Below are 93,896 nucleotides of genomic sequence, written 5' to 3'. Positions count from 1 at the left end.
ACTTCTCTCTCAAACCCCAATTGCGAATTGCGCGCAGTATAGCGGTAGTTGAAATCCCGCCGCAAAACCCCAGATACTGCTCCTCACACAAAACAGCAGTCAACGGTGGCGGACTCAGCATGGATCAACAGCAGTGGCAGGAATTTCTCAGTGGCCAGGGCGCCCAGTGGCACGATGGCGCTGCCGAATTCAGTAACGGCACAACCGCCTCCAGCGAACTGCAATTGATCGATCTCAGTCCAATGGGGGCGGTTTCGGTCGTCGGCCCCGATAGCCAGAAGTTCCTGCAAGGACAACTGAGCTGCGATCTCGTCAAGCTCCCAGACGCCCACTGGACTCCCGGCAGCCACTGCAACCCCAAGGGGCGCATGATCAGCGCTTTTCACACCCTGAAAATAGACCAGGGCGAATTCGTGCTGTTTATGCCCCGCGACCTTGTCGCGATGGCACTCGCGGCGCTGAAAAAATACGCGGTTTTTTTCAAGACTGAACTGACCGATATAAGTGACAGTCACCATTGGTTCAGCCTCAGTGGCCGCGATGCCCACAGCGCCGCGAGCCAGCTATTGTCGCTATCCCACAGTCGCGATACCGATCTGACACCGGGGCAATTGCGCGACTTTGATCACAACGGACAGCGGGCGCTGGCCGCGTGCCTGGGAGAACGCAATGTCATTATCCAAGTGCCACTGGAGCAGGCCGCGGACTTGTGGCAAAAGCTTTGTGGCACGCCACTCTCAAAGGGTAGCTACAGTCACTGGCAACACCAGCTGATTGCCGTAGGCCTCCCCCAGCTGCACGCTGCCACCAGCGAAATGTTTATTCCACAGATGACAAACCTGCACTTACTGAACGGAGTGAGCTTCAAGAAAGGTTGTTATACCGGGCAGGAGGTAGTGGCGCGGATGCAGTATCTGGGAGCAGCAAAGCGACGTATGTACCGCGCGCGTATCGACGGCGGCGACCTACCCCAGCCCGGCGATGAAATATTCACCCCGGATGGCGGCTCCAGTATCGGCAATATCGTACAGGCGGGAGTTGCGGGCGATGAGATCGAATTACTGGCGGTACTGACCAAAAGCAAGGTCGCCGATGGCGAGAGCCTGCAACTACAGGACGGCCGTGTGTTGGAATTGCTCGAGCTACCCTACGACGCGGATGCCGATCCGCTGGCCTGATTTGCACTGGGTGCTCTCGTAGGAGCCTGCCTTCAGGCTCCTGCAAAGCCGTCAGATTTCTACGGCTACACGACGCAACGTATCCGCGGAAGGAAGAGCCCAATCAATCGGTTTCTCGCCGCGCTGCTGAAGATAGGTATTCGCCTGCGAAAATGGTCGTGTGCCGAAAAAACCCCGGTGCGCCGACAGCGGTGACGGGTGCGGCCCGCGGAGCACCAGGTGCTTGCGGCGATCGATAAAACTTCCCTTCTTCTGCGCATAACTGCCCCACAGCACAAACACCAGCCCCTCGCGCTGCTCTGCCAGTGCGTGTACCGCCGCATCAGTGAACTGCTCCCAACCGCGCCCCTGATGCGCACCAGCCTTACTCTCTTCCACCGTAAGTGTCGCGTTCAGCAGCAAGACGCCCTGCTCCGCCCAGGGTTGCAGGCAACCGTGGTTGGGCGGCGCAATACCAAGGTCGGAGTGCAGCTCCTTGTAAATATTCTGTAGCGACGGCGGAATCCGCACGCCGGGCATAACAGAAAAGCACAAGCCATGGGCCTGGCCCGCACCGTGATAGGGATCCTGCCCGAGAATCACCACTTTTACCTGGTCGAAGGGCGTGGAATTGAAGGCATTGAAGATCTGACCGCCCGGTGGAAAGATTGTCTTACCCGCCTGCTTTTCCTGCTGCAGAAACTGCCGCAATTCAGCCATGTAGTGTTTATTGAATTCCGGCTCCAGCACCGAAAGCCAGCTGGGGTGGATTTTTACTTTATCGGAAGGCTGCATCGTCTTTTGTATGGGATCTATAAAATTTTACGCACCTGCTCCCTGAGTGCAGGGACCACCGCGTGCTCAAACCAGGGGCGCTGCTTCAGCCAAAGGGTATTTCTGGGGCTGGGGTGCGGTAGCGGAAACAGGTTGTGTGTCAGTGCATCGGCGTAGTGACGCACGTTTTCCGTAATGCTGCCATACCAGTGGGGCAGATAATAGCGCTGGGCGTACTGGCCAACCAGCAGAGTGAGCTGAATGTTGGGCAGTTCCGCCAGCAGACGCCCATGCCAGGTGGCCGCGCATTCCGGACGCGGTGGCAAGTCCCCCCCCTGGCCTCGCCCGGGATAACAGAACCCCATGGGTACGATGGCAATACGGGACTCATCGTAGAAGGCTTCCCGATCCATCTGCAGCCACTCCCGCAGACGGTCACCGGAAGGATCATTCCAGGGTATACCGGTTTCGTGCACCCGCGTACCGGGTGCCTGTCCCACGATCAATAACTTTGCTGTGCGTGCCGCACTCAGTACCGGGCGCGGCCCCAACGGCAAGTGGGGCTCACACAAGCGGCAGGCCCGCACATCGGTGAGCAGAATATCAAGTTTTGTTTTTGCCAAATACAATACCTGCCCGCTATCGGTTTTCGCTGCCGATTTCGGGAAATGCCAGATGCATTAAGAGGCCCCTGGCATCACCAGGGGCCGCGAGCCGGTCCACACCATTATTGTCCAGCACCACGTAGATACCCGACGCATCGACAGCCAGCCCTTCTCCCTTGCCGTATATGGTTTCACGATAAATGTTTTCAGCGGCCTCTTCGATGTGCCGGTAATCGATACACCACTGCGCCACCAGAGTCTCAATGGAGCGGCGACATACCGCAAATGCATTGCGCTCAAGAGTAAACAGAGCCCCGTCGTAATAGGCCAGCCCGGTAAGGTCTTCAGAGCGACCGTGAAAATCGAGCCCTGTCACTGGTGGCAACTGGAAAAACTCCCGGCCCTCTTCATCTTCCGGCTTGAGCTTTAGCAGCCCACGAGGATTTCGCTCCAATGCCACCCAGAAATCCGCACCGGCCTTGACCAGTCCTTCACTTTCCCCATTGAAGAATTGCAGGTAACCGTGCGCGCGCGCGGATTCTGACCAGCGCTGGGGCGACCAGCGGCCGGCACCACTCTCGATTTGCACTATGCGGTTATGTCGCTCACTGAGCAGATACACCCCACCCGCATCGCAGGTAATTCCCTCGAAATCCATACTGAGTGGAGTGCTGGCTATATGCAGCGCCCTGGCCTTGACACTGACTGGCTGATCATCCGGAAGTGAAGGCCGGGTGAAACTCCCTTTCACCTCAAGTTGCACCGACCCGGTGCCCGCTATTGGCGAAAATGCATAAAATTGCTCTGAAGACTTGTCGGCAACCGCAACTAAAACACCATCACAGAAACTCAACCCGGAAATATCCAGGTTTTCACTGCCATCGATCCACCACTGATCAACCAGTGTCGCCGCAACGATAGGAACGCCTTCCTCTTTGCCAATTCCATTTTCTGCCCCAACACTACTGGCACTACTGCACAGCACCACCGTAGTGAAGATAAAACGCCGCAATAACTTATCCAAAGAGTCCCTCCGTTGGCGTAAACAGCCTCAATCGCGAAAGTTGTTGAACTGCAAGGGCTGTTCCAATTCCTTCCCGCGTAACATAGCAATAACCTGTTGCAGATCGTCACGCTTCTTGCCGGTAACCCGAACCGCATCACCCTGTATCGCCGCCTGCACCTTCAGTTTTTCATCCTTGATGATCTTAACAATCTTTCGTGACAGGTCTTTGTCGAGTCCATTTTTCAGATTTACCGCGACCTTTACCTGCTTGCCGGACTGTTCCTGTTCTCCCACGTCCATTGCAAGCGGGTCGATACTGCACTTGATCAGCGCTGCACGCAGCATGTCCACCATCTGGTCCACCTGCATATCGGAGTCGGCACGCAGGGTGAGGGTAAACTCCGAGCGTTCCACCTCTGCGTCAACGCCCTTAAAATCATAACGGGTGGTAATTGTCCTGTTTACCTGGTCGACGGCATTCGTCAGTTGGTGTTTATCCACTTCAGATACGATATCGAAAGACGGCATGGTTCTGCTCCGTTGTTGTAGCAATCGTGTTGTATCAAATGTTGCATCAATTGTTGTATCAGCGCGCGAGCGCCCGCCGATAAAGATTATTTCCAGCGCTCGGGCACCATTTCCACAGTCTGTTGCGGGCCGGCAATCCAGAGATGACCATCCTGAATGGTGACACTGAAGTCCATATTGCGCTCGGCCATGGAGGCCAGCTCTGCGCAGCGCTCGGACGGCAGAAAGTACACCTGGAGATTCTCGTAACGGCTACTTGCCGGCTGTAGCTTCTGCCACCACACCGGAGCCGTACGCTGACCATAGGCATAGACGATTACCTGTTGCGAGCGACCGCAGGCCTTGCGAACCCGGTCCTCCGCGGGAACCCCCACCTCAATCCAGGTCTCCACCTCGCCGCTCAGACTGTGCTGCCACAGATCCGCCTCATCATCACTGGACAGCCCCCGGGTAAACTCCATCTGTTCACTGGCGTTGTGGGCGAAGGCCAGCAGGCGAATCATCATCCGCTCATCGGTTTCCGACGGATGCCGGGCCAGCGTCAGCAGATGCTCGCCATAGTAATTGCGGTCCATATCGGCAATTTGCAGCCGGGCTTTGAAAATTGTCGCTTTTAACGCCATTCGTACTCTCTGGAACGTGTCCCCGGGGAAACTTGCGCGAAACCACGGGATTGAAGACTATTATTGTCTGGTTCGTAACCCACATGGATGAAAGGAATGAACGCAGCACTCACAGGCAAAAAGAATTTCACTCACCGCCGTTTCTGGCAGACTCTGCTGCTCGCGCTGATGGTTTTCGGTCTGAGCGGATGCGGCATCAACAACATCCCCACCTACGACGAAAACGTCAAGGCCACCTGGGCCCAGGTACAGAACCAGTACCAGCGCCGTGCCGACCTGATTCCCAACCTGGTCAAAACCGTAAAGGCCTATGCGGCCCACGAACAGGAAACCCTGGAAGCGGTCACCGAAGCCCGCGCCAAGGTAAATTCCATGCAGGTCGACCCGAATATCATTAACGACCCCGCCAAATTGCAGCAATTCGAAGCCGCGCAGGCGCAACTCAGCAGCGCCCTCTCGCGCCTGATGGTGGTGGTGGAACGCTATCCGGATCTCAAGGCCAACCAGAACTTCCTCGCCCTGCAATCGCAACTGGAGGGTACCGAGAATCGCATCAGTGTGGCCCGGCGGGATTATATCGCCGCGGTTGAGCGCTACAACCGCGAGATTCGCACCTTTCCCGGGCGCATCTGGCACAACATCCTGTACAGCGACATGCCCATCCGCGATACCTTTGAGGCCACCTCGGAAGGCGCTGAAAAGGCCCCGGAAGTCGATTTCCAGTAATTCGGGCCGCGGGGAACTTCCATGACGATCCGCCGGATCGCCTTTTTTCTTCTTCTCCTGCCCATTTTGCTGTGGGCGGAGCCCCCTCTGGCGGATATCCAGTTCCCGGCTCTCAGTGGGCGCGTTGTGGACAATGCCGGCCTGCTCAGCCAGAGCACGCGCTACCGTCTTACAGAAATGCTGCAACAACATGAAAAAGAATCCAGCAACCAGATCGTCGTGGTAACCCTCCCCGACTTGCAAGGGCTCACCATCGAAGAATACGGCTACCAGCTTGGGCGTCACTGGAAGATCGGCCAGAAAGGCAAAGACAACGGTATCCTGCTGATCATCGCGCCCAACGAGCGCCAGGTGCGTATCGAAGTGGGATACGGCCTGGAAGGCGCCATGACCGATGCCCTGTCCGCCAACATCATCCACACCAAGATTCTGCCGTATTTCAGAAGTGGCGACTTTGACGGGGGCGTGATCTCTGGAGTCGAATCCATCATCGCGGTCATCAAGAATGAATACGTGCCTGAACCCACCGAAAGTAATGAGAACCGCCAGCTCGCGCTCCTGGTCGGCATCTTCCTGCTGTTTGTCATGTTGCAGATTTTCGGCTCGTCGGTGCTCGGCGCGCCCCGTGGCAGCAGCAATTACCGGCGTGGTCGCTACGGCGGTTACTACGGTGGTGGTGGCTTTGGAGGCGGTTTCGGTGGCGGCGGAGGATTTGGCGGCGGCTTTGGTGGTGGCGGTGGCGGTTTCGGCGGCGGCGGCGCGTCCGGTGGCTGGTAGCGCCACCCCCAAGCGACACACAGGGAATACAAAATGCTGAACGCCAGTGAAAAACGCACCCTTTCCGAAACCATCAAGGACGTGGAATCCCGTACCGACGCCGAGGTGGTGACAGTTCTCGCCCGCGAGTCCGACAACTACCTTTACATTTCCACTCTTTGGGCGGCATTTCTGTCCCTGCTGCTCGCCCCCCTAATGCAGTTTCTGCCGTGGTGGCTCGAATATCAGCAGGCATTCACCCTGCAGTGGATCCTGTTTATCCTGCTCGCAGTCCTGTTCCGCTGGCGCCCTTTGACCATGTTGCTGGTACCCAAACGGGTGAAATTCTGGCGAGCCGCCAATCTTGCCCGCCGACAGTTTCTGGAAAACGAATTGCACAGCACCAAAGACCGCCTTGGCCTGCTGATCTTTGTCTCGGTGGCCGAACATTACGTGGAAATCCTCGCTGATCGCGGCCTCGCGGAACACATCACCAACGAGAACTGGCAGGAAATCGTAGAAAACTTTATCCGCGAAGTGAAAAAGGGCAAAACCAATGAGGCTTTTGTCCACTGTGTGCAGAAATGCGGCGAGCTACTTGAAGAGGCCGCGCCCGCCACCGTGATCAAGGACGAGCTGCCGAACCACCTGGTACTTCTATAATTTGCGATTACCGGCAAAGTCGAAAGGCACCCCATGAACCTGTACAAACACGCCCTCCCTGTCGCCGCACTGTCCCTTGTTCTGGCGGTGGCAGCGGTTGCACACTGGAGCAACACGGAAACCAGGACAGCCGGTCAATCATTGTTTGCGTCGGAATCCAACCCCGCGGCCACCGACCTCACCACTAGGGTAAAAACCCTCGAGCAAACCCTCAGCGAAACCCTGAAAATTCAACATCAGCTACTGGAGCTGGTAAATGAATTAAGCCGCCGCCTGGAGCCAGATCCTGAACACGGGGAAATCCGCAACGCAGCGCTGGATATGGCCGGGGAGCGAAACGAGATCGACCGCCATCGATCCCGCACGCAGGCAACGTCCCAGCATGAAAACCGCTTCACACGTATGCGGGAAAACCAGATCCGTCAGCTTACCGACGCGGGCTTCAGCCCCGAGCGTGCCGCCGCCATCATCGACCAGCAGGAACGCATCCAACACGAGCAAATGCAATTCACTTATGAATACCACCACCTGGAAGACAAACAGTCGGACAGGGGTAAGGCCCTACAGGAAAAAATTCACACCTACAGCAACCCTCAGCGGGTATTTGAACAGGAACTGAGCCAGGAAGAATTCGACCTGTACCTGAAAGCCTTTGGCGGCCGCACAGAAATGGAAATCGGCGATTTACTGGAATCGACCCCTGCCTATGAGGCGGGACTGCGTCCCGGCGACAAGATTATCCGCTACAACAACCAGCGGGTATTCCATATGGGCGACCTGCGCTCCCAGGTGTATCAGGTAGCGCCGGGCACCTCGGTACCAGTAGAAATCCAGCGCCGCGGCAGTTCAGGATCGGAAACCATCTACCTGCCAGCCGGTCCTCTCGGGATTCGCGGCTAGGGCGCGACTAAAGTAGTAAGACGCAAACAAAAAAGGCGATGGCCGCTAAGCCATCGCCTTTTCATTTTTTCCGGGAAATTTATTCCGCAGACACTTCAGGACGCATATGCGGGAACAACAACACGTCGCGAATCGACGGTGAATTGGTCAACAGCATCACCAGGCGATCAATGCCGATACCTTCACCAGCGGTGGGCGGCAAGCCATACTCCAGCGCGCGGATATAGTCGGCATCGTAGTGCATGGCTTCATCATCACCCGCATCCTTTTCCGCCACCTGCGCTTTGAAGCGCTCGGCCTGATCTTCCGCGTCGTTCAACTCGGAGAAGCCATTAGCGATCTCGCGACCACCGACAAAGAACTCAAAGCGGTCGGTAACGAACGGATTGTCGTCGTTGCGGCGCGCCAGCGGTGACACTTCGGTTGGATACTCGGTAATGAAGGTCGGCTGATCGAGACGGTGCTCAACCGTTTTCTCGAAAATTTCGATCTGTACTTTGCCCAGGCCCCAGATATCTTTCAGAGGGATTTCCAGGTTTTCAGCAACGGCACGTGCACCTTCCAGAGTATCAATATCCGACGCTTTCAGTTCCGGGTTGTACTTCAGGATGGAGTCAAACACGCTGATACGATCGAACGGCTTGGCGAAATCGTAGCTGCTGTCCTGGTACTGAACGGTAGTGCTGCCCAGAACATCGGTGCAGATACCGCGAATCATATTCTCGGTAAGATCCATCAGATCGTTGTAGTCCGCGTACGCCTGGTAAAACTCGAGCATAGTGAACTCGGGATTGTGGCGGGTGGACAGGCCTTCGTTGCGGAAGTTGCGGTTGATTTCGTACACACGCTCAAAACCGCCCACCACCAGACGCTTCAGATAGAGTTCCGGCGCAATACGCAGGTACATGTCGATATCGAGTGCATTGTGGTGAGTAATGAACGGACGCGCGGTTGCGCCGCCAGGAATCACCTGCAGCATGGGCGTTTCCACTTCCATGAACTGGTTGTTATTCAGGAAGCTGCGAATGTAGCTGATCACTTCAGAGCGGATGCGGAAAACATCGCGGGATTCCGGAGTGGCGATCAGGTCGACATAGCGCTGACGGTAGCGCATTTCCTGGTCAGCAATGCCGTGAAATTTTTCCGGCAGCGGACGCAGGGCTTTGGTGAGCAGGCTGTACTCTTCGCAATTGACATAGAGGTCGCCTTTACCGGATTTGTGCAGAGCACCTTTAACACCGACGATGTCGCCAATGTCCCAGGTTCCCCAGCGCTCTTTGATGTCTTTCTGGGCAACCTTGTCGGCGTACAACTGGATACGTCCGGAAACGTCCTGGATGACCAGGAAGGGGCCGCGCTTGGCAAGAATACGGCCGGCAACGCAGGCACTGTTTCCTTCAGTTTCCAACTCTTCCTTGGTTTTTTCACCAAACTCTTTTTGCAGGTCGGCGGCGAGCTGCTCGCGGCGGAAGCTGTTCGGGAAGGCGTTACCCTTCTCGCGCATAGCGCTGAGTTTGGCACGGCGCTCGGCGATCAGTTTGTTTTCGTCTTGCTGAGTTGGTGTGTTGCTCATGATCTATCACATGTCATTTAAAGTGAATTTCAGACGTCGTCACGTCGGAATTACAGGCCCGCCTTCAGGCTCGCCTCAATAAACTGATCCAGGTCCCCATCCAGCACTGCCTGGCAGTTGCTGGTCTGAACGCTGGTACGCAGGTCTTTGATGCGCTGGTCGTCCAGTACGTAGGAGCGGATCTGGCTGCCCCAGCCGATGTCGGACTTGCTTTCTTCCAGCGCCTGCTTTTCCGCATTGCGCTTCTGCATTTCCTGTTCGTAGAGTCGTGCCCGCAGCATTTTCCACGCTTTATCGCGGTTCTGGTGCTGGGAGCGTTCGCTCTGGCACGCCACCACGATGCCGGTGGCGAGGTGGGTCAGGCGCACCGCAGAGTCGGTCTTGTTGACGTGCTGGCCACCGGCGCCCGATGCGCGGTAGGTGTCTTCACGCACCTGGGACTTGTCCACCTCGATCTCGATGTTGTCGTCGATCTCCGGAGAGACAAACACCGAGGTGAACGACGTGTGCCGGCGATTACCCGAGTCAAACGGGGACTTCCGCACCAGGCGGTGTACGCCGGTTTCGGTGCGCAGCCAGCCGTAGGCGTACTCGCCCTGGAAGTGGATGGTGGCACTTTTGATGCCGGCAACATCCCCTGCAGAAGCTTCTTCCAGGGTGGTTTTGAAGCCGTGGGCTTCACCCCAGCGCAGATACATGCGCAGCAGCATTTCGGCCCAGTCCTGAGCTTCGGTACCACCGGAGCCAGCCTGGATGTCCAGATAAGCGTTATTGGGGTCGGTTTCACCGGAAAACATGCGGCGGAATTCGAGAGTTTCCAGCTGTTGCTGCAAACCTTCCAGCTCGGCGGAGACGTCGGCTACGGAGTCTTCGTCCCCCTCTTCCACCGCCATATCCAGCAGATCGCGGCAGTCGTTGATGCCACTGTCGAGGTCTTCGATGGTTTTAACTACGGCTTCGAGGGAGGAGCGTTCGCGACCCAGATCCTGGGCGCGGTCGGGGTCGTCCCAGACACTGGGTTCAGCCAGTTCCAGTTCGACTTCGGTCAGGCGTTCTTTCTTGCCAGCGTAGTCAAAGATACCCCCTGAGAACGTCGGTGCGTTCTGCGAGGTCTTTCATCTGGTTGAGAAGCGGATTGATTTCCATAGAGCTGTCGGCTTCTGTCGGTTAAAGCGGGCGCGCATTCTACCTCAGGCAGTCCCGCAAAATAAGGGGCGCGAGGCTTAAGTGGGCAGATTTGAATGTACTTTGAGTAGCTTTTGAGTAGCTGGGGGAATGGCTGGAGATAGTCCCTGCGCGGTTGAGCGCTCCGCGGGGCTGGCGCTAGAATGGCCTGACCAATAGTCCGACCCAAACAAGACGCGACCTGACCAATAATTAGACGGAGCAGTACACATGGCGATAATCCCCGCAATACGTACCCTGGGAGTGAGGTTTAGCGATTCGCCCCAGCACTCTTTTTCCAGCCTTGCGCAAAAAACTGGCCTGTGGCTGCTGGCACTGCTTGTAATCACATCCTGCGCCCAGAACGGTGACCAGCGAGATTATGACGCGGTAGTCGGTATCGCTTCCGCCAAAACCGGTAATGCCCCTATATACCCCACCATCGCTGCGGCACTGGCAGCGGCGCCGGAAGCAAGCGCCACGCCCTACGTGATTTATCTGCCCGAGGGCACTTACCGGGAAAAGCTGCTGGTCAGCAAACCCAATATTCACCTGATCGGCGCCGGGCGCGACAGCACCATCATTAGTTACGGGGATTATGCGGGAATGCCAGCGGTGGACGCTGAGCCGGGCTCCGAGGCCAAAATGGGCACCTTCGATACCGCAACCCTGACGGTAGAAGCGACTGATTTCCGCGCGGAAAACCTTACCATCGAAAACAGTTTTGACTTCCTCGCTACTGACGCGCTACCCAAGGACCACACCGACAAGATCAATGGCACCCAGGCAGTGGCGCTGGAAACCGGTCTCAGCAGCGACCGGACCGCGTTCCGCAATGTGCGCCTTCTGGGTTACCAGGACACCCTGTTCGTACAGGCCGGCCGCAGCTATTTTGTCGACAGTGTGGTCGAAGGCAATGTGGACTTTATTTTCGGTGCGGGTCAGGCGTTGTTTGAAAACAGCGATATCGTTACCCGCCCCCGCGGCACCGCACGGGAGACCGTCGGTTACGTCACCGCGCCCAGCACTGATATCGGCAACGAGTTCGGGCTGGTGTTTCTCAACTGCCGCCTGTTGAAAGCTGAGGGCGTGCCCACCAATTCGACCCCGTTGGGCCGCCCCTGGCACCCCACCACCGATTTCCCCGATGGCCGCTATGCGGATCCCGACGCGATTGGCGCGGCGGTGTATATCCGATCCTTTATGGACGACCACATTACCCGCGACGGCTGGGATTCCATGCGCGGCACCAGTCGCGATGGCACCAAGTCCACCGTATTCACGCCAGAAGAGTCACGCTTCTTTGAATTCGAAAATCACGGCCCCGGCGCCATAGTCAATAACAAGCGCCGGCAGCTCACCGAACATCAGGCGGCAATCTATACCCGTGAACGGATTCTCGCCGGCTGGAATCCGGATATTTAACCGATTGGTCCAGGCGTCGGTATCGGGATTGCTGGCGTCTTGATAATCCCAGGTAAAAAAATATTCCTTCCACTGCATCCATACCCCCTGCTCACCAAGTCTTTTCATCAGTTGGCACAGTCGTTCGCCGCTGATTCAGCTCAACCCGGCTTTTACCAACAGCTAAACCTCTGGATATCGTGATTCAATAAATCCGCTCCAGAGGTCCCCCGGCGTAAACCTGAAATCTGAAAAGATTGGACATATGAACAATAAAATCCTGAAAGCCGTCGCACCACTACTTGTACTGGCATTAGGCATAGGCATCGTGCAATGGATGTCCGCCACCAAACCCGCCCCTGAAAAAAAAGAACAGGAGCAACGCCCGGTTTCCCTCATGTATTCTGAGGCCCGAAAGGAATTGGTGAATCTCGGTATTACGACCCAGGGCGAAGTGCGAGCGCACACCCAGATCGACCTCACGCCACAGATTTCCGGACGCATTGTCGCTATCGCCGAACGCTTTGCCGAGGGCGCGGGATTTGAAGCAGGAGAAACCCTGATCGAGCTGGACGACGCTGATTACAAGCTTCAAGTCGCACAGGCCGAAGCCCGCGTCGCACAGGCGGAAGTCCTGCTGCTGCAAGCCGAGGCCGCGGCTACCATCAAGCGCCAGCAGTGGCTCGATCTCAACCCAAACAAAACCCCCACCCCACTGCAAGTCAATAAACCACAGGTAATGGAGGCCCAGGCCAACCTGCGTGCAGCACAGGCAGAGCTCGCCGACGCGGAGCTGAACCTTTCCCGCACCAAGATTCGCCTGCCCTATCGCGGCCGCGTCGTCAGTCGTAACGTAGGTGTCGGCCAGTATGTCACTACCGGCACATCCCTGGGCCGGGTTTTCGCCACAGACCGAGTAGAAGTACGCCTGCCGCTGACAGACAGCCAGTTGCTGGAATTGGATCTGCCAATGGGCTTTGTCGCCAGTAACAAACACCCGGGCCCTGCCGTCACTCTTACCGCCCTCGTCGGCACCCAGACACAAGACTGGCAGGGCAAAATCGTACGCACTCAGGCTACCGTCGATCAACAGACCCGCCTGATTTATGCCGTAGTGGAAGTAGAAGACCCGTATGGCGCTGGCGCAAGTAACGGCGTGCCCCTGGCTGTGGGGCTTTTTGTCACCGCTGAAGTGGAGTCCACTGAGCAGCGGCAGGCGATCGTGGTGCCTCGCGAAGCCTTGCGCAGCGCTGACAAGGTGTATGTGGTGGATGCAAACAACCAACTGAATATCCGTACCGTGGAGGTGCTCTCCACGTCTGAGCATCGCGCAATGCTCGCCTCTGGTGTTGCCGATGGTGAACGTGTAGTGATTTCCACCCTGACCAACCCAGTTGAAGGTATGGACGTTCAGCCCATTACCCATCTGGCCCGCCGGTAAGCAACAGCAAGTTAAGGAATATCAATAATGAACAGCTTGATTGCATGGTGGGCCCGCAACACGGTAGCCGCCAATCTGGCGATGATCGGCATTCTAGTTGCCGGCGTCATCGGGTTTCTCAGCATGGAACGGGAAATGGACCCGCAGGTGCGCTTCCCCGGCCTTCAAATCCACGTCTCCTGGCCCGGCGCCGCGCCGCAGGAAGTAGAAGAGCAAATCGTCGCCCGCATCGAGGAAGCGGTCAGCGATCTAGACAATATCGACTGGGTGCGTTCCACCTCGTCCGAAGGCATGGGTGAGGTGTATATCCTGGCGGAAACCTCCGTGGATTTCTCCCGCTTCATGAACGATGTAAAGATCCGCGTAGATGGTATTTCATCATTTCCCCGCGACATAGAACCGCCCCAGGTCCACCAATGGGTAAATCGCCAAGAATTTATTCGTGTAGCGGTACACGGCGATGTAGGCGAGCGGGAACTCAAACGATTGGCAGAACAGCTGCGGCGCGAAGTAGCCACACTGCCAGCCATCTCGGTGGTGGAGCTGTTCGGCACAAGGATGGAGGAAGTCTCCATCGAAGTCAGCGAGCAGGCTTTACGGCGCTATGGTTTGACCTTCCAAGAATTGGCCAATGCCATTCGCAACAGTTCAATCAACCAGTCTGCAGGCACCGTGCGCACTGAGGTGGGCAGCTACCAGTTGAAAGTTCGCAAACAAGCGGACAGCGAACAGGAATTTGCCAACATCATTGTCCGTCAGACTGCCGACGGCGGCACCATTCGCGTGGGCGATGTCGCGAACGTGATAGACGGCTTCGAAGATAACGAGATTCTTGCCACCCTGAACGGTGAACCGGCGGTACTGCTGCAGGTGATGAGCACGGAAACCATGGATATCGTCACCGCCTCCGACTCGATTCGCAAATGGATAGATGAACGCAGTAAAACCATGCCCGTGGGAACAAAACTCACCCTGTGGACCGACAATGCGGAAGACTTCAAGGGACGCATGGAAACCATCGGCAGCTCGGCGTTTCAGGGGTTGCTTCTGGTACTCCTGGTGCTGGTATTCAGTTTGCGCCCGAAGGTAGCCCTGTGGGTGGCCATCGGTATCGCCACAGCCTATGCCGGTGCCTTCGTACTCCTGCCCAGCGTGGGCGTCTCCCTGAATATGCTCTCCACCTTCGCTTTCCTCCTGGTACTTGGTATTGTGGTGGACGATGCCATTGTGGTGGGAGAAAGTATTCATACCGAATCCCACAATCCGGAGCATCAGCATCCCGCAGGAGGATTAAACGCAGCGATACTTGGTACACAGCTTGTGGCCAAGCCAGTCATCTTTGCCGTAGCCACAACCATTCTTGCGTTTTTGCCGTGGATCTTTATCAGTGGTTCCACCAGTGAATTTACCCGGCATATCACCTGGGTAGTAATACTTGCCCTGCTGTTCTCCCTGATCGAGTCGCTACTGATCTTGCCCGCCCACCTCAGCAACCTGAAGCCGCGCACCAAACTCGGTCGCTTCGGACGTATTCAGAAACGAATTGCCGATTCCATTATCCATTTTGCCCACAACCACTATCGTCGCATCGGCCAGTGGGCCGTTGAAAAGCGCTACCTGACTGTAAGCATTTTCATCGCGGTACTTATGATTGGCTTTGGTATGTTTGGCAGTGGCTGGGTGAAAAAAGGCTTTATGCCAGAGATCGAATCCGATCAAATTATTGTCAACGTAGTGATGCCCGAAGGTGCCCCCTACAGCCGCGCACTGGAAATCCTGGCACAGCTGCAAGAAGCAGAAAAACGCCTGGAAGAAGAAGCAAACCAACAGACGATAGAACAGGGTAATGTGGGCCAGGGTAAAGGTGCGCTCATCGAGAACTGGTATACCCGCTCTCGTCGCGATAGCGTTATGGCCATCGTACAGCTGACTCCACCTGAAGCACGCGAAATGTCAGCCAAGGAAGCCGCCCTGCGCTTAAGGGAACTGCTTGGAGATGTACCTGATGCCAAGGAAGTCTCGGTGCAATATGCCTTCAATAACAACGGCCCTGGGTTTGAACTCTCCATCCGACACCCGGATCTGGAGGTTTTACGCCGCGCAACGGCAGATCTGGAAACCCAGCTGCGCACCTATGAAAGCCTCTACGACGTGCGCAATAACCTTGAAGGCGCCTCAGAAGAAATCCGCATCGACCTCAAACCCGGCGCGAGCAAGCTTGGATTGACACTGGCAGAAGTGAACCGCCAGGTGCGTCAGGCGTATTTCGGCGAAGAGGTTCAGCGACTGCCTCGCGCCGGTCAGGATGTGAAGGTAATGGTGCGCTACCCGTTAGAATCCCGCCGCACCATCGAAAGCCTGAAAGACTTCCGGGTACGCACCAGCGACGGACACGAAGTCCCCTTACTGGCAATAGCCGAGCTCGAATACGCGCCCGGGATCAAGCGCATCCAACGCTGGAATGGTAACCGCGCCGCCCGGGTAATGGCCGACCTGAAAGACGACGTGCGCAGCGACATCATGAAAGACCTGGAAGATAACTTTTTCCCGCAGTGGGAAAAACGTTACCCGGGGATTATCCGCGGCGCCGTGGGCCAGGCCGAAGGAGAAAAACGCTTTATCCAGGAGGTACTCGGGCTCTATACCATGGCCTTCTTTGCCATGTACAGCCTGCTGGCGATTGCCTTCCGCAGTTATTCTCAGCCGATACTGATCCTGATCGCCATTCCGTTTGCTTTTGTCGGCGCAATTTTTGGTCACAGCGTAATGGGCATGACCATGGCCATTTTCAGCTATTTCGGTATTGCCGCGGCTGCCGGCGTGGTGGTGAACGATAACCTGGTGTTAATGGACCAGTGCAACCGCCTGCGGGAACAAGGTGTCAAACCATTACAGGCCATCGTGGATGCCGGCGTGACGCGCTTCCGCCCTATCCTGCTAACAACCTTGACCACTATTGCAGGATTGTTGCCAATGATGATGGAACGGAGTATCCAGGCAGCATTTTTGCAACCGATCGTGGTGGCGCTGGCCTTTGGTGTGCTTGTGGCGTTTTTCGTGACACTGCTACTAGTCCCAGCAATGTACGGAATCGGCGTCGATATCGGTGAAACCGCTCAACGCGTGAAAAACTCAGTGAAAAAACGGATAACAGGAAACGTACTGGATAACTCGGCAAGCGAGCACCCAATACGCTGAATATTCAACCTGTCTGGTTTGTTTAGCGCTGATTGTTTAGACAGGAGAATGCAAAACTCCGTGACCCGATACCCGCAAAATCACTTGAGACCGCGGGCATCGGGGCAGCAGGCCCGGATACGCCCAATTGTGTCAATAAACTCCCGTATTATTTTTAAACACTTCACCATCCTTCATCACAAACTGGACCTTCTCCAAAACGGAAATATCCTCCAGAGGATTGCCCGGAACAGCTACGATATCGGCCAGCTTACCCACATCAATACTGCCAAGATCTCTCTCCTTACCCAATAATTTGGCCGCATTGATCGTCGACGCCTGCAATGCCTGTAACGGCGTCATACCAAACTGCACCATACGAGAAAATTGCCGCGCATTTTGCCCATGAGGGTAAACAGCAGCATCAGAGCCAAATACCATTTTTACGCCGGCTTCCACAGCTTCACTGAAACTTTCCCGCTGTCGGCCGCCTACCCGGCGCTCCTTTTCAAGACTCTCAGGCAAGATACCCGCCTTCTCACCTTCCGATAGAATGTATTCCGTTACGTAGACATCCATCGACAGAACGGTTCCATGTTTCTTCGCCAGGCGAATGGCTTCGCGATCCAGAAAGCTTGCGTGCTCTACAGAATCCACTCCGGCGAGAATCGCAGCCTTGATACCCTCAGTTCCATGAGCATGAGCAGCGACAATTACTCCCCGATTGTGTGCCTCGGTCACCGCAGCCTGCATCTCCTCCAGCGCCAACTGCTGCGCTCCTGGCTCAGTACCCTTGGACATCACACCACCAGTAGCGCAAAGCTTGATCAAATCAGCACCGTATTTGAGATTCTCCCTAACCTTGGCGCGCACCGCCCAGGGGCCATCGGCCACCCCGCCACCTACTGCAGCATACTCCGCCGGCAGCAGATTGTTATCACAGTGACCGCCGGTAATTCCAATCGCTGGACCAGAAACAAAAATACGCGGCCCGGGAATATCCCCGGCATTAATCGCGTCACGCAGAGCAATATCAGCGTACCCGGCAGCACCGAGATTCCGCATGGTGGTAAAACCGGACTCCAGGGAAATACGGGCATTCCTGGCGCCGGTCAACGCCGAACGTACATTGGAAATCGCCAGTCTGCGGTATCCATGGGTATGAGCATCTCCCGTGAGATGCACATGCATATCCATCAAACCAGGAATCAGCGTGCTACCGGTCAGCCTGATCGCATCATCCGGCACCTCGCCACCAGCCTGAACAGAGACAATGCGATTGCCATCAATAGCAACCACCGGTGAATCAATCACCTCGCCTCGCTCAACGTCAATCAGGCGATCCGCGGCAATATGCGTCAATGCTGTGGCTTGCTGGAATGCAAGGAGGGTACAAAAAATGGTCGTACGCCTTAAAATATTTTTGAATATCACATGTATCTCCAGTGAAATCGGATGTAGGTGTTTCATCGCTATGACGTAATATACGTCGCAACGCTTTGGGCTTGTAGGTTTTCTTAGATTTTTTTGGATACAAGCCAGTAAGACACACCCAGTGCGAATACAACAGCCGCAACACTAAAAATATAGTCCGGGGTAATATCAGAAAAATCCAAAATAATTACTTTACGGGCAATGGCCATCAGCGCAGTGGCAATAACAAGTTGAATAGGCAACACATTGGTTCCAAGGTACAACCTGATATTGATAAATATTTCAACGGCGATAAGAACCACCATAAACCCACCAAACACATCAAAAATATCACTTACGCTCAATAAAAACTTTGGCGAAACCATGAGACGTTGATATACAACAAAAAGTACATCTGCAACCCCCCAGAGAATGATCAAAACCATCATTATTGCTAATGCTTTTATCGCCACCCGAATAATTCGGTGAAGTACGCTAACTAAAGGATCAGCATGCTCCTGAGGCAACTCTTCATGCACAATTTCATTTCTCTTGATTTTTTCGATCATATTATGCTCTAAGGAGAAAATCCCAGATTGTCATTAAGGATGCGGCCATAATTTGGAATTAAAGGCGCAAACCCCACCCGCTCGTGTTAGCTGAAATATTCAGCTGTGCAATCGCAGATCGCTAAACCCGCATTCATCCGTGAAATCCGGCAACGGCAATTAAAACTTATCGGGCAATGCTGGAAACTCCGGGCTTTCCGGGATACGCTCAACCCAACCTGCCCTATCCTCACAAAATATTCTATCGTCAGGTGAAATTTCCATATTTTCGTTCAGGCTCCCTGCTGGAACCACCAAAAAAGTGCCCGCAAGATTCACATATGGCACACCTGACCCTTATACTTTACAAAACTGCTTTGCCCAACTTTTTGCGGCCCGGAGTTCAAACCGTCGAATGAAGTCCAAACCTGATATCCATAAAATATTTTCAGGCTTAGTGAAAAAATTTGAAGCATGAGCCGAACCGGTAGAATGCCGACATCTGGAGCAGTAACAAATATGAAATGAAGATATACTTCCATCAATTTCAAACTGGATAGCTCCACACAGGCACTGACCGGATGCCTTCGTAAACTTTTCACCCATAATCTCACCTAAATAAATTTAACCCCCAGTAACTTGCTATCGAAGGAATTAACAGTAACTAACTGTAAAGTTGATTCACACTCGAATTTCCCCACCTGGAGATGTCACACACTAGAAACAAATTATCGGACCTTATCAGCCCTAAGCCCCCAAGAATTTTCGCAATCGGATTACAAGGGAACCCCCTCTCCGAGCCCTTTCTTGCTAACTCGTTAAAATTAGCGCTTTCCGGTCGCCGTAAATCTTAACTTAATTGGTTGACAATCAATCCACCAAGAACGCAAATCTCAGCTGAGATCCGATTGACCCCAAAATTCTGTCAAATTTCTTTGCTTTTATGAGCAACTTTATGAACATTCCTCTCCCAATTCTGGCCATCAAACTCTGAAATTTTTACTACGACACCCTCCGTATCCAAACAATTAACATTAACATCTATTCCATCGGGGTTAGATCGTGGAATGTAAAACGGCTTAATTCCGCACACTTTGCAAAATGTGTGTTTAGCAACGCCTGTATTAAATGTATATTTGGAAAGCATATTTTCTCCCTTCAGAATTTTAAACTTACTCAAGGGAACAATGAGGTGTAAGTACCCAGATTTTTTACAGATGGAACAGTTACAATAATCAGCCTCAATGACTTCTGGAGCCTCTACTTCAAAAGTAACATTTTGACAATGGCAACTTCCTTTATAAATCACAGCACCCTCCCTACCCCCCAAACTTGGGCATCGAATGTTATACAGACGTGTATTAATTGATGGCGAGATAAAAAACAAAATTTGAACGGGGTAAGTTCAACGCCGAAGCCGATAGACTTACATCTCGTCTTTAATAAAACGTTTGCACTGGATTCACTTTTTACTCTTATACAAGCCTAAAATAGTTCCTATGAACGTACCTAGACCTCCGCCCACTGCAATCCCGCAACTTATTCCCACACTCACATCCTGAATGTACACTCCAAGTGCTACGCCCATTGAAACTCCCAGAGCTAGCCCTATGGAAATCCCCAGACAAACATAAATTGCGTAAATATCGTTTGCATTTTTGCTCATAGGGTTATATCAATACATAATTTTTCACTAATCGTCACCCTGTTACCCCGATACCGGCACCAAGTCACGGCTATACATTCAAATTGTCTCGGAATTTAGCCTATCAAACGTATTTATTACACCTTCATTTATTGCTTAGTAGTAAACGAGAGCACTCTCGCGCTCCCTACCGTCCGACTGACCGACTGACCTGCAGTATCAATCCAGAGTTTTGATTAAAGATCCCGAAATTTATAGATCCGGAGGCCCCGGTATGGAAGAACCAATACACCGGGGCGACTTGCTGCCTGTGCCTTTTCCTCAAAAAATACGAGCTGAGTGTCACATAATTCCTTACGCTCTAATTTATTCCGCAACTCGGATAGCTACCCTCAGCCAGTAGGAGTATCACCATTCCTCAGCAGTACCATATTAGGCTACGGGCTTCGACGCCAAGCGTTGAGTTACGTCATTGACCCGCAGGTGGTTGCCACAACTCCACCTTGTTTCCCTCAGGATCGATTACCCAGGCAAACTTTCCGTACTCAGAGTCATCGATCTTTTCAAGTACATTGCAACCTTCCTGTTTTAGTACGGCGACCAAAGCGTAAAGGTCTTCAACACGGTAGTTGACCATAAACGAGGCATTACTGGGGTCAAACTGGTCACCTTCATCTGGACCAATCGACCACACGGTAGATCCGCCTGTAGGATTGCCTTCGGAGTCTATCCAGTTGAACGCGGTGCCCCCCCACTGCTGGACATCTATGCCTAGATGACGTTTGTACCACGCCAGCAGTGCAGGGGTATCCTTTGCTTTAAAGAAAATACCGCCAATGCCCGTAACTCGTTTCATGTTAACCTCCTATGTTAACTTTTGAATAAATGACAGTACTTTTTCGAGCGGTCTAACACCGATAGCATAGGTAGCCTCCCTTGAGTGCGCTTATCGCGAAAATGGGAACGCAATGAAACACGCAATATGCGTATAAAGTAAGCTACCCGGCAGAGGATGGAAAGTCCGGAAAAACTGCCCGACCTAGTTATCAGATATCGCTATTTACTCGCCTTGTCCATACAGCACCAAGCACTACCCCGAGCGCCATACCAAAACCGACCCGGCCCAACAGCAATACCAGTGATCATGCCGATTTCCATTTTAAAGTTCCCTTTTTACTTTTGGTTATTTTTAAAATCCGGTTAATGTACTGATTGACTGTTAACTTCCTCAACAGGGACGACCAATGCTATGCACATTTTATAGGAAGCAAAGAACTCGGCAATCTAAACAAAACAAGGACGGCGTCGGGTCTTCTGCGCGCTCGAAGGGCCGTAACACCCTGATTGCGTTGCATGGCCTCACTGCCTGACTAGATTCAGGCTTGTCGGGGTTAGCTTACCGGCTTTACTGTAGCTCTCATTTCTTAAAATTGTATTGTTATCTAAAAACTCAAAAGAAAGCGAGTGCTGGTGACTATCGTTCAGGCTTTTAAGGTTTGTAGCATCCTGAAATTCGAAGGAAATACTAGTTGCATCACTCGATTTTTTGAGTTTCAGTCTAGGCTGATTTCCTTGCGGGCAATAATGTGTAGCAAGCAAGCTCTCTCCATCTAGGTGGTACACAGTGAAGGAATGCGAAGTACCCTTATAAATCCAGTTTTCCATAAGAACACTACCATTAGCGCTACTTTGGAATAAAATATAGAAATCACTGCCATCACTTCCCTCTTTTTTCCACTCCCCAACTAGAGACTTTAGCTTCTCAAAATCACTACTTGGATCAGCGGTTGCAGAGAATGAAAATGCCAATATCAGTAAAAACAAGACGGTTCTCATGAGGTCAATTCCTTCTGACAGTTAACGAGACTGTAGAAAACGATATCCATCGTCGCCTACTTTCGGCCCTTTCAGATTAATTTCACTTGATCACGATTCAACCAGGAAGCTTTACCATAATCACGCTTATTCGCAGATTTGGGATATTTGACCGCCACAAGAGCGGACATACATGCTGATCAGTGGATGGCCCTGTAATCCATCAACTTCTCAACGTTGTGCACCAGATAGAACATCTGCCCTTGCACCTTGTGTTTGCCTCGCAATGCGAAGGGGACTTAACCCGCTTTTTCACACTCAATATTGTTAGCGATTGATTTTACACTCAAATTCCTGCGGTGAAACATATCCAATAGAAGAATGTGATCGCTGCGCGTTGTAGTAACGCATATATTCGGTAACTGTTTAGCGGACTCCAAAACCTGTCACTTAATTCGCTCAGTCTTCAACTGATGGAAAAACAACTCCATCAAGGAATTGTCATTCGTATTCTTGAAACGATTCATACTCTGATTGATTCCATACCGCCGCAACCGCTTGCGGTATTGACCTGACAGGTACTCACTGCCACAGTCAGAGTGAAAGATCAGTTCCGGGCGCTGTCCGCGGTTGCATACAGCCCTAACGATACTGGATAGCGTCAGAGAAACATCTCTGCGATTACTCGGCGACCAAGAAACAATCTTTCTGCTGTAGCGATCCATGATTACTGATAAGTACTGCCAGCTACCATCCTTGAGCTATATATAAGTAACATCACACACCCAGATCTGATTCGGGCGCGTCAGCTTGATACCCTAAATATAGCTCGCTGTCCTCTCGATCTCGGTCGGATGCACCGCGGCGACGCCAGAAGTTGTACCCGTCACGGGTAACACCGTAGAGTCGGCACATCATAGCAATGCTGTGCTTACCCCGATGCTGACCTATGAATTCGAAGATTTCCCTTTTTGTTGTAAAGAGAATTGGATGGCTTTTTTTAAAAGGGCATGCTCTTCCTGGAACAGGTTATGCGCGCGTTCCAGCTTCCTGAGACGTTTCAACTCTGATTTGAGCTCAGGATCTATTGTATGTTTTTCTTTTTCGCCATGAACTGTCCCCGTCGCACCTCCATGCGCCAAGATAAAACATTAACTCATGGATATCGAGAGCTTCAGCCACGTGCTTGGCGAACACGCCAGGGATCTCAGATAGCGAGACTGCCGTTGATTTAAAATCATCGTCGTAGCGATTGTAGTGCTTTCTTCGTGCCATTTGACACCTCCAATTCAGTTAGATGGAGGTGTGTGCAAAAGCGGGTTAGGTTCCGGAGCGATTGCTGCGGCTTGTTATACGCATTCATTAGCTTAGAACCCACCAACATAAGGTGGCAGCCAAAGCACCTAGAACTAACCAGTTTAAATAGCGATAGAAGTTACACCACATAAGAGTATTTGAGTCCAGATCATATTCTTTATATAGACCTAGACCTATAAACCCGAGACTGAAAGATTGCTGTGCAAAACCTTTCCATAGTAACGGAGGGCTACCCGCATCTTTATATGCTTTAGGGCAGCGTTCTTTTAGCTTCAGAACTACGATCGTGTTAATAGTCCAAGACACTGTCACCAGCACAAAGAAAATTAACCACATTCTCCAATTCCGTTTGCGTATAACTCTTTTAGCAAGGGCGCAGCTTTGCTGCATCCGATTGCCTAAACTTGATACTAAGCGGCGCAAGTGGGCCACACAAGGTGCGGTTAGTCATCTACGAACGTCTGAAGAAACGCCTGGGCGAATTCGGAACGCTGAACCTCTGCGCGGTCAAGTGGGTTGTCCCACCAGACACCTTCACTGTTCGCGAATACAATGAAGGTGAGGTCCAGGGATGGGATCTTCAAATACAGCGCGGAGTAAGCGTCCTCCCACCATCCCGAGTGCCAAACGAGGGTGTGCCCCCGGTATTCCTGTACAAACCAACCAAGGCCGTACGGAAGCGCCTCACCGTTGCTCGATTGCATCGGGGCTATCATTGCAGCCCGGGACCTTGCCGATATCAGCACCCCCTGATCTAGTGCGACGTCGAACATCGCAAGAGCGAGGACCGTCGTGATTACGCCGCCCGCGGCGCCGTCCCCCTGGGGTGGCGGCGCTGGGGCACGTTCGACTGCCCCGGTGGTCCCGACTCGATAGGGCGGGGCCAGGAGCTTTGCCAAATCCTCACGCAGGGGCAAATCCCGATTAATCCGGGCCGATCTTGTCATACCAGCAGGCGCAAATACATACCGCTCGACGAGGGCCGAGAAGGATGTATCAGCGGCCGCCATGATGGGCCGCGACGCCCAGGAGTACAGCACGGGGTTGTAGGAGAACTGGTTGCCGGGCGTCCCTGTAGCGGTATGAGAGAGCAGGTGTCGAAGTGTGTGGATCGGGGGCTGGCAGCGGAGGCCTCTGGCAAATATCGACGGTTGCCGACTGAACTCGGTGCAGAACTCTGCCCATTCGCTGTAGTCCACAATCGGTCGATCGAGGTCAAGTACTCCCTCCTCGACGAGCCGGAGGGTAACGACAGCGGAGATCGGCTTCGCGACCGAGGCGATGTTGTACGGGGTTTCGGCAGTAGCAGGAATATGGTGTTCGACGTCAGCGTAGCCCAAGCCCAGTGCGAGAGCGATCGTTTGACCCTTCACAACGGCTACGGACAATCCCGGGATGTTGGCAGCTTGCCGGAGGGAATCAAGGCGTTCGACGAAGGCGGGAATATCTTGTGATGCAACATTCCTAGGACGTTGATGCTGCTCAGCCGACACGCCCGTGCATAGCGTCATTACAAGGAGGAAGAGCATGAGGTCTTTCATTGGCTTCACCCGTCCGCGTCGGTCTAACACCCCGCTCAACCGCGGACAATTTTGGGCGCTTTATGCGCAATAATGGGAGCGCAGCGACCGCGCATAAAGTGCAAAAAGTTGGCCGTCGGCCTGCAGTGCTTTGTTATGAGCCGCGGCTCGCTTCCTTGGTATGCCAGAGCCTCAATATGTAAATGGCATCTACAGTAACCAGATAGCGGACCACGTATTTTCCGATATACAGGTCTCGAATTTTATCAGGGTCAGGCGCACGAGAAACTGGAATACCAATTTGAGGAAAGTCTTCAAGTTTCTTGATGCCCTCCAAAAGCTCACCAGCTATACGCTGCGCCGCAATTGGATTTTTCTCAGCAATAAACTCTCTAAGGCGGGTAAGATCAGCAATAGACTCCGGTGAATACTGCAAAATCATGGTTTAGGTGGCGCCTTTTCATTTGGGCCGCCCCAGCTCTGTAGCCAGGATTCTACCTCTTGGGCGCTAACCGCCTTACCGGACTTGATAGAATCAAGAGCCTCCAAGGTATCTGACCAGAGAGTCTCTTCCATTTCCTGGCGTGCAATAAATTCCCTAATTGCTTGATTTATAAGATAATTTTTACTTCTATCAAGCTTCTTTGAGAGATTTTCAAGCGGGATTTCGACCTCATTATTGAGGCGAATACTGGTCAAGCTCATGACACATCCTCCGACGTATTCACATGTAGTACATAATAGTACTGCGAACCATCACATCATGGAAGCTCATAACGCCACCGGCAGGGGCTGATCTTACCCACCAAAAGTAGACAATTTTCTAGGCGCAATTTTCATAATACGCTCCTTCAAATGCATTCGGACTTACCTGGTCGTTCGCCGAGTGTCTACGCACCGAGTTGTAAAACATTTCTATGTATTCAAACACACAGGAAAGCGCTTCCTGCTTGTTGGCCAGGTTTTCCGCATAGATAGACTCAACCTTCATCCTCCCAAAGAAGGGCTCCATTGCTGCGTTGTCCCAGCAATTACCCTTGCGGCTCATACTCGGCTGAATGCCTTCAGTCAGAAGCAGCCTCTGGTACTCTCCTGACCGATATTGAACACCACGATCCGAATGAAGTATCAACCCTGGTTCTACCTTACGACTGGCGACCGCCATCTCGAAAGCATCCATTATTAATTGGTTGGTCATAGTCGCATCCAGTGACCACCCAATAATCTTGCGCGAGAACAGGTCCATGATAACCGCCAGATAGACAAATCCCTTCTCTATTTTGATGTAGGTAATATCAGATACCCACTTTTCATTAGGCTTACTCGCGGTGAAATCTCTAGCCAACAAGTTATCACTTACGTAGTTGCTGGCATTGGGGCTTGGAAAGTACTTGTAGCCCTTACCATTCCTGGCTTTCAAGCCGTTCTTTGCCAGCAACTGCGCAACATGATTGGCACTACAAGGGATCCCTGCCTCATTCAGCTCTACAACCAGGCGAGGTGCCCCGTAGCGCTCCTTAAACTGCTTAAAAACAGTTACTACGGCCTTCTCTACCAGCAGCTTTCTTTGCGCTCTCGCACTGGGAGTGCGATTCAACCACTTGTAGTAACCTGAACGGCTTACTGATAGCCAGCGGCACATCTTTGCTATCGAATACTCTTCCTTGTTCGATTCGACATAGGCGTACTTCACCACTTCTCTTTGGAGAAGTACGCCGTCGCCATTTTTAAAAACTCATTCTCTTCTTTGAGATCTGATATCTCCCGTCGTAGCTTGCGGACTTCTTCACGTTCTTCCATGCTGTAATCCACCCCATTCAAGCTATTGAACTGCTTTTCAGACAAACGCTTATACTGCCGTCGCCAGTTGTAGATCTGACCGGGATGGATCCCGAGCTCCCTAGCAACTTCGGCGGCACTAGTGTTTGGATCATCAGAGCGACGAACCGCTTCTCTTCTGAAGTCTTCAGGATAATGGCCGTACTTGTTCTTCGTTTTTTTCTTCATAGTTAGACCCTCGTTTGATAGTAGTGAGGTGTCTACTTTCTGTGGGTAACTCGGATGCCTAACGCCGCCGGCAGGGGCAGCTTGCCTTGTGCGCGTTTTGCGCAAAAATGGGAGCGCAGCGATCTGCGCAAAAGGCGCACAAGGTAAGCCGTCCCGCGGAGGCCCGAAGGGCCATAGCATACTGCCTGTGATTGTTAGAGTTAATTGGCACTTAGTTATGTCTTGGCTCAAGTGATTGATTAAAATCCACATCCTCTCCGTGACACCACCTCTCGTAAATTACAACCCATTTCACAAATGTAGGTGACCAGTATTCTCTAAAAGACTGCCCGTACCACTTTGAATCGCTGTTCTTACCACCAATGCTATCAATAAAACAAGTAACACATTTTTCTCTAAAATCTGCGTCACCATTCGTCAGCACACGATCCATTGCTGCAAATATTTTTTGAAAATCAGATGTATCGCCTTGATCCAACCACTGAATCATCTGCTCACCAAGACATTCAAAAAAGGAAACAACTAAATCCTCAGAGGAATCGTATCGCTGAGAATTCTGAACCCAAATACTTTTTACGCGATTTGAGACAGGCGCAAAGTTTTGAAAGAGATCTTCAATGGATTGGATTCTTTCCATACCTGATCAAACTCTAACGCCGTGCTCAGGGACGGCTTGCCTTGTGCGCCTTTTGCGCAAAAATAGGAGCGCAGCCACTGCGGAAAAGGCGCACAAGGTAAGACGTCCCCTGCAGCACCTTGTATGGCCTAATTCCCCAAATATTCGGTAAGGTGAGACCCGTAACTTACCGTCATAAGTTACCGGCCTGGCAGCCCGATGAGCGATTGGTCAAAAGACCGTTAACAAGCGTGGGCGCCGGGCCGACCCGATTTGCAAACTCGAACAGTCGAATGGGCCTCGAGCCCGAATTTAGCAAGGAAGAGTCATCATGACAAACCAAAAGCTAACGAAGTCCAGGGTTAATGTCGGTGTCGATGTTGGAAAGTGGAGTTTGGATATCTGCATCCACGAAAAGGAGCTGGTATGGCAGGTGGAGAACACGCCAGAAGGCATACGTTCAATAATGAATCGTCTTTCACGATATCACGTTGAACGAATCGTAATGGAAGCGACCGGCAGATATGAATTCGCGCTGGCGGAAGCGGCCTATGATAAGGGCTTACCGGTATGTATAGCTAAGCCCACTTCTGTCAGGAAGTATGCTGGCGCTATAGAGCAACTCGCGAAGACGGATCGCATTGACGCTCAGGTAATTGCGGAGTATGCGGCGGTAATCAAGCCTCGCGTGACGCCTGAAAAAAGTAAGAATCTTATAGCTATCAAAGACTTACTCGCCAGGCGTCGTCAAATACTGAGTCTTCGGACTCAAGAAATTAATCGTCGACACATTATGGACGGCGGGATCAAGCGCTCCTGTCGTCGACTGATAAAGTGCTTTGATGCTGAGATTGCCTGGGTCGAAAAGAGGCTTGAGAAGCTTGTAGAAACAGAGTCCGAATGGTCAGAGAAACGAGAGATTCTAGAGTCAGCACCTGGTGTCGGAAAAACGCTTGCGTTCACCCTGTTAGCCGATATGCCAGAACTTGGCAGTTTGACGAATAAGCAGGCCTCTGCGCTCGTCGGGGTGGCACCGATCAATCGTGATAGCGGAAAGACGCGCGGGAAACGACGGATTCAGGGAGGACGAGCCTCGGTCCGCACAACGCTTTATATGGCGACACTGAGTGCAACTCAATGCAACCCTGCGATCAAGGCTTTCTACAAAAATCTCGTGACCCAAGGGAAGCACAAGAAAGTTGCTTTGACCGCCTGTATGCGAAAATTTATTACTATCCTGAATGCGATGATTCGAGAAAAACAAGCGTGGTGTGCAACTTAAATTTGGGGAGGTTGACACCACAGTCGCTTGTTAGGCAGCTACTCGGGTACAGTACCATGAACAGTTTCCCCGTCCACCGGTACACAACAACGCCATGACAATGGAAATACTTCGCTAAATTTTATGCCGAGGCGCGTCCAATCCTCGGGCAGGCCCTCGATGTCTTCGTCATAAAGACGAATATGAACTCCTTCGATGAGCATCACCGGCTGTATGTAATCAAGCCCACATGGATCAATGGGACTGCAGTAGCCTAAGTGCATATCCCCATTAGCGAGGGTGTATTCTGTTAGAGCGACGTATATTTGTTGACATCGCGCCTCCGGAATCTCCTCACTGAGAACTGCTCCGTGCGCAGGTGAAACAGACGCAGTTTTGTCGTCGTCCCCGTAATATTCCCACACAGGACAGTCCAAAAGATCTTCTTTCGTTAACTCAGCGAGACGTTTCATTTTCTGCCTAACGCCCACAGCAGGGGCAGCTTACCTTGTGCGCGTTTTGCGCAAAAATGGGAGCGAAGCGACCTGCGCAAAACGTGCACAAGGTAAGCTGCCCCGCGGAGGCCCGAAGGGCCGTAGCGGAACTTAACCCGCTTTTGCACACACCTAGTTGTTAGCAATTGATTCTACACTCAAATTCTTGAGGGGAAACATACCCAATTGAAGAATGCGATCTCTGATTGTTGTAGTAGCGCATATATTCGGTCACTGTCGATCTTAGCTGTTTTGCCGATTCGACGACCTGGCGCTTAATCCTTTCAGTCTTAAACTGATGGAAGAATGACTCCATGAAGGCATTGTCATTCATATTCTTAAAGCGATTCATACTCTGGCTGATACCATACCGTCGTAAGCGCTCGCGGTACTGCCCTGATAGATATTCGCTGCCGCGGTCAGAGTGGAAGATCAGCTCCCGGTGATGCCCGCGGTTTCGTACCGCCCTATCGATGCTAGATAGCGTCAGAGATACGTCCCTGCGATCACTCAGAGACCAAGAAACAACCTTCCTGCTAAAGCGATCCATGACTACAGATAAATACTGCCAGCTACCATCTTTCAGTTTGATGTAGGTGACGTCGCCCACCCAGAGCTGATTCGGCCGTGTTAACTTAATGCCTTCTATCTTGCATTTGATCCCGTAGACATGCTTATACGTACCCGGCCTAGCCGTGTAAATCCTTGATTTAACAGCTCTGAGACCGTGATTTCGCATGATTCTCGCGACACGCTTCTGGCCAACGTGAATACCCTTCTTATTAAGCTCCTGCGTGATTTTAGGGCTGCCATAGCAACCGTCATGTCGGTTAAATATTGACCTTACATGCTCAAATAACTCGCTATCTTCTCGCTCACGGTTAGATGCACCGCGGCGACGCCACGAGTTGTACCCATCCCGGGTAACACCATAAAGCCGGCACATCATGCTAATGCTGTGCTTTCCCCGGTGCTCGTCTATGAATTCGAAGATTTCCCTTTTTGTTGTAAAGAGAATTGGATGGCTTTTTTTAAAAGGGCATGCTCTTCCTGGAGCAGGTTATGCGCCCGCTCCAGCTTCCTGAGTCGTTTCAGCTCTGATTTAACCTCAGGATCTATCTGTATGTTTTTCTTTTTGGCCATGATCTGTCCCCGCCGCATCTCCATGCGCCAACGATAAAGCATCACCTCATGGATATCGAGAGCTTCAGCCACGTGCTTGGCCAACACGCCAGGAATCTCGGATAGCGAGACCGCTGTTGCCTTGAAATCATCGTCGTAGCGGTTGTAGTGCTTTCTTCGTGCCATTTGACACCTCCAATTCAGTTAGATGGAGGTGTGTGCAAAAGCGGGTTAGGTTCCAGCTTTACTGCCTGGCATTGTTATAACTTTGCTTGCTTTGCAGTTGCGACGTACATCCCCGTACTGTCCGTTTTTAAACTGCCATTTTCAACTGCTTCTAAAAGCTCTATTGGGGCGTGGCTATTTCCCAGTTTGCCAAGTTGAAACTCGATTAAATGCATCAGTCTTTGACGCTCAGTTTCAGCCTGAAAATCATTGTGATTAGCCCACTTAATTCCCTTGTCATTGTATATGGCTAGCTCTTTAACTAAGCCTACAAGCCTTCTCTTTCGATACCAGTTAATCATGAGCTAAGAGTTATAACGCCCAGCGCAGGCGCAGCCAGCGCGGAGCGCATTTTGTGTTAATGTTTGAGCGCCAGCGAGTAACACAAAAGGTGCGTAGCGTTGGCTGTCGCTCTGCCGCTGATTGTTATGCGCCAATGCCAGGCTAAGACTCAGCTTCATTAGAACCTCCCGTGTTTGCTTTATACAGCATGTAAAAAAGCGCGGGGGCGAAAACCAAGGCTTTCACAAAAAACGTTCTTTCAAAATTATCAATGAAATAGTCATTTACTACTGCAAAGGAACAATAGATCATCAGAGAGGTGATCTGAATAATGAATAACGTTTTCCCTTCTTTTGGAAGACGATCTTTCTTTGCAATTAAAGTCCATATCAAAATCAGCGAAAGAATAATGTATGAAAATATGTCTTCAGAAAAACCTATCTCACTCAAAAAACTTGAGCAGTACAAGTACGCAGCAAAAAAAGCCAATAAAATAATGTATTGAACTATCTTGGCGCCTAGATTAGCTAGACTCATCTGACTCTCGCATAACGCCTCAAACAGCGGCGGCGTTAGCCGTCCGACTGCTTTGACTTGTTACATGCTGAACCCACTCAAGCTGTTTTGCATAGACTCTCGGTAATGGGTGATAGTACGAGAATTTAGTGTTTGGCTTTAAAATTCCGAGAGGGTTGCTAATACACAAGGTGTCTATAGCTTGTTTGGCCAAAGGAATTAAAGCTTGGTTTACGCCCCAACCAAAAATAACCGGAACACCATAAACGAATAGCTGTGCTAATTCAGATTTACGACTAGGCGAAAAGATAGAATGCTCTACTGTACTACTTTCATCAGATTTCAAGAAACGATACAACTCATTTGAATCCGGTGTACGGAGATCAGACAAATTTAGAATTCTGGCGTAGTTAAACGCTGACGCATCCATGACTTTCATAATTTGTTGTTGTGTAGTGTCTGGCTCCGCCTCTGATGGTACGGAGTTATTATCGATACCGTCCAATGGGTAAGAAGAACCAGGATTCATCATTACAACCATGAGATCAGGCTCATGGAGTTCTACGCCAACTCGTGTGATGTCTAGATACTTACGTAATTTGTATCCATTGGACTCGCAAAAGAGACCTTTAACTTCGAATTTAGTGCTCAACTCGATTCCTTTGAGGCATGTAACGCCCACAGCAGGGGCGGCCGAAGCGTAGTGTAGGCCGTCCCGCAGAGGCCCGCAGGGCCGGCGCAAACTGCCTGTGATTGTTAAATGGCATAGCCGCCGAGCCTACTGATTGTGAACGCAACGAATTCACCCACAACCTTTGGATCATGAGTATGTATTACATCTTTTTCGACAAAAACCCCACAATCTACCTTAACTGGATTTATAGACACGACTTCACCATAGGCTCTGTATTTCCAGCCCTGAATTTGCTCTAGGCATCTTCTCTTCTCAGGATTTCCTTGGAAAATAGACTCCCACGACTCTTCTTCGTCAAGCATGTTAGAAAACTCAAATTCAAATATCTCTCCCTCTTTGGGCATCCTTTCGACATCAAGAGTCAGTTCATCCATAACACAGTATTCGGAGCCGTCTATTTCAATAAGCGCTTCAAGATACATGCCTTTTGTAGAAAGTAGCTTCGCTTTCATATTCGCCATTTAACGCCGCGCTCAGGGGCGGCTTGCTTTGGGCGCATTTTGCGCAAAAATGGGAGCGAAGCGACCTGCGCAAAAGGTGCACAAAGTAAGCCGTCCCCTGCAGCGCCTGGTTATGGCTGGCCGCGCTGCGGAACCGCCTACTGGCACGCTGCCAGCCACGGCTTGGCTGGCCACTGCCCGAGTAAAACGAGGAAAGAATACCGCACTTTCCCCCACCTGTTTTTATCTTACTGGCACGCCACAAAACTGCAGCGGATTTTCCCTATTCTACCGAACCCTAGCGAACACTCTAGGAACGAAACCGCTTGAATGTGCCCTGGCAAAATGCCAAATACTGGATGCCAAAACTATGCGTAAAAATTGCAGCCGCACAAATATTAATTCTTACCGACCGGCACCATAACGCCCAGCGCAGGCGCAGCCAGCGCGGAGCGCCTTTTGTGTTAATGTTTGAGCGCAGCGAGTAACACAAAAGGTGCGTAGTGTTGGCTGTCGCTCTGCCGCTGATTGTTAGGCATTTTTACTCGCAGCGGAGCACCAACGATACGGAGTTTTGGCCTTCGGGAAAATCTTTATGTGGCGAAGCAGTATTATCGTCTTGCCACTCTTTAACTACGCTTCCAGTCTCGCAAGAAATCAAGTCACTTGGCACCGATCTAGCAATGTTTTTTAGAGAAGCAACACTACGAGTGTCATGAATTATATTAACTACTGCCTCCGCAGGTGAGCCATGTAAAGCTTCCTCTGGGTATATAACCTCCATCACCACAGGCTTCTTTTCAACCGCAGCACAACCAAAGATAGAAATTGCCACCACAAGAGTAAAAACTACTATTTTTTTCATGATTTAGTTCTGATGCCTAACGCCGCCAGCAGGGGCAGCTTACCTTGTGCGCGTTTTGCGCGAAAATGGGAGCATAGCGACCAGCGCAAAAGGTGCACAAGGTAAGCTGTCCCGCGGAGGGCCGAAGGCCCGGAGCTTTACTGCCTGGCCTTGTTAACACTTTTAGGCTCGCGCCGGATACACATGGTAGCGATTACCGCCAGTATGCTCTATGACCACCTTATCCCCTGGCTTTAATTGGTGATCTTTGAAAAACTGCCTGACCCACGAACGCTTACGAAATATTTTTTTATCACCCGCAATATCCGTTATTACAGGCTCTCCGATACCACTATGTACTTCAAGTAGAGAATCAGCCAAGAATTCGACATTTTTCCCACCAATTGAACTTGGAGGAAAGAACTCAATCACCGACGATAAGTAAAGATGGTCGTTATTGATATTCCCTTGTGAGAGTTCAATTACAACAAAACTCATTATTTTCCTCTTGGTGTTAACGCCCCGCACAGGGGCAGGCAAAAAAGCGCAGCGTTTTGACTGTCCCAGCGACCAACGGGAGCGATTGCTGCGGCTTGTTATAACGTAGGCTCGGCACTTACTTTAACCTTTTAAAAATTATAGGGCCCGTAACCACCATTAGGCCTAAGAGATAAAGTGGCCCTTTGGGGCCAGTCATGCTCAGAAGTAATTCGTACCCAACCAACGGAAGAAGCAATATAGAGACTAGCAAGTACAAGCCAAACGCCGCTGCATAGGAAGCGAAAACCCACTTAAAATACCAAGCTATTCCTTTAACTGACTTACTCATGAATTCATTTCGTTATAACGCCGCCAGCAGGGGCAGCTTACCTTGTGCACGTTTTGCGCAAAAATGGGAGCATAGCGACCTGCGCAAAACGTGCACAAGGTAAGCTGTCCCGCGGAGGGCCAAAGGCCCGGAGCAAACTGCCTGGCCTTGTTACATGTTGACCCACTTTCCGGCCTCCGCAGACTTTACGAGCTGTGATACAGGAAGCGGTACTAGACTGCTAGGCCTATAGCCAAGTAGTAAGCGTATGAAATTAAACGGCCATAAAAGAGGTACACCTTCTGGACCAAAATACGATTCAGAGATCCCGCCTATGTCGACGTTAAATTTCTTTGCATACTCCTGTAACAGCTCTACTCCATCGTCACCATCCACGCCTAGGTCAAAATTTACTAGTGTATCTCCGGAAATTTTTTCCGGCTTTATCGCGGTAAATTCTGACAAAAATTTTATGATCTCAGGTTCCATAAGACATGTAACGCCTCGGTAAGCGGCGCCAAAGCAGGAGTGCAGTTTTTGCATTAAAATTGCGTAGCAATTGCAAAAACGAAACGGAGCTTTGAGCGTCCGACTTGACCGACTTGTTATGTTTTTGTGAAATTCCCACAACTGACGCACCTAAATCCGTGTTGATAAAAAAACAAAGGAAAGCCAAGTAATAAGAAAACAAGATAAGCTGGCCGTCTCCCTTTAGTGTACGGTTCCAATATCCCTCCACACTTCGAACATTTCTCATTTACTTCGACACCGATTTCAGAATCTACAAGTGGGGAATAGTCTGTGTTTAATATTTCTTTGGCAGCATTTAAATCTTTGGCCTGAACCTTCACCCGGACACCGCCCATAGCATTTGAATACAACCATTGCATATTTATTGTATGCGCATCTACAACATAAGCAGCTATACCCTCTGCCTCAAGGGTAGACCTAGCTATTTCAGCTTCATGTGGAAACGAAAATGTTCCCGCTGTTACTAATGTATTCTCGCTCATATTCGATTAAACATAACGCCGCGCTTAGGGGCGGCCGGAGCGTAGCGTAGGCCGTCCCGCGGAGGCCCCGCAGGGGCCGGAGCATACTACAGCGCCTTGTTATGGTATGCCGCACTCCGGGCCTGCTTTCCGGCACTTTGCCAGCCACGGATTGGCTGGCCATTGCCCATTAAAACGAGGAAAGAATACCGCACTTTCCCCAACCAATTTTTATCTTATTGGCACTCCATGATACTGCAGCGGAATTGCCCTATCCTACCGAACCCGAGTGAACACTCTAGGAACGAAACTGTTTGAATGCGCCCAGGCAAAAAAGCCAAATGCTGGATGCCAAAACTGTGCGCCAAACTTGCCGCGGAAAAAATATTTATTTTTACCGACCGGCACCATAACGCCCGCAGCAGGGGCGACCAATGCTGTGCACATTTTGTGCGAATATGGGAGCGCAGCGACCCGCGCAAAATGTGCATAGCATTGGGCGTCCCACGGAGGCCCGAAGGGCCGGAGTATCCTGCCTGCGATTGTTATATGTGATACCACCGTTTTTCACTAATTTTTCCGTGATACTCCTTGCCGCTGCGCACCAGTACTCTCACAAAACAGGCTGGATTTGACGTGTTTCCAAGCTGCAACTCCAATTCCCCAATATCTATGCCTGAGCTGCTACCAGACTTGATACTGGTGTCTTTCATGTCCATGGAATACAAAAAATTTCTCATATGGTCAAGGAAATCGATTTTTCCTACGATCTGCTCTTTAAAGGAATTATTTTTGAGTATCACCATCAATGGTGTTGTTCTATGCGAACAGTATTTTCCTTGATAGCTTTTATAGGCTTTTACAATTAAAAAACCACATATGAGCCTCTTCCATGCGACATATTGGGTTATCACGAGGATGATGGCCAAAATGGTCCAAATGATTAGCTCGTCAATTTTCATTTACATATAACGCCGCCATAAAAGGCGCAGCTTTAGCTGCGTCCAGTGGAGCGCAGCGGAACGATTTTTGATGGCCTTGTTAGGCTTTTTCCTACATTAGTCGCATTATCATATAAGCTAGAGCCGCTAAGATGCCGACAAAAAATCCTATTGTTAAAGCCCAGGCACAATATCTCTCAATTTTTAACCACCGGTCACGATGTTTATAAAATGCTGAGCGTCTAGTTTTGTCCACGGCTTGTAGAGCGCTAGCCCAGAAAAAATTCCTTCTAGAATCGGCGTACATGTCGATGACACCTGCAAAAACAGCAAACGCCATAGAAGACAAGGAAACCAACATAACAAGTTTTTGATATGCATTTAATGGAGGCTCTACCTTAGTTGTTAGTGTGACAAAAAACACTGCTAAAACTGCGGTGGAAAGCGACACAAGTAATTTTTGTAGATCTTGCCCTACAGCCCGAGATCGATCGTGTAGTATTTGAGGAAAGCCAACCCCTTTTTCAATTTCTACTTTTTCTTTATCAGCTTCCATACGGCCTGCCTAACGCCGCGTTCAGCCGCGGCCAAAGTTGGGTGACTTTTGTGGTAAAAGCGTAGCGACCACAAAAGGCGCACAGCTTTGGACGTCGAGCTGCAACGCTTTGTTATGCATTTAGTGGCCACTTTGTATATTTTCCAAACCGATATACTCAATTGCTGGCTTAGGCAGTGATAATTTTGAAAGCCTACTTTCTACGCACTTTGATACTTCGGTTTCTGGAAAATGCCACGCATTAATGAGCCTTCCCGACATATCGACTTTGTATAGAAAATCAGAAACAACTACGACTCCGTTAGGAGCACACTTGTCGATTAACCTCCACTCTGCCCAAATTAGTCGCTGTATTTTGAGGCTGTATTGAAACATCTCATCGCTGCCACGAACTATCTTGTAATGCTCCTCAACGAGATCACTCAATTTCGTTTCGGCTTTCCCAGAAACCGAAATGATACTAAACACGATAAAGGCAAAAATTTGTTTCATATGCATAACGCCGCGCTCAGGGGCGGCTTACTTTGGGCGCTTTATGCGCGAAAATAGGAGCAAAGCGACTGCGCATAAAGTGCACAAAGTAAGACGTCGCCTTGCAGCGCTTTGTTAGGGCTGAACCCGAGCACTGCCTCTATGTTTAAGCCAAAACCCAGAATGATACTGCGCAACCGATTGCCCTAAGTAGAAACGCTCGATGTTCAGCTGCGATTTTGGAAAAGTTAACTCACGCACGAACATTGATTGTAAAAGTATTAGTGATGCCCCTATCTGGGAAGAAGATTCTGCCCCATGCCCGCCATTTATATAGTTAGGGAAAAAGTCCATCATTTCCCTGAAATGAAGACGAGCCATTGCAACAGCAATTTGAGGGCTAACCATACTTCCATTTTTGAAGCAGCTCTTTAGGTCTTCCAGGTGCGATTTATTCTCCGAAACCGTGAGACACATATATGCGATCAAGTGCGAACGCCAATTCACATCAAGTAGCAAATTTCCATAAGCTGCATGCTCACTTTCAAGCTCAGAAGCTAGAGCACTAAAGATAGAAAGATCGCTTTCTACTTCAGATGGTTGAAAGCTCAAATTAAGGGCCTTCAGGTAGAAACTACCATCATTACTGAGCTCTTCTAACCTCTTAAATACGTTCATCCACCAATTGCCCTAACGCCGCGTTCAGGGGCGGCTGACTTTGTGCGCTTGATTGCGCGAAAATGGGAGCGAAGCGACCGCGCAATAAAGTGCGCAAAGTTAGCCGTCCCCTGCAACGCCTGGTTATGGCTGGCCGCGCTGCGGACCCGCCTACCCGCACGTTGCCAGCCACGACTTGGCTGGCCACCGCCCGAAAATTACGAGGAAAGAATACCGCACTTTCCCCAACCTATTCTTATCTTACTGGCACTCCGCGATAGTGCAGCGGAATTGCCCTATTCTACCGAACCCGAGCGAACACTCTAGGAACGAAACTGCTTGAATTTGGTGTGGCAAAGAGCCAAATGCTGGATGCCAAAACTGTGCGCAAAACTTCCAGCGATACGAATAATATTTTTACCGACCGGCACCATAACGCCCGCAACAGGGGCGACCAATGCTGTGCACGTTTTGTGCGAAAATGGGAGCGCAGCGACCCGCACAAAATGTGCACAGTGTTGGGCGTCCCGCGGAGGCCCGAAGGGCCGGAGCATTCTGCTTGCGTTTGTTAAGCATTGCCGCCACCACTGAAAAATGAGTATGCGGAGTAACCTACGACTGCGACGATCAGCCAAAACAGAACAGAAGTAAAAAAGATCCAGCTATCCTTTGGCTCGCTTTTACCGCCACTAAACACTTTACAGATGAAATAGCCTGGGAAGTGGAATAGTAGCTCGAAGATAATTTGGAATACGACTTCTACGAGAAACCTACCAATTGGTCGAAGAATACCGCCAATGATTTCTTCCATACTACTTGCCTAAATGCTTAACGCCGCGCTCAGCCGCGGCTAACTTTGGGCGCTTTATGCGCGATAATGGGAGCGAAGCGACCGCGCATAAAGTGCACAAAGTGCACAAAGTTAGACGTCGGCCTGCAGCGCATTGTTAAGTTTTTACTCGCAGGCAACCTCGATGTAACGATCACCAGCCACTGTTTCTACCTTTACATACGGCTTTTCAGATTTGGAAACAAACTCAGTTTTTGAGCCATCTCTAAGCCATAACTCATGTGATACGGTTTTCTTTAAATTACTTCCAACATTAAAGAACTCACCATTTTTAAAAATGGTACATTCTTCCGTAAATATCTTTACGACAGGGTAATTTTTACGAAACCAATACTCAACATATACGAAAATTTTTCCATCATCCGAAAGGTACCCTTCAGAATAGCCGCTTGGATCATAAGGGCGAGACCAAACCGGAATTTGATTGGGGCCAGGAACCGGATGTTGAAACGCTTTGTATACGGATAGTGTCCATGTGTCTTGCCACGGATACTTCGCGCTTTCGTTGTAGTCCCTACTCAAAAACGCCGCCCACTTACCATTGTGGGAAGTAACTTTATAGTTGTCCCAATCCGGAGGTTGATCAGAATAAGCGACCAACGGAAAGAGCATAAATATAAGCAATATGCGTGTTTTCATGAGAACTTAACGCCTTGCTAAATTGCACGGTGGTTGGAGTGGATGGCTGTGCAATAATGCACGAAGTGCATGCACAGACAGCCGCGGAGACCACCGTGGGAACTTAACCCGCTTTTGCACACACCTAGTTGTTAGCAATTGATTCTACACTCAAATTCTTGAGGGGAAACATACCCAATTGAAGAATGCGATCTCTGATTGTTGTAGTAGCGCATATATTCGGTCACTGTCGATCTTAGCTGTTTTGCCGATTCGACGACCTGGCGCTTAATCCTTTCAGTCTTAAACTGATGGAAGAATGACTCCATGAAGGCATTGTCATTCATATTCTTAAAGCGATTCATACTCTGGCTGATACCATACCGTCGTAAGCGCTCGCGGTACTGCCCTGATAGATATTCGCTGCCGCGGTCAGAGTGGAAGATCAGCTCCCGGTGATGCCCGCGGTTTCGTACCGCCCTATCGATGCTAGATAGCGTCAGAGATACGTCCCTGCGATCACTCAGAGACCAAGAAACAACCTTCCTGCTAAAGCGATCCATGACTACAGATAAATACTGCCAGCTACCATCTTTCAGTTTGATGTAGGTGACGTCGCCCACCCAGAGCTGATTCGGCCGTGTTAACTTAATGCCTTCTATCTTGCATTTGATCCCGTAGACATGCTTATACGTACCCGGCCTAGCCGTGTAAATCCTTGATTTAACAGCTCTGAGACCGTGATTTCGCATGATTCTCGCGACACGCTTCTGGCCAACGTGAATACCCTTCTTTTTAAGCTCCTGCGTGATTTTAGGGCTGCCATAGCAACCGTCATGTCGGTTAAATATTGACCTTACATGCTCAAATAACTCGCTATCTTCTCGCTCACGGTTAGATGCACCGCGGCGACGCCACGAGTTGTACCCATCCCGGGTAACACCATAAAGCCGGCACATCATGCTAATGCTGTGCTTTCCCCGGTGCTCGTCTATGAATTCGAAGATTTCCCTTTTTGTTGTAAAGAGAATTGGATGGCTTTTTTTAAAAGGGCATGCTCTTCCTGGAGCAGGTTATGCGCCCGCTCCAGCTTCCTGAGTCGTTTCAGCTCTGATTTAACCTCAGGATCTATCTGTATGTTTTTCTTTTTGGCCATGATCTGTCCCCGCCGCATCTCCATGCGCCAACGATAAAGCATCACCTCATGGATATCGAGAGCTTCAGCCACGTGCTTGGCCAACACGCCAGGAATCTCGGATAGCGAGACCGCTGTTGCCTTGAAATCATCGTCGTAGCGGTTGTAGTGCTTTCTTCGTGCCATTTGACACCTCCAATTCAGTTAGATGGAGGTGTGTGCAAAAGCGGGTTAGGTTCCGTGTCAATTTAAGCAACTTGTTATGGTTGCTGCTTTGCATTAAAAATGCCCCTTAAGAACGAAAGTGCTTACTTGTAGCCCTGCTATGACCATTGAGGCGGCAACATTGATAATATGCCAACAAACTTGCCGTACACTTCATATTTTGTAATGCGCTAAACGATTAGTGGAGCCAACCCCGACTAAGTTTTGGTTCGGAAAATTACAACTGCATGAAAAGTAGCACCTTATACGAGTTAGCCTTAATCCCCACCACGACACTTACGATTAGGGTTGTTGCCGAGATGCACTTTAACGAGGCTAACACTTTGGTTTTGGTGATTACCAGCGTAGAACTTTGTTCGACTGAACAGCTGGCTCACCAGACCTTTAGCAGGCCAAAATGATCATTTAATATTTCTCTTCCATCAAAATGTTCAAAATGAACAATGCAATTTACCCAGTAAGACCATAACGTTGCTAGCAGGGGCGGCCGGCGCGCAGCGTTGGCCGTCCAGCCCAGCCCCGAAGGGGATGGGCGAGCCTGCCTAGCCTGGTTATGGCTGACGCGCTCTGGACCAACTATTAGCACTCTGCCAGCCACGGCTTGGCTGGCCACCGCCCGAAAATTACGAGGAAAGAATACCGCACTCTCCCCAACCTATTTTTATCTTACTGGCACTCCACGATACTGCAGCGCAGTTGCCGCCTTTTACCGAACACAAGCGAACGCTCTAGGAACGAAACTGCTTGAATGTGCCATAGCAAGAAGCCAAATACTGCATGCTAAAACTGTGCGCAAAACTCGCAGCGGTACAAATATTAATTTTTAACGACCGGCACCATAACGCCGCGCTCAGACGCAGCTTACTTTGGGCGCATTTTGCGCAAAAATGGGAGCGCAGCGACCGCGCAAAAGGTGCACAAAGTAAGATGTCGGCTGCAGCATATTGTTAGTGTTGTGGCCCTCTACGAGCTCCCCGCCCTGGTCTTTTGCCTGCCGCAACCACTAAGTGGAACGAACGGCACAAACCTTTGCGAAATTGAAATATACCACGGTGCGGCGCCGCGCTCACTGGCACAAACTTTCAGCCTGGGATCGTGGGCGAAGCCGACGATGGACTAAATTTGTGGCGCGGCACAAGCAGATCTGCTGATAAGAAATCTAATGCCCGACAGCAAAGGCCAAATAGTGGAACCACGTTGTTCCCATTGCCCGGAAAAAACCCGCCCTGTAAGTCGCCAATTTTATTCATCGTTGCTTTCTACGAAGCACGATAATTTTTTATTCAAGTTGCAGAAAAACACTAACGCCGCCAACACAGGCGGCCGGAACGTAGTGTAGGCCGTCCAGTGCAATGCGTTTTTTGCATTGCACGATTGTGCTTGGCTTTGTTATGCATTTTTGGATATTACCAAGAGATTTTTAGCTAGAGACCTAACGTGTGTGATTGAGAATACTTGTTTATTAGATGGTTCCCACGGATACCTAGCCTTAACAAAATATTCATCACATTTTTCAAGATCAGAAGCTAAATCTTGGCTTGTTATTTCAGTGTATTTTCTTTGCAAAGTTTCACGATTTTCTGGGGTAAATGATGCATGTATTTTGCTTAGTTTATGGCCCCAGGAATTTGAAACTACAGTTGTATCCGCTAAAAGCGCACCATCTGGAATTTCAGGTGTTACCACTTTACATTCAATTGATTTTAGCGCTATTTCACAAGCCAAAGCATAGTTTACGATGATGGGAAATATGTAATCGGATCTATCCGAATCCCACAGAAGCTCGGCAGCATTGAAAAACTGTTTAGCTGCTCTATATATTTCAAGGCTTCGTTCACTTACTTCCATGCTTAATCTCCATATGCATAACGCCGCGCTCAGGGGCGGCTTGCTTTGGGCGCGTTTTGCGCAAAAATGGGAGCGAAGCGACCTGCGCAAAAGGTGCACAAAGTAAGCCGTCCCCTGCAGCGCCTGGTTATGGCTGGCCGCGCTGCGGACCCACTTACTGGCACGCTGCCAGCCACGGCTTGGCTGGCCACTGCCCGAGTAAAACGAGGAAAGAATACCGCAATTTCCCCCACCTGTTTTTATCTTATTAGCACGCCACAATACTGCAGCGGATTTTCCCTATTCTACCGAACCCTAGCGAACACTCTAGGAACGAAACCGCTTGAATGTGCCCTAGCAAAATGCCAAATGCTGGATGCCAAAACTGTGCGCAAAAATTGAAGCCGCACAAATATTAATTTTTAGCGACCGGCACCATAACGCCCGCAACAGGGGCGACCTATGCTATGCACGTTTTGTGCGAAACTGGGAGCGCAGCGACCCGCACAAAACGTGCATAGCGTTGGGCGTCCCGCGGAGGCCCGAAGGGCCGGAGCATCCTGCTTGCGCTTGTTAAGTGTTTTTACCTGAGAGCTTGACGCTTACGTATACCGACCGGACAACAGCGTAGAGAACAGCTACCACGCAAATTACTGCAAGCCAACCATGACTGATTATACCGAAATAGCTAACAACAGATCCGGCCGCGATTGCTAAGCCCCCAAAGAAAAGAGACATTCCAATTTTACTTGCTAGTACAGGATTCTCTTTCATGCCGCTTTCTTTCCAGCCAGCGATCAGATGGTATTTCTTCTTTACGCCGATAGCATAAGCAAAAGCCATCAATGGCAAAGCACCCAAAATGAACATAAGCAGAGGGGCTAGAGCGGATTCTTGAATCATAGTTTTAAGTCCGATTTTTATTGTGACACTTAACGCCGCGCTCAGACGCAGCTTACTTTGGGCGCATTTTGCGCAAAAATGGGAGCGCAGCGACCGCGCAAAAGGTGCACAAAGTAAGATGTCGGCTGCAGCATATTGTTAGTGTTGTGGCCCTCTACGAGCTCCCCGCCCTGGTCTTTTGCCTGCCGCAACCACTAAGTGGAACGAACGGCACAAACCTTTGCGAAATTGAAATATACCACGGTGCGGCGCCGCGCTCACTGGCACAAACTTTCAGCCTGGGATCGTGGGCGAAGCCGACGATGGACTAAATTTGTGGCGCGGCACAAGCAGATCTGCTGATAAGAAATCTAATGCCCGACAGCAAAGGCCAAATAGTGGAACCACGTTGTTCCCATTGCCCGGAAAAAACCCGCCCTGTAAGTCGCCAATTTTATTCATCGTTGCTTTCTACGAAGCACGATAATTTTTTATTCAAGTTGCAGAAAAACACTAACGCCGCCAACAGGGGCAGCCAACGTTGTGCACGTATTGTGCTAAAAAGGGAGCGCAGCGACCAGCACAATATGTGCGCAGCGTTGGCTGTCCCGCGGAGGGGCGAAGCCCTGTAGCGAACTGCTTGGCCTTGTTAACTGTTTGAACAGTGCTCAGCAACTTCCAGCACCTTGTATGCTAGTGTAATGATGTTGCCATAGCCCCACGGACTAGGGTAACTATGTACATTTTTTCTAGACTCGCCAAACCGCTCAAGTGTGTAATCCGGCCCATCAAGCCATGTGACGGCTTCTTTTTTAGCTAAAGCTGGATCATTTTCGTAAATTTTCAGTTTCTTGCTGAGACTATCCGATGCACTCTTTAGCCCATCGCAGTTTTCGAAATCAATTTTGTAGTACGCGAAGTCATATTTCTTAGATTTTTCAATAGTTACCAGATACACGCTATCTTTAGAAATTGAAATTGCTCTCTGGAAATCGCCACTCCAAGGATTATTTTCCACATAGAAATTTAATGTGTTACTGAATGGCTTCTCCTCAAATCCATTTTCCAGCCATTCCCTTGGTGATCCGTCAGCCGCGTCATATAAAGCGATTGTTGAATTTTCAACACAGCCTTGAATCATCGAAATTAATACTACAATCAGAATTTTACGCATATGACAGTTAACGCCGCAATCAGACGCGGCTTACTTTGTGTGCTTTTTGCACAAAAATAGGAGCGCAGCGACTGTGCAAAAAACGCACAAAGTAAGACGTCGGCTGCATTGCTTTGTTATGCCTAGAAGGCAACCTCGGAACTATATTTTTTTCCTCTGGAGTCTATCAAAATCGCCTCAACACAGAGCTGATGTGAGGGCTTTCTATAGATCTCCATGTACATTTCGGAAATCATTTCTCTTGAGACACGATGATTGCTCATATGTTCAGGGAGCCATTTCTGCCATAATTTGATAGATTTTCTTACTCTTTTATTGAACTTTGGCCATCTGTATTTTGGAAATGGTATCCACTGAATCCGTATTCTCTCACCCTCAGCGCGCCTAGCGAATTTCTTGAGGTCCTCAACTACGTACTCATTATCAATGTAGTTTTCGTAACTCACGAACGAGTGTACGAAATTGTGTGACATTGAATTTAGATTCTTAAATTTCATGCTTAAGAGACATAACGCCGCGTTCAGCCGCAGCTTGCTATATGCACATTTTGCGCGAAAATGGGAGCAAAGCGACCGCGCAAAATGTGTATATAGTAAGCTGTCGGTTGCAACGCCTTGTTAAATTCATTATCCGCAGTCAATTCTCAGTAACTTATTATTTTTGTCTGCGACCAAGACAACTCCCCCTGGATACACGAAATCATATACTTCCGTGGGATTGAAGAGGAATAAGATATGATCCAATTCCTCCATTTTTGCGTATGGCTCACCGAGAAAATTTTTAGAAGATAAGAAATCGTCTCCACTGGCCAAAGATAAGCACTGATCTCTTACCTGAATAGTAATAGCTGTCATATACCCCACATAGACGAGGACAATTGCAAGCACGGACAATACTAGTTTCAACATAAATTTAACATTTTAATCGTAGTCGCCAAGACTACTATCCAGTGAAAATTATTCCTAGCGCCATTTAATGCCAAAAACCCAATAAAACCAATGTGGATCAACGGCTTAATTGAACTCCCATCACACTACGTTGGGCTCGAATCCGGTCGCCAAGACCGCTATCCCAGATTACGAATACAACTATAACCTGTTGATTTTTATAAATTTATTCTTAAGTTTGCTCTGGTTTGACGAAATAGTGGTCCCCGCGGTTGTAATGTGGGTTGATTGTTGGTCAACTTACGTCAAAATACTGTATATAGATACAGTTAGCATTTGGACGCAAAGGATTGCTTTATGGATGATATTCCGGTTCCCCTGCCCGCTCGCCCTAGCCGATTTATGGATTGCTTCAGGGCTTTTATACGCGCACGTCATTTAGCGTATAAAACGGAAAAGACCTACTGCTTTTGGGTGAAGGACTTCATCCGATTTAATGGTATGCAACGTCCGGAAGACTTGGGAAAGACGGAAGTTGATAAATGGCTTGGTCATTTGGCCAATCGCCGCGCAGTTTCTATCAACACCCAGAAAACAGCACTCAATGCTGTCGTATTTTTATACAAACAATTTCTGAATATCGACTTGGGTGATCTCCAGTTTGAGAGAACCAGTAAAGGAAGGCGGCTTCCCGTTGTATTTACTCACGAGGAGGCGATGGCGATTCTTGGGAATATGCAGGGTCATCACAAGCTAGCGGCCAGTCTTATGTATGGTTCTGGCTTAAGAGTGATGGAGACCGTCAGGCTGCGCGTTCAGGATGTTGATTTCGGGCGTCAATGCCTGTTTGTTCGTGAAACCAAAGGCGATAAGTGGCGCCGCACCATATTACCCCGCTCACTTTTACAGCCGCTGCAGGCTCAGGTTGAGTTCGCGCTGGCTCTACACAAACGCGATCTGGAGGAAGGCTTTGGCGAAGTGTATTTGCCGGGTGCTCTTGCCAAAAAGTATCCTCGGGCTGCGACAAGTCCCGGCTGGCAGTATGTTTTTCCGGCTCCTGAGAGAGCGACAGATCCCCGGAGTGACGTCATCCGCCGTCACCATATTGGTGAACAGCAGGTTCGCAGGGCGGTGGCAAGCGCATTGCGAATTAGCGGAATTAGGAAGAAGGCAAGCTGCCACACGTTCCGGCACTCTTTTGCAACCAACCTGCTATCTAAAGGCACCGATATACGTAATATTCAGGAGCTTCTGGGCCATACCGACGTCAACACCACCATGATTTACACCCATGTTATTGGTGTGCATGAACGGGGAGTGGTCAGCCCGCTGGATTAAGGCAATAAAAAACCCCGCAATTGCGGGGTTTTTTATTGGTTAGGCTGGAGGCCGGCTTACATCATACCGCCCATGCCGCCCATGCCGCCCATGCCACCCATATCAGGCATCGCGGGCTTTTCTTCCGGGATGTCAGCAACCATCGCTTCGGTGGTGATCATCAGGCCGGCGATAGAGGCAGCCGCCTGCAGCGCGGAACGGGTTACCTTGGCCGGGTCCAGGATACCCATCTCCAGCATGTCGCCGTAAACGCCGGTAGCAGCGTTGTAGCCGAAGTTGCCTTCGCCCTGCTTCACCTTGTCAACCACTACAGAAGCTTCTTCACCAGCGTTGGCAACGATCTGACGCAGCGGCATTTCCATGGCGCGCAGCGCTGCGGCGATACCGTGGTTCTGGTCTTCGTTGTCACCAACAACATTGATGGCCTGAGTTGCGCGAACCAGAGCGGTACCACCGCCAGGAACAACACCTTCTTCTACCGCTGCGCGGGTTGCGTGCAGGGCGTCTTCAACGCGGGCTTTCTTCTCTTTCATTTCGACTTCGGTGGCTGCGCCAACCTTGATTACAGCAACACCGCCAGCCAGCTTGGCTACACGCTCTTGCAGTTTCTCTTTGTCGTAGTCGGAAGAGGATTCTTCGATCTGGGCGCGGATCTGCTTAACACGCGCTTCGATATCGCCAACATTGCCAGCACCGTCAACGATTACGGTGTTCTCTTTGGACAGGGTTACGCGCTTGGCGGTACCCAGATGCTCCAGAGTAGCCGCTTCCAGTTCCAGACCAACTTCTTCAGAAATAACGGTACCGCCGGTCAGGATGGCGATGTCCTGCAGCATGGCCTTGCGACGGTCGCCGAAGCCCGGTGCTTTAACCGCAGCAACTTTTACGATACCGCGCATGCTGTTGACTACCAGAGTTGCCAGCGCTTCGCCTTCTACGTCTTCAGCGATGATCAGCAGCGGCTTGGAAGCCTTGGCTACCTGCTCCAGCAGGGGCAGCAGATCGCGGATGTTGGAGATCTTCTTGTCTACCAGCAGGATGAATGGGTTATCCAGCTCGGCAGTCATGTTTTCCTGGTTGGAGATGAAGTACGGAGACAGGTAGCCGCGGTCGAATTGCATACCTTCAACCACGTCCAGCTCGTTCTCGAGGCCAGAACCTTCTTCAACAGTAATTACGCCTTCTTTGCCAACTTTTTCCATCGCTTCGGCGATGATGGTGCCGACGTTTTCGTCGCTGTTGGCGGAGATGGTGCCTACCTGGGCGATAGACTTGGTGTCTTCACAGGGGGTAGCCAGGCTCGCGATGTGCTCAACCGCTGCAGTAACGGCTTTGTCAATTCCACGCTTCAGATCCATCGGGTTGAAGCCCGCGGCTACGGACTTGAGGCCTTCGGTCACGATGGCCTGGGCCAGTACGGTAGCGGTGGTGGTGCCGTCACCGGCGGTGTCAGATGCCTTGGAGGCAACTTCTTTCACCATCTGTGCGCCCATGTTCTCGAACTTGTCTTTCAGTTCGATTTCCTTGGCAACGGAAACACCATCTTTGGTGACGGTGGGAGCACCGAAGGATTTTTCCAGCACCACGTTGCGGCCTTTCGGGCCCAAGGTGGTTTTTACTGCGTTCGCCAGGATGTTTACGCCGTTCAGCATTTTCTGACGGGCGTCATCACCGAATTTTACGTCTTTTGCTGCCATGATCTTATTTCCTCAATTCTGTGTGCCTGGTGGTTCTGGGGACTGATTAGCCTTCCAGAACGCCGTAGATGTCGCTTTCGCTCATGATGATCAGCTCTTCGCCGTCCACCTTGAGGGTGTTGCTGTCGGCGTAACGGCCGAACACTACGGTGTCACCCACTTTTACAGACAGTGCGCGCGTGTCGCCGTTGTCCAGCAACTTGCCTTCGCCTACGGCAACCACTTCGCCTTGATTTGGTTTCTCTTTAGCGGCGCCCGGCAGCACGATACCGCCGGCAGATTTGGCTTCTTCTTCCTTACGGCGCACTACGACGCGGTCGTGTAAAGGACGAATTTTCATGGATTGCTCTCCATTGAGTCATTTAGGGTTGCAATTACAAATACCCGGATCCGGTTGGCGTCCGGGCACCCCCGGCCCCCTTGGGGAACGGGGCAAAAACTAGAGGTCATCCCTATCTGAGGGCGGGGAAAAGGAATTCAACAGTGGCGGGGAAAAAAATTTGGGGATCGCTGCTGATGAGCGGCTTTCAGAGGGAAAACGTTCAAATAGTGAGCACTCCTCACTAGCGACCACCATCCTTGCGATCTTCACGCTTGTAGTCGCCTTCGATTACGTCGTGGTTTCGGCGCGCCTCCCCGGCTTCCGGTCCTGTTTGCGGTCCGTAGGGTCCATAGCGCACCACGGTAATGTGACTCAGAAGTCGCCCAAGTATCAATTGACGCAGCCCGGGAATCAGACAGGCGAAACCTATTGCATCGGTAACGAAACCTGGGGTCAGTAACAGCGCGCCACCCACCGCAAGGAATATTCCTTCAGCCATTTCCCGCGCCGGTAACTCTCCGGCCTGCATCTTTTGCTGGGCACGCATCACGGTCGAAATTCCCTGGCGGCGCAGCAGGGCAAGCCCCACAACGGCAGTCAAAAGTACCAGGCCAATGGTCGGCAAAGCACCAATGTGCTGCCCGACGGTAATCAATACCCACATTTCCAGAATTGGCATTACGATAAATAGCACCAGTAGCGGGCGCATAAAGCTTCTCCAGAGGCAATTGATGAACTCTAGCGGTCGATTTCCGGGAGAATTCAGGCGTTTCCAGTATGCTTGTCAACTGCTGCAGCCAATACTATCTATAGGCAGGCAGTGGGTTTATCCACTGCCGCAGGTGGTAATTGCCGTTGGCAGCGCTCAGCTTCGCAGTGTAGCCACTCACGGGGATTACGTGCAAATCGCCGCCGGCCTATACACCTGCTATTTATTTAACCAATCGAAACAGCAAGGACCACGAGTAGGAATGCTATGGATAGCGACAGCAGCCACACTGCCACTCCCACCGCAAGCAGAAACCGGCACCTCCTGGACGAGCTCCTGGCTGAGGCCGATATTCAAATCAACGGCGATCGCCCCTGGGATATGCAGTTACACCGCACGGAAGCGCTGGATGAAATCGTCGCCAGACACAGCCTTGGTCTCGGGGAGACCTATATGCGCGGCGACTGGTCTACTCCCGCGCTCGATGAATTTTTCTACCGGCTCCTGCGCGCCGACCTGCAAAAAAAAATCAAACCTTTTCGCAACCTGTGGCGAATCGCCCGCGCACATCTGATCAACTTGCAAACCCGGAGTCGGGCCTATCAGGTGGGAGAGCGGCATTATGACCTCGGCAACAGTCTCTATCAGTCAATGCTGGATAGCCGTATGACCTATAGCTGCGGCTATTGGCGTAACGCTGACAACCTTGAACAAGCCCAAGAGCACAAACTAGACCTGATATGCCGCAAGCTCGGGCTTCAGCCGGGAATGCGACTGCTGGATATCGGCTGCGGCTGGGGCAGTCTGGTCGGATATGCCGCGGAGCGGTATGGCGTGGAATGTGTCGGCGTCACTGTCTCCCGAGAACAATGCCGCTATATAGAAGAAACATATCCGCACCTGCCGATCAAAGTCCATTTGCAGGATTATCGAGCCCTGAATGAATCCTACGATCGCATTGCCAGCGTCGGCATGTTTGAACATGTCGGGCGAAAGAATCACCGCACCTTCATGCAAGTGGCCCGTCGCTGCCTCAAAAATAATGGCCTATTGCTACTTCATACCATTGGCAAGAACCAGCGGCACTCCACCACCGATGCCTGGATCGATAAATATATCTTTCCCAATGGTGACCTCCCCAGTAACGGCCAGATTTGCGATGCTGCCGAAGGCCTATTGATCGCCGAGGATTTACATAATTTCGGCAGCGACTACGATAAGACACTGATGGCCTGGTATCAGAATTTTGAAACCAACTGGGAAAAATTTGCGGACAGCTTCGGGCAGGAGTTCTATCGAATGTGGCGATATTACCTTTTATCCTGTGCCGGTGCTTTTCGGGCGAGGCATATCCAACTGTGGCAGTGGATGTTTTCTGACCGCCTTAAGGGGGGGGTGACCCGCGTTGTCTGAATCCCTGAACAGGGCGAGCCAAAACCCACCCAGTCAACGCTTATAAACTGACGGTTGGATTTACATTCGCGCACCGCCATCCACTTCCACTACTCTTCCAGTAAGGTAGTCGTTGTCGATGATAAATGCCGCTGTACTGGCAATTTCATTCGGTTCACCGATACGACGCAACGGAACCTGCTTCACCAGCCCTTCCAGAATTTCTGGGCGCATCTGCGCAACCATATCTGTACCGATAAATCCGGGCGCAATGGCGGCAACCCGCACACCATAACGTGCCAGTTCCCGCGCCCAGGTCACGGTCATGGTCGCGACCCCGGCCTTGCTGGCAGAGTAGTTGGTCTGCCCCATGTTGCCGGCACGGGATACGCTGGAGATGTTGATAATGACACCACCGCTACTACGCCCCGGTGTATCTCCCCCCTCAACCATGATGGCCGCCGCCGCCCTGGCACACAGAAATACGCCCGTCAGGTTCACGTCAATGACCGATTGCCACTGGGCCAGGGACATACGCTCTGCGACTTTACCGTCTTTGACTTTCAGCAACATGCCATCGCGCATAATACCGGCGTTGTTCACCAGAACATCGAGTCCACCAAAATCTGCCGCAATGGCGGTAAACCCCTGATCGACGGCCTGCTCATCTGCAACATTGACGATATAACTACGCGCTTCAGCACCTACTGCTGCACACGCAGCAACGCTCTCTTGCAACGCCGACTCACTGACATCCAATAGCGCCAGACGCGCGCCGCGCTCCGCAAAATAAACAGCCATGGAGCGACCGAGCCCCTGTCCGGCACCGGTGATAGCGATAACGCTGTTGTCAATTTTCATGGATACCTCAAGGTATTTTTTCGGAGGGTGCCTATAACTGAAAATTACCAGGCGTACCCTACGCCGACGGTCATCTTGGTGTCTTCTTTTTCACTATCCAGCGACGGCGTGTTGTCGTATTGCCATGCGTATTTCACTTCCATCAGGACGCCTTTCACCAGTGGTGTACGGACGCCGATTTCCGCATTGCTCTGGTAATCTTCACTCCGATCAAGGGACTGCAACACTTCCTGGTTGTAATAAACTTCCGGGCCCAGATCGAATTTATAGCGGAAGTCCCACGCGGTACGGCCAGCCGCATAACGTTTGCTCGCTCGTTCACTAAGGTTGGGATCGATAAAGTCGTCTTTTACACTACTCAGGCCGCCCTGAATGGAAAGGGCCGATTTATCCGTATCAGAAAACAGATAACCAAGACCGAGACCGACCGTTGTACTGAGATCAATATTTTGCGCATCTTCATGTAAAAACGCGCTGTTTCCCGCGGCAAACCACTTTTCTGCGAATATCCAGCGCAAGTCATAGGCCAGTCGGTATTTTTCCAGCCCCTCAACTTCTACGTTGTTCTGGTTCTGATAGTGTGTTCCGACAATGTGCTGGAAGTCGCTGTGACGCACATTGAAATTGGCACTGACATCCCAGTCTTCCCGCTGACGGTTACCATTTTCGAACACGCCAGAGGCACTCACATTGCCATTAAAAATCACCGGATTGCCGACAAAATTGATATAGGGTTCTGCGCGATCAATAGCAGGGAAATCCATCACCCAGCCTTCACCCTCATCGCAATACAGTTCCCACTGCTCGCGATAATGACCAGCCAGTGCACAAGGCTCGTCTCGGCCGGCAATCTTGAGGTCTTTGTCGGTTTCCAACGATAGAATCTTGCTCTTGTCGACGGTGATGTCGCCAAAGGTTTCCGATTTCCAGACTACGTGGTCCTTTTCCACCAGAACCAGCTCACCGTGTACACGATCCCCGTTTGAGAGACTGAGCACACCCGCATAAGCATGCTGCACTGAGAAGATGGCGATAACAGACAACAGCACACGAGCGATTACACCGCGGCAAGAGAGAGAGAAGGCGGGAAAAAAGGATAGTATTCTGGGTACAGCAACAAGCACGAAACAACCTTGTAATAGCTTGGAATTATTAGGTGAAAGCCACTAATAACGTTAAACGGAAATTGCCTGCAACTTCAGAAGCCAGTGAAGCGCGGGCTATGCAAAAGAGCGGTCATGATGCCACAAGTCGCATCTGCCTTGTACTCGCTAAGGTCCCGGAAGGACGCGTAGTCACCTATGGCGGCCTCGCCGAATTGGCTGGGCTTCCAAGAGCGGCAAGGCTGGTGGGGCAAACACTGCGTAAACTGCCCAAGGATACGGGATTACCGTGGCACCGGGTCATCAACGCTCAGGGAAAGATTTCACTCCCGGAACCGGCAGCACGCCGCCAGTGGAAGTTGCTCAAGGGTGAAGGTATCACCCCGATAAACGGGAAAATTGACCTGCCACGTTACGGTTGGCCCAAGCCAGATGAACTGTAGCCAATCCCGTGACCGTAATTGTGATCTCAGCCAGGCGCAACCTGCTGTTTTTGCGCTCTTTCAAGCGCCTCCTGGTCACGACCACGCCACCAGATGTAGCACGCTAGCAATACCGCAGGGATTCCCAGAATCGCGACAAGGATAAAAAATTCCTCATAGCCCTGTGCGTCCACCACCATACCGGAAAAGCCACTGATAAATTTCCCTGGTAGTGTCATCAGCGAACTGAATAGTGCGTACTGAGTTGCGGTATAGGATTGGTTGACCAAGCTTGAAAGGAAGGCAATAAATACCGAGTTGGAAATACCCGCGCTGATATTGTCAGCGCTGATTGCGATGGCCAACCAGGTTTTGTCGGGCCCCAAAGTCGCCAGGTGGGCAAACAGCAAATTGGTCGCCGCCACCATGGCGGCCCCCAGAATCAATGGCCGTAAAATTCCGAACCGAACGACCATTGAGCCGCCCAGAAAGGCCCCGAGCATGGTACACACGAAACCGAAAAGCTTGCCTATCTGCGCGATCTCGTCCTTGCTGAACCCCAGGTCAAGGTAGAACGGGTTCGCCATGATGCCCATGGCAATGTCACTGACACGGTAGATGCCAACAAAAATCAGCAAAACGATGGCATAACGGCCATTGCGCTGGAAAAATTCGATAAATGGACATGCGACCGCACGGACAAACCATTCGCTAACTTTTCCATGAGTGCCGCTACCCAGCACCCGATCCACCCATTCATGCTGAAAGACTTCGCCCTCTGCTTTGGCTTTATAGTGATCCGGCTCTGACACTAGCAGCGTGGTGATGATTCCCACCCCCATCAGCAAGGCCATCGACAAATAAGCCGTGCTCCAGCTGGCATATTCCGCGATATACAGCGCACCTGCCCCGGCAATAAGTAATGCGACCCGGTAACCGAACACGTACATCGCCGCCATCGCACCTTGGAATTCTTTATCGACCGCCTCGATACGGTAGGCATCAATCACCACGTCCTGGGATGCCGAGCAGAATGCCACCAGGACACCAAGAGCAAATACGGTAGGAAGCGCCAATTGTGGGTTTATTCGACTCATGGCGAAAAGCCCGAACGCAATGCCCAGCTGGGATACAAGAATCCAGCTGCGCCGCTTGCCCATCCACCTGGTCAGAAAAGGTAGCCCCAGGGTGTCAATGATCGGCGCCCAGATAAACTTGATAGAGAATGTAATGCCAATCCAGGCGGAAAAACCGATCGTCGTTCGGCTTACACCGTAGTCGCGCAGCCAGGCAGTGAGCGTGGAAAAAATCAGCAAATACGGCAACCCGGCGGATATCCCAAAGAAAAACATCCCCAGCACCTTCGGCCGAGAATAAACCTTGAGCGCCTCTCCCCAAGTCAATTTCTGTTTCTGCATGGGCAGACTTTGCGTCCTTTTTCTTGAGCTGGCCTGAATAGCGAACCGTTTTAGTGCCAGTCTTTACAAACAGGGCTATCAGCGGCCAAATTTCACTTCCAGCTCAGCTTCCGCAAGTTTGTTGGCATTGATGTAATAACCGACCATAGCCGCGGGGCTGTTTTCATCCAAGGGCAACTGTTCGACTTTCAGCGCGTAAACGCGAAATTGATAGCGGTGATCTCCGTGACCGACCGGTGGGCAGGCACCACCGTAGCCTGCCCCCCCGAAATCTGTACGACTCTGGGTCGCTTCAGGAATCAATCCGGATTTGGGCTCCCCGGCGCCTTCGGGTATTTCATGCACGTTTGCAGGGATATTGAATACCACCCAGTGCCACCAGCCACTACCTGTCGGGGCGTCCGGATCGTACATGGTTACGGCAAAACTACGGGTACCCGCCGGCGCCCCCTTCCATTGAAGCTGCGGCGAAATATTATCTCCGCTACAGCCGAATCCCTGATACACCTGAGCCGGTTGCATACGATCTCCGTCGGCAACGGTCGTAGAGGTCAGCTCAAAAGCTTCAGCCATAGCAGCGTTTGCCACCGATAACAACGTCCAGGCTGCCAGTATTGCCAACAGTGTAGCAGGCGAACAGAGGCGCCCCGTACCGGTATCCGAAGCACTCGTCACACGATTGAGACCTGCAAAAAGATTCTTTCCACCGCTTTCCATGCCTGGGCTCTCCTACTGATTTCCCTTTGAGTTGGTTTTTTAGGGTTATTTCATTCCATAACGACTATCCAGCGCCGCTACACTAGGGCCGCTAGAGAGTCACGCTTCATCCGCGGCCGTCCAACATCGTTGCTGCCGCAGCGAGATCCATGTTGCCGCCGGTTAACACAATCACCACCCGCTTGTTGCGAAAACGTGCGCGGTGTTCCATTACAGCTGCAAGTCCAACCGCCGCAGATGGTTCTACCCACTGTTTGGTCCGATGCCAGAGTAGTGAAAGTGCTTCCAGTATTCCCGCTTCGGATACGGTAACAATATCGTTCACATGACGGCAAATCAGTGAAAAATTGCGCACTCCAAGAGTGGTGCGAAGCCCATCCGCAATCGTATCTGGCTCCTGTTCGGTAACCCGCTCTCCACGGCGAAACGAACGCTGGGCGTCATCGGCCCCCGCGGGCTCCGCGCCCAGAACTTTTACTTCCGGCGCCAACGCAGAAACAGCCAGGCCGATCCCCGCCAAAAGGCCTCCGCCGCCCACCGGAGACACCAGTAAGTCCGGCGAAAACCCCAGCTCACGGCACTGACCGATAATTTCCTGCGCCACTGTACCCTGACCTGCGATAATGCGCTTATCGTCAAACGGAGGTACTACATGGGCTCCGGTTTCCGCGACGAGCTTTGCCAGGGTTGCCTCTCGCGCTTCCAGTGTCGGCTGACACAGAACAATATCGGCGCCATAGGCCGCCACCGCCCGCTTTTTTGCGTCCGGCGCATTATCCGGCATCACCACCTTGCAGCGGATATTTCGTTCAGAAGCAGCCCAGGCGAGCGCAGCGCCATGATTGCCGGAACTATGGGTGGCAACCAGCGCAGTAGCCTCCGGAAGCTGCAAAACGGCGTTGGCTGCACCGCGGGCCTTGAAGGCGCCAACCTTTTGCAGATGCTCGCATTTGAAGTAGAGATCCGCGCCGCAAGCCCTGTTAAGTGTGCTTGAGGTCATCAGTGGTGTCCGGTGTATACGCCCGTTAAGTCGTTCTGCCGCCGCGAAAACGTCAGCCGCTATTGGCAGATCCTGGACATCGGCACTATCAGTATTCACACAAGACCTCAGATACTCAAAAGCTAAATCGGGAACAATTTAATTCACAAACAACACGTAGAGCGCCATTAACGTAATCCACATCAACAGTGCACGGGACAGAATGGCCTGCATTGCCTCGATTTCTGCACCGCACAAACGCTGACCTTCACTGACGGCGACGCCTGCGCTGCACTCACTGCTGTCGATCCCTCCCAAGGCGCCTTCAAGATAGTATTCAAGAGCGTCTTCAGTCGCGATTTCCTTGCAGGTAAGGTGTGCTCGCCAGGCCCGATAACAGCCGGCAAAATTACCCACAATGGCGAGAGTAAATCCCATCACCCTCACTGGCAGCCACTCAAGCAGCCACAACCAGCGCAGCGCGAGCTCCACATCCGGCAAACTGCTCTCGCCATTGGAGGCGACTTTCTCACCAGATTCAGTAACGGTTACCAGCTGGCTCAGGCGATACAGCAAGGCCCCGGGGATACCCAGTAACAGGAACCAGAACAACACCACGAACAGGCGTTCAAAGGCCCGATAGGCCGCGGCTTTGAACACCAGGCGATGCAGGGAAGACTGCACGTCAGGGACCGATTCAAAAGCAGGCGGGTTGTCGGCGTGGGCCTTAAATGCACCGAGGATCGGTCTTGCCGCCTCTTGTGCGGACTCGAAATCACCCTGGTACCAGGCCCGCAGATACGACGCGAGGGATTCGTTGAAATTCCCCCGTCCGAAGCAGTACAGCAGTAGCGGCACACTAATCAGTAAAATACCGAAGCCCCCCAGCATACTCTCCGCCAGTGCCAGTACTATCGCTGCGCCCAGCACCGGGACCAATACCAGCACACCGAAGCCGATTCCCGCCCTGTCGCGGATAAAGCCGAGGCGATAGACAAGATCTCGCCACCGATAGAACCAGCTATCCCGGTGCAGCGGTCCGCCGGAACCCCATATCTGTACCAACCCCAATGCCAACAGCACAATCAAAAGCGCCATAGCACCCCCCAATTCAATATTTAATGGTTTAGACAGCACCCACCACGGCCAAAAAATCTGCCGCCTCTGCCGGATTTATACGTATCAATCAGTGCTTATTCTGACGGAGCATCACCAGTGAGCTGATCCAGGCGCAGGAAATACCGTGTCCAGTCAAACCCCGGACCAGGATCGAGCTTCCGCCCCGGTGCAATATCCGAGTGGCCGGTAATTCTGGTTTTATCAATCGCCGGATAAGCCTTCATGATGGCAACCGACACCTCCGCCAAGGACCTGTATTGCGCTTCGGTAAAGGTGTCTGTTTCCAACCCCTCCAACTCTATGCCGATGGAAAAATCATTACAGTTTTCCCGCCCACAAAACGTCGACTGTCCAGCGTGCCACGCACGTCCATCAAAGGGAACATACTGGGTGACAAGCCCATCGCGATTGATCAATAGGTGAGCAGATACCCGTAAGGTACCAATTTCGGAAAAATAGGGGTGGGCATCTATATCAAGGTGGCCTAGAAAGAATTCATCAATGTAGGATCCACCATACTCACCCGGCGGCAGGCTGATACTGTGAATCACCAACAGATCCACTTCTGCATCGTCGGGGCGACTGTTGCAGTGAGGGCTGGGCACCCGGCGTACACCGCGTAACCATCCTGACTGGACCTGATATTCCACAAACGTGACTCCGCTGAGATTTAAGCAGAGGCTTATTCTATGGAAGGGAAGAAGGAACTGCCAATAGCAGTGCCCAATTCTGCAATGAAGTGACGCCAGAAAGAATGGCTAAGAGCGGCACGAACCGCCAGCTCCGCAGCAGCACCCACGAATACTGAGAAACTGCTGAGGAGTGCAAGGCAGGGAGTTCGCGATCTCCCCCGTGAAAGTTTCAGAAGCTGATGGCGATTTTGCTCTCACCGCAATTGCCAACCACATACTCCAGGGCCCGCTCAAACAGCGGCCCCTTCTCCAGCGGGAGCAGCTCTTCGTTTCTCAACGCGTGCGCCAGCTCCAGACGAGAGTAAACGCCCACTTTGGCCCCTGCGCGGTTGACGAACATGAACTGATCCAGATCCTTGATAATGGCCGCAAGACGACAGCGCACCGGCAGTTTTTCCGGATTCCGCAACAGGAACCAGCTGTCCTTGAGGTGATAAGTCTCTTGCCAGTGACTGTCGTCCTGGGGCAAAGGCTTCAGGGCTACCGGCGGAGACACCCGAGCCTCGGTTACCGCCAGCTGGATTTCCTCCACCTCCGGCAGCGCCGGCTGACCGGCGGGCAACTCTCGGGCATCATCCAGTACGGATTGTGCAGCCTCTGTTTGCGGGGGAACCAGAACCGTTTCCTCGGTATCAGGAATAGCGATAATACTATCCGCCTCCCGGCGCAACTCCTGCACCAGCCGCTCACGAGTCCGTCGCTCGCGCTCGGATTCTACACGCTCACCCAGTTTCTGCCGCTCCCGGTACAATACCTCAAGACCGCCCTTCAGCCGCTGCTGGTCCCCAGCACTCAAAGACAGGGACTGGGCCCCATCGGTCAGACGCTTTTTCAGGTCAGGCAGTAAACGCTGTATTTTGCCACTGCTTTCCGGCATCGGCGCAACGACACTCCAGATCAGATCCCTTGCAGTGAGCACATGTTGCCGCCATACGCCGCTCTCTGTTCCCTCTTTCAGGCAGGCGCGGAAAAGCACACTACTCCAAACCCTGTTCAGCCATTCGTGCACAATTTTTGGCAGGTTTCGCTCCGCAGTCAGCGCATCGAATACCGCAGCGACACGTGCTTTCGCCGCCTCGACTCTTGCTGTGCCCTGAGCTTCGTCGATGGTGCGCCGCTCCATAACGGCCGCTCGCTTGCGCTCTCGCGCAGTAAACTCCCGAAAACTCTCCAGCAGACGTTCGAAAACATCGTCATCCTGATCGTATTCAGCCAGTACGCCTTCGACGATGGTGCAAACTTCCCGATACAGCGGATCATTCAGGTAATTTTCGCTGGGTTGCCAGCCAATTGCTGCATCCGCCAGCTCATTCAACAGCCGCCGAGCCGGGTGCCCGCCCTTGGAAAAGAACCCCTTGTCCGCCACGGCCAATTTCAGCATCGGCAGCTGCAAACGAATCAACTGCACCTTGATGGGCTCGGCGAGGTTGCGATCTTCGAGCATGAACGAAAACAGCATATCCACCAGCCGAATGACTTCGCTGTCCAGTTCGTGCAGAGATGCGGACTGCTTGGCGGCGACCAGTCGCTCTTCGAGCATCTGGGTGACATTTACCAGCTGTCCGGTCGCGCCAGACTGCATCGGCAAACCCATTTGCAACTGACCGAGGTGCTGCAAAAGTGCCGGTGTCGCCATTGGCGCGGCACCGGATCCCAGAGGCATCAGACCCGGAGCATAGTTTCCAGCCTGTGCCGAACCGGGACCACCACTGGCGGCCCCTGAATAGGCCGCCTGCATCTGTAGCTGGCCCGCTTGACCGTAGGGCACCTGACCCGCCTCTGCCTGGGCGGAAAACGTCGACGACTCACCGGCAGGCGCTTCAGGTGTGGCACCTGAGGCCGTAGCCTGGCCCCGGGCGGGTTTCCTGCCCTGGCGGCGCAGGGGGTCTTCAATCGTAGGCAGTACACCCTGCTCCACCAAAAGACGATTGCTGGAATCCAGCAATTCACCGAGACGATTGATCAAATGCAGTTCGAATTTTTTCAGGACCGTCATTCGCGCCCGCGGCGCCATTTCCACATCACCGAGCACATCAGTGAAAGCTGCACACACGGCCCCCGGACCAAGAGGCAGGTTTTCGTCGTAGATTTTGCTCGGCAGCAAGGTATCCAGGCGAAGGGACAGCGAGGCGATGGCCTCGGCGTGATCACGCTTGATGTTTGCCACCATGGTGCGGATGGCCACCTGCTGCTCCAGGTCGTCATCATTGACTAGCGACAGGTTTTTGAGTTTAGAAGACTCCAGCGCAGCTTCTTCGCCGGGAATATCATTTTTCGGAGAGTGAAATCGCTCCTGTACACCGTCACAGAAACCATCCACCAGATTGCTCAATTCGACCCGCAGTGCGCGAATGGCGTGAAATAGCCGGTCTTGCTCTTCCTGCTGATGGGCCTTTTCGGCCATGCCAAACAGAGAATCGTCGACTTGGGCAAAAACCTCACCCGCCCTCGCCTGCAACCACTCCACCGCCTTCTGGCTCACCAGATTCACCGTTTTGGATAACTGCCGGCTGGTAGCCGCGGCAGGCTTTCCAGCGGTACGCCCAGTACCACTCTTTCCGCCATTGGTGATGACAAATAGTTCTTTTATATTGTTATCCATATCGTCCTTGCTCACCCAGCACGCCCTCCTGGCCATGGTTCAGAGTGTACCGGTCGCGGGGGGTTACTCCTGTTACCCGTACATCCCGCAACGGGAAGCCTCCATTGAACATCTAAAAGAGTACCGACTCCAGATACAACGGGCATTAGCGCCCCTTGCAATGGTTTACTGCAATCGGCACACGAACAAATACATCAAGGAAATAAGTGCCAAACGGCAGTGACATCCAAAAGAATCGGAACTGGTACTCAATATCCTGCAAATAGAAGCGACAAGCAAGTGCCCAAAAGGGCCAATTTTCGCCATTTTCATTGAAAATTGCAGGAATTTACCAAAAAGACAGGAGAGGCATTCAGCCGGGCTGGCAGGACAAAAAAATGCCGCCAAAAATCTAAAGCGCCCTAAGGCTATTACAAAAAGATTATTACAAAAATATGAAAGTCCACAGCGACCTTCTCATTCGAGGAACTCGCTGCGGAAACTGAACCAGCTGCCCGAGCCATATTGACAGGCGTTACTTCATTTCTCCACGGGATTTGCGCACAGTGCCTATGACCGACTGCAGTGCACGCTCAAACAGCATGCCGTCATCCAATGGCATCAGTTGTGCGTCGCGCAGGGCATGAGCCAGCTCCAGGCGGGTAAACTCAGCGACTTTTGCGCCGTTGCGGTTCACGAAGATAAATTGATCGATATCCCGGATCACCGCCGCCAGCCGGCAGCGAAATTGCTCGTCATCACCACGCTTGAGTTCGAACCAGCTGCCCTGTGCCAGACGAAAGGTCTGTTGCCAGTGAGAGTCCGACTCCGGCAGTGCGTCCAGCTCCGCGGCAGATTCAGACTGCAATCCAGCATCTGCCACCGCCTGTTCCAATTCTTCCATTTGCGGAAGCGAAACAATTGTGTCGACCGCTTCTGACTGGGGAACAACTGGCTGTTCAACCGCCGTTTCTGCGGCCAATTCACGTCGGGCCTCTTCGCGTACAGCCTCCCGAATATCCTCGCGGGCCTTGCGGCTACGCTCTTCGGCAATGCGCTGCGCCAGCGCAAACCTCTCGCGATAGACCTCTTTCAATCCGGCAAACATCCGTCGGGCATCGAAGCTGTTCAGGGAAACCGTATCTACCCCAACTTTCAGTCGCTCCTGAAGTGCGGGTAGTAACCCGAGCAACTGCTTGCGACTTTCCGGCATCGGCGCATGCACGCTCCACACCAGATCACGGGCCGTACGCACATCCCGGCTCCAGCTTTCGCTGTTGGTACCCTCTTTAATGCAGGTGAGGAACAACATGTTGGACCAGACTTTTTCCAGCCACTCGCCAACCACCGGCGGCAGGTCGCGCTCGGCCATCAGTGCATCCATCACCGCGGCAACCCGGGCGCGAGCCGCCTGGGCCTTGGCCTTGCCGTCGGCCTCATCGACGATGCGCTGCTCCAGCTTCTGCGCACGTTTGCGCTCACGCTGAATGAACTCCCGGAAGGACTCAAGCAACAGGGAGAAGATATTGATATCCCGGTCAAATTCCGCCAGCACCCGCGCAACCACTTCACTGATCTTCTTGAACAGCGGATCGGACTCGTGGTCAGCCTTCGCCTGCCAGCCGGTGGCGGCGTCCGCCAGTTCATTCAGTAACCTGCGTGCAGGGTGCCCGCCTTTGCTGAAAAAGGACTTGTCGGCGATCGCCACCTTGAGCAGTGGTAGCTGTAGACGCCCGAGCTGCGACTTGATGGGTTCCGCAAGGTTGCGATCTTCAAGAATGAACGAGAACAGCATTTCCACCAGTTTGATGATGTCACTGTCCATCTTTGCCAAAGCGGCGGACTGCTGCGAATCCACAAGACGCTGCTGGAGCAGGTGATTGATATTCAGCAGCTCAATTCCACCCTCGGCATAATTCTGCGGCACCAACGTCTGTAGCGCGCCAAGATGGGAAAGCAGGTCCTGGGCACCCATCGGCACAACACCCGTTCCCAGGGGAACAAGCCCGTGAACCCCGGTCGCGGCGCCCGCCGTTGAAGCGCCGCCCATTGCAGTGCCAAGGTTGCCGGTCTGAGGCTGGGCAGCTACGACCCCGGCGGTAACAACGGCACCTTGCGCAGGCTGGGGCTGCCCCGGACGCGAGGGGCGTCCGTTACGACGTTGCTGCCTTAGTGAAGGCAGCACGCCTTGCTCGATCAACAGGTCGTTACACTGGTCGTAGAGCTTGCCCAGGTCCAGCATCACCAGCTGCTCGAATTTTTTCAGCAGAGTGAGGCGTGCGCGAATATGCAGATCGAGTTCGCGGGACGCCTCGACAAATGCGTCACAAATAACATCTGGGCCCAGGGGATTGTTTTTTTCGTAGATTTTTACGGACAACAGGGTATTCAGGCGCAGCGCAATTTCTGTCAGGGGTTCGGCGAAAGCGCGTTTGGCATGGGCAACCATGGTATCCACCGCCACCAGCTGCTCGAGATCGTCGTTGTGCACCAGCGACAGGTTATCCGCTGAATAGGGATCTTCATCAACTTTCGCCGGGTCCTTAACAAGAAACGCTCGGGCGAAGTTGTCTGCAAACTGTTCAACAACTTTGCGGCGCTCAACACGCAACAGCCTCAGCGCCTGAAACAGGCCGTCCTGCTCATCCCGACCGTGGGCCTTTTCTGCCATGGCAAAGAGAGAATCGTCCACCTTGGCAAATACCTGCTTGGCCTTTTCCACCAGTATGCCCCGCGCTTTTTCACTCACTGCGGCGACTTGTGCCGGCAGCCGGGAAATGCGATTCGCCTCATGATGCTCGCGCTGAGCCTCGTGCAGGGAAATCACCTTTGTGGAATGGGAGTCTTTCATTGCCTTGAGCTCCGCCCAGCCATGGGATGAAATAGAGGTAGGTCGACCGCTGATTCTACGGACTTCCGCGCCAACGGCACAACCTGACGTCAAATTGCAAGTTCATTTTTGCGACTATGTTCACAGGCCCTCACTAATCGACTCAAGTAGCGTGGCCCTGGTTCCCGCTTACTTGAGAGCAACTTCACAACAGAGTGAGCGGATACGGCCCGGACCTCTTCTGACAACAGGCCCTGGTTGATACCATTGCACCCCGGGCAAGTTGCCTGCCGTTACCATATAGACCGTATCTACATAGACTCATTGACATAGACGGCATCTACCGCTGATATCGAGGTATGCGCATGACCCCCTCCTCCACCGCCATCCCCAACCTAGTCGAGGACATCCGCCGGGCGGTTTCCAATGCCCTGGCCGAAGACATCGGCGATGGCGACATTACCGCACAACTGATCCCCGCAGAGCGGCAGGCCCGGGCGCGAGTGATCACCCGCGAGGACTGTGTATTCTGCGGCAAAGCCTGGGTAGATGAGGTATTCCACCAGCTGGACCCGCAACTCACGATCAATTGGCTGGTAGAAGATGGCGACCACGTCAGCGCCAAAAGCACCTTGTTTGAACTTCAGGGCAACGCCAGAACTATTCTTTCTGGCGAGCGCTGTGCGCTGAATTTCGTGCAGACGCTGTCCGGCACGGCCACCACCGCGGCCGAATATGCCGCCCTCGCCTCTGGCTCAGAGATCAGGATTCTCGATACCCGCAAAACCATTCCCGGTCTGCGCACAGCACAAAAATATGCGGTGCTTTGTGGCGGCTGTAGCAATCACCGCATTGGCCTCTACGATGCTTTCCTGATCAAGGAAAACCATATCGCGGCAGCGGGCGGTATTAAAAATGCCATCTCCCAGGCACACCAGATCAAACCCGGTGCCCTGGTAGAGGTGGAAGTGGAAACCCTCGCTGAACTGCAACAGGCCCTGGATGCCGGCGCCGATGTCATCATGCTGGATGAATTCACCGACGAGATGACTGCCGAAGCGCTCAAGCTCGCCCGCGGCCGCGCGAAAATTGAAATCTCCGGCAGTGTCGATGAAGCGCGACTAAAACAGTTATCCGGGCTGGCGGTGGATTACATATCTTCCGGCAGTCTTACCAAGCACCTGCGTGCCATCGACCTGTCTCTGCGACTGCTTTCTGACTGAGGTTACGGCCCGGAACCCGTGGTTACCGGCTTGTGTACGGGCACTCGCGGTGTCGCGCGGAACCGCACTTCCTGCTCCGGGCCCTGATCCAATGCCGGCTCCGCCCCAACAACGTCACGCACATGGAAGCGCGGACGACGCTTGACCTCTTCGTAGATTTTGCCCAGGTACTCACCAATCACCCCCAGGCAGAGCAACTGCACACTGCCGATAAACAGTACCGGGACCATAATTGACGCCCAACCGGGCACCACGCTGCCCGAAAACATTTTCACAAACAGTACCCAGGCAATCAGCCCCAGCGCCAGTCCGCCGGAAATAAGCCCCAGCAGTGTGATGGCCCGCAGTGGTGCAATGGAAAATGCGGTCACCCCCTTCCACGCCAGCGACAACATACGCCGCAACGGATATTTACTCTCACCGGCCAGCCGCGCCCTGCGGGTATAGCACACGGTCGTCGCGGTAAAGCCAAGCTCCCGAACCATACCGCGCAGAAACAGGTTGGTTTCCGGATATTGCAGCAGGGTATCCACTGCCCGCCGTGACATCAGGCGGAAATCCGCATGGTTGAACACCAGGTCCACGCCCAGGGCCTGCATAACGCGGTAATAGCCTTCCGCCGTCACTCGTTTGAACCAGGTATCGCTGTCGCGCTGTTCGCGCACCCCGTACACCACCTCGCTCCCCTGCCGATAGGCGGCGATCATTGCGGCAATATTCTCGGGCCCATCCTGCAGATCGGCATCGATACTTACCACCATATCTTCGGAGGTCTGCGCCAACCCCGCATAGAGCGCATTCTGGTGTCCGCGGTTTCGGGATAGCGCCACCGCAACAATCCGCGGGTTTTCTGCCGCCAGCTTTTCCAGCATTGGCCAGGTCGCATCCCTGCTGCCGTCGTCAACAAAGTACAGCTTTGACGCAGCACTGATCTGCCCGCCGTGTTGCAGGCGATCCAGTGTATGCAACAACTCGCCGGTGGTATCTTCCAGCACCTCTTCCTCGTTGTAGCAGGGAACCACGATTGCCAGCGATGGCAGCTGTGCTTGTTGCGCCAGATCGCCGGCAGAAGTTGTAACGCCGTCCTTCAGGAATTCCATTGTGGCCCCCGGTAAATCCAGAATTGCTGCAAGAGGAAATTGCTTGCCAATGTCACCAGTGTTGCCCCGGCCTGCGCCAGCAGATACGGCAAAAACGGCAGCAACAGAGTGAAACACAGGGTATTGACCACGAGTCCCAGGCCCGCCACCAACACAAACTTAGGCAGTGCCTGACGGTGAGGGAGGTCCGCGGCAAATGTGAGATAAAAGTTAAGAAAGTAATTCGCCACTGAGGAAATACTGAAGGCAATCGCCGAAGAAAGAATTTCGTCCACCCCGAACAATTCAACCAGCGCCACCAGCAAGAGGTAGTGCAGCGCCGTGGCCACTCCACCAACTGCGGCAAAGCGCCCGAACCGCCCCAGCAACTGCTTCAGATACACGGTTCTGTCATACCGCTGCATCGTCTTTTTCCCGTTCTGGCAATTCCGCGGAATTAGCAACCACGCGATTTTCAGGCCGCTGAATTCCAGCCACGGGCAATGCCTCAGTCCGATCCAGGCCGCGTTGCGCGGTGCCAGTACGGCGGCGAATTCCCACACCTATCAGCAATAGCGCCTGCACCAGCAACAAGCCCTCTGCCGGTTTGCGGTAACGCCCTTCGTTGACAGCAATGGGCAAGAACCCCTGCACCAGAATCCAGGTCATCAACACTACCGCAAATAGCCTTGCACCGCGCAGGCGCCGCCAGTACACCGCGGTAGCGAGCAGTAACAGCACGGTAAGTGGCGCCCAGATCCAACGGCTGTGGTGGTTCAGATTCGCCAGCCAGCGCTCGCGATTGTTGTCCGGCCAGGAGGAGCCAAAAAACAGGTAAATCAGGTTTTCCCCGGTCAGATCCAGGTATCGCTCCAATGTCAGCGGATACCGGGCGATGGCCTTTTCCCAGTCCTGACTGCCGTTTTCGATGTGAATCCGCGCCTTGACCTGTCCATCCCGCGCCGTAGTCCAGTCACTCAGGGGCTCCAGAGGCTTTTCGCCGGTAGAGGGTGAGCCAAACCCATAAGTCCACTGCGCGCCGTCACGACTGTAATGCACCTGAATTTCCCGTTTGCCGGAACGCAAATACAGCGCCACCAGCTGCCCGATACCATGAGGGGAAATCATATGCATGGTGGCATAACTGCGGTAAGCCAGAGGCCCGAGAACCAGCGTCAGCAACAGCAGGCTGTACCCTGCCTTCGCAACTTTCTGAGGCTGTAACAGCCACACCCAGGTGGTTACCACTGCCGCCAGGGGGATGGCGATACCGCGGGTCAGACCCGCCATCACCCACAGTGCCACCATCAGCAGAAAACTCGCGAGTGTCTGCTTCCTGCGACACCGCCAGCTGGCATACAAGGCCGCGCCCAACAATGGCAGCAGCAGGGTTTCCTGCATGAAATAACCGTAGATGGCAATCCAGGAAGGCAACAGCGAAAGCGCCGCCCACACCGCGGTAGCCTGCAGGCGACCAGGCAGCAATTCGCGGGCGAAGCGATACCAGATCCAGGGCGTCAGACAGGCGAGCAATGCGGTATAGAGCGCGACGAGTAACGGCTCCCCCAACGTCAGTTTTGCCAGCACGCCGATGTAAATCTGGTACATCACCGGATCCGTAAGGCTCATGGGGTCCCGACGCAGGGTTTCGCTGCCCTGCTCCCAGTGTCGCTGGGGATCACTCCAGATCTGATGGATGGGGTTGTAGGTGAATATGTGATCGACCCGCAGCCAAATGCCGGCAGCGATCAGTAGATATAGTGCGGCGTACATCCACCAACGTCGATCGATACGCCTTGCCTGTACAGGTACCAGGGCCGCCATTAGCGATCGCCAATACGCAACCCCAAAGCCTGCAACAGCCTTACACGCCCAAAGGCTCAGCCAACTCCGCGCAGATACGCGAGCTCCGTGATCACCCCAGCTCATATCACGCCCGTCCTCGGTATTCGCCAGTCTTCACCCACTACCTCAGGTACTTGCCGGATTGGTAGAAACCTGGCTTCCAGACACCATCGGCGCTGGTGGCTCTGCATTGGCACCGGCGAAGAACAGTCGGCCATTGCCAAACTGCAAGCGCGGGAACCAGCGCCCCAGGAACGCAAAGGTTCCGCGCTCGGCAATATACTGCGCGTAGGCGACATAGGTGGGATCCCAGGACAAGTGCCGCTCTTCGGTGCGCGCGCGCATGAAATAGATAAAGTTCACCATCAACAACAGCAAGGAATGACGCAGCGCCTCGGGGGCGCTGGCACTGACCATAAATGGCATGGAAATCATCCACCAGGACAGATTCTTGCTGATGTAGGCGGGGTGCTTGGTGTAACGGTAAGGCCCGTTGGTCAGGATGCCCCGGTGTGTGAGATTGGAGAACCGGATGCCAAAGGGAATACTCGCCCATACGTAGATAGCGATCAGTAGCAGAATCACACTGCCCCAGATGCCATACACCAGCGGCGTATTCCAGAACCAGTAGCCCCAGGCAGGGACCTCGTCATATTTAAGATAGGTGCCGGAAAACAGGCTCCAAAACGGCTGGTAACCGATCAGCGCCACCCCCCAACCGAGAAAGCTCGGCTCCGCGGTGCGGATATGGGAGTCGAACAGTCTCAGCGTGCACACATAACCCACGGTGACGAACAGCAGGTCGATATAGAACAGAAAATTAAAGGTGAAATCGAACACCGCTTTAAAATTGTTGGTCAGGCGCGCGAAATCAAATCCCAGCAGGGTCGTCAGGTTGTTGCCCAGATATACGAACATCAGTGGCAGGAAAAACAGCTTTACCAGCCAGCCCAGATACAGCTGACCGATCGTCTTGCCGGAAATACCGGAGCGCTGTCCCAGCAGCCAACTGCCCAGTTGCCAGTAACCGTCTTTAGGTTGCGCCATAGCGCCGTCGAGCAGATAAAAATACGGTACCGCCAGCAGCAACCACCAGGGAAGTACCGCGCGTACCACCGCGTAGTAATTGTCATAGAAGGAGCCGTGGTACTCGGGGAACAGCCAGTACACAAAGGCCACCGACCCCACGCTCAGATAGAAACCCAGCAGTTTTACCGCCGTACGGCGCAGACTGTGGTTTTTGCGGCGAAAGTCGAGACCCGCGGAGGGATTGCGGTGGGGTTTGAGGAACAGCCACTCGAGCAGGATGATCGGAAGCGCCAGCGCCACCGCGACAATCACCAGAGACTGGGTTTTGATGTGCAGGTCCTGACCGTATTCCCGCAACCAGACAACCGCCAGCAGGGAAATCCCCAGCGCACAGAGGTTAATCCAGATACTGGTGGGGGAATCCGGGCAGCTGGGGAGCACCCCCGTCGCGCTCTGCGCCCTCTGTGCCTGCACCGGAGACTTCCTGGCGCCGTGGCCACCACCATCGCGATTGTTTGCGTTTTTTATTCTTTTCATAACGAACCCAACTGACATCCCGTGACCATCAGCCCAGCAAAAAAGGTCTGAACAACGGTCATAATTGCGGCAGTTTACCTAGATCCGCGCCACCTCGCTACGCCGGAGGCGGACCCGCTGCCACTTGCTGCGACTCAGTCGCCACTCCCGGCGCCGGAATGATGGTGGAACCCCTCATGGTGACCTTCATGATGCGGGTGACCAGTACCCGGCATCGGCACTTCGCCAGCCGGCTCCTCCGGAACGCGTTGGTGGTGCTCGTGGTGCCCGTCACCGTGATCGCGGTGTGTGCCACTGCCGTGGTCGTGACCATGCCCTGCAGCGCCCCACAGCGTCCACAACCCAAACAACAGAACCAGCAGCGCCATCCCGAGCCGGACGCCCGGCTTCTGCACCAGGGTGCGCAATTGTGCGGCAGCGGCGCCGGTGGCGAGCACTGCCGGCACCGTGCCCAGGCCGAAAGCCAACATCGCCAGTGCCGCCTGTTCACTGCTCCCCTGTGCCAGCGCGAATGCCAGAGCACTGTAAACCAGACCACAGGGCAGCCACCCCCACAACGCGCCCAGTGCAATCGCCTGGGGAGTGGAATGGACCGGCAACAGTCGCCTGGAGAGCGGCTGTATCGCACGCCAAAGCACGGCACCGCCACGCTCCAGCCACACCAGCCCGCGCCACCAGTCCGCCAGATACAAGGCCATGGCAATCAACATCAACCCGGCCACCAGCCGCAAGGGCGCAAGGCTGTTGGCAATATCCGTGGCCAGATAGGCCCCCAGCGCACCGACCAGCAAGCCCATCGCCCCGTAGCTCGCCACCCGGCCGGCGGAATAGCCGATCAGTCGCGGCCAGGCCGGTTTCTGCCCTGGAACCGCAAGCCCCAGCGCACCGGAGATGCCCCCGCACATGCCAATACAATGGCTGCTGCCGAAAAAGCCAATTGCCAGCGCAGCCGCCAGATAACTCCAATCCGCCATTAACGCGGCCCCACTTCCGAATCACCGGATCCGTTTGTGTCAGCATCACTGGTATCAGGCTGTTCACGACGATCACTATTCGCTCGCGGCTCATCGTCGAACAGGATACGACGACCTTCCGTTTCCAGGTCGTCGTACTGCCCGCTGTTTACCGCCCAGAAAAACAGTTTCAAGGCACCGGCAACAAATACGATAACAATGGGGACCAGCAGGAAAATACTGTCCACGTTTACCTCAACAAATACATTCAGTGATTTCCAGGTATCCGGCAGGCTATATCGCCGGTTGCCAGCGGGATAACCGCAGGGCATTGATCACTACGATCAGGGAACTCAGCGACATGCCAATCGCCGCTGCCCACGGCGGCACCAAACCGAGAAAGGCCAGCGGCAGCGCCAGTGCGTTATACAGGATCGCCCAGGCCAGATTCTGGCGAATGATTGTGCGGCACTTCTGCGCCAGCTCAAAGGCCCGCGGCAGTGCCTGCAAATCTCCCTGCAGCAAAATGGCATCCGCGCGAGACTGCGCCAGATCCGCCGCAGACATCATCGCCACCGACACATCCGCACCGGACAGCACCGGCACATCGTTGATACCGTCACCCACCATGAGCAAGCGCTCACCCTGTGCCTGCAAATGCTGCAAATGCGCGAGTTTGTCCTCGGGCGAGGCCCCAGCCCGGTAGGTATCGATTCCACTCAATGTGGCGAGACGCGGCACTTCCGCGGACTGGTCACCGCTCAGCAGTTCGGCCTTGAGCCCCAGTTCCCGCAACGCCGCGACGCCTGCAGGCGCGCTTTGGCGCATCTCATCACCCAGCCCGAGCCAAGCCACAGCACCACCGGTGTCTCCCAGCAGCAGCCACTGTCCCGGTTCCTCCGGTATCGGCAGCGTCTGCACCACACCGTCGACGGTTTCTCCGGTAGCACCCTCGAGAACAAAGTCCGCGCGGCCAAGCCGATAATTGCGGTCGCCGCAGACACCACTCACCCCACACCCGGTCACGCTCCGTAGTGCGTGCGCGCCTCTGTTGCCAACCCAGGGACGAAATGCCTTCGCCAGCGGGTGGCTATTGTGGGCTTCGAGCGCGGCGGCGATATCCCGCACCTCTTCGGCAGTAACACCAGCACGCAACAACTGGACCTGTCGCAACCGCGGCTCACCTTCGGTCAGAGTTCCGGTCTTATCGAAAATCACCCGGGTCAGGCGCGGCAGAGTCTCCAGCACATGGCCTTTCGCCACCAGAAGACCCAATTGCTGCAGGCGCAGGGTTGCCGCCGCCAGCGCCGCAGGCGTTGCCAGCGACAAGGCGCAGGGACAGGTCACCACCAGCACCGACAGCGCGATCCAGAAGGCGCGATCCGGTGCCTGCTGCCACCAGAATGCAAAGGCCGCTACCGCAATACACAGGATTGCGGCAATAAACCGCCCCGCCAGGCGATCGGCCAGAGCCACCTGGGTGGGCTTATCGAGCTGGGCGCTCTCCACCAGTTTTTCGATCGCCGACAGGCGCGTTCCCTTGCCCGCCGCAGTAACCCGCACGGTAAGTGAGGAATCCCCATTGACGCTACCGGCAAACACTGGCGAGCCAGCGGCCTTTTGTTGCAGAGCGGATTCGCCAGTGAGCACTGACTCATCGACGCCACTTTCACCGTCGACCACTTCGCCGTCCGCGGCAATCGTGTCTCCCGGCCGCAACAATATCCGGTCCCCGGCTCGCAGAGCCGCCACCGGCACCGACTCCACATCGCTGCCGGAACCCTCCTTCAGCCGCAACGCCGCCAGCGGCAGCAACTGCGCCAGGCCACCACTGGCCAACCCCGCGCGGTGGCGAGCACGCATTTCAATGGTGCGCCCCAGCAATAGGAAAAAAGTAAACATTGACACCGATTCGAAATAAACCTCGCCGGTTTCGAACACCGTGGCGTACACGCTGGCGCCGTAGGCCAGGCCAATGGCGAGGGACACGGGCACATCCATCACCAGCTGCCCACTGCGTAAGGCACGCCAGGCCGCCGCGAAGAATGGCTGGGCGGCGTAACACACCACCGGTGTGGCCACGATCAGGGACACCCAGCGGAAGAACTGCTCAAACTGGCTCTCGATACCCTTGCTGGCGCCGAAGTAGAGCGCGATAGCAAACATCATTACCTGCATGGTGCCGAGGCCGGCCACACCGAGACGACGTATCGACGCGCGCTTTTCCTGCTGCATCAGGCGCTCGCCGTTTACCGCAGTGGCCGGCGACGGGCGGTATCCAATCGCCGCCAGCGCGGCGAAAAGCCGGCTGACCGGCACCCGTTCAGGATCAAAAACAATTTGCGCGCGATGACTGCTGGCATTGACGGAAACCCGCTCGACACCATCCTCGCCCAACAGGTGCTTTTCGATCAGCCACACACAGGCCGCACAAGTGATACCGGCAATCAGCAGGCTGGCGACCTGCAGCGACCGGTCGCTCCCGGCTGACCGCGGATCGTCCAAATCCCGTACGAATTCGCTCTGTACTTCCTGGAGATCGTACGCACTCCAGCGTTCCTGCTGTGTGGTGTTTTCCGGTCGCTGGCTGTTTTGCTCGCGGTAGCGGTAGAAGTTATCGAGCCCCCCGGCCACGATGGCGCCGGCGACAGCCTCACACCCGGGACAACACATGGGGCGAGCAGCGCCGCCAATCACCACGGAAAAGCGGCTGCCATCGACCACCGGCAGACCGCAGTGATAGCAATCCGGTTGATTAGTTGCTACCCGCGTCGCAGCGGCAGCATCGGTGGATCCGAGTTGATCAGTCTGCAGTTCGGACATGGAGCTCACTGCTCGACGGGGTTCAGGGGCACTCCGTTGCCGATGTTAAAGTTGATTTCCCCTTTCAGACGCCACTGCGCGTCCTGAAACCGGTCGGGATCCAGCTCCGGCATCAATTGCAGGTACCAGCGATGCTGTAGCTTCGCGTGAATTTCACCGCGATAGCGGCCAGTGGAAATTTCCTGCAACACCACGTGTTCATCCAGATCCGCTTCTACCGGATGGCTGAGGGTGAGCAACAGCTTTTGCGGAAATTGGATATCACCGCGGAGGTCGAGAGAGACGGTATTGTCTTCCGGGGAAAACAGCAGCATCGCCGCGAGGTTCATCGCCTTTGCGCGCTGATCCTGGTCTGCACTGTAGTGATACATACGGCTGTCTTTGTAGTAGGTATCACTCACCACATCGTCGCTGTGGCGCACCGCAATGGAAACCATCACTGCGGATACAATCACCACCACAAACAACGGTGCCATCACCGCCCAGAACCAGGGTTCACGATACCAGGGCGCGGAACCGCCCTGCTTACTGGAATTCTGCTGCACGTTTTATTTCAACCATCGAAAATTATGAATATGAGAGCCTGCTAAAGCCCGTGAATGAGGTTATTCAGGCCCGATAAACACCGTTTTGTGGCGATCTTCCAGCTCGGGATTGTCCTTCGCCTGGATCACGATCTCGATATCGTGCTTGGTCTCTTTGAGCTGGGCCTTGGGCACACTCACCCGAATGGGTACGGAATAGACTTCCCCCGGGGTTACCAGAACGCTCCTCTGCATACGCAGGGAGTAGTCGTATCCTTCATTGCCTTCCACCCGCACGGAAAATTCATGGGGTTTCTGGTCCATATTGTTGATTTTGACGGTGTAGACATTCTGCACCATCCCCTGGGAAATCCGGTACATGCGCGCACCGCGATCCCGCAGGACTTCCGCCTGTACCGGTGAGCGGGTAATGACCTGGTGACTGAACAGGCCCACCATCAAGAGCATAACCAGAGCGTAACCCAACAGCCGCGGACGGGCGTAGTTGGTCTTGCCGGTTTCCAGCTCATCCTCCGAGGTGAAGCGAATCAGGCCCCGGGGATACTCCATTTTGTCCATCACACTGTTGCAGGCGTCGACGCAGAGGCCACAGTTGATGCACTCGTACTGCATTCCATCGCGGATATCGATATCCACCGGACATACCTGTACGCACCAGTAACAATCAATACAGTCACCCATGCCCTGGGCCTTGTAATCGATATTTTTCTTACGTGGTCCGCGCGCTTCACCACGGCGGGCATCGTAATACACCGCCAGGGTATCTTTGTCATACATGACAGACTGGAAGCGCGCATAGGGGCACATATACTTGCACACCTGCTCACGCAGGAAACCCGCATTCATGTAGGTTGCGAAGGTAAAAAAAGCAACCCAGAAAACGCCCTGGGGATGCGCCTGAAAGGTGGCGAGATCAACGACCAGATCGCGAATGCCGTAAAAATACCCTACAAATGCCAGCGCCGTGGCCAGCGCAATAAACAGCCAGATGGCATGGGTACCGCCCTTGCGCAGAATTTTTTCCGCACTCCAGGGTGCAGCATCCAGCTTCATACGCTTGCTGCGATCCCCTTCGCACACGCGCTCCGCCCAGATGAACATCAGCGTCCATACGGTTTGCGGGCAGGTAAAGCCGCACCACACTCGCCCCAGCCAGGTGGTAATCGCAAACAGTGCGAACGCGGCTATGATGAGCAACCAGGCCAGCAGGAAACCGTCCTGGGGACCAAAGGTGGTCCAGAAAATATGAAACTGCCGCGCGGGTAGATCGAAATGCACCGCCTGATGCCCATCGATATTGAGCCAGGGGATAAAGAAGAAAGCCAGCAGCAGCGGCAGGCCAGTGTACTTGCGGATTCTGGTGTAAACGCCGCGGATATGACGGATATACACCTTGTCGTCGGACTCATAGAGCATGCGATAGCGCACTTCGCCATCACCTTCCTGCTCTTCCCGGGTCGGTATTCTATCGCTCACGAAACCTCTCTTTCCCGAAACCGCGCCGGGATATGACTGCAGCTACTGCATATGAGGCTTGTTATTCTTCCCTGCGGCGCCCTTCCCTGAATACCGGGAGATGGCCAGCGGCCACCACCCGGCGTTCATCAAAACGTCTTACTGCTGAACGTCATCCTGACGGGACAGGCTGTAGACATAGGCAGCTACAAGGCGAATTTTGTCTTCTCGCAGCTTATCTTTCTGTGACGGCATATTGTTGCTGCGGCCACCGCGTATGGTGTGCTGAATTTCTTCACGAGTGCCACCATACAGCCAGATATCGTCGGTCAGATTGGGCGCGCCCAGAGCGATATTACCCTTGCCGTCCATACCGTGACAGGCCATGCACACGGTGCCGAATATCTGCTTGCCTTTCTCTGCCTGAGCCGCATCGTGCTCCAGACCATTCATTGCCAACACATATTCGGCCGCATTTTTCACGCCTTCCTCACCGATCACCGGCCCCTGCGGCGGCATCATCCCCTGACGACCATTGTGCAGGGTCTCCAGGATTTTCTCCGGGGTACCGCCATACAGCCAGTCGTTGTCGGTCAGGTTCGGGAAGCCGTAATTGCCGCCGCCATCGGCACCGTGACACACGGCGCAGTTGTTAGCGAAAATCCGCGCGCCCATTTTCAGCGCCTCGCGGCTCTCGGCGATTTTTTCCAGCGGCATGTCCACGTACTGGCCAAAGGATTCCTTGAACTCAGCCTGGGCTTCCGCCTGCTCTTTCTTCAGGGCGCCCACTGAAGTCCAGCCACCGATGCCCTTGAAATTGCCCATACCCGGGTAAATCACCAGATAGGCGGCAGAAAACACCAGCGTCGCGATAAACAGCAAAAACCACCACTTGGGCAGTGGGTTGTCATACTCCTCAATACCATCGTAAACGTGGCCGGTAGTACGGTTTTCCGGATCCTGCTGGTCGTCTACCGCCACTTTGCGGTTTGCGAAGAGAACCCAAGTTACCAATCCGAGATTGGCGAGGGTGAGCACAATTACCCAAGCACTCCAAAATGCACTCATTTTTCCTGCCCCTGTTCCTGTTTCTTGCCGGCCGCATCACCGGTGCTGTTTTCGCTCTCGGGAGCGGTTTTGTCAGAAGTCTGTTGCTCGTCTGCAAACGGCAGTTTGGCGTCCTCTTCGAAACGCTTTCTGCGCTTCGGAGAAAATGCCCACCAGCAGACTGCGAGGAACGCAAGCGCTCCTAACACCACTGAGATCTGCCGCAAAATATCAATATCCACCGTGAACCCCTTTTAGCGTTTCTGCTGTACCAGGGTGCCCAGCTGCTGCAGGTAAGCGACCAGGGCATCGATTTCCGTTACCCGACCACCCACAAACGGCTTGCTGGCGTTGGCAATATCTTCGTCGGTGTAGGGCACACCGGCGATACGCATCGCGCGCATTTTGGCCGCGGTATGCTCACCACTGACCACATTGTCAAACAGCCACGGATAGGACGGCATGATGGATTCCGGTACCACGTTGCGCGGATTGTACAGGTGCGCGCGGTGCCACTCGTCAGAGTAACGGCCGCCCACACGAGCCAGATCCGGGCCAGTGCGCTTGGAGCCCCACAGGAAGGGGTGCTCGTAAACGTGTTCCTGAGCCATGGAGTAGTGCCCGTAACGCTCTACTTCGGCGCGCAGTGGGCGAACCATCTGTGTATGACACACATGGCAGCCTTCGCGAATATAGATATCGCGACCTTCCAGCTCCACCGCACCGAGCGGCTTCAGGCCGGCAATTGGCTCATTGTTGTTGGTGGTGAAAAACTGGGGAACAATCTCCACCAGGGCACCAAAGCTGATCGCGACGACGATCAGTACCATCATCAGACCGATGTTCTTTTCAACTATGTCATGATTCTTCACGATCGATCCCCTTACACACTCTTCGCAATCGGCAGGTTGTCATCGCGGTGAACTTCACCTTCTTCCCGCTCGTCAGTGATGGTGCGGAAGACGTTGTACGCCATCAGCAGCATACCGGTGAGGAACATGGTCCCGCCCAGCCAGCGCACGATGTAGCCCGGGTGACTTGCGATCACGCTTTCCACGAAGCTGTAGGTCAGAGTGCCGTCGGCGTTAAACGCACGCCACATCAAGCCCTGGGTGATACCGTTCACCCACATGGCAGCGATATAGAGGACGGTACCGACAGTTGCCAGCCAGAAATGCGCATTGATCAGGCGCACGCTGTACATCTGGCGACGATTCCACAGTACTGGGACCAGGTGATACAGGGCACCGATGGAAATCATCGCAACCCAACCCAACGCGCCAGAGTGCACATGGCCTACGGTCCAGTCGGTGTTGTGCGACAGGGCGTTTACCGTCTTGATGGACATCATCGGACCTTCGAAAGTGGACATGCCGTAGAACGACAGGGATACCACCAGGAAGCGCAGGGTCGGGTCAGTGCGCAGTTTGTGCCAGGCACCGGACAGGGTCATGATGCCGTTGATCATGCCGCCCCAGGAAGGCGCCAGCAGAATCACGGACATGATCATCGCCAGGCTCTGGGTCCAGTCCGGCAGTGCGGAGTAATGCAGGTGGTGACCGCCGGCCCAAACGTAAATGGAGATCAATGCCCAGAAGTGCACGATGGACAACTGGTAGGAGTAAACCGGGCGCCCGGCCTGCTTCGGCACGAAGTAATACATGATGCCGAGGAAAGCGGCGGTCAGGAAGAAGCCCACCGCGTTGTGGCCGTACCACCACTGGATCATGGCATCAGTCGTACCCGCAAACAGTGAGTAGGATTTGAAGGCGCTGACAGGCACTTCCAGGTTGTTGACGATATGCAGCGCTGCGATGGTGATGATGTAGGCACCAAAGAACCAGTTGGCTACGTAGATGTGGGATGTGCGGCGCTTGACGATGGTGCCGAAGAACACCAGCGCATAGGCAACCCAGATCAGCGCAATCAGGATGTCGAGGGGCCATTCCAGCTCAGCGTACTCTTTACTGGATGTCAGGCCCATCGGCAGAGTGATAGCGGCTCCCAGAATGACGACCTGCCAGCCCCAGAAAGTAAACGGGATCAGCCAGCCGCCCCAAAGGCGGGTCTGACAGGTGCGTTGCACGACGTAATAGGAAGTGGCAAACAGCACGCTGCCGCCGAATGCGAAAATCACTGCATTGGTATGCAGGGGACGCAGACGACCGAAATGCGTAAACGGCTGCCAGATATCGTTCAGCGCAGGCCACGCCAACTGTGCGGCGATCAATACGCCGACGCCCATTCCAACAATGCCCCAGACCACCGACATAATGGTGAACTGGCGCACGATGTTGTAGTCATAGTCCGGCAACTTGCCGGCCTCTGCCACCGTTGTCGTCATTGTGTTACTTCCATTGCTTTTTAAAATTCGTTTCCGTCATACGCAAGGGAGGCCGCCACCGGAATAGCGGCCATACCTTTACGGTAGACCGGGAAGGCCTAAAAACGACGATTTAACCGCTTCAATCGCCGCTTCAGGTTGATCTAGATCAAGTCCCTACCTTTGCCCGCGGCAATTCGCAGGCGCAGGGCGTTCAGTTTGATGAAGCCTTCGGCGTCTTTCTGGTTGTAAGCACCGGCATCATCTTCAAAGGTGGCAATACGCTCATCGAACAGGCTGTCCGCAGAGCGTCGCCCAACCGCGCTCACACTACCTTTGTAGAGTTTCAGGCGCACTTCACCATTGACCACAGACTGGGACTCGTCGATGGCCACCTGCAACATGCGGCGCTCGGGAGACCACCAGTAACCGTTGTAAATCAGCTTGGCGTAACGTGGCATCAGCTCATCTTTCAGGTGCGCCACTTCGCGGTCCAGAGTGATGGACTCGATGGCACGATGCGCCTTCATCAGAATGGTGCCGCCGGGGGTTTCATAGCAGCCGCGAGACTTCATGCCCACGTAGCGGTTTTCCACGATGTCCAGACGACCGATACCGTTGGCACCACCCAGCTTGTTCAGTTTTTCCAGCAGAGTTGCCGGACTCAGGCGCTCGCCGTCAATGGCGACGGGGTCGCCTTTTTCAAACTGCAGGGTGATATAGGTGGGCTGGTCCGGCGCAGACTCGGGGCTGACACTCCAGCGCCACATATCTTCTTCTGCTTCCGCCCAGGGTTCTTCGAGCACTCCACCCTCATAGGAAATGTGCAGCAGGTTGGCGTCCATGGAGTAAGGGGACTTTTTCTTCTTGTTGGAAAAGTCCACCGGAATCTTGTGCTGCTCACAATACTGCATGAGCTTTTCGCGGGACGTCAGATCCCACTCACGCCAGGGCGCGATGACCTGGATACCCGGCTTCAGCGCGTAGGCACCCAGCTCGAAGCGGACCTGATCGTTACCCTTACCGGTCGCACCGTGGGAAATGGCGTCAGCACCGGTCTCGTTGGCGATTTCAATGAGCCGCTTGGCGATCAGGGGGCGCGCGATGGAGGTACCGAGAAGGTACTCTCCCTCATAAATCGTATTGGCGCGGAACATCGGGAAAACGAAGTCGCGCACGAACTCTTCCCGCAGGTCGTCGATGTAGATTTCCTTTACCCCGAGGGCTTCCGCCTTGGCGCGTGCAGGCTCGACCTCCTCGCCCTGACCGATATCGGCAGTAAACGTGACAACCTCGCAGTTATAGGTGTCTTGCAGCCAACGCACGATCACGGAAGTGTCGAGTCCGCCGGAATACGCCAATACCACCTTGTCGATCTTGCTCATTACTATCCTCTGTATTGTGGCCCTTGCTGCGGGCAATAGCGTCACCCAACAGGTGCACGGCTCCCTCAAAGGAAGCGTTACACCTGAGAAAAATCTCGATCTGGGGGATTTTTTTTTGGAGTGTGCCCAGGAATAGCGGATAGCCCGCTTTTTTCGGGGCGCGATTGTAGCGTTTAGAAACGCCCACGACTAGCACCAGCGACAGGCGTTCCAAATTGCCTACAAAACACCCAACAGCCTTTGTTTACTTTATATTCAATATGCCGACTTAAGCGGCTTTTTCCGCAGTTTTCGCATTTTTTTGGCGCTTCGGGTAGCATCGGCGCCGCGATCAATCCGGGAGGAAGTATTCGGTGAACCCCAAGCAGCAAATTACCCTGCGCGCGCCAGATGACTGGCATATCCACCTGCGTGACGGCGCAGCCCTGGCACGTACCGTCGGCGATGCCGCCCGCCAGTTCCGCCGCGCCATCATCATGCCCAATCTGGTCCCCCCGGTGGTGAACGCGGAGGATGCGCTAGCGTACAAAACCCGCATTCAGGCGGAGGTACCGGCGGGCCTTCAATTTACGCCTCTGATGGTGATCTATCTCACCGACAACACGACTCCTGAGATGGTGCGTGAAGCCCAGGCTGCCGGCGTCGTCGCCGCCAAGCTTTACCCGGCCGGCGCCACCACCAATTCCGATTCCGGTGTGACGGATATCAACAACATTTATCCGGCGCTTGAAGCCATGCAGACCTGCGGCATGAAACTGCTACTGCACGGCGAAGTGACAACCAGCGATATCGACATCTTTGATCGCGAACGAATTTTCATCGAACAGATTCTCGGGCGTGTCGTCGAGGACTTCCCGACCCTGAAAGTAGTGCTCGAACATATCACCACCGCGCATGCGGCAGAGTTCGTCGGTCAGGCCCGAGAAGGTGTTGCCGCCACCATCACCGCGCACCACCTGCTCTACAACCGCAACCATATGCTGGTCGGAGGCATACGCCCCCACTACTATTGCCTGCCAATCCTGAAGCGCGGCTACCACCAGAATGCGTTGATCGAAGCCGCCACCAGCGGCAGCCCGAAGTTTTTCCTCGGAACCGATTCCGCACCGCACGCCCAGGGCAAAAAGGAAACCGCCTGTGGCTGCGCTGGTTGTTACACCGCTTTCAGCGCCATTGAGCTTTATGCAGAAGCTTTCGAACGCGCCGGTAAACTCGAGAAACTAGAGGGGTTCGCCAGTGAGTTTGGCCCGGACTTCTACGAATTACCGCGCAATACCGATACCATCACCCTGGTGCGCGAGCCCTGGACCCTACCTTCTGGCCTGCAGATGGGCAACGAGTCACTGATTCCGCTGGCGGCGGGAGAAACGCTTAACTGGCGACTCGCCTGAGTTGCAGTACCCTACTGCGGGCAACCACAGGCTTGCCTGCAGTTTATCCAATTATCGACTTTCGAAGACAACAACCAGGAACCCCCGTGACCCCAGCAGAAGCGCCCACCGGCCCCAAGAGTTTATTGGCACAGCGATTCCGTGGTTTTCTCCCCGTGGTGCTCGATCTCGAAAGCGCGGGCTTCAACTCGCGCACTGACGCCCTGCTCGAAGTTGCCGCCGTGATCCTGAACATGGATGAGGAAGGCACCCTGTACCCGGAGGAGACCCACAGCTTCCATATCGAACCCTTTGAAGGCGCCAATATTGAGCAGTCCGCGCTGGATTTTATCGGTATCGACCTGGAATCCCCCGATCGCGATGCCTGGCCTGAGGAAATCGCTCTGCCGGAGATGTTTCGCAAAATCCGCAGTGCAATAAAAAACCACAGCTGTACCCGCGCCATCATGGTCGCCCACAATGCCCATTTTGACTTGGGGTTCATCAATGCGGCCGTGAACCGCTGCGGGATCAAGCGCAACCCTTTCCACCCCTTCTCCTGTTTCGATACCGCAACCCTGGCCGGACTCGCCTACGGCCAGACCGTGCTCGCCAGAGCCTGCCAGGTCGCCGGTATTCCATTCGATAACAGCAGCGCCCACTCTGCGGAATACGATGCCGAGAAAACCGCGGAACTGTTCTGCGGTATCGTCAATCGCTGGCGCGATATGGGGGGCTGGCCGATGGCTGCAGTCATTCCCGAGGAAAACGACGAATTGGAAGATACTGCCGGGGAGGATGAAAACTCCCCGGAGAAATAACCTTTCCGGAGGTATCCTCGCTGCTATAGCCCTACACACCGCGGTCGTCAGCACAGACAAATACAACTTTGGTCGCATACACACTGCAAAACCACACCGTTAGGCTGGGGCGACTGGCCACAACAATATCGACAAGAACAATAACGGTGAAAGCAATGATGAATAGCAGACTCGGCCGGCAGTTGCGCCAGGGCATCTTCGGCCTGTTTTTACTCCAGGGCGGCGCCGCCGCACATGCTGGAAACTGGCAGCAAAATGTCGCTATCGCCGGGTTCGATAAGGTCCACGTCTATACCCCCGATACCGTCTCCCCGATCGGCAGTGGCAAATCACTGCTGCTACTACTGCATGGATGCGTGCAGTCCATCGACGCTTATCTCGGCGCCAACCTGGAAGATGTGGCGGAAGAATACGGCATGGTCATCGCCGTGCCCGAGGCCATGCACAAGGCGGGCTTTAGCTGCTGGTCTTACTGGGAGGGGGAAAGATCCCGCTCCGCGGGGGACTACAAGAACCTGGTCGACCTGGCCAGCTCAATGAGCAGTGATCCGGATCGCAAGATCGACCCAAGCCAAGTGTATATTGCCGGACTCTCGTCCGGTGCGGTATTTGCCAACACCACCGCCTGCATCGCACCAGATATATTTGCCGGTATGGGGATCAGCGCGGGGCCGAGCATCGGCACCAGTCCCGCAGGAGCGATTCGCCATTGCGAAGCCGCAGATGTCGCCAGCCGCTGCAACAGCTACGCTAGCACACATGCCGACCACTTCAGCACCCAGATTACTGCCATTGCACACGGTACTGAGGACTCGACCGTCGACCAATGCTACAACCGCCAGAATGCCGAGGGCCTGGCTAGTGTCTACGGCGTCACTTCCGAGCCAGAAACCACGATTTATCGGGAGGGTACCCGCAGCGCTACGCAAAGCCTGTGGCAGGAGGGGCGTGTTGCCATGGTATGGCTGGACGGTGTAGGCCACGCTTGGTCAGGCGGAGAGGGAGCCAGCGGCACCTACGTAAGTGACAACGGCATCAATTACGCCCGCTACCTGGCTCGCTACTTCACCAGCAATAATAAAAGGGTCACTCATTAGCACAGCTCTGTAAGCCCGCCAATACGCAATGGGTGATTTTTTGCACAGATTGCGATAATATCTGCCGCTCACACATAAAAAACGGACAAAGTAGTGGCCAAGAAAGCATCGGGCGCAAGCAAGCGCAGTAAGGAAACCGTTTCCGGCGAGTCACGGGAAACCATTGAAGCCCAGGTACAGGCCTTTCTCGCTAATGGTGGAAAAATCGAACAAATTCCCAAGGGCGTCAGTGGCCAGACAAACACTTCCGGCCCCAAGCACATCACGCTGGGCAAGAAGCCCCGCGCCTGATCGCCGCCATTGCGATCAGTACGAGATCCCGGTCTCCGCGAAAGCGCACCCTCTTCCGATATCGGTTGCCGGTGGCCCTGCCCACAGGAATTTGCGGAATACCTGACCTTGCAGACAGACCGGAGAGGCAGCGCGCTTCCCGGGAATGTAAAGCAGACACAATGATGTATCGCGGACATAAAAAAGGCGGGTTACCCCGCCTTTTTTATGTCTTTGAAGCTGACCTTTAGGTCAGGGCATCTCATCCAGCTCCGAGCCTTCCCTGACAGGCGGCATCAGATCTTCCTTGGAAACTTTCATGGCCATCAGCAGATTCGCAGCCACATATACCGAGGAGAAGGTACCGATTACCACACCGATAATCAGCGCCAAAGAGAAATTGTGAATCAGCTCGCCACCAAAGAATTGCAGTGCCCAAAGGACCAGCAAGGTGGTGAATGAGGTCATGAAGGTTCGACTCAGGGTCTGGCTCATGGAAATATTGATCACCTCCTCCGGGGAAGCCTGACGCACTTTGCGGAAATTCTCACGCACCCGGTCATATACCACAATGGTGTCGTTGATCGAGTAACCAATAACCGCCAACACCGCTGCCAGTACCGTAAGATCGAAATCCAGGCGCAGAATGGCAAAGAAGCCGAGCACGATGATCACATCGTGAATCAGCGCTACCACCGCACCAACGGCGAACTTGTACTGGAAACGCAGTGCCACATAGGCCATCACCACCACCAGGGCAAACAGCATGCCCAGACCACCGTCGTCGCGCAGCTCTTCACCAATCTGCGGACCAACCATTTCTACCCGGCGCAGATCGACACGGCCGTCAGTGTGCTGGCGCAGCGCGGCAACCACTTTATCGCCAATGGAATCGTTGGCCTCAGCTTCGCGGGCGTTCTGCGCAGCCTGCTTTTCCGCAATCTCCGGAGGTAGCTTGATCAGCAGCTCGCTGTCGGAACCGAAGCGCACCACTGCTGCGCCGGTAAAGCCGGCTTCATCCAGCTGATCGCGTACGTCCTCTATCTTCGGCGCCTTCTCATAGCCCACTTCGATCTGGGTACCGCCGGTAAAATCGAGCCCCAGCTTCAGGCCATTCACTGCCAGCGCAATCAGAGATGCCACCACCAACGCAATGGATATGGCCGCAGCCAGTTTGCGCCAACGCATGAAATCGTACACGCGCTTGCCCATATACTCGGTGATTTTTCCGTTTTCTTCTTTGCTATTACTCATCACCGTCCCCTTAAATCCAGAGTTTCTGCACGCGGCGACCGCCGTAGAACAAGTTGATCAATGCCCGGGTACCCATGATCGCGCTGAACATGGACGTCAAAATCCCGATCGACAGCGTAACAGCAAAGCCCTGCACCGGACCGGAGCCGATTGCGTAAAGAATCACTGCCACAATCAGGGTTGTGATATTAGCGTCAACGATCGCACTGTAGGCGTTGTCAAAACCCGCATTGATGGCGGATTGAGGCGGCAGCCCATTGCGTAACTCCTCCCTGATCCGGGAGAAAATGAGTACGTTGGCGTCCACCGCCATGCCGATCGTCAGCACCATACCGGCAATACCCGGCAGGGTGAGAGTCGCCCCGAGAATGGACATCACCGCCACCAGCAGTACCAGGTTGACCGCCAGTGCAATATTGGCAGCGAGACCGAACACCCGGTAGAACACCAGCATACAGATCACCACAGCCAGCAGACCGATCTGTACCGAAGTGACGCCAACCTCAATATTGTCTGCGCCGAGAGAGGGGCCAATAACCCGTTCTTCGACGAAATACATAGGTGCGGCCAGCGCACCAGAGCGGAGCAGCAGCGCCAGCTCTTGCGCTTCCGCCGCCTCCAGGCCCGTAGTGCGGAATTGTTTACCCAGAGGGTTCAATACGGTGGCCAGACTGATGATTTTTTTGTCATCGACACGTTTCTGCACAATGACTTCATTACCCTCGGCATCCAGCTGTTTTTCCGGGGTAAAGCGGCTTTCTACAAACAGCGTGCCCATAAGACGACCCACATTCTTCCAGGTCGCACGGTGCATCATTTCACCACCGCGGGAATCGAGGGTAATGTTTACCTGCGGCATGCCGTTTTCATCGTAGCCAACCCGAGCATTGGTTACCCGTTCGCCGGCAATAATCACCTTTCGTTCCAGCCAAGCGCCGCCGCGAGTCGCACGATCACGCTCATCGCGATACTCGAAGTATTCCTTGCTATTGGCCAGTGCATCGGGCTCGGCCGCCATCCGGAATTCCAGGTTGGCGGTCTTGCCGATGATTCGCTTGGCTTCCGCTGTATCCTGTACACCAGGCAATTCCACCACGATGCGGTTGCGGCCCTGACGCTGAACAATTGGTTCGGCGACCCCCAGTTCATTTACCCGGTTACGCAGGGTGGTAAGGTTTTGGGAGACCGCGTAATCTTCGAGCTGCTTGATTTCCTGATCTGCAAGAGTTATGTGGATTTCCAGGTTACTGCCGCTTCCCGCTTCAGTGAGAAGCAATGTAGGAAACTCTTTACGCAGTGTGCGCATCCCCAAAGTGCGCAACTCTTCATCACGGAAACGGGCGACGATTTCCCGGTCATCTACCAGATCAACACTGCGGTAGCGAGCCTTGGCGGTACGCAGCTTGGATTTCACCTCAGAGACGTAGCCATCCATATTGGCCTTTACGATGGAGTTGGTATCCACTTCCATCAGGAAGTGCACCCCACCGGCAAGATCGAGACCAAGCTTCATCGGGCTCGCCCCCATTCTGCTGAGCCACTCCGGTGTAGTGGGAGCCAGATTCAACGCCACCACATAGTCACTGTGCCCCAGAGACTCCTGAATGGCGCGCTTGGCCGGCAGCTGCTCCTCAAGGGACTTCAGGCGCAGCAGTACCGCTTTTTCCTGAACTTCTCCACCGAAGTACTCAATTCCCGCCTCGTTCAGCGCCTTTTCGGCACGGCTCAGTACACCCTGATCGATCTTCAGGGAGCTCGATTGACCGGAGATCTGGACGGCAGGGTCGGGACGGTACAGATTGGGGGCTGCATACAGCAGTCCCAATCCGGTGATAATCAGGATCAGGAGATATTTCCAGAGGGGATAGCGATTCATGCTGCTCTCATTGTTGGAATGGCCCGCTGGGCGGGCTCGTTTTTAGCGATATCCGTGGATATGCGGGCTAACTCTTATCTTTACAAGGCCGGATAGCAGCCGCGCCAGCCGGATTGACTGCGCGCCGGCCAGATACCGGGGACAAAAGACGGTGGCTGATTATACGGGGATAAAAAGTCGGAACAAATGCGCCACCCCGTGGTTTACCCCAGTGGTGGCACTTCTCGTCCCAGACCGCGATAAAAATCGGCCACAAATCCCTCAAGATCTCCGGCATCCAGCGCATCGCGAATCTTCTGCATCAGCCGCTGGTAATGCCGCAGGTTGTGAATGGTATTGAGCTGAGACCCGAGAATCTCCCCGCACTTGTCCAGATGATGCAAATAGCTGCGGGAAAAATGCTCGCAGGTGTAGCAGTCACACTCTTCGTCCAGCGGACGTGTATCGTGGCGATGTACCGCGTTGCGAATCTTGACCACTCCAGCGAAGGTAAACAGGTGCCCATTACGGGCGTTACGGGTGGGCATCACGCAATCGAACATATCGACGCCGCGGCGAACCGCCTCAACGATATCCTCCGGCTTGCCGACACCCATCAGATAGCGGGGCTTGTCCTGCGGCATTTTGTAGGCGAGGTGATCGAGCACCTTAATCATCTCCTCCTTCGGCTCCCCTACCGATAGCCCGCCAATGGCATAGCCATCGAAGCCCAACTCCGTCAGTCCCGCCAGGGAGACATCTCGCAATTCGGGGTACATGCCGCCCTGCACAATACCGAACAGCGCCGAGGGGCTGTCTCCATGAGCCTCCTTGGAACGCTTGGCCCAACGCAGCGACAGCTCCATAGACTTGCGCGCCTCGTCGCTCGTCGCCGGATAGGGGGTACACTCATCGAAGATCATCACGATGTCCGAGCCCAGATCCCGCTGTACCGCCATGGACTCTTCCGGCCCCATAAATACCGGACTGCCATCCACCGGAGACTTGAAGGAGACCCCCTCTTCGGTGATTTTGCGCATCTGCCCCAGGCTGAACACCTGAAAACCACCGGAATCGGTCAGGATGGGCCCGTGCCACTGCATGAAATCATGCAAATCCCCGTGGGCTTTGATGACCTCGGTACCGGGGCGTAGCATCAGGTGAAAGGTATTACCGAGAATGATGTGAGCACCGATAGCCTCAACATCCCGTGGCAACATGCCCTTGACTGTTCCATAGGTACCCACCGGCATAAACGCCGGGGTCTCCACCACACCGCGGGGAAACGTCAGGCGCCCGCGTCGGGCTTTGCCTTCGGTGCTGTCCAGCTCAAACTGCATAAAACACTGGCGACTCACAGGGTTCTCCTCAAATGAATTTCGGACGCTGTAGCAAAAAGTTCTGAGGCACTGTTAAGCACATCATTCAGCGCATCCGACTTCCGCTGGATCCACATCGGGATTGCGGTCAATCAGCATGGCGTCGCCATAGCTAAAGAATCGGTATTTCTCTTCCACCGCCTCGTGATAGGCATGTATCGAATGGCGATAGCCGGCAAATGCGCTCACCAGCATTAACAGCGTGGATTCCGGCAGGTGGAAATTTGTAATCAGGCGGTCAACCACCCGGAACTTGTAGCCGGGATAGATGAAAATCTCAGTTTCCCCAACCGTCGGCTGTAGTGTACCGGACGCCGCGGCACTCTCGAGCGCCCGCACACTGGTGGTGCCGACAGCCACTACCCGGCCACCGCGGGCACGGCACTCCGCTACCGCCTGGCATACGGCCTCCGACACATCCAAGACCTCGCTGTGCATTTTGTGGGTATGGATATCGTCGACCCGCACCGGCTGGAAGGTTCCCGCACCCACATGCAGTGTCACAAATGCCGTTTCGACACCGTTTGCACGCAACGTGTCCAGCATCTCGTCATCGAAGTGCAATCCTGCGGTAGGCGCCGCCACGGCGCCGGCATTACGGCTGTAAACGGTCTGGTAGCGTTCGCGGTCCGTATCGTCATCCGGCCGGTCAATATAGGGCGGCAACGGCATATGCCCGAGGCGCTCCAGAACTGGCAGTACCCCTTCTTCAGGGAATTCGAGCTCGAACAGTGCATCGTGCCGCGCGATCATCTGTAGGGCGGTATCGTCTTCCAGCAGGATTTCACTGCCGGGTTTGGGAGACTTGCTAGAACGCACATGCGCCAGCACCCGTCGGTCATCCAGCACCCGCTCAACCAGTATTTCAAGCTTGCCGCCACTGGCCTTGCGACCAAACAGTCGCGCCGGAATCACCCGTGTGTCGTTAAACACCAACAGATCCCCGGGGGACAATAGACCTGGCAGGTCGGCAAACTGGCGGTGGGTAATCTCGCCGCTCGGCCCGTCAAGGCACAACAGGCGGCTGCCGCGACGCTCTTTTGTGGGCGTGCGGGCAATCAACTCATCGGGAAGATCGAAATGGAAATCCTGGCGGCGCATGGAATCAGTTTAGGTGGACAATGAACGGGCGCGAAGAGTAACGGAATCCGTCGACTTCGCCAAATCTGGTTGACCGCTAACAAGCCATCGCTATAATCAACACCCTCGCCGAGGCACCTGAAAGCGCATTCGCCTCGTGCCATTGCCAGAGTGGTGAAATTGGTAGACACAGGGGATTCAAAATCCCCCGCCCTTAAAAGCGTGCCGGTTCGAGTCCGGCCTCTGGTACCAAACAAGAAAGGCCTGCAATTGCAGGCCTTTTTTTGTTTCACAGAGCAAAATGTTCCCATTTGCTTTCACGCGACAACTGCCGACGCGGATTGCGCACAGCGATGAGCTGCACTAGGAATACCTGTGTGGCAACAAGTAAAACAGGAAGCGATAATTCGCTTGATCTGGACGATCCTGGCAAACGCTACCCGGCCCAGGCTTCTACACTCTATCAAAGCGCCACTGCATAGTACTGGGAAACAGCGCTGACGGCTCCGCTGGCTTACTCACAGCATAAAAATTTGCGAAATTACTGACCTTTGACTCGTTATCGACGGACAAGGCTCGAGTGCCAACACTGACATTTCGCTTTTATCGTGAGTTGAATGATTTCTTAGCGCCTCCCCTGAGACAGCGCAACTTCTCTTTCGATTTCGCTGCACTTGGCAGTATCAAGAACGCGATAGAGTCACTGGGGGTACCGCACACAGAAGTGGACTTGGTTCTGGTAAACGGCCAATCGGTAAATTTCGAGTACCGGCCGCAGGATGGTGACCGCGTGAGTGTCTATCCACTTTTTGAATCACTGGATATCTCGAGTATTACCCGGCTTCGTCCTTACCCTCTGCGCGAATCACGCTTTATCCTGGACTGCCACCTTGGTCGTCTTGCCCGCTACCTTCGGATGTTGGGCTTTGACTGTATATTTTACGGCCATTGCACGGACGAGCAGCTGGTGAAAATTTCCGTCGATCAACAGCGAATATTGCTGACTCGGGATATTGAGCTGCTGAAGCGAAGAGCGCTAACACACGCGTATTATGTTCGCGCCACCAAGCCACTGAATCAGATCGAAGAAATCATTACGCGATTGCAGCTACAGAACAGCTTCGCCCCCTTTTCTCGCTGCACTTTCTGCAATGCTCCTTTGGTAAAGGTGAGTAAGCAGGCAGTGTGGTCCAAAGTTCCGGAACAGAGCCGTCGACGATTTAACGACTTTGCCTGCTGTAAGAATTGCGGCCGGGTGTATTGGAAAGGCAGTCATTACGAGCGCATGCAGCGACTGATTGAGAAGCTAAGGAAAAAATGAGCTCAGCCGCTACGCTTTCGGACAAATGTTCACTGCATATAGCTTCGGGAATAATAAAACCTGACACTGACCTACAGTGGGTGGCGAGCGGTGCTCGCCATCGCGGGGCGACGCCTTCGGCGCCCTAGCCTTTGCACCTTCGGTGCATGGCCTTTCACATGGCAGCGCTTTGCGCTGCGAGGTAGTAAAAAATTCATCGTATCCAAAAAACAAAACCCCCGCAGGATTCCCTGCGGGGGTTTTCTTTTTTAGATGCCTGACAAAGCTGCGAGCAGCTTTGGACTGCCGTAGGCAGCCCGGAGGGTGAGAGCCTTGGGCTCGAATCACCATGACCATTGCGCGCAGCGAAATTGGTCATCGGCAGGCGTAAAAGAAGAAAGGCCGTACAGTTCCCTGTACGGCCTTTCGGATTTGAAGCCTGACGATGACCTACTCTCACATGGGGAAGCCCCACACTACCATCGGCGATGTTGCGTTTCACTTCTGAGTTCGGCAAGGGATCAGGTGGTTCCACAACTCTATTGTCGTCAGGCAAACTGGCTTGGGTTGGCTTGGTCTTATGGGCTCTTTGCCCTGCGCTGCCGCTTGACTGTCCGTTTGCACTCGCTTTTTAGCGATAACAGTCAACCCAAATACTTCGGTAAAACATTCTGTAGTAATACACCGCAAGTCGATCAATCGAACACTGCGTCTCTCGGCTCACAATCCGCTGATCTCATTCGATCAGTCAATCGTTAGTAACCATCTCTGTTGTATGGTCAAGCCGCACGGGCAATTAGTACTGGTTAGCTCAACGCCTCACAACGCTTCCACACCCAGCCTATCAACGTGGTAGTCTTCCACGGCCCTTCAGGACTCTCAAGGAGTCAGGGAGATCTCATCTTGAAGGAGGCTTCCCGCTTAGATGCTTTCAGCGGTTATCCCGTCCGAACATAGCTACCGGGCAATGCCACTGGCGTGACAACCCGAACACCAGAGGTTCGTTCACTCCGGTCCTCTCGTACTAGGAGCAACTCTTCTCAAATCTCCAACGCCCACGGCAGATAGGGACCGAACTGTCTCACGACGTTCTAAACCCAGCTCGCGTACCACTTTAAATGGCGAACAGCCATACCCTTGGGACCGGCTTCAGCCCCAGGATGTGATGAGCCGACATCGAGGTGCCAAACACCGCCGTCGATGTGAACTCTTGGGCGGTATCAGCCTGTTATCCCCGGAGTACCTTTTATCCGTTGAGCGATGGCCCTTCCATACAGAACCACCGGATCACTATGACCTACTTTCGTACCTGCTCGTCATGTCTGACTCGCAGTCAAGCGCACTTATACCATTATGCTCATTGCATGATTTCCGACCATGCTGAGTGCACCTTCGTACTCCTCCGTTACTCTTTGGGAGGAGACCGCCCCAGTCAAACTACCCACCATACACTGTCCTCGATCCAGATCATGGACCAGAGTTAGAACCTCAAACATACCAGGGTGGTATTTCAAGGATGGCTCCACAGTGACTGGCGTCACTGCTTCAAAGCCTCCCACCTATCCTACACAAGTAGGCTCAAAGTTCAGTGCAAAGCTATAGTAAAGGTTCACGGGGTCTTTCCGTCTAGCCGCGGGTACACTGCATCTTAACAGCGATTTCAATTTCACTGAGTCTCTGGTGGAGACAGCTTGGCCATCGTTACGCCATTCGTGCAGGTCGGAACTTACCCGACAAGGAATTTCGCTACCTTAGGACCGTTATAGTTACGGCCGCCGTTTACCGGGGCTTCGATCAAGAGCTTCGCTTACGCTAACCCCATCAATTAACCTTCCGGCACCGGGCAGGCGTCACACCCTATACGTCCACTTACGTGTTTGCAGAGTGCTATGTTTTTAATAAACAGTCGCAGCCAACTGGTCACTTCGACCGCCAACAGCTTACGGAGCAAGTCCGATCACCGTCAGCGGCGTACCTTCTCCCGAAGTTACGGTACCATTTTGCCTAGTTCCTTCACCAGAGTTCTCTCAAGCGCCTTGGTATTCTCTACCTGACCACCTGTGTCGGTTTAGAGTACGGTTCACAATTGCCTGAAGCTTAGAAGTTTTTCCTGGAAGCAGGGCATCAACCACTTCGTCTCTTAAAGAGACTCGTCATCAGCTCTCAGCCTTAGGGACCCGGATTTGCCTAAGTCCCCAGCCTACTACCTTAAACATGGACAACCAATCGCCATGCTGGCCTAGCCTTCTCCGTCACTCCATCGCAGCAATTGCAAGTACAGGAATATTAACCTGTTTCCCATCGACTACGGCTTTCGCCCTCGCCTTAGGGGCCGACTAACCCTGTCCCGATTAGCGTTGGACAGGAACCCTTGGTCTTCCGGCGGGGAGGTTTTTCACCCCCCTTGTCGTTACTCATGTCAGCATTCGCACTTGTGATACCTCCAGCAGACCTCACAGTCCACCTTCAGCGGCTTACACAACGCTCCTCTACCATGCAACATAGTTGCATCCGCAGCTTCGGTTACCAGTTTGAGCCCCGGTATATCTTCCGCGCGGGCCGACTCGACTAGTGAGCTATTACGCTTTCTTTAAAGGATGGCTGCTTCTAAGCCAACCTCCTAGCTGTCTGGGCCTTCCCACATCGTTTCCCACTTAACTGGTATTTGGGACCTTAGCTGGCGGTCTGGGTTGTTTCCCTTTTTCGACGACGGACGTTAGCACCCGCCGTGTGTCTCCCGCGATTGCACTCCTCGGTATTCGGAGTTTGCATGGGGTTGGTAAGTCGGGATGACCCCTAGCCCAAACAGTGCTCTACCCCGAGGGTGAGACGCGAGGCGCTACCTAAATAGCTTTCGAGGAGAACCAGCTATCTCCCGGCTTGATTAGCCTTTCACTCCGATCCACAGGTCATCCCCTAATTTTTCAACATTAGTGGGTTCGGTCCTCCAGTTGATGTTACTCAACCTTCAACCTGCCCATGGATAGATCGCCGGGTTTCGGGTCTATTGCCTGCAACTAAACGCCCTATTAAGACTCGATTTCTCTACGGCTCCCCTATGCGGTTAACCTTGCTACAGACAATAAGTCGCTGACCCATTATACAAAAGGTACGCAGTCACAGAACAAGTCTGCTCCTACTGCTTGTACGTATACGGTTTCAGGTTCTATTTCACTCCCCTCTCCGGGGTTCTTTTCGCCTTTCCCTCACGGTACTGGTTCACTATCGGTCAGCTGGGAGTATTTAGCCTTGGAGGATGGTCCCCCCATATTCAGTCAAGATAACACGTGTCCCGACCTACTCGATTTCACTCAATGTGCCTTTTCGTGTACGGGGCTATCACCCTGTATCGCGGAACTTTCCAGATCCTTCCACTAAAACATAAAGAGCTTAAGGGCTAATCCCCTTTCGCTCGCCGCTACTCAGGGAATCTCGGTTGATTTCTTTTCCTCCGGGTACTTAGATGTTTCAGTTCCCCGGGTTCGCCTCGCATAGCTATGTATTCACTATGCGATACCTGTAAACAGGTGGGTTTCCCCATTCGGACATTCCAGGATCAAAGCTTGTGTGCCAGCTCCCCTAGACTTTTCGCAGGCTCCTACGTCCTTCATCGCCTCCAGCTGCCAAGGCATCCACCGTATACGCTTAGTCGCTTGACCATACAACACAAACGACTACTTACGACTGGACGCGCATTGACTAACGCTTACTTACGCCATGTTTCCACAACAATAAGCGAGTACAACTGCACGTTGTATGTATTTGAA

General features: G+C 53.4%; 90 protein-coding genes, 1 tRNA gene, 2 rRNA genes and 1 pseudogene. 19 read left to right on the top strand and 75 right to left on the bottom strand.

What is annotated here, in order from left to right; genetic code table 11:
* Nucleotides 1–119 precede the first annotated feature (119 nt).
* The gene (gene ygfZ / locus PVT68_RS18360; protein WP_280320524.1) at nucleotides 120–1,178 is read left to right on the top strand and encodes a CAF17-like 4Fe-4S cluster assembly/insertion protein YgfZ; all 1,059 of its coding nucleotides are present in this window, start codon (nucleotides 120–122) and stop codon (nucleotides 1,176–1,178) included.
* Between the two features lie 51 nt (nucleotides 1,179–1,229).
* Here the strand turns inward: ygfZ and ung are convergent, their stop codons facing one another.
* The 5 genes from ung to PVT68_RS18335 all read right to left on the bottom strand — a co-directional run bounded on the left by ung (nucleotide 1,230) and on the right by PVT68_RS18335 (nucleotide 4,693).
* Complete coding sequence (gene ung, locus PVT68_RS18355) at nucleotides 1,230–1,952, bottom strand: uracil-DNA glycosylase (protein WP_280320523.1); 723 nt, start codon at nucleotides 1,950–1,952, stop codon at nucleotides 1,230–1,232.
* A 17-nt stretch (nucleotides 1,953–1,969) separates the two neighbouring features.
* Entirely contained in the window at nucleotides 1,970–2,554 is a 585-nt protein-coding gene (locus PVT68_RS18350) for a uracil-DNA glycosylase family protein (protein WP_280320522.1), read from the bottom strand.
* A gap of 16 nt (nucleotides 2,555–2,570) precedes the next feature.
* Nucleotides 2,571–3,560: a hypothetical protein gene (locus PVT68_RS18345; protein WP_280320521.1), complete on the bottom strand. Its 990-nt coding sequence runs from the start codon at nucleotides 3,558–3,560 to the stop codon at nucleotides 2,571–2,573.
* Between the two features lie 27 nt (nucleotides 3,561–3,587).
* Complete coding sequence (locus PVT68_RS18340) at nucleotides 3,588–4,070, bottom strand: YajQ family cyclic di-GMP-binding protein (protein WP_280320520.1); 483 nt, start codon at nucleotides 4,068–4,070, stop codon at nucleotides 3,588–3,590.
* Between the two features lie 86 nt (nucleotides 4,071–4,156).
* Nucleotides 4,157–4,693 (bottom strand): YaeQ family protein, encoded by a 537-nt coding sequence (locus tag PVT68_RS18335; RefSeq protein ID WP_280320519.1) that lies wholly within the window; start codon nucleotides 4,691–4,693, stop codon nucleotides 4,157–4,159.
* Between the two features lie 96 nt (nucleotides 4,694–4,789).
* Between PVT68_RS18335 and PVT68_RS18330 the strand changes: the two genes are divergently transcribed.
* From PVT68_RS18330 to PVT68_RS18315, 4 genes are read left to right on the top strand one after another with little or no spacing between them, the layout of a single operon-like run.
* On the top strand, nucleotides 4,790–5,419 hold the full coding sequence (locus tag PVT68_RS18330; RefSeq protein WP_280320518.1) for a LemA family protein: 630 nt from the start codon (nucleotides 4,790–4,792) through the stop codon (nucleotides 5,417–5,419).
* A gap of 21 nt (nucleotides 5,420–5,440) precedes the next feature.
* A complete protein-coding gene (locus PVT68_RS18325) occupies nucleotides 5,441–6,196 on the top strand; it encodes a TPM domain-containing protein (protein WP_280320517.1) in 756 nt (251 codons plus the stop codon).
* Nucleotides 6,197–6,229: 33 nt separating this feature from the next.
* Nucleotides 6,230–6,838, top strand: a complete 609-nt coding sequence (locus tag PVT68_RS18320; protein ID WP_280320516.1) for a TPM domain-containing protein — start codon at nucleotides 6,230–6,232, stop codon at nucleotides 6,836–6,838.
* Between the two features lie 33 nt (nucleotides 6,839–6,871).
* A complete protein-coding gene (locus tag PVT68_RS18315; RefSeq protein ID WP_280320515.1) occupies nucleotides 6,872–7,738 on the top strand; it encodes a PDZ domain-containing protein in 867 nt (288 codons plus the stop codon).
* A gap of 79 nt (nucleotides 7,739–7,817) precedes the next feature.
* On the opposite strand, the gene lysS is transcribed toward PVT68_RS18315, so the two are convergent.
* Nucleotides 7,818–9,311 (bottom strand): lysine--tRNA ligase, encoded by a 1,494-nt coding sequence (lysS, locus tag PVT68_RS18310; protein WP_280320514.1) that lies wholly within the window; start codon nucleotides 9,309–9,311, stop codon nucleotides 7,818–7,820.
* A 50-nt stretch (nucleotides 9,312–9,361) separates the two neighbouring features.
* A protein-coding gene (prfB, locus tag PVT68_RS18305) for a peptide chain release factor 2 (protein ID WP_280320513.1) occupies nucleotides 9,362–10,457 on the bottom strand; the annotation gives its coding sequence in 2 pieces (ribosomal slippage) (nucleotides 9,362–10,384 and nucleotides 10,386–10,457; 1,095 coding nt in all).
* 249 nt (nucleotides 10,458–10,706) lie between these two features.
* Here prfB and PVT68_RS18300 point away from each other — a divergent pair.
* The 3 genes from PVT68_RS18300 to PVT68_RS18290 all read left to right on the top strand — a co-directional run bounded on the left by PVT68_RS18300 (nucleotide 10,707) and on the right by PVT68_RS18290 (nucleotide 16,518).
* On the top strand, nucleotides 10,707–11,900 hold the full coding sequence (locus tag PVT68_RS18300) for a pectinesterase family protein (protein ID WP_280320512.1): 1,194 nt from the start codon (nucleotides 10,707–10,709) through the stop codon (nucleotides 11,898–11,900).
* Between the two features lie 244 nt (nucleotides 11,901–12,144).
* Complete coding sequence (locus PVT68_RS18295) at nucleotides 12,145–13,320, top strand: efflux RND transporter periplasmic adaptor subunit (protein WP_280320511.1); 1,176 nt, start codon at nucleotides 12,145–12,147, stop codon at nucleotides 13,318–13,320.
* 27 nt (nucleotides 13,321–13,347) lie between these two features.
* On the top strand, nucleotides 13,348–16,518 hold the full coding sequence (locus PVT68_RS18290) for an efflux RND transporter permease subunit (RefSeq protein ID WP_280320510.1): 3,171 nt from the start codon (nucleotides 13,348–13,350) through the stop codon (nucleotides 16,516–16,518).
* Between the two features lie 132 nt (nucleotides 16,519–16,650).
* Here the strand turns inward: PVT68_RS18290 and PVT68_RS18285 are convergent, their stop codons facing one another.
* The 14 genes and pseudogenes from PVT68_RS18285 to PVT68_RS18235 form a co-directional block, all read right to left on the bottom strand.
* Nucleotides 16,651–17,931 carry a Xaa-Pro dipeptidase gene (locus PVT68_RS18285; RefSeq protein ID WP_280320509.1) on the bottom strand — a complete coding sequence of 427 codons (1,281 nt, stop codon included), beginning with the start codon at nucleotides 17,929–17,931 and terminating at the stop codon, nucleotides 16,651–16,653.
* An 83-nt stretch (nucleotides 17,932–18,014) separates the two neighbouring features.
* The gene (locus tag PVT68_RS18280; RefSeq protein WP_280320508.1) at nucleotides 18,015–18,479 is read right to left on the bottom strand and encodes a phosphate-starvation-inducible PsiE family protein; all 465 of its coding nucleotides are present in this window, start codon (nucleotides 18,477–18,479) and stop codon (nucleotides 18,015–18,017) included.
* A gap of 336 nt (nucleotides 18,480–18,815) precedes the next feature.
* Nucleotides 18,816–19,064: a GFA family protein gene (locus PVT68_RS18465; protein WP_407666111.1), complete on the bottom strand. Its 249-nt coding sequence runs from the start codon at nucleotides 19,062–19,064 to the stop codon at nucleotides 18,816–18,818.
* 319 nt (nucleotides 19,065–19,383) lie between these two features.
* Nucleotides 19,384–19,767: a GFA family protein gene (locus tag PVT68_RS18275; protein ID WP_280320507.1), complete on the bottom strand. Its 384-nt coding sequence runs from the start codon at nucleotides 19,765–19,767 to the stop codon at nucleotides 19,384–19,386.
* A gap of 805 nt (nucleotides 19,768–20,572) precedes the next feature.
* Nucleotides 20,573–20,959 (bottom strand): VOC family protein, encoded by a 387-nt coding sequence (locus PVT68_RS18270; protein ID WP_280320506.1) that lies wholly within the window; start codon nucleotides 20,957–20,959, stop codon nucleotides 20,573–20,575.
* A gap of 503 nt (nucleotides 20,960–21,462) precedes the next feature.
* Nucleotides 21,463–21,939 carry a hypothetical protein gene (locus PVT68_RS18265; RefSeq protein WP_280320505.1) on the bottom strand — a complete coding sequence of 159 codons (477 nt, stop codon included), beginning with the start codon at nucleotides 21,937–21,939 and terminating at the stop codon, nucleotides 21,463–21,465.
* A 306-nt stretch (nucleotides 21,940–22,245) separates the two neighbouring features.
* Nucleotides 22,246–22,329: a hypothetical protein gene (locus PVT68_RS18460; protein WP_407666165.1), complete on the bottom strand. Its 84-nt coding sequence runs from the start codon at nucleotides 22,327–22,329 to the stop codon at nucleotides 22,246–22,248.
* Nucleotides 22,330–22,364: 35 nt separating this feature from the next.
* Nucleotides 22,365–22,658 (bottom strand): annotated as a pseudogene (locus PVT68_RS18455) (DDE-type integrase/transposase/recombinase); the annotation flags it as partial.
* A gap of 1,020 nt (nucleotides 22,659–23,678) precedes the next feature.
* Nucleotides 23,679–24,776, bottom strand: a complete 1,098-nt coding sequence (locus PVT68_RS18260; protein ID WP_280320504.1) for a serine hydrolase domain-containing protein — start codon at nucleotides 24,774–24,776, stop codon at nucleotides 23,679–23,681.
* A 133-nt stretch (nucleotides 24,777–24,909) separates the two neighbouring features.
* The gene (locus PVT68_RS18255; protein WP_280320503.1) at nucleotides 24,910–25,197 is read right to left on the bottom strand and encodes a type II toxin-antitoxin system RelE/ParE family toxin; all 288 of its coding nucleotides are present in this window, start codon (nucleotides 25,195–25,197) and stop codon (nucleotides 24,910–24,912) included.
* Nucleotides 25,194–25,460, bottom strand: coding sequence for a CopG family ribbon-helix-helix protein (locus tag PVT68_RS18250; RefSeq protein ID WP_166214682.1), 267 nt, complete (start codon nucleotides 25,458–25,460; stop codon nucleotides 25,194–25,196). The genes PVT68_RS18255 and PVT68_RS18250 overlap by 4 nt, the downstream gene beginning before the upstream one ends.
* Nucleotides 25,461–25,578: 118 nt before the next feature.
* Nucleotides 25,579–26,448, bottom strand: a complete 870-nt coding sequence (locus PVT68_RS18245) for an IS3 family transposase (protein WP_280320502.1) — start codon at nucleotides 26,446–26,448, stop codon at nucleotides 25,579–25,581.
* Nucleotides 26,445–26,762 (bottom strand): transposase, encoded by a 318-nt coding sequence (locus PVT68_RS18240; RefSeq protein WP_280320501.1) that lies wholly within the window; start codon nucleotides 26,760–26,762, stop codon nucleotides 26,445–26,447. The genes PVT68_RS18245 and PVT68_RS18240 overlap by 4 nt, the downstream gene beginning before the upstream one ends.
* A gap of 211 nt (nucleotides 26,763–26,973) precedes the next feature.
* Entirely contained in the window at nucleotides 26,974–27,399 is a 426-nt protein-coding gene (locus tag PVT68_RS18235; RefSeq protein ID WP_280320500.1) for a DUF7674 family protein, read from the bottom strand.
* A gap of 310 nt (nucleotides 27,400–27,709) precedes the next feature.
* Between PVT68_RS18235 and PVT68_RS18230 the strand changes: the two genes are divergently transcribed.
* Entirely contained in the window at nucleotides 27,710–28,660 is a 951-nt protein-coding gene (locus PVT68_RS18230; RefSeq protein WP_280320499.1) for an IS110 family RNA-guided transposase, read from the top strand.
* A 38-nt stretch (nucleotides 28,661–28,698) separates the two neighbouring features.
* Here PVT68_RS18230 and PVT68_RS18225 read toward each other — a convergent pair whose 3' ends face one another.
* From PVT68_RS18225 to PVT68_RS18130, 22 genes are all read right to left on the bottom strand, one after another.
* Complete coding sequence (locus PVT68_RS18225) at nucleotides 28,699–29,112, bottom strand: hypothetical protein (RefSeq protein ID WP_280320498.1); 414 nt, start codon at nucleotides 29,110–29,112, stop codon at nucleotides 28,699–28,701.
* Nucleotides 29,113–29,272: 160 nt separating this feature from the next.
* Complete coding sequence (locus PVT68_RS18450) at nucleotides 29,273–30,115, bottom strand: IS3 family transposase (protein ID WP_407666164.1); 843 nt, start codon at nucleotides 30,113–30,115, stop codon at nucleotides 29,273–29,275.
* On the bottom strand, nucleotides 30,112–30,441 hold the full coding sequence (locus PVT68_RS18220; RefSeq protein WP_280320483.1) for a transposase: 330 nt from the start codon (nucleotides 30,439–30,441) through the stop codon (nucleotides 30,112–30,114). The genes PVT68_RS18450 and PVT68_RS18220 overlap by 4 nt, the downstream gene beginning before the upstream one ends.
* Nucleotides 30,442–30,515: 74 nt before the next feature.
* Entirely contained in the window at nucleotides 30,516–30,782 is a 267-nt protein-coding gene (locus tag PVT68_RS18215; RefSeq protein ID WP_280320497.1) for a hypothetical protein, read from the bottom strand.
* Nucleotides 30,783–30,924: 142 nt separating this feature from the next.
* Nucleotides 30,925–31,299 carry a hypothetical protein gene (locus PVT68_RS18210; protein ID WP_280320496.1) on the bottom strand — a complete coding sequence of 125 codons (375 nt, stop codon included), beginning with the start codon at nucleotides 31,297–31,299 and terminating at the stop codon, nucleotides 30,925–30,927.
* Nucleotides 31,300–31,318: 19 nt separating this feature from the next.
* Nucleotides 31,319–31,930, bottom strand: coding sequence for a hypothetical protein (locus PVT68_RS18205; protein WP_280320495.1), 612 nt, complete (start codon nucleotides 31,928–31,930; stop codon nucleotides 31,319–31,321).
* Nucleotides 31,931–32,034: 104 nt separating this feature from the next.
* On the bottom strand, nucleotides 32,035–32,433 hold the full coding sequence (locus PVT68_RS18200; protein WP_280320494.1) for a hypothetical protein: 399 nt from the start codon (nucleotides 32,431–32,433) through the stop codon (nucleotides 32,035–32,037).
* Between the two features lie 520 nt (nucleotides 32,434–32,953).
* Nucleotides 32,954–33,277 (bottom strand): hypothetical protein, encoded by a 324-nt coding sequence (locus tag PVT68_RS18195; RefSeq protein WP_280320493.1) that lies wholly within the window; start codon nucleotides 33,275–33,277, stop codon nucleotides 32,954–32,956.
* Between the two features lie 162 nt (nucleotides 33,278–33,439).
* Complete coding sequence (locus tag PVT68_RS18190) at nucleotides 33,440–33,754, bottom strand: DNA binding protein (protein ID WP_280320492.1); 315 nt, start codon at nucleotides 33,752–33,754, stop codon at nucleotides 33,440–33,442.
* Nucleotides 33,755–34,235: 481 nt separating this feature from the next.
* A complete protein-coding gene (locus PVT68_RS18185) occupies nucleotides 34,236–34,553 on the bottom strand; it encodes a DUF1493 family protein (RefSeq protein WP_280320491.1) in 318 nt (105 codons plus the stop codon).
* A gap of 116 nt (nucleotides 34,554–34,669) precedes the next feature.
* A complete protein-coding gene (locus PVT68_RS18180; RefSeq protein WP_280320490.1) occupies nucleotides 34,670–35,077 on the bottom strand; it encodes a putative signal transducing protein in 408 nt (135 codons plus the stop codon).
* Between the two features lie 524 nt (nucleotides 35,078–35,601).
* Complete coding sequence (locus PVT68_RS18175; RefSeq protein ID WP_280320489.1) at nucleotides 35,602–36,018, bottom strand: hypothetical protein; 417 nt, start codon at nucleotides 36,016–36,018, stop codon at nucleotides 35,602–35,604.
* Between the two features lie 91 nt (nucleotides 36,019–36,109).
* Nucleotides 36,110–36,553 (bottom strand): hypothetical protein, encoded by a 444-nt coding sequence (locus PVT68_RS18170; protein ID WP_280320488.1) that lies wholly within the window; start codon nucleotides 36,551–36,553, stop codon nucleotides 36,110–36,112.
* Between the two features lie 120 nt (nucleotides 36,554–36,673).
* The gene (locus PVT68_RS18165; RefSeq protein WP_280320487.1) at nucleotides 36,674–37,045 is read right to left on the bottom strand and encodes a hypothetical protein; all 372 of its coding nucleotides are present in this window, start codon (nucleotides 37,043–37,045) and stop codon (nucleotides 36,674–36,676) included.
* A 114-nt stretch (nucleotides 37,046–37,159) separates the two neighbouring features.
* A complete protein-coding gene (locus tag PVT68_RS18160) occupies nucleotides 37,160–37,702 on the bottom strand; it encodes a hypothetical protein (RefSeq protein ID WP_280320486.1) in 543 nt (180 codons plus the stop codon).
* Between the two features lie 547 nt (nucleotides 37,703–38,249).
* Nucleotides 38,250–38,492: a hypothetical protein gene (locus PVT68_RS18155; protein ID WP_280320485.1), complete on the bottom strand. Its 243-nt coding sequence runs from the start codon at nucleotides 38,490–38,492 to the stop codon at nucleotides 38,250–38,252.
* A gap of 144 nt (nucleotides 38,493–38,636) precedes the next feature.
* Nucleotides 38,637–39,170, bottom strand: a complete 534-nt coding sequence (locus PVT68_RS18150) for a hypothetical protein (RefSeq protein ID WP_280320484.1) — start codon at nucleotides 39,168–39,170, stop codon at nucleotides 38,637–38,639.
* 131 nt (nucleotides 39,171–39,301) lie between these two features.
* A complete protein-coding gene (locus PVT68_RS18445) occupies nucleotides 39,302–40,144 on the bottom strand; it encodes an IS3 family transposase (RefSeq protein ID WP_407666163.1) in 843 nt (280 codons plus the stop codon).
* Nucleotides 40,141–40,470, bottom strand: a complete 330-nt coding sequence (locus PVT68_RS18145) for a transposase (RefSeq protein ID WP_280320483.1) — start codon at nucleotides 40,468–40,470, stop codon at nucleotides 40,141–40,143. The genes PVT68_RS18445 and PVT68_RS18145 overlap by 4 nt, the downstream gene beginning before the upstream one ends.
* Before the next feature lie 1,428 nt (nucleotides 40,471–41,898).
* Complete coding sequence (locus PVT68_RS18140) at nucleotides 41,899–42,357, bottom strand: hypothetical protein (protein WP_280320482.1); 459 nt, start codon at nucleotides 42,355–42,357, stop codon at nucleotides 41,899–41,901.
* 552 nt (nucleotides 42,358–42,909) lie between these two features.
* Nucleotides 42,910–43,239, bottom strand: a complete 330-nt coding sequence (locus PVT68_RS18135; RefSeq protein ID WP_280320481.1) for a hypothetical protein — start codon at nucleotides 43,237–43,239, stop codon at nucleotides 42,910–42,912.
* A gap of 628 nt (nucleotides 43,240–43,867) precedes the next feature.
* Nucleotides 43,868–44,392 (bottom strand): hypothetical protein, encoded by a 525-nt coding sequence (locus tag PVT68_RS18130; RefSeq protein ID WP_280320480.1) that lies wholly within the window; start codon nucleotides 44,390–44,392, stop codon nucleotides 43,868–43,870.
* Nucleotides 44,393–45,636: 1,244 nt separating this feature from the next.
* Here PVT68_RS18130 and PVT68_RS18125 point away from each other — a divergent pair.
* On the top strand, nucleotides 45,637–46,617 hold the full coding sequence (locus PVT68_RS18125) for an integron integrase (RefSeq protein ID WP_280320479.1): 981 nt from the start codon (nucleotides 45,637–45,639) through the stop codon (nucleotides 46,615–46,617).
* Nucleotides 46,618–46,673: 56 nt separating this feature from the next.
* Here the strand turns inward: PVT68_RS18125 and groL are convergent, their stop codons facing one another.
* The 3 genes from groL to PVT68_RS18110 all read right to left on the bottom strand — a co-directional run bounded on the left by groL (nucleotide 46,674) and on the right by PVT68_RS18110 (nucleotide 49,345).
* The gene (gene groL, locus PVT68_RS18120; RefSeq protein WP_280320478.1) at nucleotides 46,674–48,314 is read right to left on the bottom strand and encodes a chaperonin GroEL; all 1,641 of its coding nucleotides are present in this window, start codon (nucleotides 48,312–48,314) and stop codon (nucleotides 46,674–46,676) included.
* A 46-nt stretch (nucleotides 48,315–48,360) separates the two neighbouring features.
* A complete protein-coding gene (locus PVT68_RS18115; RefSeq protein WP_280320477.1) occupies nucleotides 48,361–48,654 on the bottom strand; it encodes a co-chaperone GroES in 294 nt (97 codons plus the stop codon).
* A gap of 223 nt (nucleotides 48,655–48,877) precedes the next feature.
* Complete coding sequence (locus PVT68_RS18110) at nucleotides 48,878–49,345, bottom strand: FxsA family protein (RefSeq protein WP_280320476.1); 468 nt, start codon at nucleotides 49,343–49,345, stop codon at nucleotides 48,878–48,880.
* 267 nt (nucleotides 49,346–49,612) lie between these two features.
* Here PVT68_RS18110 and cfa point away from each other — a divergent pair, with 267 nt between their 5' ends.
* Nucleotides 49,613–50,758, top strand: coding sequence for a cyclopropane fatty acyl phospholipid synthase (gene cfa / locus PVT68_RS18105; RefSeq protein WP_280320475.1), 1,146 nt, complete (start codon nucleotides 49,613–49,615; stop codon nucleotides 50,756–50,758).
* A 60-nt stretch (nucleotides 50,759–50,818) separates the two neighbouring features.
* Here cfa and PVT68_RS18100 read toward each other — a convergent pair whose 3' ends face one another.
* Both PVT68_RS18100 and PVT68_RS18095 read right to left on the bottom strand, forming a co-directional pair.
* Nucleotides 50,819–51,598, bottom strand: a complete 780-nt coding sequence (locus PVT68_RS18100) for an SDR family oxidoreductase (protein WP_280320474.1) — start codon at nucleotides 51,596–51,598, stop codon at nucleotides 50,819–50,821.
* A 44-nt stretch (nucleotides 51,599–51,642) separates the two neighbouring features.
* A complete protein-coding gene (locus tag PVT68_RS18095; protein WP_280320473.1) occupies nucleotides 51,643–52,647 on the bottom strand; it encodes a DUF481 domain-containing protein in 1,005 nt (334 codons plus the stop codon).
* Nucleotides 52,648–52,754: 107 nt separating this feature from the next.
* Here PVT68_RS18095 and PVT68_RS18090 point away from each other — a divergent pair, with 107 nt between their 5' ends.
* Complete coding sequence (locus PVT68_RS18090; protein ID WP_328517458.1) at nucleotides 52,755–53,144, top strand: MGMT family protein; 390 nt, start codon at nucleotides 52,755–52,757, stop codon at nucleotides 53,142–53,144.
* 26 nt (nucleotides 53,145–53,170) lie between these two features.
* Here the strand turns inward: PVT68_RS18090 and PVT68_RS18085 are convergent, their stop codons facing one another.
* The 7 genes from PVT68_RS18085 to PVT68_RS18055 form a co-directional block, all read right to left on the bottom strand.
* Entirely contained in the window at nucleotides 53,171–54,541 is a 1,371-nt protein-coding gene (locus tag PVT68_RS18085; RefSeq protein WP_280320472.1) for an AmpG family muropeptide MFS transporter, read from the bottom strand.
* 78 nt (nucleotides 54,542–54,619) lie between these two features.
* Entirely contained in the window at nucleotides 54,620–55,114 is a 495-nt protein-coding gene (locus PVT68_RS18080) for a YbhB/YbcL family Raf kinase inhibitor-like protein (RefSeq protein ID WP_280320471.1), read from the bottom strand.
* Nucleotides 55,115–55,364: 250 nt separating this feature from the next.
* Nucleotides 55,365–56,357, bottom strand: a complete 993-nt coding sequence (locus PVT68_RS18075; protein WP_407666110.1) for a threonine ammonia-lyase — start codon at nucleotides 56,355–56,357, stop codon at nucleotides 55,365–55,367.
* Nucleotides 56,358–56,396: 39 nt separating this feature from the next.
* Entirely contained in the window at nucleotides 56,397–57,335 is a 939-nt protein-coding gene (gene ampE / locus PVT68_RS18070) for a regulatory signaling modulator protein AmpE (RefSeq protein ID WP_280320469.1), read from the bottom strand.
* Nucleotides 57,336–57,430: 95 nt separating this feature from the next.
* On the bottom strand, nucleotides 57,431–58,006 hold the full coding sequence (gene ampD, locus PVT68_RS18065; protein ID WP_280320468.1) for a 1,6-anhydro-N-acetylmuramyl-L-alanine amidase AmpD: 576 nt from the start codon (nucleotides 58,004–58,006) through the stop codon (nucleotides 57,431–57,433).
* 211 nt (nucleotides 58,007–58,217) lie between these two features.
* Nucleotides 58,218–60,665, bottom strand: a complete 2,448-nt coding sequence (locus PVT68_RS18060; RefSeq protein ID WP_280320467.1) for a DUF1631 domain-containing protein — start codon at nucleotides 60,663–60,665, stop codon at nucleotides 58,218–58,220.
* A 499-nt stretch (nucleotides 60,666–61,164) separates the two neighbouring features.
* Nucleotides 61,165–63,480: a DUF1631 domain-containing protein gene (locus tag PVT68_RS18055; protein WP_280320466.1), complete on the bottom strand. Its 2,316-nt coding sequence runs from the start codon at nucleotides 63,478–63,480 to the stop codon at nucleotides 61,165–61,167.
* A gap of 344 nt (nucleotides 63,481–63,824) precedes the next feature.
* Between PVT68_RS18055 and nadC the strand changes: the two genes are divergently transcribed.
* Nucleotides 63,825–64,682, top strand: coding sequence for a carboxylating nicotinate-nucleotide diphosphorylase (gene nadC, locus PVT68_RS18050; protein WP_280320465.1), 858 nt, complete (start codon nucleotides 63,825–63,827; stop codon nucleotides 64,680–64,682).
* Between the two features lie 2 nt (nucleotides 64,683–64,684).
* Here nadC and PVT68_RS18045 read toward each other — a convergent pair whose 3' ends face one another.
* The 14 genes from PVT68_RS18045 to PVT68_RS17980 form a co-directional block, all read right to left on the bottom strand.
* A complete protein-coding gene (locus PVT68_RS18045; protein WP_280320464.1) occupies nucleotides 64,685–65,782 on the bottom strand; it encodes a glycosyltransferase family 2 protein in 1,098 nt (365 codons plus the stop codon).
* Entirely contained in the window at nucleotides 65,770–66,186 is a 417-nt protein-coding gene (locus PVT68_RS18040) for a GtrA family protein (protein WP_280320463.1), read from the bottom strand. Before PVT68_RS18040 ends, PVT68_RS18045 begins: the two co-directional genes overlap by 13 nt.
* Nucleotides 66,173–67,585, bottom strand: a complete 1,413-nt coding sequence (locus PVT68_RS18035) for a hypothetical protein (RefSeq protein ID WP_280320462.1) — start codon at nucleotides 67,583–67,585, stop codon at nucleotides 66,173–66,175. Before PVT68_RS18035 ends, PVT68_RS18040 begins: the two co-directional genes overlap by 14 nt.
* A 147-nt stretch (nucleotides 67,586–67,732) precedes the next feature.
* Complete coding sequence (locus tag PVT68_RS18030) at nucleotides 67,733–69,172, bottom strand: isoprenylcysteine carboxylmethyltransferase family protein (RefSeq protein ID WP_280320461.1); 1,440 nt, start codon at nucleotides 69,170–69,172, stop codon at nucleotides 67,733–67,735.
* Nucleotides 69,173–69,306: 134 nt separating this feature from the next.
* On the bottom strand, nucleotides 69,307–70,146 hold the full coding sequence (locus PVT68_RS18025; protein ID WP_280320460.1) for a sulfite exporter TauE/SafE family protein: 840 nt from the start codon (nucleotides 70,144–70,146) through the stop codon (nucleotides 69,307–69,309).
* Nucleotides 70,146–70,373: a cbb3-type cytochrome oxidase assembly protein CcoS gene (ccoS, locus tag PVT68_RS18020; RefSeq protein ID WP_280320459.1), complete on the bottom strand. Its 228-nt coding sequence runs from the start codon at nucleotides 70,371–70,373 to the stop codon at nucleotides 70,146–70,148. The genes PVT68_RS18025 and ccoS overlap by 1 nt, the downstream gene beginning before the upstream one ends.
* Nucleotides 70,374–70,419: 46 nt before the next feature.
* Nucleotides 70,420–72,948, bottom strand: coding sequence for a heavy metal translocating P-type ATPase (locus PVT68_RS18015; protein WP_280320458.1), 2,529 nt, complete (start codon nucleotides 72,946–72,948; stop codon nucleotides 70,420–70,422).
* 5 nt (nucleotides 72,949–72,953) lie between these two features.
* On the bottom strand, nucleotides 72,954–73,493 hold the full coding sequence (locus PVT68_RS18010) for a FixH family protein (RefSeq protein ID WP_280320457.1): 540 nt from the start codon (nucleotides 73,491–73,493) through the stop codon (nucleotides 72,954–72,956).
* Between the two features lie 60 nt (nucleotides 73,494–73,553).
* Nucleotides 73,554–74,969 carry a cytochrome c oxidase accessory protein CcoG gene (gene ccoG, locus PVT68_RS18005; protein WP_280320456.1) on the bottom strand — a complete coding sequence of 472 codons (1,416 nt, stop codon included), beginning with the start codon at nucleotides 74,967–74,969 and terminating at the stop codon, nucleotides 73,554–73,556.
* A 138-nt stretch (nucleotides 74,970–75,107) separates the two neighbouring features.
* Complete coding sequence (gene ccoP / locus PVT68_RS18000) at nucleotides 75,108–76,016, bottom strand: cytochrome-c oxidase, cbb3-type subunit III (protein ID WP_280320455.1); 909 nt, start codon at nucleotides 76,014–76,016, stop codon at nucleotides 75,108–75,110.
* Complete coding sequence (locus PVT68_RS17995) at nucleotides 76,013–76,237, bottom strand: cbb3-type cytochrome oxidase subunit 3 (protein ID WP_280320454.1); 225 nt, start codon at nucleotides 76,235–76,237, stop codon at nucleotides 76,013–76,015. The genes ccoP and PVT68_RS17995 overlap by 4 nt, the downstream gene beginning before the upstream one ends.
* A 12-nt stretch (nucleotides 76,238–76,249) precedes the next feature.
* The gene (gene ccoO / locus PVT68_RS17990; RefSeq protein ID WP_280320453.1) at nucleotides 76,250–76,867 is read right to left on the bottom strand and encodes a cytochrome-c oxidase, cbb3-type subunit II; all 618 of its coding nucleotides are present in this window, start codon (nucleotides 76,865–76,867) and stop codon (nucleotides 76,250–76,252) included.
* Between the two features lie 11 nt (nucleotides 76,868–76,878).
* A complete protein-coding gene (ccoN, locus tag PVT68_RS17985) occupies nucleotides 76,879–78,339 on the bottom strand; it encodes a cytochrome-c oxidase, cbb3-type subunit I (RefSeq protein ID WP_280320452.1) in 1,461 nt (486 codons plus the stop codon).
* Between the two features lie 143 nt (nucleotides 78,340–78,482).
* Complete coding sequence (locus tag PVT68_RS17980; protein ID WP_280320451.1) at nucleotides 78,483–79,703, bottom strand: argininosuccinate synthase; 1,221 nt, start codon at nucleotides 79,701–79,703, stop codon at nucleotides 78,483–78,485.
* A gap of 353 nt (nucleotides 79,704–80,056) precedes the next feature.
* Between PVT68_RS17980 and pyrC the strand changes: the two genes are divergently transcribed.
* From pyrC to PVT68_RS17960, 4 genes are all read left to right on the top strand, one after another.
* Complete coding sequence (gene pyrC, locus PVT68_RS17975) at nucleotides 80,057–81,094, top strand: dihydroorotase (RefSeq protein WP_280320450.1); 1,038 nt, start codon at nucleotides 80,057–80,059, stop codon at nucleotides 81,092–81,094.
* Nucleotides 81,095–81,180: 86 nt separating this feature from the next.
* Nucleotides 81,181–81,894, top strand: a complete 714-nt coding sequence (gene rnt, locus PVT68_RS17970; RefSeq protein WP_280320449.1) for a ribonuclease T — start codon at nucleotides 81,181–81,183, stop codon at nucleotides 81,892–81,894.
* 155 nt (nucleotides 81,895–82,049) lie between these two features.
* A complete protein-coding gene (locus PVT68_RS17965; protein ID WP_280320448.1) occupies nucleotides 82,050–82,991 on the top strand; it encodes an extracellular catalytic domain type 1 short-chain-length polyhydroxyalkanoate depolymerase in 942 nt (313 codons plus the stop codon).
* Nucleotides 82,992–83,084: 93 nt separating this feature from the next.
* Entirely contained in the window at nucleotides 83,085–83,282 is a 198-nt protein-coding gene (locus PVT68_RS17960; RefSeq protein ID WP_280320447.1) for a hypothetical protein, read from the top strand.
* 231 nt (nucleotides 83,283–83,513) lie between these two features.
* On the opposite strand, the gene secF is transcribed toward PVT68_RS17960, so the two are convergent.
* The 4 genes from secF to queA form a co-directional block, all read right to left on the bottom strand.
* Nucleotides 83,514–84,515: a protein translocase subunit SecF gene (gene secF / locus PVT68_RS17955; protein ID WP_280320446.1), complete on the bottom strand. Its 1,002-nt coding sequence runs from the start codon at nucleotides 84,513–84,515 to the stop codon at nucleotides 83,514–83,516.
* Nucleotides 84,516–84,525: 10 nt separating this feature from the next.
* Entirely contained in the window at nucleotides 84,526–86,391 is a 1,866-nt protein-coding gene (secD, locus tag PVT68_RS17950; protein WP_280320445.1) for a protein translocase subunit SecD, read from the bottom strand.
* A 203-nt stretch (nucleotides 86,392–86,594) separates the two neighbouring features.
* On the bottom strand, nucleotides 86,595–87,710 hold the full coding sequence (gene tgt / locus PVT68_RS17945) for a tRNA guanosine(34) transglycosylase Tgt (protein WP_456085777.1): 1,116 nt from the start codon (nucleotides 87,708–87,710) through the stop codon (nucleotides 86,595–86,597).
* 81 nt (nucleotides 87,711–87,791) lie between these two features.
* Nucleotides 87,792–88,850 carry a tRNA preQ1(34) S-adenosylmethionine ribosyltransferase-isomerase QueA gene (queA, locus tag PVT68_RS17940; protein ID WP_280320443.1) on the bottom strand — a complete coding sequence of 353 codons (1,059 nt, stop codon included), beginning with the start codon at nucleotides 88,848–88,850 and terminating at the stop codon, nucleotides 87,792–87,794.
* A gap of 144 nt (nucleotides 88,851–88,994) precedes the next feature.
* Here queA and PVT68_RS17935 point away from each other — a divergent pair.
* Together PVT68_RS17935 and PVT68_RS17930 are read left to right on the top strand one after the other, a co-directional pair.
* Nucleotides 88,995–89,081, top strand: a tRNA-Leu gene (locus PVT68_RS17935).
* Nucleotides 89,082–89,409: 328 nt separating this feature from the next.
* Complete coding sequence (locus PVT68_RS17930) at nucleotides 89,410–90,150, top strand: Mut7-C RNAse domain-containing protein (protein ID WP_280320442.1); 741 nt, start codon at nucleotides 89,410–89,412, stop codon at nucleotides 90,148–90,150.
* Nucleotides 90,151–90,566: 416 nt separating this feature from the next.
* Here PVT68_RS17930 and rrf read toward each other — a convergent pair.
* Both rrf and PVT68_RS17920 read right to left on the bottom strand, forming a co-directional pair.
* A 5S ribosomal RNA gene (rrf, locus tag PVT68_RS17925) occupies nucleotides 90,567–90,682 on the bottom strand.
* Nucleotides 90,683–90,904: 222 nt separating this feature from the next.
* Nucleotides 90,905–93,788 (bottom strand): 23S ribosomal RNA (locus tag PVT68_RS17920).
* Nucleotides 93,789–93,896 lie beyond the last annotated feature (108 nt).

This window comes from Microbulbifer bruguierae (genome assembly GCF_029869925.1).
In the GTDB taxonomy this organism is placed as follows: Bacteria; Pseudomonadota; Gammaproteobacteria; order Pseudomonadales; family Cellvibrionaceae; genus Microbulbifer; species Microbulbifer bruguierae.
This window is presented reverse-complemented; position numbering and strand designations above follow the sequence as displayed.

Coding starts and splice junctions, on each gene's coding strand:
- PVT68_RS18040 (WP_280320463.1), bottom strand. CDS start 66,186: ATGCAGCGGTATGACAGAACCGTGTATCTGAAGCAGTTGCTGGGGCGG.
- PVT68_RS18215 (WP_280320497.1), bottom strand. CDS start 30,782: ATGATTAACTGGTATCGAAAGAGAAGGCTTGTAGGCTTAGTTAAAGAG.
- PVT68_RS18210 (WP_280320496.1), bottom strand. CDS start 31,299: ATGAGTCTAGCTAATCTAGGCGCCAAGATAGTTCAATACATTATTTTA.
- PVT68_RS18170 (WP_280320488.1), bottom strand. CDS start 36,553: ATGGAAGCTGATAAAGAAAAAGTAGAAATTGAAAAAGGGGTTGGCTTT.
- PVT68_RS18045 (WP_280320464.1), bottom strand. CDS start 65,782: ATGGAATTCCTGAAGGACGGCGTTACAACTTCTGCCGGCGATCTGGCG.
- ccoN (WP_280320452.1), bottom strand. CDS start 78,339: ATGACGACAACGGTGGCAGAGGCCGGCAAGTTGCCGGACTATGACTAC.
- PVT68_RS18280 (WP_280320508.1), bottom strand. CDS start 18,479: ATGATCGAAAAAATCAAGAGAAATGAAATTGTGCATGAAGAGTTGCCT.
- PVT68_RS18255 (WP_280320503.1), bottom strand. CDS start 25,197: ATGATTTTGCAGTATTCACCGGAGTCTATTGCTGATCTTACCCGCCTT.
- PVT68_RS18190 (WP_280320492.1), bottom strand. CDS start 33,754: ATGAGTTTTGTTGTAATTGAACTCTCACAAGGGAATATCAATAACGAC.
- PVT68_RS17965 (WP_280320448.1), top strand. CDS start 82,050: ATGATGAATAGCAGACTCGGCCGGCAGTTGCGCCAGGGCATCTTCGGC.
- PVT68_RS18180 (WP_280320490.1), bottom strand. CDS start 35,077: ATGAGCGAGAATACATTAGTAACAGCGGGAACATTTTCGTTTCCACAT.
- PVT68_RS18135 (WP_280320481.1), bottom strand. CDS start 43,239: ATGATTCAAGAATCCGCTCTAGCCCCTCTGCTTATGTTCATTTTGGGT.
- PVT68_RS18235 (WP_280320500.1), bottom strand. CDS start 27,399: ATGGAAAGAATCCAATCCATTGAAGATCTCTTTCAAAACTTTGCGCCT.
- secF (WP_280320446.1), bottom strand. CDS start 84,515: ATGAGTAATAGCAAAGAAGAAAACGGAAAAATCACCGAGTATATGGGC.
- ampE (WP_280320469.1), bottom strand. CDS start 57,335: ATGGCGCTTTTGATTGTGCTGTTGGCATTGGGGTTGGTACAGATATGG.
- ygfZ (WP_280320524.1), top strand. CDS start 120: ATGGATCAACAGCAGTGGCAGGAATTTCTCAGTGGCCAGGGCGCCCAG.
- PVT68_RS18160 (WP_280320486.1), bottom strand. CDS start 37,702: ATGAACGTATTTAAGAGGTTAGAAGAGCTCAGTAATGATGGTAGTTTC.
- PVT68_RS18055 (WP_280320466.1), bottom strand. CDS start 63,480: ATGAAAGACTCCCATTCCACAAAGGTGATTTCCCTGCACGAGGCTCAG.
- PVT68_RS18330 (WP_280320518.1), top strand. CDS start 4,790: ATGAACGCAGCACTCACAGGCAAAAAGAATTTCACTCACCGCCGTTTC.
- PVT68_RS18025 (WP_280320460.1), bottom strand. CDS start 70,146: ATGGCGGATTGGAGTTATCTGGCGGCTGCGCTGGCAATTGGCTTTTTC.
- PVT68_RS18185 (WP_280320491.1), bottom strand. CDS start 34,553: ATGGAACCTGAGATCATAAAATTTTTGTCAGAATTTACCGCGATAAAG.
- PVT68_RS18145 (WP_280320483.1), bottom strand. CDS start 40,470: ATGGCACGAAGAAAGCACTACAACCGCTACGACGATGATTTCAAGGCA.
- PVT68_RS18225 (WP_280320498.1), bottom strand. CDS start 29,112: ATGAAACGTCTCGCTGAGTTAACGAAAGAAGATCTTTTGGACTGTCCT.
- PVT68_RS18115 (WP_280320477.1), bottom strand. CDS start 48,654: ATGAAAATTCGTCCTTTACACGACCGCGTCGTAGTGCGCCGTAAGGAA.
- PVT68_RS18125 (WP_280320479.1), top strand. CDS start 45,637: ATGGATGATATTCCGGTTCCCCTGCCCGCTCGCCCTAGCCGATTTATG.
- lysS (WP_280320514.1), bottom strand. CDS start 9,311: ATGAGCAACACACCAACTCAGCAAGACGAAAACAAACTGATCGCCGAG.
- PVT68_RS18035 (WP_280320462.1), bottom strand. CDS start 67,585: ATGGCGGCCCTGGTACCTGTACAGGCAAGGCGTATCGATCGACGTTGG.
- ccoP (WP_280320455.1), bottom strand. CDS start 76,016: ATGAGTGCATTTTGGAGTGCTTGGGTAATTGTGCTCACCCTCGCCAAT.
- tgt (WP_456085777.1), bottom strand. CDS start 87,710: ATGCAGTTTGAGCTGGACAGCACCGAAGGCAAAGCCCGACGCGGGCGC.
- PVT68_RS18165 (WP_280320487.1), bottom strand. CDS start 37,045: ATGAAACAAATTTTTGCCTTTATCGTGTTTAGTATCATTTCGGTTTCT.
- PVT68_RS18200 (WP_280320494.1), bottom strand. CDS start 32,433: ATGGCGAATATGAAAGCGAAGCTACTTTCTACAAAAGGCATGTATCTT.
- PVT68_RS17980 (WP_280320451.1), bottom strand. CDS start 79,703: ATGAGCAAGATCGACAAGGTGGTATTGGCGTATTCCGGCGGACTCGAC.
- PVT68_RS18030 (WP_280320461.1), bottom strand. CDS start 69,172: ATGAAAAGAATAAAAAACGCAAACAATCGCGATGGTGGTGGCCACGGC.
- PVT68_RS18295 (WP_280320511.1), top strand. CDS start 12,145: ATGAACAATAAAATCCTGAAAGCCGTCGCACCACTACTTGTACTGGCA.
- groL (WP_280320478.1), bottom strand. CDS start 48,314: ATGGCAGCAAAAGACGTAAAATTCGGTGATGACGCCCGTCAGAAAATG.
- PVT68_RS18195 (WP_280320493.1), bottom strand. CDS start 33,277: ATGAAAAAAATAGTAGTTTTTACTCTTGTGGTGGCAATTTCTATCTTT.
- PVT68_RS18155 (WP_280320485.1), bottom strand. CDS start 38,492: ATGGAAGAAATCATTGGCGGTATTCTTCGACCAATTGGTAGGTTTCTC.
- PVT68_RS18140 (WP_280320482.1), bottom strand. CDS start 42,357: ATGGAAGTAAGTGAACGAAGCCTTGAAATATATAGAGCAGCTAAACAG.
- PVT68_RS18085 (WP_280320472.1), bottom strand. CDS start 54,541: ATGCAGAAACAGAAATTGACTTGGGGAGAGGCGCTCAAGGTTTATTCT.
- PVT68_RS18175 (WP_280320489.1), bottom strand. CDS start 36,018: ATGAAAATTGACGAGCTAATCATTTGGACCATTTTGGCCATCATCCTC.
- PVT68_RS18230 (WP_280320499.1), top strand. CDS start 27,710: ATGACAAACCAAAAGCTAACGAAGTCCAGGGTTAATGTCGGTGTCGAT.
- secD (WP_280320445.1), bottom strand. CDS start 86,391: ATGAATCGCTATCCCCTCTGGAAATATCTCCTGATCCTGATTATCACC.
- PVT68_RS18465 (WP_407666111.1), bottom strand. CDS start 19,064: ATGGGTGAAAAGTTTACGAAGGCATCCGGTCAGTGCCTGTGTGGAGCT.
- PVT68_RS18240 (WP_280320501.1), bottom strand. CDS start 26,762: ATGAAGAAAAAAACGAAGAACAAGTACGGCCATTATCCTGAAGACTTC.
- PVT68_RS18265 (WP_280320505.1), bottom strand. CDS start 21,939: ATGAGAACCGTCTTGTTTTTACTGATATTGGCATTTTCATTCTCTGCA.
- PVT68_RS18150 (WP_280320484.1), bottom strand. CDS start 39,170: ATGAAAACACGCATATTGCTTATATTTATGCTCTTTCCGTTGGTCGCT.
- PVT68_RS18015 (WP_280320458.1), bottom strand. CDS start 72,948: ATGTCCGAACTGCAGACTGATCAACTCGGATCCACCGATGCTGCCGCT.
- PVT68_RS18320 (WP_280320516.1), top strand. CDS start 6,230: ATGCTGAACGCCAGTGAAAAACGCACCCTTTCCGAAACCATCAAGGAC.
- PVT68_RS18300 (WP_280320512.1), top strand. CDS start 10,707: ATGGCGATAATCCCCGCAATACGTACCCTGGGAGTGAGGTTTAGCGAT.
- PVT68_RS18325 (WP_280320517.1), top strand. CDS start 5,441: ATGACGATCCGCCGGATCGCCTTTTTTCTTCTTCTCCTGCCCATTTTG.
- PVT68_RS18100 (WP_280320474.1), bottom strand. CDS start 51,598: ATGAAAATTGACAACAGCGTTATCGCTATCACCGGTGCCGGACAGGGG.
- PVT68_RS18340 (WP_280320520.1), bottom strand. CDS start 4,070: ATGCCGTCTTTCGATATCGTATCTGAAGTGGATAAACACCAACTGACG.
- PVT68_RS18460 (WP_407666165.1), bottom strand. CDS start 22,329: ATGCGTTACTACAACGCGCAGCGATCACATTCTTCTATTGGATATGTT.
- PVT68_RS18220 (WP_280320483.1), bottom strand. CDS start 30,441: ATGGCACGAAGAAAGCACTACAACCGCTACGACGATGATTTCAAGGCA.
- PVT68_RS18270 (WP_280320506.1), bottom strand. CDS start 20,959: ATGAAACGAGTTACGGGCATTGGCGGTATTTTCTTTAAAGCAAAGGAT.
- cfa (WP_280320475.1), top strand. CDS start 49,613: ATGGATAGCGACAGCAGCCACACTGCCACTCCCACCGCAAGCAGAAAC.
- ung (WP_280320523.1), bottom strand. CDS start 1,952: ATGCAGCCTTCCGATAAAGTAAAAATCCACCCCAGCTGGCTTTCGGTG.
- nadC (WP_280320465.1), top strand. CDS start 63,825: ATGACCCCCTCCTCCACCGCCATCCCCAACCTAGTCGAGGACATCCGC.
- PVT68_RS18290 (WP_280320510.1), top strand. CDS start 13,348: ATGAACAGCTTGATTGCATGGTGGGCCCGCAACACGGTAGCCGCCAAT.
- queA (WP_280320443.1), bottom strand. CDS start 88,850: ATGCGCCGCCAGGATTTCCATTTCGATCTTCCCGATGAGTTGATTGCC.
- PVT68_RS18335 (WP_280320519.1), bottom strand. CDS start 4,693: ATGGCGTTAAAAGCGACAATTTTCAAAGCCCGGCTGCAAATTGCCGAT.
- PVT68_RS18130 (WP_280320480.1), bottom strand. CDS start 44,392: ATGCGTAAAATTCTGATTGTAGTATTAATTTCGATGATTCAAGGCTGT.
- PVT68_RS18250 (WP_166214682.1), bottom strand. CDS start 25,460: ATGAGCTTGACCAGTATTCGCCTCAATAATGAGGTCGAAATCCCGCTT.
- PVT68_RS18080 (WP_280320471.1), bottom strand. CDS start 55,114: ATGGCTGAAGCTTTTGAGCTGACCTCTACGACCGTTGCCGACGGAGAT.
- PVT68_RS18260 (WP_280320504.1), bottom strand. CDS start 24,776: ATGAAAGACCTCATGCTCTTCCTCCTTGTAATGACGCTATGCACGGGC.
- PVT68_RS18315 (WP_280320515.1), top strand. CDS start 6,872: ATGAACCTGTACAAACACGCCCTCCCTGTCGCCGCACTGTCCCTTGTT.
- PVT68_RS18110 (WP_280320476.1), bottom strand. CDS start 49,345: ATGCGCCCGCTACTGGTGCTATTTATCGTAATGCCAATTCTGGAAATG.